General features: G+C 61.9%; 102 protein-coding genes, 2 tRNA genes and 1 other RNA gene (1 of these 105 running past the window's edge). 33 read left to right on the forward strand and 72 right to left on the reverse strand.

The annotated features are described in order from the left end of the window. Nucleotides 1-251 precede the first annotated feature (251 nt). The 25 genes from ACH2A7_RS09385 to ACH2A7_RS09505 form a co-directional block, all read right to left on the reverse strand. Complete coding sequence (locus ACH2A7_RS09385; protein ID WP_394961590.1) at nt 252-794, reverse strand: GtrA family protein; 543 nt, start codon at nt 792-794, stop codon at nt 252-254. After that, on the reverse strand, nt 748-1725 hold the full coding sequence (locus ACH2A7_RS09390; RefSeq protein WP_394961591.1) for a glycosyltransferase family 2 protein: 978 nt from the start codon (nt 1723-1725) through the stop codon (nt 748-750). Before ACH2A7_RS09390 ends, ACH2A7_RS09385 begins: the two co-directional genes overlap by 47 nt. Before the next feature lie 101 nt (nt 1726-1826). Continuing rightward, complete coding sequence (locus ACH2A7_RS09395) at nt 1827-2726, reverse strand: NAD-dependent epimerase/dehydratase family protein (RefSeq protein ID WP_394961593.1); 900 nt, start codon at nt 2724-2726, stop codon at nt 1827-1829. Continuing rightward, nucleotides 2723-3646 (reverse strand): transketolase family protein, encoded by a 924-nt coding sequence (locus tag ACH2A7_RS09400; protein ID WP_394961594.1) that lies wholly within the window; start codon nt 3644-3646, stop codon nt 2723-2725. The genes ACH2A7_RS09395 and ACH2A7_RS09400 overlap by 4 nt, the downstream gene beginning before the upstream one ends. Continuing rightward, entirely contained in the window at nt 3643-4452 is an 810-nt protein-coding gene (locus ACH2A7_RS09405) for a transketolase (protein WP_394961595.1), read from the reverse strand. The genes ACH2A7_RS09400 and ACH2A7_RS09405 overlap by 4 nt, the downstream gene beginning before the upstream one ends. A 1-nt stretch (nt 4453) precedes the next feature. Then, complete coding sequence (locus tag ACH2A7_RS09410; RefSeq protein WP_394961596.1) at nt 4454-5305, reverse strand: phosphotransferase family protein; 852 nt, start codon at nt 5303-5305, stop codon at nt 4454-4456. A 61-nt stretch (nt 5306-5366) separates the two neighbouring features. Next, nucleotides 5367-6320 carry a sulfotransferase family protein gene (locus ACH2A7_RS09415; protein WP_394961598.1) on the reverse strand — a complete coding sequence of 318 codons (954 nt, stop codon included), beginning with the start codon at nt 6318-6320 and terminating at the stop codon, nt 5367-5369. Nucleotides 6321-6345: 25 nt separating this feature from the next. Then, nucleotides 6346-7416 carry a CDP-glucose 4,6-dehydratase gene (gene rfbG / locus ACH2A7_RS09420; RefSeq protein WP_394961600.1) on the reverse strand — a complete coding sequence of 357 codons (1071 nt, stop codon included), beginning with the start codon at nt 7414-7416 and terminating at the stop codon, nt 6346-6348. A gap of 1 nt (nt 7417) precedes the next feature. Next, nucleotides 7418-8200: a glucose-1-phosphate cytidylyltransferase gene (gene rfbF, locus ACH2A7_RS09425; RefSeq protein WP_394961602.1), complete on the reverse strand. Its 783-nt coding sequence runs from the start codon at nt 8198-8200 to the stop codon at nt 7418-7420. Nucleotide 8201: 1 nt separating this feature from the next. Continuing rightward, the gene (locus ACH2A7_RS09430; RefSeq protein ID WP_394961603.1) at nt 8202-10919 is read right to left on the reverse strand and encodes a YfhO family protein; all 2718 of its coding nucleotides are present in this window, start codon (nt 10917-10919) and stop codon (nt 8202-8204) included. A gap of 64 nt (nt 10920-10983) precedes the next feature. Beyond that, nucleotides 10984-11550 carry a hypothetical protein gene (locus ACH2A7_RS09435; protein ID WP_394961605.1) on the reverse strand — a complete coding sequence of 189 codons (567 nt, stop codon included), beginning with the start codon at nt 11548-11550 and terminating at the stop codon, nt 10984-10986. Continuing rightward, nucleotides 11543-13177, reverse strand: coding sequence for a glycosyltransferase (locus ACH2A7_RS09440; protein WP_394961606.1), 1635 nt, complete (start codon nt 13175-13177; stop codon nt 11543-11545). Before ACH2A7_RS09440 ends, ACH2A7_RS09435 begins: the two co-directional genes overlap by 8 nt. Nucleotides 13178-13180: 3 nt before the next feature. Then, a complete protein-coding gene (locus ACH2A7_RS09445) occupies nt 13181-15520 on the reverse strand; it encodes a hypothetical protein (RefSeq protein WP_394961607.1) in 2340 nt (779 codons plus the stop codon). A 1-nt stretch (nt 15521) separates the two neighbouring features. Continuing rightward, nucleotides 15522-16277 carry an ABC transporter ATP-binding protein gene (locus tag ACH2A7_RS09450; RefSeq protein ID WP_394961608.1) on the reverse strand — a complete coding sequence of 252 codons (756 nt, stop codon included), beginning with the start codon at nt 16275-16277 and terminating at the stop codon, nt 15522-15524. 12 nt (nt 16278-16289) lie between these two features. Further along, nucleotides 16290-17075: an ABC transporter permease gene (locus ACH2A7_RS09455; RefSeq protein ID WP_394961610.1), complete on the reverse strand. Its 786-nt coding sequence runs from the start codon at nt 17073-17075 to the stop codon at nt 16290-16292. Nucleotides 17076-17085: 10 nt separating this feature from the next. After that, the gene (locus ACH2A7_RS09460; protein ID WP_394961612.1) at nt 17086-18198 is read right to left on the reverse strand and encodes a DegT/DnrJ/EryC1/StrS family aminotransferase; all 1113 of its coding nucleotides are present in this window, start codon (nt 18196-18198) and stop codon (nt 17086-17088) included. Between the two features lie 10 nt (nt 18199-18208). Beyond that, nucleotides 18209-18850, reverse strand: coding sequence for an acetyltransferase (locus ACH2A7_RS09465; protein WP_394961614.1), 642 nt, complete (start codon nt 18848-18850; stop codon nt 18209-18211). A gap of 3 nt (nt 18851-18853) precedes the next feature. Next, nucleotides 18854-19867 (reverse strand): GDP-mannose 4,6-dehydratase, encoded by a 1014-nt coding sequence (locus tag ACH2A7_RS09470; protein WP_394961616.1) that lies wholly within the window; start codon nt 19865-19867, stop codon nt 18854-18856. A gap of 23 nt (nt 19868-19890) precedes the next feature. Then, complete coding sequence (gene gmd / locus ACH2A7_RS09475) at nt 19891-20925, reverse strand: GDP-mannose 4,6-dehydratase (protein WP_394961618.1); 1035 nt, start codon at nt 20923-20925, stop codon at nt 19891-19893. Nucleotides 20926-20950: 25 nt separating this feature from the next. Further along, complete coding sequence (locus ACH2A7_RS09480) at nt 20951-22021, reverse strand: mannose-1-phosphate guanylyltransferase (protein WP_394961620.1); 1071 nt, start codon at nt 22019-22021, stop codon at nt 20951-20953. 85 nt (nt 22022-22106) lie between these two features. Next, the gene (locus ACH2A7_RS09485) at nt 22107-23228 is read right to left on the reverse strand and encodes a glycosyltransferase family 4 protein (RefSeq protein WP_394961622.1); all 1122 of its coding nucleotides are present in this window, start codon (nt 23226-23228) and stop codon (nt 22107-22109) included. Nucleotides 23229-23319: 91 nt separating this feature from the next. Beyond that, entirely contained in the window at nt 23320-24423 is a 1104-nt protein-coding gene (locus tag ACH2A7_RS09490) for a glycosyltransferase family 1 protein (RefSeq protein ID WP_394961623.1), read from the reverse strand. Nucleotides 24424-24440: 17 nt separating this feature from the next. Continuing rightward, nucleotides 24441-25835, reverse strand: a complete 1395-nt coding sequence (locus ACH2A7_RS09495) for an undecaprenyl-phosphate glucose phosphotransferase (protein WP_394961625.1) — start codon at nt 25833-25835, stop codon at nt 24441-24443. Nucleotides 25836-26082: 247 nt separating this feature from the next. Then, on the reverse strand, nt 26083-27765 hold the full coding sequence (locus ACH2A7_RS09500; RefSeq protein ID WP_394961627.1) for a phospho-sugar mutase: 1683 nt from the start codon (nt 27763-27765) through the stop codon (nt 26083-26085). 218 nt (nt 27766-27983) lie between these two features. Continuing rightward, entirely contained in the window at nt 27984-30569 is a 2586-nt protein-coding gene (locus ACH2A7_RS09505) for an NYN domain-containing protein (RefSeq protein WP_394961629.1), read from the reverse strand. A gap of 160 nt (nt 30570-30729) precedes the next feature. On the opposite strand from ACH2A7_RS09505, the gene ACH2A7_RS09510 reads away from it, so the two are divergent. Beyond that, nucleotides 30730-32148 (forward strand): DUF6056 family protein, encoded by a 1419-nt coding sequence (locus ACH2A7_RS09510; protein WP_394961630.1) that lies wholly within the window; start codon nt 30730-30732, stop codon nt 32146-32148. A gap of 47 nt (nt 32149-32195) precedes the next feature. Here the strand turns inward: ACH2A7_RS09510 and ACH2A7_RS09515 are convergent, their stop codons facing one another. Continuing rightward, nucleotides 32196-33506, reverse strand: coding sequence for a hypothetical protein (locus ACH2A7_RS09515; protein WP_394961632.1), 1311 nt, complete (start codon nt 33504-33506; stop codon nt 32196-32198). A 286-nt stretch (nt 33507-33792) separates the two neighbouring features. On the opposite strand from ACH2A7_RS09515, the gene ACH2A7_RS09520 reads away from it, so the two are divergent. Further along, entirely contained in the window at nt 33793-35142 is a 1350-nt protein-coding gene (locus ACH2A7_RS09520; RefSeq protein ID WP_394961633.1) for a DUF6056 family protein, read from the forward strand. Between the two features lie 71 nt (nt 35143-35213). Here the strand turns inward: ACH2A7_RS09520 and pepT are convergent, their stop codons facing one another. Continuing rightward, nucleotides 35214-36431, reverse strand: coding sequence for a peptidase T (gene pepT / locus ACH2A7_RS09525; protein ID WP_394961634.1), 1218 nt, complete (start codon nt 36429-36431; stop codon nt 35214-35216). 195 nt (nt 36432-36626) lie between these two features. Between pepT and ACH2A7_RS09530 the strand changes: the two genes are divergently transcribed. The 16 genes from ACH2A7_RS09530 to ACH2A7_RS09605 all read left to right on the forward strand — a co-directional run bounded on the left by ACH2A7_RS09530 (nt 36627) and on the right by ACH2A7_RS09605 (nt 53635). Continuing rightward, nucleotides 36627-37673 carry a polysaccharide biosynthesis protein gene (locus ACH2A7_RS09530; protein ID WP_394961635.1) on the forward strand — a complete coding sequence of 349 codons (1047 nt, stop codon included), beginning with the start codon at nt 36627-36629 and terminating at the stop codon, nt 37671-37673. Nucleotides 37674-37700: 27 nt separating this feature from the next. Beyond that, the gene (locus tag ACH2A7_RS09535; protein WP_394961637.1) at nt 37701-38834 is read left to right on the forward strand and encodes an NAD-dependent epimerase/dehydratase family protein; all 1134 of its coding nucleotides are present in this window, start codon (nt 37701-37703) and stop codon (nt 38832-38834) included. 2 nt (nt 38835-38836) lie between these two features. After that, entirely contained in the window at nt 38837-39961 is a 1125-nt protein-coding gene (locus tag ACH2A7_RS09540; RefSeq protein WP_394961638.1) for a glycosyltransferase family 10 domain-containing protein, read from the forward strand. Between the two features lie 6 nt (nt 39962-39967). Continuing rightward, the gene (gene wecB / locus ACH2A7_RS09545) at nt 39968-41107 is read left to right on the forward strand and encodes a non-hydrolyzing UDP-N-acetylglucosamine 2-epimerase (protein ID WP_394961639.1); all 1140 of its coding nucleotides are present in this window, start codon (nt 39968-39970) and stop codon (nt 41105-41107) included. Between the two features lie 30 nt (nt 41108-41137). After that, nucleotides 41138-41962, forward strand: a complete 825-nt coding sequence (locus tag ACH2A7_RS09550; RefSeq protein WP_394961640.1) for an acyltransferase family protein — start codon at nt 41138-41140, stop codon at nt 41960-41962. Next, nucleotides 41872-42348: a hypothetical protein gene (locus tag ACH2A7_RS09555; RefSeq protein ID WP_394961641.1), complete on the forward strand. Its 477-nt coding sequence runs from the start codon at nt 41872-41874 to the stop codon at nt 42346-42348. The genes ACH2A7_RS09550 and ACH2A7_RS09555 overlap by 91 nt, the downstream gene beginning before the upstream one ends. Beyond that, the gene (locus tag ACH2A7_RS09560) at nt 42345-43577 is read left to right on the forward strand and encodes a glycosyltransferase family 4 protein (protein WP_394961642.1); all 1233 of its coding nucleotides are present in this window, start codon (nt 42345-42347) and stop codon (nt 43575-43577) included. The genes ACH2A7_RS09555 and ACH2A7_RS09560 overlap by 4 nt, the downstream gene beginning before the upstream one ends. Further along, nucleotides 43574-44293 (forward strand): glycosyltransferase family 2 protein, encoded by a 720-nt coding sequence (locus ACH2A7_RS09565; protein ID WP_394961643.1) that lies wholly within the window; start codon nt 43574-43576, stop codon nt 44291-44293. The genes ACH2A7_RS09560 and ACH2A7_RS09565 overlap by 4 nt, the downstream gene beginning before the upstream one ends. After that, entirely contained in the window at nt 44290-44691 is a 402-nt protein-coding gene (locus ACH2A7_RS09570) for a DUF2304 domain-containing protein (protein ID WP_394961644.1), read from the forward strand. The genes ACH2A7_RS09565 and ACH2A7_RS09570 overlap by 4 nt, the downstream gene beginning before the upstream one ends. An 83-nt stretch (nt 44692-44774) precedes the next feature. Then, nucleotides 44775-46259 (forward strand): MBOAT family O-acyltransferase, encoded by a 1485-nt coding sequence (locus tag ACH2A7_RS09575; RefSeq protein WP_394961645.1) that lies wholly within the window; start codon nt 44775-44777, stop codon nt 46257-46259. 12 nt (nt 46260-46271) lie between these two features. Then, a complete protein-coding gene (locus ACH2A7_RS09580) occupies nt 46272-47573 on the forward strand; it encodes a hypothetical protein (protein ID WP_394961647.1) in 1302 nt (433 codons plus the stop codon). A gap of 430 nt (nt 47574-48003) precedes the next feature. After that, nucleotides 48004-49656 carry a 2-isopropylmalate synthase gene (locus ACH2A7_RS09585; protein WP_394961648.1) on the forward strand — a complete coding sequence of 551 codons (1653 nt, stop codon included), beginning with the start codon at nt 48004-48006 and terminating at the stop codon, nt 49654-49656. 38 nt (nt 49657-49694) lie between these two features. Further along, the gene (gene leuC / locus ACH2A7_RS09590; RefSeq protein WP_394961650.1) at nt 49695-50957 is read left to right on the forward strand and encodes a 3-isopropylmalate dehydratase large subunit; all 1263 of its coding nucleotides are present in this window, start codon (nt 49695-49697) and stop codon (nt 50955-50957) included. Beyond that, on the forward strand, nt 50958-51458 hold the full coding sequence (gene leuD, locus ACH2A7_RS09595; RefSeq protein WP_394961651.1) for a 3-isopropylmalate dehydratase small subunit: 501 nt from the start codon (nt 50958-50960) through the stop codon (nt 51456-51458). It abuts the gene before it with no gap. Continuing rightward, nucleotides 51455-52525, forward strand: a complete 1071-nt coding sequence (gene leuB / locus ACH2A7_RS09600; RefSeq protein WP_394961652.1) for a 3-isopropylmalate dehydrogenase — start codon at nt 51455-51457, stop codon at nt 52523-52525. Before leuD ends, leuB begins: the two co-directional genes overlap by 4 nt. Before the next feature lie 99 nt (nt 52526-52624). Next, on the forward strand, nt 52625-53635 hold the full coding sequence (locus ACH2A7_RS09605; protein WP_394961654.1) for a hypothetical protein: 1011 nt from the start codon (nt 52625-52627) through the stop codon (nt 53633-53635). 9 nt (nt 53636-53644) lie between these two features. Here the strand turns inward: ACH2A7_RS09605 and msrB are convergent, their stop codons facing one another. Further along, the gene (gene msrB / locus ACH2A7_RS09610) at nt 53645-54607 is read right to left on the reverse strand and encodes a peptide-methionine (R)-S-oxide reductase MsrB (protein ID WP_394961750.1); all 963 of its coding nucleotides are present in this window, start codon (nt 54605-54607) and stop codon (nt 53645-53647) included. Nucleotides 54608-54836: 229 nt separating this feature from the next. Further along, a complete protein-coding gene (locus ACH2A7_RS09615) occupies nt 54837-55403 on the reverse strand; it encodes a 6-carboxytetrahydropterin synthase (protein ID WP_394961655.1) in 567 nt (188 codons plus the stop codon). A gap of 256 nt (nt 55404-55659) precedes the next feature. Between ACH2A7_RS09615 and trxA the strand changes: the two genes are divergently transcribed. Next, nucleotides 55660-55971, forward strand: coding sequence for a thioredoxin (gene trxA / locus ACH2A7_RS09620; protein WP_394961656.1), 312 nt, complete (start codon nt 55660-55662; stop codon nt 55969-55971). Nucleotides 55972-56061: 90 nt separating this feature from the next. On the opposite strand, the gene ACH2A7_RS09625 is transcribed toward trxA, so the two are convergent. From ACH2A7_RS09625 to ACH2A7_RS09730, 22 genes are all read right to left on the reverse strand, one after another. Next, nucleotides 56062-56964: a D-alanyl-D-alanine carboxypeptidase family protein gene (locus tag ACH2A7_RS09625; RefSeq protein ID WP_394961657.1), complete on the reverse strand. Its 903-nt coding sequence runs from the start codon at nt 56962-56964 to the stop codon at nt 56062-56064. 129 nt (nt 56965-57093) lie between these two features. Further along, a complete protein-coding gene (locus ACH2A7_RS09630) occupies nt 57094-58179 on the reverse strand; it encodes a sensor histidine kinase (RefSeq protein ID WP_394961658.1) in 1086 nt (361 codons plus the stop codon). Next, the gene (gene vanR, locus ACH2A7_RS09635; protein WP_394961659.1) at nt 58172-58864 is read right to left on the reverse strand and encodes a VanR-ABDEGLN family response regulator transcription factor; all 693 of its coding nucleotides are present in this window, start codon (nt 58862-58864) and stop codon (nt 58172-58174) included. The genes ACH2A7_RS09630 and vanR overlap by 8 nt, the downstream gene beginning before the upstream one ends. A gap of 16 nt (nt 58865-58880) precedes the next feature. Beyond that, nucleotides 58881-59423, reverse strand: coding sequence for a GNAT family N-acetyltransferase (locus ACH2A7_RS09640; RefSeq protein ID WP_394961661.1), 543 nt, complete (start codon nt 59421-59423; stop codon nt 58881-58883). Between the two features lie 23 nt (nt 59424-59446). Beyond that, entirely contained in the window at nt 59447-60853 is a 1407-nt protein-coding gene (locus ACH2A7_RS09645; protein WP_394961662.1) for a hypothetical protein, read from the reverse strand. 11 nt (nt 60854-60864) lie between these two features. Then, nucleotides 60865-62361 carry an MBOAT family O-acyltransferase gene (locus tag ACH2A7_RS09650; RefSeq protein WP_394961664.1) on the reverse strand — a complete coding sequence of 499 codons (1497 nt, stop codon included), beginning with the start codon at nt 62359-62361 and terminating at the stop codon, nt 60865-60867. A 47-nt stretch (nt 62362-62408) separates the two neighbouring features. After that, nucleotides 62409-63551, reverse strand: coding sequence for an AI-2E family transporter (locus ACH2A7_RS09655; RefSeq protein WP_394961666.1), 1143 nt, complete (start codon nt 63549-63551; stop codon nt 62409-62411). Nucleotides 63552-63655: 104 nt separating this feature from the next. Further along, the gene (locus ACH2A7_RS09660; RefSeq protein WP_394961668.1) at nt 63656-64624 is read right to left on the reverse strand and encodes a glycoside hydrolase family 25 protein; all 969 of its coding nucleotides are present in this window, start codon (nt 64622-64624) and stop codon (nt 63656-63658) included. A 61-nt stretch (nt 64625-64685) separates the two neighbouring features. Further along, entirely contained in the window at nt 64686-65408 is a 723-nt protein-coding gene (gene ymfI, locus ACH2A7_RS09665) for an elongation factor P 5-aminopentanone reductase (RefSeq protein WP_394961669.1), read from the reverse strand. Further along, nucleotides 65405-65869, reverse strand: a complete 465-nt coding sequence (locus ACH2A7_RS09670; RefSeq protein ID WP_394961671.1) for a nucleoside deaminase — start codon at nt 65867-65869, stop codon at nt 65405-65407. Before ACH2A7_RS09670 ends, ymfI begins: the two co-directional genes overlap by 4 nt. 2 nt (nt 65870-65871) lie before the next feature. Beyond that, the gene (locus tag ACH2A7_RS09675) at nt 65872-66804 is read right to left on the reverse strand and encodes a CPBP family intramembrane glutamic endopeptidase (RefSeq protein WP_394961673.1); all 933 of its coding nucleotides are present in this window, start codon (nt 66802-66804) and stop codon (nt 65872-65874) included. After that, the gene (locus tag ACH2A7_RS09680) at nt 66791-67450 is read right to left on the reverse strand and encodes an HdeD family acid-resistance protein (RefSeq protein ID WP_394961675.1); all 660 of its coding nucleotides are present in this window, start codon (nt 67448-67450) and stop codon (nt 66791-66793) included. Before ACH2A7_RS09680 ends, ACH2A7_RS09675 begins: the two co-directional genes overlap by 14 nt. A 175-nt stretch (nt 67451-67625) precedes the next feature. Then, the gene (gene htpG / locus ACH2A7_RS09685; RefSeq protein WP_394961676.1) at nt 67626-69545 is read right to left on the reverse strand and encodes a molecular chaperone HtpG; all 1920 of its coding nucleotides are present in this window, start codon (nt 69543-69545) and stop codon (nt 67626-67628) included. A gap of 403 nt (nt 69546-69948) precedes the next feature. Beyond that, complete coding sequence (locus ACH2A7_RS09690) at nt 69949-70140, reverse strand: helix-turn-helix transcriptional regulator (protein ID WP_394961677.1); 192 nt, start codon at nt 70138-70140, stop codon at nt 69949-69951. Further along, a complete protein-coding gene (locus ACH2A7_RS09695; RefSeq protein ID WP_394961679.1) occupies nt 70130-70465 on the reverse strand; it encodes a hypothetical protein in 336 nt (111 codons plus the stop codon). The genes ACH2A7_RS09690 and ACH2A7_RS09695 overlap by 11 nt, the downstream gene beginning before the upstream one ends. 406 nt (nt 70466-70871) lie before the next feature. Next, nucleotides 70872-71903, reverse strand: coding sequence for an ABC transporter permease (locus ACH2A7_RS09700; protein ID WP_394961680.1), 1032 nt, complete (start codon nt 71901-71903; stop codon nt 70872-70874). After that, complete coding sequence (locus ACH2A7_RS09705) at nt 71900-73138, reverse strand: ABC transporter permease (RefSeq protein ID WP_394961681.1); 1239 nt, start codon at nt 73136-73138, stop codon at nt 71900-71902. The genes ACH2A7_RS09700 and ACH2A7_RS09705 overlap by 4 nt, the downstream gene beginning before the upstream one ends. Continuing rightward, a complete protein-coding gene (locus tag ACH2A7_RS09710; protein WP_394961682.1) occupies nt 73135-74679 on the reverse strand; it encodes an ABC transporter ATP-binding protein in 1545 nt (514 codons plus the stop codon). Before ACH2A7_RS09710 ends, ACH2A7_RS09705 begins: the two co-directional genes overlap by 4 nt. Nucleotides 74680-74845: 166 nt before the next feature. Beyond that, nucleotides 74846-76054, reverse strand: coding sequence for a BMP family protein (locus ACH2A7_RS09715; RefSeq protein WP_394961683.1), 1209 nt, complete (start codon nt 76052-76054; stop codon nt 74846-74848). A gap of 243 nt (nt 76055-76297) precedes the next feature. Further along, a complete protein-coding gene (locus ACH2A7_RS09720) occupies nt 76298-76708 on the reverse strand; it encodes a cytidine deaminase (protein WP_394961684.1) in 411 nt (136 codons plus the stop codon). 20 nt (nt 76709-76728) lie between these two features. Beyond that, a complete protein-coding gene (gene deoD / locus ACH2A7_RS09725) occupies nt 76729-77448 on the reverse strand; it encodes a purine-nucleoside phosphorylase (protein ID WP_394961685.1) in 720 nt (239 codons plus the stop codon). A 48-nt stretch (nt 77449-77496) separates the two neighbouring features. Beyond that, nucleotides 77497-79485, reverse strand: coding sequence for a fructose-1,6-bisphosphatase (locus ACH2A7_RS09730; protein WP_394961687.1), 1989 nt, complete (start codon nt 79483-79485; stop codon nt 77497-77499). A 136-nt stretch (nt 79486-79621) separates the two neighbouring features. Between ACH2A7_RS09730 and ACH2A7_RS09735 the strand changes: the two genes are divergently transcribed. Together ACH2A7_RS09735 and ACH2A7_RS09740 are read left to right on the forward strand one after the other, a co-directional pair. Next, complete coding sequence (locus ACH2A7_RS09735; protein WP_394961689.1) at nt 79622-80515, forward strand: radical SAM protein; 894 nt, start codon at nt 79622-79624, stop codon at nt 80513-80515. Next, nucleotides 80515-82410: a hypothetical protein gene (locus ACH2A7_RS09740; protein WP_394961690.1), complete on the forward strand. Its 1896-nt coding sequence runs from the start codon at nt 80515-80517 to the stop codon at nt 82408-82410. The genes ACH2A7_RS09735 and ACH2A7_RS09740 overlap by 1 nt, the downstream gene beginning before the upstream one ends. A 100-nt stretch (nt 82411-82510) precedes the next feature. Here the strand turns inward: ACH2A7_RS09740 and ACH2A7_RS09745 are convergent, their stop codons facing one another. The 10 genes from ACH2A7_RS09745 to ACH2A7_RS09790 all read right to left on the reverse strand — a co-directional run bounded on the left by ACH2A7_RS09745 (nt 82511) and on the right by ACH2A7_RS09790 (nt 91946). Further along, nucleotides 82511-83170: a GntR family transcriptional regulator gene (locus ACH2A7_RS09745; protein WP_394961691.1), complete on the reverse strand. Its 660-nt coding sequence runs from the start codon at nt 83168-83170 to the stop codon at nt 82511-82513. A 192-nt stretch (nt 83171-83362) separates the two neighbouring features. Then, nucleotides 83363-84979, reverse strand: coding sequence for an ABC transporter substrate-binding protein (locus tag ACH2A7_RS09750; protein WP_394961693.1), 1617 nt, complete (start codon nt 84977-84979; stop codon nt 83363-83365). A 53-nt stretch (nt 84980-85032) separates the two neighbouring features. Then, nucleotides 85033-86016 (reverse strand): ABC transporter ATP-binding protein, encoded by a 984-nt coding sequence (locus ACH2A7_RS09755; protein WP_394961694.1) that lies wholly within the window; start codon nt 86014-86016, stop codon nt 85033-85035. Then, complete coding sequence (locus ACH2A7_RS09760) at nt 86006-86995, reverse strand: ABC transporter ATP-binding protein (RefSeq protein WP_394961695.1); 990 nt, start codon at nt 86993-86995, stop codon at nt 86006-86008. The genes ACH2A7_RS09755 and ACH2A7_RS09760 overlap by 11 nt, the downstream gene beginning before the upstream one ends. 24 nt (nt 86996-87019) lie before the next feature. After that, nucleotides 87020-87859, reverse strand: coding sequence for an ABC transporter permease (locus tag ACH2A7_RS09765; RefSeq protein WP_394961697.1), 840 nt, complete (start codon nt 87857-87859; stop codon nt 87020-87022). 12 nt (nt 87860-87871) lie between these two features. Then, on the reverse strand, nt 87872-88804 hold the full coding sequence (locus tag ACH2A7_RS09770; protein WP_394961698.1) for an ABC transporter permease: 933 nt from the start codon (nt 88802-88804) through the stop codon (nt 87872-87874). Nucleotides 88805-88928: 124 nt separating this feature from the next. Next, the gene (locus ACH2A7_RS09775; protein WP_394961699.1) at nt 88929-89273 is read right to left on the reverse strand and encodes a RidA family protein; all 345 of its coding nucleotides are present in this window, start codon (nt 89271-89273) and stop codon (nt 88929-88931) included. A gap of 19 nt (nt 89274-89292) precedes the next feature. After that, nucleotides 89293-90102, reverse strand: coding sequence for a tetratricopeptide repeat protein (locus tag ACH2A7_RS09780; RefSeq protein ID WP_394961701.1), 810 nt, complete (start codon nt 90100-90102; stop codon nt 89293-89295). A gap of 79 nt (nt 90103-90181) precedes the next feature. Continuing rightward, complete coding sequence (locus tag ACH2A7_RS09785) at nt 90182-90988, reverse strand: tetratricopeptide repeat protein (protein WP_394961702.1); 807 nt, start codon at nt 90986-90988, stop codon at nt 90182-90184. Nucleotides 90989-91136: 148 nt separating this feature from the next. Next, nucleotides 91137-91946 (reverse strand): tetratricopeptide repeat protein, encoded by an 810-nt coding sequence (locus ACH2A7_RS09790; RefSeq protein WP_394961703.1) that lies wholly within the window; start codon nt 91944-91946, stop codon nt 91137-91139. 349 nt (nt 91947-92295) lie between these two features. Between ACH2A7_RS09790 and ACH2A7_RS09795 the strand changes: the two genes are divergently transcribed. From ACH2A7_RS09795 to ACH2A7_RS09805, 3 genes are read left to right on the forward strand one after another with little or no spacing between them, the layout of a single operon-like run. Continuing rightward, entirely contained in the window at nt 92296-93342 is a 1047-nt protein-coding gene (locus ACH2A7_RS09795) for a dipeptidase (protein WP_394961705.1), read from the forward strand. Between the two features lie 6 nt (nt 93343-93348). After that, the gene (locus ACH2A7_RS09800; RefSeq protein ID WP_394961706.1) at nt 93349-95112 is read left to right on the forward strand and encodes an amidohydrolase family protein; all 1764 of its coding nucleotides are present in this window, start codon (nt 93349-93351) and stop codon (nt 95110-95112) included. Nucleotides 95113-95139: 27 nt separating this feature from the next. Further along, on the forward strand, nt 95140-96606 hold the full coding sequence (locus tag ACH2A7_RS09805) for a hypothetical protein (RefSeq protein WP_394961707.1): 1467 nt from the start codon (nt 95140-95142) through the stop codon (nt 96604-96606). A 147-nt stretch (nt 96607-96753) separates the two neighbouring features. Here the strand turns inward: ACH2A7_RS09805 and ACH2A7_RS09810 are convergent, their stop codons facing one another. The 3 genes from ACH2A7_RS09810 to ACH2A7_RS09820 form a co-directional block, all read right to left on the reverse strand. After that, nucleotides 96754-97080, reverse strand: a complete 327-nt coding sequence (locus ACH2A7_RS09810; RefSeq protein ID WP_394961708.1) for a DUF6054 family protein — start codon at nt 97078-97080, stop codon at nt 96754-96756. A gap of 124 nt (nt 97081-97204) precedes the next feature. Continuing rightward, a tRNA-Leu gene (locus tag ACH2A7_RS09815) sits at nt 97205-97291 on the reverse strand. 28 nt (nt 97292-97319) lie between these two features. Beyond that, nucleotides 97320-97394: transfer RNA gene (locus ACH2A7_RS09820), tRNA-Gly, on the reverse strand. 151 nt (nt 97395-97545) lie between these two features. Here ACH2A7_RS09820 and ACH2A7_RS09825 point away from each other — a divergent pair. Genes ACH2A7_RS09825 through ACH2A7_RS09835 form a run of 3 tightly spaced genes read left to right on the forward strand, consistent with a single transcriptional unit; the run spans nt 97546 to nt 99676 of the window. Next, nucleotides 97546-98406, forward strand: a complete 861-nt coding sequence (locus tag ACH2A7_RS09825; protein ID WP_394961709.1) for a DMT family transporter — start codon at nt 97546-97548, stop codon at nt 98404-98406. A gap of 12 nt (nt 98407-98418) precedes the next feature. Further along, nucleotides 98419-98982, forward strand: a complete 564-nt coding sequence (locus ACH2A7_RS09830; RefSeq protein ID WP_394961710.1) for a manganese efflux pump MntP family protein — start codon at nt 98419-98421, stop codon at nt 98980-98982. Nucleotides 98983-99007: 25 nt separating this feature from the next. After that, entirely contained in the window at nt 99008-99676 is a 669-nt protein-coding gene (locus ACH2A7_RS09835; protein ID WP_394961711.1) for a Crp/Fnr family transcriptional regulator, read from the forward strand. 56 nt (nt 99677-99732) lie between these two features. On the opposite strand, the gene yfcE is transcribed toward ACH2A7_RS09835, so the two are convergent. Then, nucleotides 99733-100275 (reverse strand): phosphodiesterase, encoded by a 543-nt coding sequence (gene yfcE, locus ACH2A7_RS09840; protein WP_394961713.1) that lies wholly within the window; start codon nt 100273-100275, stop codon nt 99733-99735. 21 nt (nt 100276-100296) lie between these two features. Beyond that, complete coding sequence (locus ACH2A7_RS09845) at nt 100297-101919, reverse strand: phosphotransferase (RefSeq protein WP_394961714.1); 1623 nt, start codon at nt 101917-101919, stop codon at nt 100297-100299. A 445-nt stretch (nt 101920-102364) separates the two neighbouring features. On the opposite strand from ACH2A7_RS09845, the gene ACH2A7_RS09850 reads away from it, so the two are divergent. After that, the gene (locus ACH2A7_RS09850) at nt 102365-104113 is read left to right on the forward strand and encodes an ammonium transporter (protein WP_394961715.1); all 1749 of its coding nucleotides are present in this window, start codon (nt 102365-102367) and stop codon (nt 104111-104113) included. A 74-nt stretch (nt 104114-104187) separates the two neighbouring features. On the opposite strand, the gene ACH2A7_RS09855 is transcribed toward ACH2A7_RS09850, so the two are convergent. Together ACH2A7_RS09855 and ACH2A7_RS09860 are read right to left on the reverse strand one after the other, a co-directional pair. Then, the gene (locus ACH2A7_RS09855) at nt 104188-105078 is read right to left on the reverse strand and encodes a DMT family transporter (RefSeq protein ID WP_394961717.1); all 891 of its coding nucleotides are present in this window, start codon (nt 105076-105078) and stop codon (nt 104188-104190) included. 20 nt (nt 105079-105098) lie between these two features. Next, nucleotides 105099-106049, reverse strand: coding sequence for a hypothetical protein (locus tag ACH2A7_RS09860; protein WP_394961718.1), 951 nt, complete (start codon nt 106047-106049; stop codon nt 105099-105101). Nucleotides 106050-106167: 118 nt separating this feature from the next. Here ACH2A7_RS09860 and ACH2A7_RS09865 point away from each other — a divergent pair, with 118 nt between their 5' ends. Next, nucleotides 106168-106806, forward strand: a complete 639-nt coding sequence (locus ACH2A7_RS09865; RefSeq protein ID WP_394961719.1) for a lactate utilization protein — start codon at nt 106168-106170, stop codon at nt 106804-106806. A 164-nt stretch (nt 106807-106970) separates the two neighbouring features. Here the strand turns inward: ACH2A7_RS09865 and ssrS are convergent. Together ssrS and ACH2A7_RS09875 are read right to left on the reverse strand one after the other, a co-directional pair. Beyond that, a non-coding RNA gene (gene ssrS / locus ACH2A7_RS09870) (6S RNA) lies at nt 106971-107177 on the reverse strand. Between the two features lie 6 nt (nt 107178-107183). Next, nucleotides 107184-107507, reverse strand: coding sequence for a DUF1292 domain-containing protein (locus tag ACH2A7_RS09875; protein WP_394961720.1), 324 nt, complete (start codon nt 107505-107507; stop codon nt 107184-107186). 192 nt (nt 107508-107699) lie between these two features. On the opposite strand from ACH2A7_RS09875, the gene ACH2A7_RS09880 reads away from it, so the two are divergent. The 3 genes from ACH2A7_RS09880 (at nt 107700) to ACH2A7_RS09890 (ending at nt 110634) form a co-directional block, all read left to right on the forward strand. Continuing rightward, nucleotides 107700-108491, forward strand: a complete 792-nt coding sequence (locus ACH2A7_RS09880) for a peptidylprolyl isomerase (protein ID WP_394961721.1) — start codon at nt 107700-107702, stop codon at nt 108489-108491. Nucleotides 108492-108612: 121 nt separating this feature from the next. Next, the gene (cls, locus tag ACH2A7_RS09885; RefSeq protein ID WP_394961722.1) at nt 108613-110205 is read left to right on the forward strand and encodes a cardiolipin synthase; all 1593 of its coding nucleotides are present in this window, start codon (nt 108613-108615) and stop codon (nt 110203-110205) included. Between the two features lie 21 nt (nt 110206-110226). Beyond that, nucleotides 110227-110634 carry a DUF3842 family protein gene (locus ACH2A7_RS09890; protein ID WP_394961723.1) on the forward strand — a complete coding sequence of 136 codons (408 nt, stop codon included), beginning with the start codon at nt 110227-110229 and terminating at the stop codon, nt 110632-110634. A gap of 45 nt (nt 110635-110679) precedes the next feature. Here ACH2A7_RS09890 and ACH2A7_RS09895 read toward each other — a convergent pair whose 3' ends face one another. Further along, nucleotides 110680-113304 (reverse strand): cation-translocating P-type ATPase, encoded by a 2625-nt coding sequence (locus ACH2A7_RS09895; RefSeq protein WP_394961724.1) that lies wholly within the window; start codon nt 113302-113304, stop codon nt 110680-110682. Nucleotides 113305-113437: 133 nt separating this feature from the next. Here ACH2A7_RS09895 and ACH2A7_RS09900 point away from each other — a divergent pair, with 133 nt between their 5' ends. After that, nucleotides 113438-114238: an MBL fold metallo-hydrolase gene (locus ACH2A7_RS09900; RefSeq protein ID WP_394961726.1), complete on the forward strand. Its 801-nt coding sequence runs from the start codon at nt 113438-113440 to the stop codon at nt 114236-114238. 45 nt (nt 114239-114283) lie between these two features. On the opposite strand, the gene ACH2A7_RS09905 is transcribed toward ACH2A7_RS09900, so the two are convergent. Then, a protein-coding gene (locus ACH2A7_RS09905) for an MFS transporter (protein ID WP_394961727.1) crosses the window boundary here: on the reverse strand, nt 114284-115343 show its 3' portion. It continues 107 nt past the right edge of the window; only the last 1060 of its 1167 coding nucleotides appear in the window; its start codon lies beyond the right edge, outside the window — the gene reads right to left on this strand; the stop codon is at nt 114284-114286.

Consider the following 115343-nt stretch of genomic DNA (forward strand, 5'->3'; position numbering starts at 1 on the left):
GGCTGCGCCATGTGGCCGGTACCCAGTGGGGTAACAAGAAGTATATGAATATGAAGCACCTGGAGGCTGCCGTTGAGGATGCCTCCATTGCCGGCTGACTTCATTCATCCCCGAGACTGCAAACCAATTTGCGAAAAATCCTTGACACTACCCTAGAACTCATTACCGGCATAGGCGCAAGCCTATGCCGGTGTGTTTTTGTACAAAAACAGGCGCGCTTTGATGAAAAAGTGCTTTCTGCTTTTGAACTGCTATATCTTCTTTTTAAACGCCCAAAACTTATTGATAATAAAGTTTAATGGGACACTGATGATAAGATTAATAAGCGGTGCGATATATTTGGATATCCCTGCGATCTCTATCCACAACCAAGACAAAATGTTATTTAATACAATGCCGGTGAACCCGTAGGCGATGTAGGTGCGCAACAACTTCGCAAGAATATCCTGTATGGAAGTATTTTTTGTTTTAAATACAAATTTCGAGTTCCAGTAAAAAGACCACATGACACTCAGAAAAAAGGCCACTATGTTCGCCGCGATAAAATCCCAAGGTACATGTCGCGGTTGGAGTAATTTCAGAACTATCACGTTTAAAAAGTATGATATCGCCGTATTGCTTACTCCAATAATTCCAAATTTGACAAATTCCACCATTGATTCCGCAAGCCGCGTATTGTTTTCTTGATGGATCAATTGCAACATTCCTATACAAAAAGAGTTAAACCATTTTTCCATTTGTCCAGTTCTATTCATCACTTGATTTTTCCGTAGACTTTTTGTTTCCTGAATCATCGAAATTCAATCGTTTTTCCTCAACAACCAGCGGACGATTGATAATTCGTGTGTTCATACTCATTATGTACTCTCCAAGCAGGCCAATAAAAAACAGTTGAATGCCTCCCAGGAAAAACACACCAATCAATATGGGAGCATTGCCAGCAATAAAACGGTTCCAGAATACAAGTTTTAACACAAGATAAACCATGGCAACTGCAAAACTGATTCCCGAAATAAAAAATCCCGAAAAAGTGGCCAGGCGGAGCCCGCCTTTTGTATAACTCGTAAAGCTCAGCATTGCAGCATCAAATAAAGAAAAGAAATTATTTTTTGTCTTCCCCGCTTTTCGCTTTTGTTGTTCATAGGGGATTTCCACATGATCCGGTGCATACTCTGCCACGATACCGCGGAGAAATGGTGTCGGGTCCTTTAGGGTTCGCAAAAGCTCAATAAAGCTTTTGTCATACAGCCCGAAGCCTGTAAAATGTTCTATCTGGTTAATCTCGCTCATTGCTTTTATCATTTTATAGTAAACACTACGAGCAAAATAAATGAGCGCATTCTCTTTGCTGCTTTTTTTAATCATGCATATAACTTTCGCCCCTTCTTCCCACTTTTGGACCATAGACGGTATCAATTCCACGGGATCCTGAAAATCGGCACACAATAGAACCACGCAATCCCCAGATGCCTGACACAGCGCATAATAGGGACTATTAAATTGTCCAAAATTTTTAATATTGAATATGGCTTTGATGTGTGTGTTCTCACTGCACAACTCGCGAATACGCGCGCGAGTATTGTCCTTTGACTTGTTGTCGATTAACAAAATCTCATAATCATATTTCGGCAGTGATTCTTTTAGGACATCACACACAGCAGCACAAATCGGCTGCACATTGTCCTGCTCATTATAGCATGGAATTACAATTGAGATCTTTTTCATTCAATTCACCGTCCGTCTATTTGTTAAAACCTTTCCAAAAGTTGCTTCCATGGTACAACAGTGCAACTTCTATTCTCTTTCACCTTCAGCGCTTTCGGTTATCAACCCAGAATGTTGTTTGTCAACTGCGCTAAGATGGTTTGGATTCCCTGCTTGAATGAAACTCTCGGTTGCCAATCCAGCTCGTTTATGAGTTTAGAAACATCCGGCCATATTGAAACCATTCCTGTTTTAGGATAGGGTACCACGCCAAACTGCAATTCGCTTTTCGTGTGGGTGATATCTGCCATCTCCAGCACATATTTTTTGAGCGGACGCGCATCTCCACTGCCGAAATTGTATACACCATCCGGACAATCCAAAGTGCACAGTCGTGAAAGAGCCTCGATCGCATCGTCAATATACAAAAAATCCCACATCTGCACACCAGCTGTAAGTTTGCACGGCCTGTTCGCAATCATATCACCCAATATGCTCATAATCATCGTACCAGGATAATCATTCGGGCCATACAGGCTGAAGAACCGGGGCTCTTTGTATTGGACCCCCAAATCAGAGCACATTGCCTTCACCTGCGCATAATATTCCAGTTTGGCTTTTCCGTATTCTGTGTTGGGGTGACACTCACTCGTTTCGCGGATCACCTCGGTGTGAGGGCCGTATTCCGCTTGTGATCCGGCCGTTACCACACGACCGCATCCCACTTTTAACACGGATTTCAGCCCGGCCACCGAGTATTTCACATTCGACTGCTGCCTGCCCCGCTCCATTCTGGAAGCCCCTCTTGTTCCATTCCAAGCGAGCGAAACAAAACAGTCGCAAGCTCCCACTTCATCGCCCAAGCGATTATACTCCTCCATTGGTAAACATACCTGTTTCACATTATCTGTTAGTTTACCTGGGGTGCGCACCACATGGATAACTTCCCACCCGCTTATTCGCAGTTTTTGGGAAAGGCACTGGCCAATAAAACTGTTCGCACCCGTAATTACAGCTTTCATCTGACTATCTCCAACATATCCAGAATTGTCTTTTCAAGTTTTTTCGCACTCAGGCCGTAGTAATCGCACAGATAGTCATGGCTGCCGACAATGTGAGGGAACTCATTTGGGATTCCCAGACATTTCAGTACAGCACCTGGGATATCACAGATTGCCTCTGCCACTGCGCCTCCCAGGCCGCCCCTGACCTGATGTTCCTCCACAGTAAAAACGCAATCCGCCTCTGCGGCGATTTTACGAACACTCTCTTCGTCCAAAGGGGAAACACAAGGTACACTGTAGGCTCCGGCGTCGATTCCCTGATTTTTTAACGCTTCACAGGCGCTTTTCACCTCGCTCGCGATTGGCCCGCAGCAAAATACAGCCACCTGCTTTCCAGGCAAAATCGTTTGGAGTTTGGTAATGTCAAAATTTTCTTCTTTCACGTACAAAACGGGCTCGCCTCTGCGGGCAAGGCGGATATAGCATGGTCCATCGTGCTCAATTGCAAATCTGGCAACAGCCAGAGCTTCTTGCGGATCCGCCGGAACCAGAACTGTCATATCCGGCAGTGCACGCATCATCGCGATATCCTCTGTGGCATGGTGTGACATACCCAACTGACCATATGCTACCCCACCGCCGACGGCGATGATTTTAACATTGGCATTGTGATAGCACACATCGTTGCGGATTTGTTCGATGCAGCGGAGCGTTGCAAAATTCCCGATCGAATAGGTGATAACGATCTCGCCAGATAAGGCCATTCCCGCCGCCATAGAAGTCATGGCCTGTTCGGCAATCCCAACATTAAAGAAGCGTTCAGGGTATTTTTCTGCAAATTCTTCTAAAACACTGTATCCCAGATCAGCCGTAATGACTGTGATTTTGTCGTTGCTCTGTGCGAGAGAAGTTATCTCATCAATGACTGCGTTTCTCATTTTTTCTGCTCCTCTAATTCCAAAACCGCGCGATCATAATATTCACCCTGCGGATCACGGTAATGCCAAAGCAATTGATTTTCCATAAAGGAAACGCCTTTTCCCTTTACTGTTTTTGCAATAATGCATCTGGGAGAGTGAGTCATCGGCATTTTCAGCGCCTTTTTGAGCTGATCATGATCATTTCCATTTTCCACTTCGATCACGTCCCAGCCAAAACTTGTCCATTTTTCTTTCAAAGGCTCCATGCGCATCAATTCTTCGCAGTTTCCCATCGCCTGCATACCATTGCGATCAACAATCACGGTAAAGTTATCCAACTGGTACTGATTGGCGACCAAGGCTGTTTCCCAAACCACCCCCTCATTGCACTCGCCATCACCTACCACTGCGTACACATGGTAATATGCATTTCTCCTCTTTGCCGCCATCGCCATTCCACAGGCGACTGCAACTCCATGTCCCAGGCTGCCGGTGGAAAATTCAACGCCCGGGACTCCGATATGAGAAACATGCCCGGAATACAAGCTTCCATCCCGATAATAAAGATCCAGATTCTCTTTGGGAAAAAATCCCATCTCCGCAAGGGCCGCATACACGGCCACCCCTGCATGACCCTTGCTTAACACAAAGCGGTCTCGATCTGCTTTGTTGGGATCCTTCGGATCCACGTTCATTATATCAGCATACAACACCGCAACAATATCTGTGACCGACAGAATAGCGCCAATATGGGATGCATGGGTGGCGTGCACCATGTCAATGGCATGCCTCCTGATTTTCCAAGCCAGCTCTTCACTTTTCATATTAAATTTCTCCAAGCTTATTTAGCATTTCTTCTATCCGCATTTCAATGGACATCGAGTTTTTAAGATAATTTCCGCTGTAAAAAGAAATGGCGCTTTTTAAGATTAAAATCATCAGCAGAATTTCTGTTGTTAATTCCAGTGAATAACCTGCTTTTAAGAAATACTCTCTCTCGCAAAAGCAGCGATGATTGAAAAACGTTAGCCAATACAGATAATCATAGCCTGGAATTCCCCAGAATCCGTCTTCCCAGTCAATTGCAATGCGTTTTCCTGTGTCCGTTTCAAGGATGTTTTTATCGCTCAGATCCCCATGGCAAATGCATCTCTGCAGATCCGGGATTTTCCTTTCGAAACGATGAAGTGCCTTCAGCGAATACTCTTTTAGTTCTTTAGAAAGCAACCCATGTGCATACAAAACATCGCTCTCTTTTTGCGCATTCTCTAACAGGTCCTCTATCGAATAGGCAAGGTTATTGGACGTAATAGAAAGCTTTGACGTCCTTGTCGCAAATATATTGGTCATTTGAAGCACTTCATCCGGGAGGATCTTTTGCTGCGGCGCCATTAAGAGATCCATAAACATATACGATTGATCATTGACATCGATCAGTTCCAAATAAAGATCCTGCCCATAAACGGTTTTGAACAGCCAATACTCTTGCTTTAAGGCAAGGCGATACGCTTCTTCCGGTATATGGGTTTTGGCAAACAACAGTTTTCCTGCGCTGCAACGGACCAGATATGTTATTCCCAAAGTACCACCTGACACAGGCGAGATTTCGCCATACAATCCGCGTTGCTGCAAAATGTGGTTGAGGCCAGTGAGCACCTGCTCACTGGCTTCTTCCACTGTCATGCTTTCCGTGTTCGAATTCTTGTCTAGTGCAGCTTGGTTCCGATAATAAAACAGTTTATTCAGCATAGTACTTCGCCAGATACGGGATCTTGTCATAACCAAAGTGGCGGGCCAGCGCAGCAGTGCCACATGCAATCTGATGCTTTTCAGCGTCACTCAGTTCCTCGACCATCTGTGCGTTATATTCTTCTGTGCTGCGCAAAACCGTTCCCCAAGGGGCGATGTTGGCCTCGATACGCTTGCCATTCCAACTAGGATAGAGCATCGACTCATTGAATTCCACGCCGATAAATTCCGCAACAGAATGCATGAATGCCTCTTTATCGTTCACTTCGTCCTCGTAACGGAAAATGCGTACATTTTCCGGATACATTTTGGCATACATTTCAACGGTCGAATGGTAGATATTCCAGGTGATCAAATACTTGCTCAGCGGCTGCGGGAAAGGCCGCCGCTTCGTATCGCGGTACGCCGAAAACGGATTGCGAATAATGTGCATGATTTTAATGTTGGGAAAATCCTTGATCATCCGCTCCGCATCAATGCCGATCGCCGGAGAATACCCAACATAAGTCATTCCTTCCTTGGGTTTCACATAATAATTCTTCCAGGCGTCGAATGTCGCTCTGAAGAACGCCTCGATTACCTCTTTTCGGCGATAATAGTCCTTTTCGCCAAGATAGGACACGAATGCGCGTTTGCGATCTTCTTCATCCAACTGCAAATCCGCATCTTTAAACTTGGAACCATTCCGCTTACGAAGAAACGTTTTCATCTCTTCGTCCATGATCTGCTCATAAAGCTCCTCGGGTTTCAGCCCCTCAGGAAACTGCGGGTATCGGTACTGTACACGCTCAACAGAAGCTAAGAAATCAGTGAAGTCCCTGTTGCCCAATTGGGACTCGAACGGATAGACCAGAAGATCAGGATGTCCGTCCAAGTGACGATGGGTCACGTTTCCACCATGCTCGAAGCCTGCCGAGATCATTACAAATTTAAAATTGCTCATTTTCACTTCTCCTTTTATTGTAGTGTTACTTTTTAGATGCAGAGAAAAGATACTCCGCTATCTGCCGATCCATTTCTTTTTGAACATTTCCCCCCTCTTTCCACACAAGCGACCAGCTTATGGTTTCGGCCACTGCCTTTTGTATATGCCAATGAGGCTTCCATCCGAAGATGGTTTTTAATTTTGTGCAGTCCAACTTTAGAAAAGTCGCCTCATGGGGTGCATTTTTTTCAGACAGGTTCTTCCATGTAGCTTCTGGCCCCCATACTTTGCAGAATATGTCGACCAACTGCCCGGTTGTAACGCAGTCACAGTCGTCTGGCCCCACATTGTACCAGCCTGCAAACTCTGGAGATTCCGTCTGCCGCTGCGCGATCATCAAATAAGCTATCAGCGGTTCCAGAACGTGTTGATAAGGCCTTGTCGAGTGGGGATTACGCACCTCGATGGGGCGTTTCTCCACTGCTGCACGAACGCAATCCGGAATAATACGGTCACGTGCAAAGTCACCGCCGCCGATCACGTTGCCAGCCCGCGCCGTAGATACGGGGATGCCGTTTTGCTTGAAGAAACTGTTTACATAGCTGTGCGTTACCAGTTCCGAGCAGGACTTGGAGTTGGAATAGGGATCGTATCCGTCCAGTGCCTCATCTTCCCGGTATCCCCAGCACCACTCCCGGTTCAGATAGACCTTATCGGTGGTGATATTCACCACCGACTGCACGGGGCCCCGTGCAAGGCGCACGCATTCCAGGAGGTTGACCGTTCCTATCACGTTTGTCTCATAGGTGAATACCGGATCCTCGTAGCTCGTGCGCACGATCGGCTGTGCGGCCAGATGCAGCACCACTTCCGGGCGTGCCGCATCAAAGGCTTTGCCCAGCTTTTCCCTGTCGCGAATGTCCCCAATGACCGATGTCATTTCCCCTTCCAGCCCCGCCAGAGAAAACAGGTTTGGCTCGGTGGGAGCTGGCAGAGAATAGCCGGTCACCTGAGCACCTGCATTCAGCAGGATCCGGCACAGCCAAGAGCCTTTGAACCCGGTATGTCCCGTCACAAACACCCGCTTGCCACGGTAAAAGTTCATGTCGACCATATCAGTTTTCCCACACCTTCCAGGGCGCTTTTCCGGACGCCCACAAATTTTCCAGGAGATTCTTCTCACGGACTGTATCCATGCACTGCCAGAATCCCGTATGACGGTAGCTCATCAGTTGCCCTTCATCCACCAGTCGCTCCAATGGGCGCGTCTCAAATACTGTGTCGTCGCCTTCCAAATAATCAAAAATATCCGGCTGCAACACCATGAATCCAGCATTGATGGCACTGCCATCGTTGCTCTGCTTTTCGCGGAAGCTCTTCACGGCCCCGTATTCGCTGATATCCAGAACGCCCTTTTGCTGTTTCTGTATCACCGCGGTAAGAGTTGCGATCTTGCCGTGCTGCTTATGGAACTCGACCAGCTTGCTGATATCCACATCGCACACGCCATCTCCGTACGTCATCATAAATGGCTCGTTTCCAATATACGGCTGCACCCGTTTGATCCGTCCGCCGGTCATGGTATTCAAGCCGGTATCCACCACCGTGACCTTCCAGGGCTCCGTGGTGTGGTTGTGAACGATCATCTCATTTTTTCCGCTGGTGAAATCGAAGGTGATATCAGAAGTATGAAGAAAATAGTCGGCAAAATACTCCTTGATAATGTGCTGTTTATAACCCGCACAAATTATGAATTCATTATAGCCATAATGACTATACAGTTTCATAATGTGCCATAGGATCGGATATTCTCCAATCTCTACCATGGGCTTGGGTTTGTACTGGCTCTCTTCTGTAATTCTCGTGCCGAGGCCGCCGGCCAGAATGACTACTTTCATGTTATCCCTCCACTTCCATCTGTGGTGCTGTTTTCGTGGTTGACCTGCGGCGTTTCTCCATGCATACACAAGCTACACAAATGATGATTGTCAAAGCGCTCAGAGCCACGCCTACATAAAACACGGTGGGAATAAAGCGAAATTCCACCGTATGTTCGCCTTCCGGCACGAAGCACCCCTGAATGAGCCCATTCACCTCATACACTTCCGTTTCTTTGCCATCCACGAAAGCCTTCCACCCGGGATAGTGTGTCTGCGAAAAATTAATGAAGCACTCGCTGTCAGTGGCGACTTGTGCACTTGCGGAGTTATTCTTCAATCGAATATCACTGATCTTCACCTGTGCTGCAGAGTAATCCCTATCCAGCCCGGATTCGAAAAGATAGCTGGTGTGCAGGATATCATAATTCTGCGTTTCTATATAAAGCTTTGCTCTTTCCGTTTCTGGAACGGAAATGACATTTTCAGGCGTATAGAACAAATCTTTAGCGAATAGATTTTCATAAATATTATATTTCTCCTGCTGCGAAACGAAGCGATACTGCTGTGGTTCTTCCGTCGATACTTCTTCCAAACAAACATTCGTAATTTTTAGTGGTTCAAGTGTGACTGCCACGATCCGAAAATTCACTGCTCTGACATCTTCACCCACAGGTGGGAACAGTGCGGTACAGGTGAGTTCCCCGTCCTCTGTGATAAAGTAGTGCATATAAGCCGGATGGTACTCTGTTCCAAAACTTAGATCCGCATAGAGTGTCTCGCCAGCTTTCTGCGCCTCCACCGTAAAGGATACCCGGTGATATTTGTCTCCCGCGATATCTACCCCAAAAATCGCAATTTGATATGTGTCCGCCGGAATCAGTTCTGCTTTACTTTGCTTGACAATGGTCCTGTCCACTCCGGTTACCTTCACACCCACATACTGTTCGGCGTTCATTTCTGGCGAAAGCATCACATACTTGACCCCTAACATGGACAATAGGTCGTTTTTCTGTGTCAAGATAATATCTGTATCTGAGAACTTATTGTATAAGCCCGACGCATTCATTGGGGCACTCTGACTACTTGTGCAATATTTGTATAAATTACCCAAATTCAAATTTGTATACGCATTCAATCCCTGGACGGGGTATGTCATGGAGGAATTATTAACGAGTTCAGTACATGAACCATCCGGACTCCAAACTTTATGGGTACCCACCTGCTCAATGAATTCGTCCGAAATCGCCCAGTTTTCTTCCACATTCGAAATATAGGCAAAGCTATAATAGGGCATGACCTGAATGATCATGATCGCCGCTACCCCAGCCGAAACGATATTTCGAGCACTCAGCTGAGTCAGCGATCCCCTTTTTCTTGCAAAGCAACATCCATAGAAAACCGCGAGATAGAGGAGCAGCAACGCCACCGGGACCTTGAATACCGACAGAATATCCAGCCGTTCTTCTGCACAGGGGAACACCTGCAAGGCATAGAGAAGCCCGACGACCAACACCAAGGCAGCGACGACAGCATTTGCCAAATTGATCCGCCGGGCAAATGCAGCATCTTCCCCAAATCTCTCCATTGCGCATCCTATCAGGACCAGCGCGGAAAAGGTAGCGATGAACAATGCGCGCGAAGGCACGCGGAACATATTCAGAGCCGGGATCCTGTACACGATTTGTGCCACAAACGGAATATTGCCCATACACGCGTACACCAGGCTGCCGGCCAGAAGGCCTGTCATCACACGGACTCGAAAGTCCTTTTTCCAGAGCGTGAAAGACGCCAGCAGGAGGGCGACCGCCGCCACACCAAGGACCAGTTCTGCGTCCATTCCGGACGAATAATTGTTTTCTATCAGCCCAGACCACACGTCTGCTCCGAAAAGCTGCGGGATCACGGCCATCAGCAATTTGACCGGGTGCAGGGAAACGCTTTTGAACGTATCAAACTCCATTGCTTCTCCGGATCCGCCTGCCAAATACAACATGAACTGTGCCGTTGGGAGAATGATGAGCATTACCATGCCAAAATATGCCGCGACCCATAGGATACCATGCTTGAGGATCTTCTTGACCTCGAATTTGCGATGGATCGCTCCCGCCAGGAGATAAAAAAACGCCGCAATATCCGTGTAAATCGCATACTGCAGGAACCCGCCCAAAAGCTGCAGCGCCATGGCGCCCGCGCACAAAAAGAGCCACTTGAGTTTGCGCCGTTGTAAATATCCTTCGGCAAAATACAGGATCACCGGCACATACAAAGCTGCTAGAATCAGCATCTCATGTTCTTTTCGATAACCGCCCATGTGCACCGTGAAGAGATACATCGTACTTACCATAGTCGCCACAAACGGAGAGCAGGAAATGCAACGCAAATATCGAAACATAAAGGCGCCACCCATGGCAAGATGGAGCGCAAAGAAAGCATATAACTGGACTCCAACTGGGACAAGGACAAGCAGCCAGTTGAATGGATACAGCCCTGGCGCTCCCGCCACGATGCCCCGAGGGGTTCCCCCCGCCAGATACGGATTCCAAAGGGGGAACTCACCTTCCACTATGGCATTTTTCATCCATGGCAAATCCGGAACGATTGTCGTAAGGCCATCACCATTTACAAACGTGTTCCCGGCCAGCAATTCATTCCAATACAAAACAAAAGGAATACTGAATCCCACTACCGCGACCAGAATCGTCAGCAGGAGGTCTTTTTTCGCCTGTGGGTTTTTCATATCTTTCTCCCTTCATTGTCGGGTTTGCATGGTGTCTTTTTGTTTGGAAATCAGACATGCCGTTTTATTTTGCGTTTTTCTTGGATTTAGGCCGAAACTTCCAAAGAAAATAAAGCAGAACGGCCCATGTGACCGTATTCAGAATGACGGCTGGAACATCAAGCGCTGTCATAAGACCTCCGGACCGCCCCGGTTCCATCCGGGACCGTTCAAACAAGACAGAAGCATTTTCCTCGTTCAGCATTCCCTTGTCGCGGAACCAGTACAAATTCTCCGAATCTACCAAGTCAAACTGAATCCACGCCTCATTGACTTCCTCCAGTTCCGGAATCTGGCTGCAGTCCACACGCACCTCGACTGGTTTTGTCTTTTTCCCCTGAAGGGTAACCGGGAACCGCTCATTCTCAAAGCGCAGCATAGTGCCTTGCTCGTCTAGAATGTGGTACGAAAGAAATATAGAATCATTATACCAACTCTTGTCGGCAAAAGCGAGTTCCACCTCAAAGTCCATTCCATCGGTTGTATAGTCCGCTTTTTTTATTATAATGAACACCTGTTCCCCGGCGAACACCACACAGCAAGCACACAGGAATAACAAGGCTATCGCCGTCGCAGTCATTTTTTTAGCCATGCCCATGCTCCTTTGCATGATCGATAAAACACTGGAACGCCTCAATATACTCCTGTGCCACCACCTCTTCCGTGCGGGATTCCATGTCTCGGTACATGGGCAGTTCCTGCTGATACAATTCCGCCTTGTGAGCCAGACCAAACCCGATTTTTTCCGCTATTGCATCAGGGTCGTTCGGATCAAACAGCATGACGTTTTCAAGCCCGTACTTTTGCACCACACTGCGCACCTGCGGGATATCGCTCATCACCGACGGAGTACCGACAGACATCCCTTCTCCAAAGGTAAAGGGGAAACCGCCCTCGTACAACGTGGGGTTGACCACAAGTTCCGCGCAGTGATACAAGGCCGCAAGCGCCTGGCCGTCCACGCCTTGAAACGCGATCACATCCGCCTGCATCCCATGCTGTTCTATATATTCGTACAGCTCCGGAACCATCTTCAAATCGCAGGTGAGCACAAGCTTCACATGGATATACCGCTCGGTAACGAGTTTGCGGTACGCCCGCAACAAATTCAGAATATTTTTGTAAGGGCGCGCCTGGCTGGCATAGAAAATATATTTAATTTCTCCCAATGAACAGCCTACGCTCAGATCCTGCCAATACTCCTTCCAGTATTTCATGTACGGCCAAAGCGTATCCAATTTTCCACGGGCAAACTCATCTGTAAAACTGATTTGGGCATTCAGCCTTTTTTCAATGGATGGATCGATCTGAATCCTGGAGAGCAATGTATTGGTGGGATGTTCGATCACACGCACCTGCTCTTTTCCGTAATGGTCATGCAATAAAGTGTCACGCAGATACTCACAGTATGTGACGAAGTACTCTCCTGCCTGAATCGTCGCCCTGCACGTTTGGGTCGACGATACAAAGCCCGGCTGGCCCGCACACAGATAGGGAAATTCTTCCGTCACCAGATCCGGGGCAGTAATCACCCGCACTTGATGCAATTTGCTGGATCCAGGCCAGAACAATGCCGGGACGAACCACACGTCCACATCCTGACGATTTGCCTTCTTTACCAGGGCTCCTACTGTTGCATCAACCAGTCTTTGATAAGCATACCTGTCCATCCCGATCCCTTTTCCAGAGATCCGCTGGGTGATGTACTGGATCTTATGATAAACTTTTTTTAGTGTGATCTTTTGTTTTTTCACCAACAACTTTGCCAGCTTCGCACTCCCGTATAGCAATGCAGCCAAAAGGGCAAAGGGCAACAGGAGACATGCCGCTAAAACGGCCAGAACACACATCAGGGCAAACAAGAACCCGTTGGAGAGACTGACCATATAGCCAACGCCTTTTTCCGCCAGGTCTACACCTGTCCGCAGGATACGATATTGTTTTACGCGCTTTTCCTTCTTGTGCAGGACTCCGAAAAAGTCCAATATCCCCCAAAAAACCGGAGTTCGTTCCAGCACCGCGAACTTCACCGCGTCATCCCGGATGTTAAAATCCCGGAACAGTTCGGTGATCGTATTCAAGGACCAGCGTGGGGTTACGATCAAGATCTCTTGGCCTTTTTCGGAAAACCCCTTTACAAGCCCTCCCAAATATCGGCCCAGCCCTTCCTGCCCCATTTTAGTCCTCGGGCCATATGCCAAAAAGATTCCTATCTTCATGTTTCAATATCCTCTGATCATCGAGCGAATTCTTGCATAGATTTGCGGATACTGCCCTTCTGCCATAAACTTTTTCAGCTCCTGGAATGTCGGCAGTTGTTTTGCCAACTTCCCAGCATTTTGTTCCATATACAAAAGCTGGTCCGCAATATCTTCCGCGTCTTGCGGGGCAAACATCGTCATTGAGGCGTTCAAGCGCGCATTCATATACTCCATCGGCGGGTACTGGGCAGTGACTGTGGGTACCCCCAACTGCAACGCATCGACGCAGGCACCGTTTCCATTGTCTGCAAAGCCAGGATGGAAAACAAACTTTGCTTTTTTCAGATACTGAAAATAAACTTCTTTGTCCTGCTCGCCCTTGATCACGATGTTCTTCCGCAAATTCTCACTCGTTTGTATGATTTTTCCGATTTCTCTTTCATACATCGACAAATCATGGTCAACGCGGCCGTTCCATCCGTCATCTGCGCTGTTTTCCTTATGCTGCGCCGCAAACCTTTCTGTGTTGACACCGGTCACGAAACACTTCAGTTTTCCTCCCCGCGCATAGTATAACTCCAGCGCCTCCAATGCTCTGCGGTGATTTTTATGCAGTGAAGTATTTGTGGGCCAAACAAAATAGTCCTCTTCGATTTCCAGGTCAATAAGCTTGTCCGGTTGTATCATTTCGTATACCGGGGGTATTTCAACCACATTTTGTGGGTTGATCCCGCAATATGTGGTCGCTTCCTCACGCATATACGGTGTAGTGACGATGACATTATTGGCCTTTCGGTTGTTGATCTGCCGAAGGGCTTCATACGAGAGGTCAAACATGCCCGGAATATACCTTTGGATCACGTCGTGCACAACGATCGCATACTTGGTGGGGCAAAAAAAGGGCAACGGCAAGCGGTCCGAAGCAAAAATGCAGTAATCAAAGTTCTGAAGGGACTGTATGCCATCCTCCATCACATAGCTCTCTCCCGGCAGGATTCGGCTATCGTATCCCTTGATCGCAGCAAGTGCCTCAAACCAAATTTTATTCTTTTTGCTCCAGCGAAAGCGCTGCGTTTGAATACCAGCATTTCGCACCCGCCTGAAATAATCATGTTTGGCGTAGACCGGGGTATCCACATAATAAAGTACGATTTTCACCGCATCGCCCTGATCTGCCGCCCCTTTTTGTATCGCGAGCGTCAGGCGGATCGCAAAATCCAAAACACCGCCGGTGTAAGCCATGGGCAGAACAATTGCAATTTTGGCTTCAAAGGCCTTTGTCGCCATTTGGACGGAGGCCCTCCGTTCGATCAACTCTTGAAAATGCATAAATGCGTTGCGCCAATGCATCTCGCAGAATTGCCGGCCAAACGTATCCAGAAGGCAGCCTTGCTTGTCCACGATACGCTTGGCAAGCCTCATGTCCCCATTCGAGAGCCTGCGAAGCATCGCCCGTGCCTGTGGGATCGTCTTGCATCGTCCGGGCAGATTGCTCCCGCCGATGCGATCCAGCATTCCCCCTGCCATAAATACCAGCGGCATCCCGTTGGCTACTGCCTCCAAAGGGTGATAGTGCAGATGACGAGGCTCCCTCGAATGATAATACATCGCGGCCAGATGCCGCATATTGTATTCGTACTGCTCCTTGGGCAAAAACCCCATCACCGCGGGGTCATCAGGAACCGGGATCATCTGGGCGCCACCTATAACATGGGGGAGCATCCCGAAATCCCGTTTGAAATCCTGGTACACCTTGCGGTAGTAGGAGTTCGTATTGATCTTCGGGCCAATAAACAGGATGCGCTTGTCCCCGCCGGTCCAGATTTTATCCACGCGATCGTGCTTTAGGCCGATCGGCAGGTACACATACTGTTTTTTAAAATAATCACACTCCACTTCGGGAAGGTTTTCATATGTGGCGCCAAACCAGAACCGATCACCCAAGCGGATGATGTCCTCAAGCAGCGAAACGCTTTGCCCACCGAAAAGCCTGGTATAATCAGTGGTCGCATCCAAGCCGAAAGCCTGCAAGACCATCAACCCTTTAAACGTCCTCACCAGCATTTTGATCTGCGGAACAAACGCGCCGAAGATCGCCATATCGAAATATCGGTTCATGATCTCGATGGCTCTTGCCGGCAACCGCTCCGCATACATATCACATTCATTGAGATATGCCAGATCCTCCTGGGGGATCGACAAAGAAGAATCATACTCCCAAGTGACAGAAGCGCTGAGATCACCAAATGAATATTGATAGATCTTCGGGGTAAAAACCTCATACCCCATTTCGATCAGCATGGGAACCTCGAATTCCCTCAATGTGGTGTGATTCAGCAGCCACAGAATCCGTTTCTTCATGTCAATTTCCCCTGTCTGTATGTTGCGAATATGCGTATAACGCGTCATCGGGCTTGCCGTCGAACACTACGCGCCCATTATTCATAACAATGCATCGATTGCACACTTCACGCATCATGTCAAGGTCATGCGTTACAAAGACCATGATCTTGGCCTCGTCCATCAGTTCCATAATGCGTTTCTTCGCCCTCTTTTGAAAGGAGGCGTCACCAGCACCAACGATCTCATCCAACAGCAGTATCTCACCGGAAAGGCAGGTGGACACTGCGAAGGCCAGACGGACAGCCATACCGGTGGAATACGCCTTGATCGGATAATCAATGAATTCTCCGATATCGGTGAAGCGAATGATCTCGTCCTGTTTTTCTGCGATCTCTTCCGGCGTAGCCCCCAATAACAGCCCGCGGTAAAGGATATTTTCCCGTCCGGTGGATTCCAGATCGAATCCAAGGCTGATATCAAACAGCGCTCGTATCTTGCCGACCACCTTGATGTTGCCTTTTTCAATGGGATAGACGCCCGCGATCGTTTTAAGAAGCGTGCTTTTGCCGGCACCATTGTGGCCGATCACCCCGATCCGGTCGCCGTCCGTCGCCAGAAGGTTGAAATCGTTCAGCGCGTGCACATCTTTCAAAAGCGCCGTCGTTTTTTCTCTCTTCAACCACGAAAAGAAATCCTGCTTGATGGACCGCGCATTGTAAACATTGGACGGATAGGACATATCCACATGTTCCATAAGGATCTCGCACTCTGCCATACTCTCAGTTCCTCAAATGTAGAAGATAATGTCTCTGGCCTGCTTTTTGTTGATCTTGTAGGCCGCCAAAACGAACACGCCCACAAACACAAAGCAGAACAGGTAATCCTGCAATGTGGGAAGGATCCCATCCAGGAAAGGGGCCCGCACCAGCTGCAGCATATGGGTGATCGGGTTCAGCTGAAACCACGTTGCCAAAAGCGGGACTGTTTCAAACATCTCCTTCTGAAAAAACACGGGGGAGACGTACCAGAGCGTTTGCAAGATCAGCGGTGCCAGCTGGGGATAGTCGCGGTATTTGGTGCCAATAAACGCGGAGATCGTTGTGCCGGCCCACGCGAATATAAAATAAATCAGCAGCGTGAGGGGGAGCGAGAAGACCGCCACCAGAAGATTCAACGGAGCGATGACCAAAATCCACAGCACCAGCGCGATGAGGGCGATCAAAAACGAAATGGTGTACACGATCGCACTTTTCAGCGTGTAGATCGTGACCGGATGATTGAACTGTCGGATATAGGCATCGTTGGCCACGATCGAATAACTTCCTGCGATCAGGGAATTGGAAAACACATCCCAGCATAGAATACCAGAAAGCACATAGGGAGCGTAGGATGCGATATCCGTTTTGAACGCCGTGGCAAACACCACCGACATAATCGCCGTCAGACACAGGGGATTCACAAACGTCCAGAGGATCCCCAGTTTGGACCTGCGGAACTTGTTTTTCAGCTCAATGCGTGCCAGATGGGTCCAGAAATAGCGGGACTCATACAGTCTCTCGATGTACCGTTTCAAGATATTCTCCTTACGCTTCCTGTTCCAGGATTTCTTTCAGGCTCTCCACGATGTAGCGCACCTGTTCCTCGGTCAGCTTGCCGTGGGAGGGCAGGTTGATGCCCCGGGAGGAAACGCTCTCCGCCACCGGAGCGTGGACAGAGTCGTCCTTGTAAGGGGGCATGATGTGCATGGGGTAGAACAGCGGGCGCATCTCAATGTTGTGCGCCTCCATCTGTGCCATCACCTCGTCGCGGCTCAGTTTCACCGATTCGGACAGGATAACGGAGTTCATCCAATACACATGATTCGCCTGTGCAGGGACAGCCTGGGTGGACACCAGGTCGCCCAGCATGGGGAGGTATTTTTCATACAGCGCGGCCACCCTCTTGCGCTGTGCCAGGTGCCACTGCACGTTCTCCAGCTGGGCCAGGCCCACCGCCGCCTGCAGGTTGGTCATGCGGTAGTTGTAGGCCACCGTGGTATGCCAGTAGCGCTTGTGGGGATCCACGCCCTGCGAGCGCAGAAGCTTCATGCGCTCATACAGTTTTTCGTCGTTGGTGGTCAGCATTCCGCCTTCGCCGCTGGTGATGATCTTGTTGCCGAAGAAGCTGAAGGAACCAATGTCCCCCATGGAGCCGACGACCTTCCCGTTCCAGGCGGCGCCGTGGGCTTCGGCCGCGTCCTCGACCACAGCGAGGTTGTGTTTGCGCGCGATGGACATGATCTTGTCCATATTGCAGGGCAAACCATACAGGTGCACCGGGATGATCACCTTGGTCTTGGAGGTGATCTTTTCCTCCAGCTTGTCCGCATCCAGATTCCAGGTATCCGGTTCGCTGTCCACGAACACAGGCGTGGCGCCGCAGTAAGTCACCGCGTTCGCCGTGGCGATATAGGTCAGGGTGGGCATGATCACCTCATCCCCCGGCCCCACGCCCAGTGCCAGCAATGCCAGGTGAAGGGTCACGGTGCCGTTGCAGCAGGCAAGCGCATATTTGGTGCCGCAGAACTCCGCGAATTTCTTTTCAAATTCCGAGATAAAGCGGCCATTCGCGGAGATCCAGCCTGTGTCGATGCACTCATCCACATACTTTTTCTCATTGCCGTTCAAAATCGGGGTCGCAATCGTAATCCGCTCCATTTTTATTCCCTCACTTTTTATTTTCCTTGTTTGATCGTTTGACCACGGCGGGCGTGCCCACCGCCAGACAGTCGGACGGAAGATCGGAGATCACCGTGGCGCCCGCGCCCACCATCGTGTTTTCCCCGATGGTTATGTAGTCAATGACCCGTGTGCCGGTGCCCAAAAACACATTCTGCCCAATGTGTGTGCTGCCCGAGACCGCGCATCCCGGCGCGATGTGGCAAAAATCCCCGACCCGGCAGTCATGGTCCACCGAACAGTTCGTATTGATGATGCAGCCTTTGCCGATCTTTGCGCCCGCATTGACCACAGCGCCCGGCATGACCACCGTGCCCGCTCCGATTTGGGCGTACCCGGAGATCACGGCGTGCCGGCTCACCAGAGAGATGATCTCGTAGCCGATCGCCTCCATCTTTTCCTGCACCTTTCGGCGCACCGCATTGCTCCCGATCGCCACGAATCCGTAGCGTGCGCCCTGCCGATACAATCGCTCAAGGTCTTTGTCGGTGCCGATCACGGGGATATCGAAAATGCGTTTTTCCTGATCGCTGTCGATCAGTCCCATCACCTTGTAGTCCGTGCTGCCCAGGAGAATGTCCAGCACCACCTTGCAGTGAGCGCCGGCGCCTGCCACAACCACTTCGTTCATCGTTTATCTCTCCAGTAGTCTTTCCAAATCCTTGTTCACGATCTCCGCCACCATCTCTTCAAACGTATATGTGGGCTTAAAACCAATGGTTTTTGTTATCTTGGCGGGATCGCCCACGATCCGGTCGTCCTTGACGTTCCTGCACAGCTTTGGATTGACCCGGATCATCAGCCGGCCTGTGGCGGCGTCCCTCGCGGTCTCATCCATTCCCTCGCCTTCCCATGCCAGCGTGATCCCCGCTGCCTGGAAGGCGGTTTGTGCAAATTCCTTCACCGTATGTCCAACACCGGTGGCCACCACATAATCATCCGGCTTCGGCTGCTGCAGCAGCATCCACATCGCCCGCACATAATCCGCCGCGTGGCCCCAGTCGCGCACCGCGTACAGATCGCCCAGTTCCAGCGCGTCCTGACGGCCCAGCTTTAATTCCGCCGCAGCCTTGGCGATCTTTCGCGTGACGAATTCAGGAGACCGGCGCGGAGACTCATGGTTGAACAGGATCCCGGAACAGGCATACAGCCCGTAATGCGCCCGATAATTGCTTACCGTCCAGTGCGCGAACACCTTTGCGGTGCCGTAAGGGTTGCGCGGGCAGAAACTGCTGTCTTCGTTCAGCGGGTTGTTGGGATTGTCGCCGAACATCTCGCTGGAAGATGCCTGGAAGAGACGGATGTTCGGGTCCAGCACCCGGACCGCTTCCAGCAGGCGTGTGACGCCGATCGCGTTGACCTCGGCCGTGAGCGAGGGCTGGATCCATGAGATCGGGATTTCCGACAGGCCGGCCAGGTTATAAATTTCCTCCGGCTTGGCCTGGCCGATCGCATTGATCAGACTTGTCAGATCCATCAGATCCGCATACAGCTGATGATACCTGGGGTTTGCGAGCAGGTCGTTGTCCTGCTGGTACCTTGTTTTCTTTCGCATGACGCCATAGACCTGATACTCCTGTTCCAACAGGTGCCGCACCAGATAATACCCATCCTGCCCGTCGCTTCCAAAAATCACCGCAGTTTTCATTGTGGCAACTCCTATCGCCCGTGTTACGCCCGGCCCGCTTCCTTTTTCGCCAGCTGCAGGTCATGCTCCGCCATGATCGCGCAGAGCTCTTCGTAGCTGGTGGCCTGCGGATCCCATCCAAGTTCCCGCTTGGCTTTCGAGGGATCGCCCCACAGATTATCCACGTCGGTGGGCCGGAACCAGGCGGGATTGACTTCCACCAGAACCTTGCCGGTAGCTTTGTCGATGCCTTTTTCCTCCATACCGCTGCCCTGCCACTCCAGTTCGATGCCGTCGTGGGCAAACGCCAAGGTAGTGAATTCCCGCACGGTGTGCTGCACGCCGGTGGCGATCACAAAGTCTTCCGGCACATCGTGCTGCAGCATCAGCCACATGCACTGGACGTAGTCCTTTGCGTAGCCCCAGTCGCGCTTGCTGTCCAGGTTGCCCAGCTGCAGCTTATCCTGCAGGCCGCAGGCGATGCGCCCGGCCGCCAGCGTGATCTTTCGGGTGACGAAGTTCTCGCCGCGCCGCTCCGACTCGTGGTTGAACAGGATGCCGTTGACCGCGAACATCCCATACGCTTCCCGGTACTCCTTGACGATCCAGAAACCATACTGCTTTGCCACGGCATACGGGCTGTACGGATGGAACGGAGTGGTCTCCTTTTGCGGGACCTCTTCTACCTTGCCGAACAGCTCCGAAGTGGATGCCTGGTAGAACCGGCAGGTCTTTTCCATGCCGAGGATGCGGATGGCCTCCAGGATGCGCAGAACGCCCAGCGCGTCCACGTCGCCGGAATACTCGGGCACGTCGAAGCTGACCTGCACATGGCTCTGCGCCGCCAGATTGTACACCTCATCGGGGCGGACAATGTTCAGGATGCGGATGATGCTGCTGGAATCGCTCAGGTCCCCGTCGTGCAGCGTGATTTTGCCCAGCAGATGCTCGATGCGCTGGGTATTGGGCAGAGAGGCGCGGCGGGTGATGCCATGCACCTCATAGCCCTTTTCCAGCAGCAGTTCCGCCAGGTACGAACCGTCCTGGCCGGTGATTCCCGTGATCAAAGCTCGTTTCATTTTCATGCTCTCCTTGTCCTTACTTTTATAGATATTCAGTGCGATCGGAAAGTTTCAAAGTTTCCAGTACTTTTTTTATTTTTCCCGCGCTGTCCGCCTTGCATACCAGCAGGGCGTCGTCTGTATTTACCACGATCAGATCCTCGACGCCGACCACGGCAACCAGCTTGTTTTCACTCTGTACAACGCAGTTCCTCGCATCCACCAGCACCGCGTTGCCGGCCACCACATTGCCCTGCTGATCGCTGTCCTGGATCCTTCCCACGGCCAGCCAGGAGCCGACGTCGTCCCATCCGATCGAGCATCCGATGGTGTAGATGTTTTCGGCCTTTTCCATAACGCCGTAATCGATGGACTGCGACGGGAACGCGAGGAATTCCCGGTTCAGGACCTCATGCTGCTCAGGCGTTCCCATGGCCGAGCGGATCTTTTGCAGGCCGGGAACGATCTCCGGCAGGTATTTGCAGATGTTGGCAAGGATCGTGGACGCCTTCCAGATAAACATCCCGCTGTTCCAGAGATACTGGCCGGAAGCCACATATTGCCGCGCGGTCTCCAGGTCGGGCTTCTCCACAAATCTCTCCACGCGGCAGCAGGCGTCATCGGTGCTTTGCGGGCAGAATTTTATATATCCGTATCCTGTTTCCGGGCAGTCGGGTTTGATGCCCAGCGTTACAAGGTTTTCCCCCTGCTCGGCGACATCGCAGGCCCGTGCCATGACCTTGCGGAAATCGTCCACGCACTGCACCATCTGGTCGGAGGGCAGCACCATCATCACCGCGTCGCCGTATTTTTCCGCCACGCAGCAGGCACCCCAGCCAATGCAGGGCGCTGTGTTTCTGCCGGCGGGCTCGCACAGGATATTGGCAGGCGGCAGCTCCGGAAGCTGTTCACGCACCAAAGCCTCATAGCTTTCGTTAGTCACGACAAAGATATCTTCCATTGCCACCAGCGGCAGAATGCGGTCGACCGTCAGCTGGATCATTGTGCGGTCGTCATCGGTCAGGGACAAAAACTGTTTGGGCATGCTCTGCCTGCTTCTCGGCCAAAAACGTTCTCCCTTGCCTCCGGCCATGATGAGAGCTACTTTTTTCATAATATCCATGTATCCTTTCCGCGCACAGGGCTGCCCGCGCAGCGGGCGGCCTGTGGATCGTTTTTCACTCCGGCGGGCAGCGGGCTCATTGCCCGACTTCCCTTTGCAGGATCTTTTCCAGCAGTTCCGCCGAGCACTGCCAGGAAAACCGTCTGGCGTTTTCAAAGCCCTTTTGTCTCAGTTTCGCAGCGAGCTGAGGATCTTCCAACAAACGCACAAGCCCTTCGCAGATGGATTCTTCGTTGCGGGGGTCCGCATACACGGCGGCATCGCCCGCAACTTCCGGCAGGGAGGAGCAGTTGCTTGTCAGAACAGGCGTTCCGCACATTTGAGCCTCGATGACGGGAATTCCAAAGCCTTCGTATAGGGTCGGGAACAAAAACACTTCCGCGGCGGAGTAGAGCGCGGGCATATCCTCATCCTCCACAAAGCCTATGAAATGGATCTGGTCCCGATGCCGAATTTCCCGCAGGACCTCATCCTCCGAGAATTTCCAGCCCTGCCCGCCAGCCACCACAAGGTGATGATCGGCACCGACCCGCTCTGCCGCCAGGTCAAAGGCGCGGATCATGCGCATCAGGTTTTTGCGTGGATTTGCGTTGCCCACGAACAGCAGGTACCGGTCAGGCAGCCGGTATTTCTCCCGCAGGCAGCGCAGCTGCTCCGGATCCTCCACCGGCGCCAGGGATTCCGGCCCGGCGCAGGGCACCACATGGATCTTTTCCGGCGGGATGCCCAGCAGCTTTGTCATCTCACTTTTTGTGAACTCGGAGATCGACAGAAAAAAATCCGCCCTGCGGCACAGATAGCGGTACTGCAGCCGCCACCACACAGTGCGGGAGCGCTGGTAGACCTCCGGCATGCGGAACACCGCGAGATCGGTGATCAGCGGCACCAGCGTGCAGCTGCGGGGCAGCAGAAAGGGGGCTTTGGAGTCGGTGGTCAGCAGGATGCTGTCCTTTCCGTATCTGCGTCCCAGCGCAAAGGTCTGAAACAGGATGCGGCGGACGTTTTGACGATACGTCCAAGGGATCCGTACCAGTTCCGTGCCGGGCGAAGCCGGGAACTCCGGGCTGTCGCCCGAAAGGATCACCCGGCAGTGGCGGGCTGTCAGCATGGTATAGCGGGAAAACAGTTCCCGGATCATGACCCCGATCCCCGAACTGTTTTTTTTGAATTGCAGCGCGTTGACAGTGACTGATTTCACTGCTTCATCTCCTTCAAAAGCCGATTCGGCCGGGATTTCAGTCATAAGATTATAGCATATTACCGCCTGCGAGTAAATCGACAAAAGGCAACTATTGCGGACAATTGCAGGCTTTTTGATAGAACCGCTCGAGTTTTTGCGCCTGCACCGCGGCATCGAACCGGTCAGCCTGCGGCAGCGCCCCCTGCCTGCGCCGCAGCCCGGACAGTGTCTTTGCCCACTGCCCGGCATCCCCCAGGGGGAGCCGCAGGGAGTTGGGTGACAGGAGCACCTCGGCCGTTACGCGGTCGGAGAGTACGCAGGGAAGCCCGTTCGCCTGGGCCTCCACAGCCACGACGGGCACCCCCTCGTAAAAGCTGGGCAGGCAGAACACATCCATGGCAGAATACAGCATCGCCGCGTCGGGGCGGGCGCCGGTAAAGCAGACCCGGTCCCCAAGGCCCATCTCCTCCGCCTGCGCCCTGACCTGCTCCATCCGCTCACCATCGCCCACCAGAAGCAGCCAGGCATCCTGGCGCAGCGCTGCCGTTTGCTGAAACACCCGCAACAGAAAGCCATGGTTCTTGGGGTAGACAAAGCGGCCCACATGGCCCACCACAAAGGCGGCCTCCGGGATGGCCAGCTCCCCGCGCAAGCGGCTGCGGGCGGCCGGATCGTACGCAAACCGCCCCACATCGATGGCATTGGGCATTACATACACCTTTCCGTCCTCGAAGCTGCGCCTGCCGTACATCCAGCGGCCGGCTTTTTCGCCGCAGGCAAAATACTCGGTGGCAAACAGCTTGTTGAAGGGGCGCAGAAGGTATTTCAGCAGGGTCTTTTTCCCCTCGCCCCAATGGGCGGTGGAGTGGTTGTGGCAGATCCGCACCGGCACCCCGGCGCGCCAGGCGGCGAAGAGGGCAAACACCGACATAGTGGACAGATGGGCGTGCACGACGGCGTAGCCGGCGGCCTTGAACGCACGGTACAGCGCCCGGTGATAGGCCAGCGGACGGCTGTAAGCGGGGATGGGATAGAGCCCCGCCCCCAGCCGCTCCAGCTCTTCCCGCTGGGGCAGGGCGCTGCCCTCGAAAAAATAAAAGTCGAACTGCACCTTCTCCCGGTCGATGTGGCGGTAATAGTTCATCACCACCGCCTCGATGCCCCCGCTCTCCATGCGGTTCAACACCTGCGCCACGCGCATCGGTCCTTCCATAAACGACTCCTTTGCCGTCATCTGGCGATCTGCTCGTTATTTTTCATCCCGCCGAAGGCCGTCATGAACAGGATGCGGATGTCCAGCCACAGGGTCCAGTTCTCGATGTACCAGATGTCGTATTCCACCCGCTTTTCAATGCTGGTGTCGCCCCGCAGGCCGTGGACCTGCGCCCAGCCGGTCATGCCCGGCCGCACCTGCTGGCGCACCAGATACAGCGGGACCTCCTCCTTGAAATGCCGCACATAAAAGGGGATCTCCGGCCGCGGCCCCACCAGGCTCATCTCTCCCTTGAGGACGTTGAACAGCTGAGGCAGCTCGTCGATGCTGTACTTGCGGATGAAGCTGCCGAACCGGGTCTTGCGGGGGTCGGCGTCGGTGCTCCAGGCGGTGTTCTCGGCGGCGTTCACCCGCATACTGCGGAACTTGTACATCCAAAACTTCTTTTTGTCTTTGCCCACCCGCTCCTGCCGGAAGATGATCGGCCCCGGGCTGGACAGCCGCACCCCGATGGCCGCCGCCAGCATCACCGGGCTGGTGAGCACGATCAGGCACAGCGAACCCGCGATGTCCACCCCGCGTTTGACGATCTGCCACAGCACGTTGTCCAGCGGGGTGGTGCGGATGTTGATGAGTTTGGTGCGGCCCATCACGTCCACGGTGGGATGGGTGGGGATGTAATCGTTGTAGAACGGGATGATGCAGACCTTGATGCCCTCCTTGTCGGCACAGGCCAGCACCTGCCCCATGAAGCGGATCTCATGGGGCTCCAGCGCCACGATCAACTCGTCCGTGTCGTGGGCTTCCAGGATCGACTCCAGCTCCTCGTACTCCCCCAGCCGCAGGCCCATGCCCGGCTTCTCGGTCTTGCTCACATAGCCGTCCACCACGAATCCCAGATAGGGCCGCGCCTTCACATCCTCCATATACTGCCGGGCAAAGTGGCCGTTGCCCACCACGATCACATGCTTCTGGTTGTAGCCCAGCTTGCGGAAATGGCGCAGCAGCGCCCGCAGGCAGATCCGCTTGAGGGAGACCGAAACGGTGGACAGGATGAAGAAGAAGAAGATCGCCAGGCGGGAGAAATCGGCCAGCCGGGTGACATATAAAAACGCGGTGATCGCCGTGGCACCCACCGCGTTGATCAGAAAGATTACCGACAGTTCCCGGATCTGGGACTGGAACCGGTAGGAACCGTACAGCCGAAAGGCGTAGAAGGCGCCCACCAGCGCCACCGTGTAGAAAAATGCGCCGCGAAAAAAGGCCGCGTTCCACGCCAGCTGCAGCGCCGGGGCAGCCCCGTACATCACATCGAACCGGATGTAGGTGGCCAGCAGGTAGGAGCAGAAGATGAGGATCGCGTCCAAGATCATATTGACCGCGTTCAAAAGTTTCTGGTTTCTTCGGATCACGGGAATATCTCCTTATTCAAATCGGCGCAGGGCGCGCCGCGTAAGCGGAATTTTTCTTATTATACCATTTTCCCCTGTGTACGACAATGTGCGGTACCGATTTACGGATGTAAAATCCTGCACTTTTTCCCAATTCTCGCGTCTTTTCCAGCGCGCTTTGACAGGGTTCGTCCGTCGAGCCGGATAGTCGTGTTTTCCAAACGAGGAAAAGGCCCGTCCCGGCGTGCTGCCGGGGCGGACCCTGTTCTCATTTCAAATTGCCTTCCATTCCTGCCCGCAGCCGCTCCAGGACCGCCTGCGCCTGAGCGCGGTCCTTTCCGCGGGCGAACAGATACAGCTTCATCTTGGGCTCGGTGCCGCTGGGACGCACCATGGCTTTCGCGCCGCCCTCGCAGTGGAATTCCAGCACATCCGCCTTCGGCAGGCCATGCAGGCCGCCCGCGTAGTCCACGACCTTCTCCACGGCCAGGCCGCCGATGGCCACCGGCGGCTGTTCGCGGAGCGTGCGCATGATCTGCTGCATCCGGGAAAAGCCCGCCTGCCCCTCAAAGGTGAAGCTGTGCAGGCTGTTCTGATAGCAGCCGAATTCCCGGTAGAGTTCCTCCATGGCCTGCGCCAGGTTTTTGCCCTGCGCCTTGTAGAACTGCGCCATCTGGCAGATGAGCATGGAGGCGTTCACGCCGTCCTTGTCCCGCACATGAGGGCCGGAGAGATACCCATAACTCTCCTCAAAGCCGAAGATGTACCGCTCCCGCTGCCCCTGCCCTTCCAGCAGGCCGATCTGCTCGCCGATGAATTTGAAGCCGGTGAGGGTGCGGCGCAGTTCCACCCCGTACTTTTGGGCCACCGCGTCCGCCATGTCGGTGGAGACGATGGTGCTCACCGCCACCGGCGCGGCGGGCATGGTGCCCGCCTGCCGCCGCACGCGGCAGATGAAATCGAGGAGCAGCACCCCCACCTCGTTGCCCGAGAGGAGCACATACTCGCCCTCGTTCTTCACGGCGATGCCCACCCGGTCGCAGTCCGGGTCGGTGGCCAGCAGCAGGTCCGGCTGCACGGTCTCGCACAGTTCGATGCCCTTCTGCAGCGCCTCGCGGATCTCCGGGTTGGGGTAGGGGCAGGTGGGGAAGTTGCCGTCCGGCTTCTCCTGCTCAGGCACGACGGTCACATCGGTGACGCCGATCCGGTCCAGGATGCGGCGCACGCACTCCAGGCCCGTGCCGTTCAGCGGGGTGTAGACCACCCGCAGGGCGGGCAGCGGCTGGGACAGCGGCATCCGCTGCTCATAGACCGCGTCCACGAACCCGTCCAGCACCGCTTCGGGCGTGTCGCACAGCAGGCCGCGGGCCCGGGCCTCTTCCTCCTGCAGGATGGCCACGCCCTCAAAGCAGTCCACCCCGTCGATGGCCTGCTGGATGGCCTTGGCCGCCTCCACCGTGATCTGGCAGCCGTCCGCGCCGTACACCTTGTACCCGTTGTATTTGGCGGGGTTGTGGCTGGCGGTGATGCAGATGCCGGCATCGCACCCCTGGGCCCGCACCGCCCAGGACAGCGCCGGAGTCGGCTCCAGGCGGGGATAGAGGAAGGCGGTGATGCCGTTTGCCGCCAGCACGCAGCCGGCCTGCACCGCGAACAGCCGGCTGTTGATGCGGCTGTCGTGGGCGATGGCCACCCGCTTTTTCGCGCCGGGAAGCCCGAGAACATATGCCGCGAGGCCCTGGGTCGCCTTGCGGACGGTGAAGATGTTCATCCGGTTGCTCCCCGCACCCAGCACGCCCCGCAAACCGCCGGTGCCGAACTCCAGCTCCCGGTAGAAGCGGTCATTGATCGCGGCCTGATCGCCGCGGATGCTCTCCAGCTCCTGCCGAAGTTCGGGCGTGAGATCCGGCCGGGAAAGCCAGCGGCTGTATTCCTGCTGTTCCATTTTCATTGCTCCTTCCGGCGGGGCGCGCCGCTCCGCCGTTGTTTTTGCTGTTTTCTGCCCCAGTGGATACGGGGCTGGCAAAGCCGGCAACAGGGCCATACCCGATTGCCGGGAGATTTCGACTTATTATAGCATAAGCCGCCGCCCCGGACAACACCTCTCCGGGGCTTTTCCGGCCTCGGGCGGGCGTCGGCGGAACGGCGGCTTTCGTTTGAGATGGGCGCTCACCCCCGCCGGGCGTTGTGCTCGGCGATGATGCGCTCGATCTCCCGCTCGGTCTGGGCCATCTCCTGCCGGAACATCCGGGCGGAGACCCGCAGGGTGCCGTGGCCCAGGATGATGAGCTGTTCGGCGCCGTCGCTGGTGACGGCCCGCACCCGCCGGTCCTGTTCCAGCCGGCTCAATTCGTAGGTCACCTTTTCGATGTAGGCGTCGGCGGTCTCCGCCTCCTTGGTGTAGACCACCCAGACGCCGCCCTGCCGCTCCACGCCGCCGGTGCCTCCGCTCACCCGGTATGCGTCGAACACCACGATCAGGGTGCACTGGTGGTAGCCCTGGTAGTTGCACAGCACCTGGATCAGCGCTTCACGGGCGGCGGAGAGGTCCTGCGCCGCCAGTTTTTTCAGGTCCGGCCAGTCGAAGATGACGTTGTAGCCGTCCACCAGAAGATATTCCGGCGTTTTCCGCCAGGGCCCCGCCGGCGCGGCGGGCGCCTCCTCCTTCGGGCTGCGGAAGAGCAGTTCCCGCCGCTGCACCGGGCCATAGGTGCGCTCGAAGATGGCCGCCAGCTGGGCGTCCTCCTCCAGGCCGGTGGCCGGGCGGGCGCGCTGCGCCTGCTGCGGCGCGGCGGGCGCAGCCTCCTCGCCGGCCAGCCGCACCCGGTTTTCCAGATGCATCCGCTGCGCCGCCTCGCGCCAGGGCACCACCACCCCCGCGCCGTGGCTGCAGAACACCGAGTCGGCGGGGTTTTCGATGTCCCGCTCGGGGTCGTAGCCCGACGCGGCGATCACCGCGTCGGCGTTGTGGCAGGGCTCGTACCCCTTCACCGTCACCGACAGCCGGCCGTTGCCCTTGGTGTAGGCCGCCACCTGGGCGGCGTAGCCGGTCATCTCCGACACCGGCGCCTCGCCGGTGAGCCGCGCCGTCTCCCCCGCCGTTTCGGGCGCATCGAACCGGCCGCCCATCCGCTGCACGTCCGCCATGGCCCGGCCCAGGTTCTCGGCGGGCACCTCCAGCCGGAAGGCATACCAAGGCTCCAGCAGGATGTTCTGCGCCTGCATCAGACCCTGGCGTAGCGCCCGGAAGGTGGCCTGGCGGAAGTCGCCGCCCTCGGTGTGCTTGAGATGGGCTTTGCCCGCCACCAGGGTGATCTTCATGTCGGTGATGGGGCTGCCGGTGAGCACGCCGGGATGCCGCCGCTCGGCCAGGTGGCTCAGGATCAGCCGCTGCCAGTTGCCGTTCAGTTCGTCCTCGCTCACCCGGCTTGCCAGCGCAAGGCCGCTGCCCCGCGGCCCCGGCTCCAGCAGCAGGTGCACCTCGGCGTAGTGGCGCAGCGGCTCGAAGTGGCCCATGCCCACCACCGGGGCGGCGATGGTCTCCTTGTACACGATGCTGCCCGGCCCGAAGGCCACCTCCAGGCCGAAGCGGCTCTTCATCCGGCTGGCCAGCACCTGCTGCTGCACCTCGCCCATCAGCCGCACCTGCGCCCGGCCGGCCGCCTCGCTCCACTCCACCTGCAGCAGCGGGTCTTCCTGCTCCAGCAGCCGCAGCTTTGCCAAAAGGTCGGCGGAGTCAGTGCCCTCGGGCGCCAGCACCTCACAGGCCAGCACCGGTTCCAGCGCCGGCGCCTCGGCGTCCGGCTCGGCCCCCAGCCCCTCGCCGGGCCAGGTGTGCTCCAGGCCGGTGACGGCGCAGACCGTGCCCGCCTCCGCCTCGGTGAGCGGCGCGTACTTCGCCCCGGAATACAGGCGCAGGGCGTCCGCCTTCTGCTGCCAGGGCTGCCCCGCAGCGGTGCGGCCCTCCAGCGGGGTCTTGGCCTTCAGGCAGCCGCCGGTGACCTTGAGGTGGGTCAGCCGTGTCCCCTGCTCGTCGCGGGAGATCTTGAACACCCGCGCGCCGAAATCCGGCGGGTACAGCGGCACCGGGGCCCAGCGGGCCAGGCCCTCCAGCAGCGCGTCCACCCCCTCCAGCTTCAGCGCCGAGCCGAAATAGCAGGGGTAGGCCCGCCGGGCGGCGATAAGCCCCGCCGTGGTGGCTCCGGACACCGCGCCGCCGGAGAGATACTCCTCCAGGGCCGCCTCGTCCAGGGCCGCCAGCTCCTCCATGAGGTCCGCCTCCGGCAGGGTGAAATCCACAAAGCCGGAGTCCAGCCGGGCGTTCAGATCGGCCAGCGCCGCCTCCTTTTCCGCCCCCGGCAGGTCCATCTTGTTCACGAACACGAAGGTGGGCACCTTCCGCCGGCGCAGCAGCTGCCACAGGGTCGCGGTGTGGCTCTGCACCCCCTCGGTGCCGCTGATGACCAGGATGGCGCAGTCCAGCACCGAGAGGGTGCGCTCCGCCTCGGCGGCAAAATCCACATGGCCGGGGGTGTCCAGCAGGGTGAGCACCGCGTCCGGCAGGGCCAGCACCGCCTGCTTGGCAAAGATGGTGATGCCCCGGCGGCGCTCCAGCTCGTCGGTGTCCAGAAAGGCGTCGCCGTGATCCACCCGGCCGGGCTTTTTCAGCCGGCCGCTCCGGTAGAGCAGCGCTTCGCTCAGTGTGGTCTTGCCCGCGTCCACATGGGCCAGGATGCCGACGGTGATGCGTCTCATATCGTTTCTTTCCCCCTGCCTGGTTCTCTTCTTATTGTATTGTATCGCACTTTTGGAAAAAGTCCATTGCCACGAACGCGCCCCATGGTCTATAATAACAGGGCAAAGCCCCCGTGCCGGGCGGCGCGAGGGCTTTGCCAACGATGTGAGGTGACCGCTGTTGCGAATTGAATTTGCGAAAAGGCGCTCCGCCGCCTGGTGGGGCTGCGCCGCCGTTTTGGGCGCCGCGTTCCTGGTGATGCTGCTGTTCAACGTGCTGACGCCCCTGATCTCGGATGACTACTCCTATTTCCTCCGTTTTCCCACCCATGAGCCGGTGCGATCCTTCGGGGACATCGTTCAGTCCCAGATCCAGCACTATCTGCAGTGGGGCGGGCGCACCCTGGTGATCAGCCTGAACCAGATCTTTCTCTTTCTGGGAAAAGGGCTTTTCAACCCGGTCAACGCCCTTGTCTTCTGTGTGTCCGTCTGGGCCTGCGCCAAGCTGGCGGCGGGCAGCCGGCCGGTCCACCCTCTGCTGCTCGCGGCGGTGCTGGGCGCACTGTTTCATTTCAACCCCTGCTTCGGGGCGGTGAACCTGTGGCTGTGCGGGTCCTGCGGCTACCTGTGGCCTCTGGTGTTCTGCCTGCTTTTCCTTCTCCCCTACCGCCTGGCGCTGGACGGGCTGGCGTGGACGGGTGTGAAGCCGGCGGCGGGGATGTTCTTTTTGGGCCTGGCCGCCGGCTGGGGCAACGAGAACACCAGCGGCATGGCGGTGCTGGCGGCGGTGGCGTTCCTGGCGCTTGTGCGGCTGTTCACCGGGAAGTTCCCCCTGTGGGCGCTGACCGGTGCGGCGGGCAGCCTGGCCGGTTTTCTGCTGCTGATGTGCGCGCCGGGCCAATGGGTGCGCTTTGAGTTTGCCGGGTCGGACGGCCGGGGGTTCCTCACGGTCTACTCCACCCGCATCATGAACGCCACCCACGCCCTACTGCTCTACGGCGCCTGGCTGCTGGTGGCCTTCGGCGCCCTCTACGGCTTGCTGGCCCTCACCCGGCCGGGAGCGAAAGCCCTTGTGCTGCCCGCGGTGTTCTGCGTCCTGGCCCTCGCCGCGAACTACGCCCTGGTGCTCTCGCCGGTATACTACATCCGCTCCTTCTACCCCGTGCTGGCGATGCTGGTGTGCGCCAACGCCAGCTGCATCGCCGCCCTGGCACAGGCGCGGGCACAGACGGCCCGCCTGCTGCGCGGCGCCTTGGCCGGGGCCCTGGGCGTGGTGCTGGCCTACGACCTGCTGGTGGGCGGCTATGACATCCTGAGTTACTACACCATGCGCCGCGTGCGGGATGAGGCCATCGTCGCGGCGGCGCAGGCAGGCGAAGAGGACATAGCGACCTATGCGGTGTTCCCCTACACCCGGTTCTGCGGCGCCTGGGGCCAGCCGGACATCCGCCGGGACCCCGGCAACTGGGTGAACGTGAACATGGCGCTCCACCTGGGGGTGGGCAGCATCCGGGCGGTGGAACAGCACTACTACCCCTTCCCCGGATACGACGATTTTTCCAACACGGTGGACCAGGAGATGAGCCTGGCGCTGGAATGAGTTCCCATGCAAAAACTCCCCGCGGAAATGATCCGTGGGGAGTTTTGTTATTCAGGAGACCGGCCGAACCCCGCCACCCGCTGCCGGGGCAGCAGGTACAGCACACAGGGCAGCAGCCACAGGCAGACATTGATGCAGGGCCAGATGAAATGCCCCTCCATCACCGCGTGAGCCAGCATCACCACGAGACAGGCGCTCTCGGTCACGGTGCCTTTCTTCATCAGCCGCCACAACAGCGCCGTCACCGCGCCCCAGAACAGCAGGCTCTCCACCGGGCCGCCCCAGATCCACAGATTCACATAGAAATTGTCCACCAGAAAGCCGGCGTCGGTGAGCCGCTGGCCGGCGATGGCGACGGAACTGCCGGCCAGCGCTTCATGGGCCAGACTCAGCCGGCCGGTGAGCAGCGAATCCAAAGCCGTCCAGAGCGGAACGGACGGATCGTACAGCCGGCCGCCCAGCAGGCTTGCGCCGAAAGCGGCCGCCGGCGCGGCGCTCACCAGCACCCGCGCCCCCGCCGGCTTTGCCAGTTTGGGGAAAAAGCGCGCCAGCGCCGCCAGCAGGATGAGCAGCGCGATGCACACCGTGGAAGCGCGGCTGTACGGCCCGCGGTCGCAGAAAAGGAGGGCGGCGGCCAGCACAATGAAATCGTACCACCGCAGACGTTCCGCCTGCCGCCAGCAGACATACATCACGCACAGGGCCAGCAGGATGACGCCGGTGAGGTTGAACCAGCCGTAGCCGAAGCTGTCCCGCAGGCGGTCATCCACCTGGGTCCGGAGGGTGGGGATCCATCCCAGCGCGGCGGCGCCCGTCACCGCGAAAAAGCTGGCGGCGCTCACCGCGAGGCCCATCCGGAGGGTGCGGCGGGGCTGAATGTCCTTCGCGCCCAAAAAGAACATCATGCCCGCCACCACCCAGAACTGCCCGCTGTTCAAAAACACCCAGCGGAACACAAAGAAGAAGCAGTATCCCGCTGCCAGCTGCAGGCCGGAGTAGCGGGTGAGCAGCACCAGTTTGAGGATCAGCAGCCCGAAATAGACCACCTCCAGCCAGGTGGCCAGGAAGGCGTACCAGGCGGCGTGAATTTGCCGCATGTTGCTGTTCATGAAGAATGTGTCAAACTGCAAAAGAGCCATCGAAACGGCAAACGCCCAGTCGCCGGCCCCCGCCCGCGCGGCGCCGCACCAGTCGCCGAAGAGGAGATGTTCGTCGGCAAGGGCCGCCCGGACCTTTTGGGTAAAGCTCCCCTTTTTCAGAAGCGCCAGACCCCCCAGCCACACGAGGCCCAGGCTCCAGCCGATCAGCACCAGATCGAGATAGCCGTAAATGCCGGTGGTAAAAAGCGATGAAAGCACCTGTTTCCCTCATTTCCATGCGCCCCGCCAGGCGTTTTGCACAGGTCCGTCGGGGGCGTAAACTTCCGGTTTTTTAATTATAATAAATTCGAAACGGCTTGTCCACCGTGCCGCGTATTTCCCCCGCGTTGCCAGCGGGCGTGCGCCTGTGGTATAATACCCGTATCATAAAAGGCAGCACAGACCGCTCTGCCGCCGCGCGGGGGTTCGGTCTTCACAGGGGAGGGGACGCGCTCTGAAACAGAAATGGAAAGCCGCCGCACCGTCCGTCAAACTGGCGGCGGCGATGGCGGCGGTGGTGTTCCTTGCCATGCTGGCGCTCAACGGCCTGACGCCCTATGTGGCGGACGACTACACCTTTTCCTTCAGCTATGCCACCGGCGAGCGGCTGCGCAGCCTGTGGGACGTTTTGCAGAGCCAGTGGCATCACTATTTTCACTGGAGCGGACGCTTTATCATCAAAAGCCTCGCCCAGGGCTTCACGTTGCTGCCCAAGGGCGTGTTCAACCTGCTGAATGCGGCGGTCTATACCGGGCTGGGCCTTGTGCTGCACCGGTTGGCGCTGGGCGAGCGCCGCCGCTTTGACCCGGCGGTGCTGGCCCTCATCTACCTGAGCCTGTGGATGGTGGCGCCGGTGTTCGGGCAGACGAACCTGTGGATGTGCGGCTCGCTGAACTATCTCTGGGCCACCTTCTTCTGCGCGGCGGCGCTGCTGCCCTGGGCGCTGCACCTGCGCCGCGCCCTTTCGCCCCGGCGGTGGCTGGCGCCTGCCAGCCTTCTGGCGGGCCTGGTCGCCGGCTGGGCCAGCGAGAACACCAGCGCCGGGCTGCTGGTGGCGCTGGCGCTCTCGCTGGGCTTTGTCCTCTGGCGGGACAGAAGAGCCCCGCTCTGGGCCTGGATGGGCCTTTTGGGCGCGCTGGCCGGCTATGCGCTGCTGATCCTGGCGCCGGGCAACTACCAGCGGCAGGACGCCGCCGCCGACCCCCGCGGCCCGCTGACGGTGCTGGCGGTGCGCTTTCTCACCGCGCTGGACCAGCTGGTGAGCGGCGGCGGGCTGGTGTTGCTGGTGCTCTTCGCCGTGCTGCTGTGCCTGCTGGCGCTGCAAAGGCCGGGGGCGGCCGGGCTGGCCTGGCCCCTCATCCTCTTTGCCGCCGCCCTGGGGGCAAATTTCGCCATGATCCTCTCGCCCGTGTATTACCCCCGCTCCACCCACGGTGTGTTCGCCTTCCTCACCGCCGCCTGCGCCGCCTGCGCGGTGCGGCTGGAGGGCAGAGAGGCGCGCCGGGCCCTGACGGCGGGGGCCGCCGGCCTGGTCATGGCGGCGTCGGTGCAGTTCGTCTGGGCCGGGTACGACATCGCCAGCTTCTTTGTGATGAAACAGACCCGGGAGGCGGCCCTGCAGGCAAGCGCCGCGGCGGGCGAAACGGAGGTAGTGACCTACGCCATCGAGCCCTACACCCGCTGGTGCGCCGGCTGGGGCCTGCCCGATCTGCGCCGGAGCCCGGAGGACTGGGTCTGCGCCGACACGGCTAGGTACTACGGGCTGGAGAGCCTCTCGGCCGACGAGGCGCGCACCTACCCCTTCCCCGGCAGGACCAACACCGCCTTCGAGACCGGCGAGATCCCGGACATCTGACAACCAAAGCGAGGCCCCGCGGACGGCTTGTCCGCGGGGCCTTTCTTTGCGGCTGCGCGGCTGTGGGCCGCTCACTTCGCGTAAATTTTCAGGATGTTCACCAGGATCTCCACGCTCTTGTCCATCTTTTCGGCGGTGATGTACTCGCAGGGGCCGTGGAAGTTGAAGCCGCCGGTGCCCAGGTTCGGGCAGGGCAGCCCCATGAAGGAGAGCCGCGCCCCGTCGGTGCCGCCCCGGATGGGCACGATCTTCGGCTCCAGGCCCGCCTCGCGCACCGCCTGCTGCGCGTTTTCGATCAGGTGGAAGTGGGGCAGGATCTGCTGCTCCATGTTGGAATAGCTGTCGGTGAGTTTCAGTTCCACCGTGCCGGGGCCGTATTTTTCGTTGATGGCCGCGGCCGCGGCGGTGATCGCCGCCTTGCGGGCGGCGAATTTTTCGGCGTCGTGGTCCCGCAGGATATACCCCATGTGCGCCTCGCTCACGATGCCGTGCATCCCGTCCAGATGATAAAAGCCCTCGGTGCCCTCGGTGGTCTCGGGGCGCTCGTCCGCGGGCAGCATGGCGTGCAGCTCCATGGCGATGTTCAGCGCGTTCTTCATCAGCCCCTTGGCGCTGCCGGGATGCACCGAAAAGCCGTGGATGGTGATCTCCGCCGAGGCGGCGTTGAAGTTCTGATACTCCAGTTCGCCCACGTCGCCGCCGTCCACCGTATAGGCGAAATCGGCGCCCAAGCCCTTCACGTCGAAGAGGTCGGCCCCCTCGCCCACCTCCTCGTCGGGGGTGAAAGCCACACAGACCTTGCCGTGGGGGATGTGCTCCGTTTGCAGCCGCTCCACGGCGGTGAGGATCTCGGCGATGCCGGCCTTGTCATCCGCCCCCAGCAGGGTGGTGCCGTCGGCGGTGATGAGGGTCTGGCCCTTCCAGTTGGCCAGTTCCGGGAACTGGGCCACCCGCATATAGGCGCCGGTGCCGGCCAGGAGCACGTCCCCGCCGTCGTAGTTCTCGATCACCTGGGGCTTCACATGTTCGCCCGGGGCCGCGGGCGCGGTGTCCATATGGGCGATCAGGCCGATGGCGGGCTTCGACTCGCAGCCGGGCGTGGCGGGCAGCGTGCCGTAGACATAGCAGCATTCGTCCACCCGCACGTCTGCCAGGCCCAGCTCCTTCATCTGCTTTTCCAGCAGGCGGGCCAGGTCAAACTGGCGGGCGGTACTGGGGTGGGTACAGCTGTTGTCGTCGGACGTGGTGTAGATCTTCGCATAGTCAAGAAAACGCTCAAAGGCGCGCATGGGCTTTGCCTCCTTATTCTCAGATTGATTGTATTGTAGCACAGGGCGGGCAAAATAGAAAGGGGCGTAGCGGAGTGTCGAAATGCCGCCGTCCCCTTGGAAATTTGTTACTTTTATGATATGATTGTTGCCGTATATGGCAAGGATCGCGCCGCGGGCGCGAAGGACGATACACCTTTCGGGAGGTTTTCAGGAATGAACAGCAGCTATTTCAGCGGCAAGACCCTTTTGATCACCGGCGGCACCGGCAGCTTCGGCAACACGGTGCTCAAGCATTTTCTGGCCAGCGACATCGGCGAGATCCGCATCTTCAGCCGGGACGAGAAAAAGCAGGACGACATGCGCCACGAGGTGCAGCAGAAGCACCCGGAACTGGCGGGCAAGCTGCGCTTTTACATCGGCGACGTGCGGGAGCCCTCCAGCGTGAAGAGCGCGGTGCAGGGGGTGGACTACATCTTCCACGCGGCGGCCCTTAAGCAGGTGCCCAGCTGTGAGTTCTTCCCCATGGAGGCGGTGCGCACCAACATCATCGGCACCGACAACGTGCTCAGCGCCGCCATCGACGCGGGGGTGAAGAAGGTGGTCTGCCTTTCCACCGACAAGGCCGCCTACCCCATCAACGCCATGGGCATCTCCAAGGCGCTGATGGAGAAGGTGATCGGCGCGAAGGCCCGCACCGTGAAAGCGGAGGACACCACCATCTGCTGCACCCGCTACGGCAACGTGATGTGCAGCCGGGGCAGCGTGATCCCCCTGTTCATCGAGCAGATCAAGGCGGGCAAGCCCATCACCATCACCGACCCGGACATGACCCGCTTTTTGATGAACCTGGACGAGGCGGTGGACCTGGTGCAGTTCGCCTTTGAGCACGCCAACCCCGGCGACCTGTTCGTGCAGAAGAGCGACGCCTGCACCATCGGCGATCTGGCCAAGGCGGTGCAGCAGCTGTTCGGCGACACCGGCACCCAGGTCATCGGCACCCGCCACGGCGAAAAGCTGTACGAGACGCTGATGACCAAGGAGGAGCGGGTGCGCAGCGAGGACATGGGCGGCTACTTCCGGGTGGCGGCGGACGGGCGCGACCTGAACTACGACAAGTTTGTGGTGAACGGCCAGGTGCACACCCAGGCGGACGAGAGCTACACCAGCCACAACACCCGCCGGCTGAACGTGGAGGAGACGGTGGCCAAGATCATGACCACCGAGTATGTGCGCAACGAACTGGCAAACTGGGGCAAATAAGTTTATTGGAAAAAGGACGGCGAGACCATGCGCAAAGACACCCCCATCCTCATCACCGGCGCGGGCGGCTTCATCGGAAAAAACCTGATGGCCGCGCTGAAAACGGAAGGATACACCGACCTGATGCCCTTTGAGCGGGACGACACCCCCGAGACCCTGGCGGCATACGCCGCCAGGGCGGGTTTTGTGTTCCATCTGGCGGGCATCAACCGCCCCAAGGACCCCGGCGAATTTTACGCCGGCAACGCCGGCCTCACCGACACGCTGCTGGAACTGCTGGCCAAGGCGGAAACCCCCGCCCCGGTGCTGGTGACCAGCAGCACCCAGGCGACCCTGGACAACGATTACGGCAAGAGCAAGGCGCTGGCGGAGGCGGCGGTGTTCGGCTACGGCGAGGCCGCCGGCGCGCCGGTGTATGTGTTCCGGCTGCCGGGGGTGTTCGGCAAGTGGTGCCGCCCCAACTACAACAGCGTGGTGGCCACCTTCTGCCACAACGCCGCCCACGGCCTGCCTCTGGAAGTGCGGGACGCGGCCTACTCCCTGCCCCTTGTATACATCGACGACGTGGTGCGCGCCTTCCTGGCCGCGATGGACGGCGAGGCGGTGTTGGACGGGCAGACGCCCGCCCACTGCCTTGTGACCCCGGAGCATGTCACCACCCTGGGCCATCTGGCCGAGGTGATCGGCGGCTTTGCCGAAGGCCGCAAGACCCTGGCGGCGCCGTACCTCGCGGCGGGCAGCCTGGAGAAGAAGCTGTACTCCACCTGGCTGTCCTACCTGCCCACCGACGCCTTCAGCTACCCGCTCACCATGCACTGCGACGCGCGTGGCAGCTTCACCGAGTTTTTGCGCACCCCGGAGCGGGGCCAGGTGAGCGTGAACATCTCAAAGCCCGGCATCGTGAAGGGCAACCACTGGCACAACTCAAAGAACGAGAAGTTCCTGGTGGTGAGCGGCCGGGGGGTCATCCGATTCCGCAAGCCGGACGAGGAGACGGTGTATGAATACCACGTCTCCGGCGACAAGCTGGAGGTGGTGGACATCCCCACCGGCTACACCCACAACATTGAAAATCTGGGCGAGGGGGACATGGTGACCCTGATGTGGGCCAACGAGGCCTTTGACCCCGAAAACCCCGACACCATCCCCCTGGAGGTGTGACCATGGCGCGGCAGCTTTCCCCCGGAGAGAAACCGCTGGTAAAGATCGGCTTCACCGCCTTTCACGGCGGCTTCGACCCTCAGCACAACCCCATCACCGACCTGCTGCGCCGTCGTTTTGAGGTGCAGGTGTGCGACGAACCGGACTTCATGTTCTGCGCTGATTTCTGGTACGGCGCCCACCGGTTCGACCTGAACAAGATGGACTGCGTGCGCATCGGCTACACCGGCGAGAACGACAACGCCGACTTTTCCTCCTACGACTACTACATCGGGTTCGAGCACATCGGCTACCCCGACCGGTACTTCCGCTGCCCGAACCTTTTGTTTGACTGCGATCTGTCCGACTGGCAGCCGCTGGAGGACGTTGCCGCCTTCGCCGCGGCCAAGACCCGCTTTTGCAACTTCTGCTTCAGCCACCCCTCGGAGAGCGGCGCCCGGGAGGCCATGGTGCGCCTGTTGAGCGACTACAAGACGGTGGACTGCTTCGGCCCCTTTTTGAACAACACCCCCGAGGGGCCCCGGCGCATCTCCCGGGCGGAGAAGGCGGAGGTGGTGGCGGCCAGCCGCTTCACCATCTGCTGCGAGAGCACCAGCCGGCCGGGCTTTGTCACCGAAAAAATCTGGGAGGCCTTTAAAAACCACAGCGTGCCCATCTACTACGGCGACGAGACCGTCACCGCGATCTTCAACCCCAAAGCTTTTGTGAACATGCACGACTTTGCCAGCTTTGAGGAGGCGGCGGCCTTTGTCAAGCGGCTGGACGCCGACGAGGAGGCCTATCGGGCGATGCTGGCCCAGCCGCCCTTTGCCGAGGGGTTTGACTACGCCGCTTTTCTGGATTCCTTCGAGGCGTTCCTGGCCCACATCGTGCGCCAGGAGCCGAAGGCGGCCCTGCGCCGGCCCACCTGCTTCATGCCCGCCTACCAGAGCGATTACTTTGCCCTGCTCAAGCCCTACGCGCAGCGGCTGGACCGCGCCGAAAAGCGCGCTACCCGCTGGCGCCAGCGCCGCTACTGGGGCCTGATGTTTCTGCACCGGTTGCTGCCCGGGCTGGTCTCCCAGCCGGACGCCGGCATGCTGGACTTTTACTACAAGCGCCACGAGCGCGCGGTGAAAAAGGAGTAAACGCCGATGAACAAGCTGAAACTGATGACCATCGTGGGCACCCGGCCGGAGATCATCCGGCTGGCGGCGGTGATCAAAAAGTGCGACAAATACTTCGATCAACTGCTGGTGCACACCGGCCAGAACTACGACTACACCCTCAACGGCATCTTTTTCGAGGACCTGGGGCTGCGCGCGCCGGACTTCTACCTGGACGCGGTGGGCACCGACCTCGGCGAGACCATCGGCAACATCATCGCCAAGAGCTACAAATTGATGGTGGAGCAAAAGCCCGACGCCCTGCTGATTTTGGGCGACACCAACAGCTGCCTGTCCGCCATTTCGGCAAAGCGCCTGCACATCCCCATCTTCCACATGGAAGCGGGCAACCGCTGCTTTGACGAGTGCTTGCCGGAAGAGACCAACCGCCGCATCGTGGACCACATCGCCGATGTGAACCTGTGCTATTCCGAGCACGCGCGGCGCTACCTGAACGCCGAGGGCACCGCCAAGGAGCGCACCTATGTCACCGGCAGCCCCATGGCGGAGGTGCTGCGGGCCAACTTCGCGGCCATCGAGGCCTCCGACGTGCTGGAGCGGCTGGGCCTCGAGCCACGCAAATACATGCTGCTCAGCGCCCACCGGGAGGAGAACATCGACACCGAGAAGAACTTCCTCGACCTGTTCAACTCCATCAACGCCCTGGCCCAAAAGTACGACATGCCCATCCTCTACTCCTGCCATCCCCGCAGCCGCAAGCGGCTGGAGGCCATGGGCTTTAAGCTGGACGAGCGGGTGCGGCTGCACGAGCCGCTGGGCTTCCACGACTACAACCACCTGCAGATGAACGCCTACTGCGTCATCTCCGACTCCGGCACCCTGCCGGAGGAATCCAGCTTCTTCACCAGCGTGGGGCACCCCTTCCCCGCCGTGTGCATCCGCACCTCCACCGAGCGCCCCGAGGCGCTGGACAAGGGCTGCTTCATCCTGGCGGGCATCGCCGCTGGCGGCGTGGAGCAGGCGGTCCAGACGGCTGTTGCCATGAACGACAACGGCGATCTGGGCATTCCCGTGCCCTGCTACACCGAGGATGTGTCCACCAAGGTGGTCAAGATCATCCAGAGTTATGTGGGCGTGGTGAACAAGATGGTCTGGCGCAAAGGCTGAGCGCCTCAGCGGAAAGGAGAGTTTGCCCCGATGAATCCGCCGGACAGGCCCGCCCTCTGCGCCGCCCCCGCCGCCGCGGGGCGGATGTACGGCCTTGATCTTCTTCGCATTCTCGCCATTGCCCTGGTGGTGGGCGTTCATCTCTCTGCCCAGATCACCGAGAGCGCGGCGGCCGGCACCCCGGCGGCCGCTTTCGGCTGCGTGCTGGGCGTCTTCTGCTCGGCCTGCATCAACCTTTTTGTGCTGCTGTCCAGCTATTTCCTCTGCCAAAGCCGCTTTTCTTTTCTCCACTGGTTCCGCCTGTGGGCGCAGGTGCTGGTCTACGGTTTTGTGATCGTCACCTTCATCACCCTGCGGCTCTTTTCCCCCTTCAGCGGCGACCCCGCGGCCATCCCCTACGACGCCTTCTGGGAGAGTTTTGCCGCCCTCTTCCCGCTGAGCAGCAGCCAGTACTGGTTCTTCAACGTCTACACGGTGTTCTTTTTCCTGTCGCCCTTTCTGGCCAAGCTGGCCCGGGCGCTCACCCAAAAGCAGCACTTTTTGCTGGTGCTGGTGTTTTTGTGGTTCGGCTCCTTCGGCACCGAGTTCGCCCAGTGGTTCGACAAGGACGCCTTCCGCTTCGGGATGGGGTACCGGGTGCTCTGGTTCATCGCCCTGTTCTTCTGCGGCGCCTACCTGCGGTTCTACGGTTCCGCCGAGCCCTCCCGCCGCAAGTTCCTGGCCGGCGCGGGCGGGTATGTCCTTGCCATGAGCTGCCTTTCCCTGTGGGCGCTGTGGCTGCGGGGCACACCTTCCGGCCCTTCGGCTACCCCGCCGCCGACACCCACCTGCACTACAACCAGCCCTTCACCGTGATCGGCTCGCTGTGCCTGTTCTACGCCTTTGTGCATCTGTCCGTCCGCCGCGCGCCGCTGCAACGGGCGCTTCGCTGGGGGGCGCGGCACTGCTTTGCCGTCTATCTGATCCATTCCAACTTCTATTTCGCCATGTACTACGTCGCGGCCTTTTCGCCGCTGAAAAACGCCTCGGACATGCCCTTTGCCCGGCTGGCGGCGGCGCTGGCCGGGTACTGGCTGCTGCTGGTTTTGGGCTGCATGCTGGTGGACAGCTGCCGCACCGCCCTCTTCCGCCTGCTGCGGCTCGACCGGCTGATCGACCGGTGCGGCGAATGGGTCTTCCGGGCGCTTAGCGCCGGCGCCGACCGGCTTTTCACCCTCACGCAAAGGATCGAAAGCAAATGAGTTCTGACCGCATCCTCATCGTCACCCAGCACTTCTGGCCGGAGGCCTTTCGGGTCAACGACCTGGCCGCCGGCTTCATCGAGCGCGGCTATGGGGTGGACGTGCTCTGCGGGCTGCCCAACTACCCCAAGGGGGAGTGGTTTCCCGGCTACCGCTACACCGGCCCCCGGCGGGAGACCCACGACGAAGTGAACATCATCCGGGCGGGGGAAATTCGCCGCAAGGGCAACACCGGCCTGCGCATCTTTCTCAACTACGTCAGCTGGCCGGTGTGCGCCGTGTTCAATCTCTGGCGGCTGAAGGGCCCCTACGCGGCGGTGCTGTGCTACAACACCAGCCCGGTGCTGATGAACCTGCCCGCCATCCTCTACGCCAAGGCCCACCGGGTGCCCCTGACCAGCTATGTGCTGGACATCTGGCCGGAAAACCTTTACAGCGTGCTGCCGGTGAAAAACGCCTTTCTGCGGGCCGTGGCCCGCGGGGTGAGCGACTGGCACTACCGCCGGTGCGACCGGCTGATCGCCATGAGCGAGAGCCTGCGCCGCCGGCTTTGCCGCCGCACCGGCAAACCGGAAACGGCGGTGGCGGTGATCCCCCAGCACTGCGAGGATTTTTATGCCCGGCCCATCCGGGACGAGAGATTGGCCGCCCGCTTTGCCGGCCGGTTCAACCTGGTGTTCACCGGCAACTTCAGCCCCGCCCAGAGCCTTGAGACCGTCATCAAAGCGGCGGTGAAGGCCCGGGCGGCGGGGGCGGAGGGCCTGCGCCTTGTGCTGGTGGGCGACGGCATGAGCGCCGATTCCCTGAAGGCGCTGGCAGAAGAACTGAACGCCGGCGACACGGTGGAGTTCTGGCCCAGCGTGCCCCCGGAGCGGGTGCCCGCCTACACCGCCCTGGCCGACGCGCTGGTGGCCAGCCTCTCGGACACCGAGGACCTGGGCATGACGGTGCCCGCCAAGATCGCCAGCTACATGGCGGCGGCAAAGCCCATCCTGGCCAGCATGAACGGCGAGGGCGCCGCCGCGGTGGCCGCGGCGGGCTGCGGCCTGGTGAGCCCCGCCGCCGACGCGGACGCGCTGGCGGCCAACATGGAGGCCCTGTGCGCCGCGCCGGACGAGGAGCGGGCGGAGATGGGCCGCAAAGCCTTTGCCTATTACCAAGACCACTACCGCCGCCGGGCCGTTCTGGACCGGCTGGAGGAATTTATCCTGCGAGGTAACTGCGTGTGAAGATACTGGTGATCATCCCCTGCTACAACGAAGCGGAAAACATCGCCCGGGTGGTGCGCCGGCTGCGGGAGGAATGCCCCGAGGCGGACTATGTGGTGGTGAACGACTGCTCCACCGACCAGAGCGTCCAGGTGTTGAAAGCCGAGAGCTGCAACTACCTGGACCTGCCCATCAACCTGGGCATCGGCGGCGGGGTGCAGTGCGGCTACCGCTACGCGGTGGAACACGGCTACGACGTGACGGTGCAGATGGACGGCGATGGCCAGCACGACCCCGCCTATCTGCAGGAGGTGATCGCGCCGGTGCTGGCCGGCCGCCTGGATATGTGCATCGGCAGCCGGTTCATCACCAAAGAGGGCTTTCAGACCAGCTTTATGCGGCGGATGGGCATCCGCTTTCTGAGCAGCCTGATCCATGTGCTCACCGGCCGCAAGGTGCTGGACGTCACCAGCGGCTACCGGGCCTGCGGCAAGGCCCTCACCGCCCGCTTTGCTGTGCGCTACGCCCAGGACTACCCCGAGCCGGAGGCCATCCTGCGGGCGGTGTGCGAGGGCTACGAGGTGGGCGAGGTGCCGGTGGTGATGGCCGAGCGCCAGGGGGGCAAGTCCAGCATCAACGCCCTCAAGAGCGTCTACTACATGGTGAAGGTGAGCCTGTCGCTGGTGATCTACCGGCTGTGTTTCACCGGCACAAAAAAGAGGAGGGCCAAGGCATGAACGATCTTCTCTATCCCCTGCTGGCGGTGGGAGACCTTGTCTTTCTGCTGCTGATCTTCCTCTTTGTCAAGCACGGCAAGTTGAGCGTGCGGTTCAGCCTGGCCTGGTTTGCGCTGGGGGGCGTGCTGCTGGTGTTCGCCGCCTTCCCGGTGGTGGCCAAGATGCTGCGGGCGCTGCTTCGCTTCGAAGTGGTGGCCAACATGGTGTTCACCCTGCTGTTCTGCTTTGTGCTGCTGGTGCTGCTGATCCTCTCGGCCACCGCCAGCAGCCAGACCGAGGAGATCAAGCGGCTGGCCCAGCAGAACGCCCTGCTGGAGCACCGGGTACGCCGGCTGGAAGAGGCGGTGAAAACCGGCGGTGCCGCCCCCGATGGGGACAAGCCGGCGGACGGCCGGTGACGGGTCGGATACATCTTCGGCATATACTGGCCGAAAACGGGCCTTTTCCCGGCAGAATCAAACGCGGTGAGGTGTGACGCGCGATGGATTTCAATACCCCCATCTTTCTGGGCTTTTTTGCGGTGGTGGCTCTGCTGACCTACTGCGTGCCCCGGCAGCTGAAAGCCTATCTGCTGCTGGTGGCCAGCTATATTTTTTATCTGTACAAGCCGGAAAACGCCCGGCTGGTGATGCTGCTGGTGAGCGCCACCGCCGTGACCTGGTGCGCCGGGGTGGCCCTGGGCAGCCGCAAACTGCAGAACCCCTGGGCCCGCCGGGCCTTTTTATGGCTGGCGCTGGCGGTGTGCCTGGGCATCCTGTTCTTCTTCAAGTATTTCAACTTCTTCGGCCAGCTGGCGGCGGACATCGGCGGCATCTTCGGCGGCAGCGGCAGCTTTGCGAAACTTGATCTGGTGGCGCCGCTGGGCCTGTCCTACTTCACCTTCCAGAGTCTCGGCTATGTGATCGACGTCTACCAGCACAAGGCCAAGCCCCAGCTGAACTTCTTCAAGTACGCGCTGTTCGTCAGCTTTTTCGCCTGCATCTTCACCGGCCCCATCGAGCGGGCGGGCCACCTGATGCCCCAGCTGGACCATCCCCATCCCTTCAGCTACTCCCGCATGGCGGGGGGCGCCTTCCGCATGCTGTGGGGCTACTTCAAAAAGATGGTGCTGGCGGACGGCATCGGCCAGTTCGTGCGGGCGGTCTACGGCGGGGCGGACACCGCCGCCGGGCCCTACCTTGTGGCGGCGAGCCTGTTGTTCAGCTACCAGATCTATCTGGATTTTTCCGGCTGCTGCGACATCGCCATCGGCGGCGCGCGCATTTTGGGCATCGACCTTTTGGAAAACTTCAACCGTCCCTTTGCCGCCACCAGCTACACCGAACTGTGGAACCGCTGGCACATGAGCCTTACAAACTGGTTCCGGGACTACATCTTCACCCCCCTGGCCTTCTACAACCGGGGCCTGCCCGGCGTGTGGGGCAAGCTGCAGGGGTGGTTCAACGTTTTTCTCATCTTCCCCATCAGCGGCCTGTGGCACGGCGCCAGCTGGGGCTATGTGATCTGGGGCGTGCTCAACGGCCTGTTCCTGGTGTTCGGCAAGGCCACCGCCAAGGCGCGCCGCAAGCTGGCCAAGAAAAACCCGCTCTACCGCTTCAAGCCCGTCAAGAACTTCATCCAGCGGGCCATCGTCTACCTGCTGTTCACCGTCTGCATCGTCTTCTTCGCCGCCGACCTCTACGGCGCCGCGGCGGGCACGGTGTTTGCCGGGATGTTCAAAGGCTGGGGCATCGGCTGGCAGGCATTCTGGAACGGCGTTCTCGACCGGGGGCTCACCCCCCGGCTCGTCGCGGTGCTCATCGCCGGCAGCGCGCTGGTGGAGCTGGTGGAGTGGCGCGGCCCGGTGGCCGAGTGGATCCGCCGCCGGTGGTTCTTCATCCGCTGGCCGCTGTACTACCTGCTGGCGCTGGCCATCCTGTTCTTCGCGGCCTTCGGCCAGTCCGCTTTCATCTACCAGCAGTATTAAGGGGGCGAGGATATGAAAAAGATCATCTCGTTCCTGCGCTTTCTTGTGGTGCGGCTGCTCTGCTTTTTGGAGATCGGCCTCAAGTTCTGCCTGTTTTTGCCCATCCTGCTCTTCATGGTGTGGTTCAACTACAAGGTGGACATCAGCGGCCTGTTCCAGGGGGAACTGGCCCCCCGGCAGGTGGCGAACCTGCTGCTGGAGGGGAAGAACGTCTCCGACTACGACAAGATGGACGAGCGGCAGGTGCTGCAGCTGTATGCGCAGAACCTGGACAAGGCGCCGGACACGGTAGCCCTGGGTTCCAGCCGGGTGCTGCAGCTGACCGAGGGCCTTGTGGGCGGCAGCTACTTCAACGCCGGCATCAGCGGCGCCGGGGCCATGGACATCATGAACATCTGGTACCTCTTTGAGCGGGAGGACAAGCTGCCGGAGAACCTCATCCTCTGTGTGGACCCCTGGCTGTTCAACCCGGACCCCGACCTGAACAAGAACGCCGACACCGAACTGTTCGCCGAGTTTCTGGAAAAGGGCCTGGGCATCGCCGCCGACTATGAGGAGCCGGACACGGTGGCCCTGTGGAAGGCGCTGGTGGACCCGGCCTACTTCCAGGGCAACGTGACCTACTACCTCAAGCAGAAGGAGAGCGGCGTGGTGCAGACCGAGGACGGCGGCAGCATCCCCTTCCACGCCCTTGCGAACGGGAGCCTTGGCACGCTGGAATACGCCGCCAAGCGGGCGGACGGCAGCGTGCAGTACCCGCTGAGCTTCTGCACCTGGAACTACGATCAGGTGATGGCCGAGGTGCTGGCCCAGGCGGGCACCCTCAACGCCATGCACGGCTTCGAGCAGATGGACGCCTACTGGACCGACCTGTTCGTGCGCTTTGTGGAGCATGTGCAGCAAAAGGGGGTCAACGTGGTCTTTCTGCTCACCCCCTACCACCCCTTCATCGCTCTGCACGTCTACAACAACCCCCAGGGGTTCACCGGCTTTTTTGAGGTGGAGCCCTGGGTGCGGGAGTTCGCCGCCGGGCACGGCATCCCGGTGTACGGCAGCTACCACGCCGGCCGGGTGGGCATTCAGGAGAGCATGTTCTTCGACGGCGTGCACTGCAAGCCCGAGGCCCTGCGGCTGATGTTCCCGGGCATCGACGAGGCGCTGGCCGGCGGCCAGACCGCCTACGAGACGATGTATCTCGCCACCTACGGCGGCACCGAGAACAGCGCGAACGCCCTCATCGGTTACGACGCGAACTGCGTGGTGGTGGACGCGGACTGGCTGGCCCAGGCCGAGGCGGCCACGCCGGGCCCATAAAACACCTTTTTCCGCCGGGGCGCAGCGCCCCGGCGGATTTTTCTCGCCGCTGCCGCTTGACAACGGCGCTTTCGTAGGGTAAAATGGTAGCATTATAAACGATGCGCAGATGGGGAGAAAGCCCGGGCGATGCGTTTTTCAGAGAGCCGCCGGATGGTGCGAGGCGGCAGCGCGGCGCGGGTATACTGGCCCCGGAGCACCCGGACTCAACGGCGTTTTTTCGCCCTGTAGGCCCGGGCGGCCACCCACCGTTAGCGGGGCGCGGTTCGCAGCAATGCCGACCGTAAAGAGGCCGCCTTCGGGCGGCAATGAGAGTGGTACCGCGGGTGCTTTTCAAAAACCTATGAAAGCCCTCGTCTCTCAAAGCAATGCTTTGAGGGGCGAGGCTTTTTTCGTCCCTCCGGCGAAACGAAAAGGAGGAACTGTTGCAATGATGGACGTGACCAAGTACGGCATAGGGTACTACAATCCCCCGGTGTGTGAATACCGCTGGGTGCACAAGGACCACATCGAAAAGGCCCCCGCCTGGTGCAGCGTGGACCTGCGGGACGGCAACCAGAGCCTGATCGTGCCCATGAGCCTGGAGGAGAAGCTGGAGTTCTTTGACCTGCTGGTGAAGATCGGCTTCAAGGAGATCGAGGTGGGCTTCCCCGCCGCCAGCGAGACGGAGTATGAATTCCTGCGCACCCTCATCGAGCAAAACCGCATCCCCGCCGACGTGACGGTGCAGGTGCTCACCCAGTGCCGGGATCACATCATCCGCAAGACCTTTGACGCGGTGAAGGGCGCGCCCAGCGCGGTGATCCACTTCTACAACTCCACCAGCGTGGCCCAGCGGGAGCAGGTGTTCAAGAAGTCCAAGGAGGAGATCAAGAAGATCGCCACCGACGGCGCGGCGCTGGTGAAAAAGCTGGCCGAGGAGTACGAGGGCAACTTCCGCTTTGAGTACAGCCCCGAGAGCTTCACCGGCACCGAACCGGAGTACGCGCTGGAAGTGTGCAACGCGGTGCTGGACATCATGCAGCCCACCCCCGAAAAGCCCATGATCATCAACCTGCCGGTGACGGTGGCCATGAGCATGAGCCACATCTACGCCAACCAGATCGAGTACATGAGCGACAATCTGAAGTACCGCGACAGCGTGGTGCTGAGCCTGCACCCCCACAACGACCGGGGCTGCGGCGTGGCCGACACCGAGCTGGCCCTGCTGGCGGGGGCGGACCGGGTGGAGGGCACCCTGTTCGGCAACGGCGAGCGCACCGGCAACGTGGACCTGATCACCCTGGCGATGAACCTGTACACCCACGGGGTAGACCCCCATCTGGACTTCTCCGACATGCCCGCCATCGTGGAACTGTACGAGCGGGTGACGCGGATGCATGTCTACGAGCGCACCCCCTACGCCGGCGCGCTGGTGTTCGCCGCCTTCTCCGGCAGCCACCAGGACGCCATCGCCAAGGGCCTGACCTGGCGCAAGGAAAAACACCTGCACAAGTGGACGGTGCCCTACATCCCGGTGGACCCCACCGACATCGGCCGCCGCTACGAGGCGGACGTCATCCGCATCAACAGCCAGAGCGGCAAGGGCGGCATTGGCTTTTTGCTGGCCCAGGACCACGGCTACGACCTGCCCCCCAAGATGCGGGAGCACTTCGGCTACACGGTCAAGGGGGTGTCCGACCACGCCCACAAGGAGCTCTCCAGCGCCGAGGTGCTGGACATCTTCCGGAAGACCTATCTGAACAAGGTGAGCCCCCTGAACATCACCGAGGCCCACTTCATCCAGAAGAGCGGCATCTTCGCCGTCATCACCCTGGAGGAGGGCGGCAAGGCGCGGGAGGCCTCCGCCCAGGGCAACGGCCGCCTGGACGCGGTGTGCAACGCCCTGAAGGCCGCCACCGGCCTGGACTTCACCATCAGTGTTTACTCGGAGCACAGCCTGGAGCACGGCTCCACCAGCGAGGCCGCCAGCTATGTGGGCCTTGCCTGGGGCGACGGCACCGTCACCTGGGGCGCCGGCACCGACACCGACATCATCCAGGCGGGCATCAAGGCGCTGGTGAGCGCCGTCAACAACAAATAAGGGCTGCGGCCCGAAGGAATATGAGGAGGGAAAGACCCATGGGAATGACCATGACCCAGAAGATCCTCGCCGCCCACGCGGGGCTGGACGAGGTAAAGCCCGGCCAGCTGATCAACGCCAGGCTGGACGAGGTGCTGGGCAACGACATCACCACCCCGGTGGCCATCAACGAGTTCGAGAAGGCGGGCTTTGACAGTGTGTACGACAACACCCGCATCAACATCGTGCTGGACCACTTCGTGCCCAACAAGGACATCAAGAGCGCCCAGCAGTCCAAGCAGTGCCGCCAGTTCGCCTCGAAGTACGACATCGTGAACTTCTTCGACGTGGGCAAAATGGGCATCGAGCACGCGCTGCTGCCCGAGCAGGGCATCGTGACCGCCGGCGACTGCATCATCGGGGCGGACAGCCACACCTGCACCTACGGCGCGGTGGGGGCCTTCTCCACCGGGGTGGGCAGCACCGACATGGCCGCGGGCATGGCCACCGGCATGGCCTGGTTCAAGGTGCCCGCCGCCATCCGCTTCAACCTCACCGGCAAGCTGGGCCCCCGGGTGAGCGGCAAGGACGTCATCCTGCACATCATCGGCATGATCGGGGTGGACGGCGCGCTCTACAAGAGCATGGAGTTCGCCGGCCCGGGCGTGGCCAGCCTCTCGATGGACGACCGGCTTTGCATCTGCAACATGGCCATCGAGGCGGGGGCCAAAAACGGCATCTTCCCGGTGGACGAGGTCACCACCGCCTACCTCACCGGCCGCAGCCAGCGCCCCTGGAAGGTGTACCAGGCGGACGCGGACGCGGAGTACGAAAAGACCATCGACATCGACCTTGCGTCCATCGAGCCCACCGTCTCCTGGCCCCACCTGCCGGAGAACACCCGCACCGCCAAGGAGAGCGAGGGGGTGGCCATCGACCAGGTGGTCATCGGCAGCTGCACCAACGGTCGCCTTGAAGACATGCAGGCCGCCTATGAGATCCTCAAAGGCAAGACCATCGCGCCCGGCGTGCGGGGCATCATCATCCCCGGCACCATGGCGGTGTACAAAGCCTGTTTGCAGAACGGCTGGCTGGAGGCCTTCATTGACGCGGGGTGCATCGTGTCCACCCCCACCTGCGGGCCCTGCCTGGGCGGCTACATGGGCATTTTGGCGGAGGGCGAAAAGTGCATCTCCACCACCAACCGCAACTTCGTGGGCCGCATGGGCCATGTGAAGAGCGAAGTGTATCTGGCAAGCCCCGCCACCGCCGCCGCCAGCGCGCTGACCGGGCACATTACCGATCCTCGGGAGGTGGAGTAAATGAACGCACAGGGAACCGTTTTCAAATACCCCGACAATGTGGACACCGACGTGATCATCCCCGCCCGCTACCTGAACAGCCAGGACGCGGCGGAGCTGGCCCGGCACTGCATGGAGGACATCGACCCGGAGTTTGTGAACAAGGTCAAACCCGGCGACATCATGGTGGGCGGCTGGAACTTCGGCTGCGGCTCCAGCCGGGAGCACGCGCCCCTGGTCATCAAGACCAGCGGCATCGCCTGCGTCATCGCCAAGAGTTTTGCCCGCATCTTCTACCGCAACGCCATCAACATCGGCCTGCCCATTCTGGAGTGCGAGGCCGCGGCGGACGCCATCGCCGCGGGGGACGAGGTGGCGGTGGACTTTGACACCGGCGTCATCACCGACGTCACCACCGGAAAGGCCTTCCAGGCCCAGCCCTTCCCCCCCTTCATCCAGGACATCATCCGCGCCGGCGGGCTGATGAAGAGCATCCGGCAGAAAGGCGGCGAAGCAAAATGAACAAGACCATTGCGGTGATCCGGGGCGACGGCATCGGCCCCGAGATCGTGAACGAAGCCATCAAGGTGCTGGACGCGGTGGCCGAAAAATACGGCCACACCTTCACCTACGACGATGTGGACATGGGCGGCGTCGCCATTGACAAGTGGGGCGACCCCCTGCCCCAGGCCATGCTGGACAAGTGCCTTGCCGCCGACAGCGTGCTGCTGGGGGCGGTGGGCGGCCCCAAGTGGGAGGGGCTGCCCGGGCCCCGGCGCCCGGAAAAGGGCCTGCTGCGCCTGCGGGCGGGCATGGGCCTTTACTCGAACCTCCGCCCGGCGAAACTCTGGCCCCAGCTGGCGGCGGCCAGCCCTCTGAAGCCTTCCATCGTGGAAAAGGGCATCGACTTCCTGGTGGTGCGGGAACTCATCAGCGGCGTCTACTTCGGCGAGCACAAGACGGTGGAGCAGGACGGCGAGAAGGTTGCCACCGACGTGATGCTCTATTCCGAGCACGAGATCGAGCGCATCGGCCGCATCGCCTTTGAAACCGCCAGAAAGCGCCGCAAAAAAGTCACCTGCGTGGACAAGGCGAACGTGCTGGACACCAGCCGCCTGTGGCGGGCGGTGCTGCACCGCATCCAGGAGGATTACCCCGATGTGGAGTACGGCGAGATGTTCGTGGACAACGCCGCCATGCAGCTGGTGCGCGACCCCGGCCAGTTCGACGTGATCGTGACCGAAAATATGTTCGGCGACATCCTCTCGGACGAGGCCAGCATGCTCACCGGCACCATCGGCATGATCCCCTCCTCCAGTTTGGGGGACGGCACCCGGGGCATGTACGAACCCATCCACGGCTCCGCGCCGGACATTGCCGGCCAGAACAAGGCAAACCCCATCGGCACCATCCTCTCCGCCGCCATGATGCTGAAGTACAGCTTCGGCCTGGACGCCGAGGCCGCCGCCATCGAGGCGGCGGTGAACAAGGCCCTGGACGACGGGCTGCGCACCGCCGACATGATGGCCGAGGGCTGCACCCTGGCCAGCTGTTCGGAGATGGGCAGCGCCATCACCGCCCGGCTGTAAATCTTTTGCAAAATACCCGGCGCCCCGGCTCGTTTTTCTGGACGAGCCGGGGCGCCGGTGCTATACTGTGTGTAGAATCGACCGGGAGGTATACATTTCATGAAAAAGCTGTCGGCTTTTGCCGCCGGCGCCCTGGCCGCCCTGCTGCTGGCCGGGTGCAGCGAGCGCACCATCACCGGCACCCTCACCGTCCCGGGGGACGCGGCCGCCCGCACCTTCACGATGGAGGGGGACGATGGCCGCACCTATGCGGTCACTCTGACGGAAGACGCCCCGGTGGCGGCCTGGCCGGAGGACACCCGGGCCGATGACCTGTACACCGGGCGCTGGCCCGCCCTGCGCCTCTCGGTCACCGGGCGGCTGCGCCTTTTCGGCGGCAAGCCTCTGGCTCTGACCGCCGCCAGCGCGCAGATCGACGCAGCGCGGCAGCCGGAGGACCTGCCCCTTGCCGACGGCACGCCGCTGGCGGTGTGGCAGGGCAGCTTTGACCGGGAGTACTCGCTCCCGGACGGCACGGTGCTGCTGGAAGAACGGCTGGGCGGCAAAGCCGCCGACGCTGTGGAGGGCGTGCCCGGCCTGACCAAAGAGGCCGGAGAAAACATCCTCGCCTTTTACGAACGGCAGGGCATCCTCTACGACCTGCCCGCCCAGCTGGAAGCGGCCTGGGCCGCATACAGCGAGAAGGGCGAAGGTTTTGACCCTTACACCCTGGGGCAGGAGGTGAACCTGAGCGCCGAAAACGACAGCACCCTCTGGCTGACCACCACGGTGACGCTGCCCCTGGGCGGAGGGGTGGTCACCGAGGAGCAATTCAGCGCCGCCTTTGACAAGGCATCCGGCGAGGCGCTGGCGCCCGGAGACCTGTTCACCCGCACCGGCGGCGAATTGGCCGCCGCCCTGCTGGACGCCGCCGCCATCACCGGCGAGCCGCGGCGAAGCGAGATGCTGGCCGCCTTTGACGAGCGCCGGGTGGTGTTCCGCCCCGACGCGCTGGAGGTATTCTTTCCGGCGGGGTCGCTGGCCGGCGAGCAAACCGCCTGCATCCTGGGGCTTGATTACACCGACGGGGTGAAGGCCCTGCTGCGGCCCCGCGCCCTGCCCTCCGCCTAAGACGGACCGTCAGCCGAACAGGTCCATCAGATAGCCGTAGCCCTCGGCCTCCATCTCCTCGTAGGGGATGAAGCGCAACGCGGCGCTGTTGATGCAGTAGCGCACCCCGTTGGGGGATTCGGGGTCATTGGTGAACACATGCCCCAGGTGGGAATCCCCCGCCCGGCTGCGCACCTCGGTGCGCTGCATGCCGTAGCTGCCGTCCGGCAGTTCCACCACCGCCGGGGCCTCGATGGGCCTGGAAAAGGCGGGCCAGCCGCAGCCGCTCTCGAATTTGTCGGCGGAGGAAAACAGCGGCTCACCGGTGACCACATCCACATAGATGCCTTTCTCGAACTGGTTCCAGAACTCGTTGCGGAAGGGGGCCTCGGTACCCTGCTCCTGGGTGACGCGGTACTGTTCGGCGGTCAGTTTGTCCCGAATGGCCTGGCGCGCCGGCTTCTGGTAGTCGCCCGGGTCGATGCGCAGCCGGGAGAACGACTCGATCTCCTTTTGGGGGATGTGGCAGTAGCCGCCGGGGTTCTTTTCCAGATAGTCCTGGTGGTACTCCTCGGCGGGGTAGAAGTTCACCAGCGGGCCCACCTCCACCGCAAAGGCCTCGCTGCGGCCCCGCTCGATCTCCACGATGCGCTCCACCGTCTCCTTTGCCCTGTCGTTGGTGTAGTAAATGCCGGTCTGGTACTGGGTGCCCCGGTCGTTGCCCTGGCGGTTCTCCACCGTGGGGTCAATGACGTAAAAATACGCCAGCAGCAGCGCGTCCAGGCTGACCTGCTCCGGGTCGTACTCCACCCGCACCGTCTCCCGAAAGCCGGTTTGGCCGGTGCACACGGCGGGGTAGTTGGCGTCCGCCGCGCCGGTGCCGTTGGCGTAGCCGCTCCGGGCGTCCAGCACGCCGGGGATGGACTGCATCAGGTGCTCGATGCCCCAAAAGCAGCCCCCCGCCAGATAGATCACATTTTCGCTGGTTTCCATAAAAGCCTCTTCCTTCGCGGGCAGGCCCTCCGCCTGTGCCGGCTGCGGCCCCTGCGACGGGGCGGCGCAGCCACCCAGCAGCGCCAGGGCCAGCAGCAGCGATATGATTTTTTTGTTCATTGCCCGGGTCTCCTTTTATCCTTGGCAGTGGGGAGAGAAACCATGCGCGCCAGGCCCCTTTGACCCGGGACCTGGCGCGGGATGGCACACTGTGCGCGGCCGGCGGGGGTTACGCTTTCTTATAGCCGCACTTGGGGCAGACGCCCTGCTCGTTCAGCGCAATGCCGCACAGCGGGCAGCGGTCGATCTCGTTTTTGGTGTCAAACTCCGCCGAGGCCGCGTTCACGCCGCTGGTGAAGGTGATCTTGGCGATGTTCAGCTTGTCCTTCAGCAGCTCGTAAACGATCTTGATCATGCCCTCCACCGTCATGGTCTCCTTGGTGACCACCAGGCGGCAGTCCGGGTAGGCGGTGGCCAGCTCGGTCTGGAACGCGGGGCCCTTCATCTGGTTCTGGGGCGCGCCGTCCCGAATGCCCTGCTCCTCGTAGACCTTCAAAACGGCGGGCAGCAGCGGGTCGTCCTGGCGCAGGATCAGGGCGTGGTCGAAGTTTTTCAGCACCGACCAGGCGGTTTTCTGGATCTCGTTGCAGGGGAACACCATGTTCACGCCGGGGTTCACCGTGTCCTCCACCTCAATGGTCAGCACACCGGTGTGGCCGTGGAGATACTGGGCTTCCCCCTTGAACCCATAAAAGCGGTGGGCATACTGCAGATCGAGGGTGGTAATGCTTCTCATACGATAACCTCCTGTTGTTTGATGTAGTTTCGGGCGTTGTGCCTGGGATCTCTTCCAAAATCCCGGAGCCGCGCTCCAGAATTTTAGAATTATTCTAATTCCAATATAGTCAAACAAGATCGGTTTGTCAACCCCGCTTTGGGAGAAAGGAGGTCGAAATGGTGACAACGTCACAGTAAAGGCGCACAGTTTGGGGTACTCTATGTATGTAAGATAAACAAAGAGGCGGCCGGCCCGCCGAAAGGAGATAAGAACAATGAGCGTTGTGCATGTGGATTCCAAAAATTTTGAGGCCGAAGTGCTGCACAGCACCCAGCCGGTGCTGCTGGACTTCTGGGCTACCTGGTGCGGTCCCTGCCGGATGCTGGCCCCGGTGCTGGACGAGATCGCCGCCGAGAAGGCCGGCCAGGTGAAGGTGTGCAAGGTGGACATCGACCAGAACCCTGACCTGGCCACCCAGTACGGCGTGATGAGCATCCCCACCCTGATGGTCTTCAAGAACGGCCAGGTGGTGAACAAGAGCGTGGGCCTGGTGCCCAAGGCCGCGGTGGAAAAGCTGCTGGGCTGAAAACAGCACGATGCCGGGAAGGAAGACTCGCTTGTCTTCCCTCCCGGCTTTTTGCGTCTTGCGGTTTTTGTACGGCGTGCCTTTCGCGCCTCACCCTTCGCCCAGGTATTCCTCCAGGCACAGGCCCTGTTCGGTGATGGCGCGGGCGGCCTCCCGCCCCACATAGCGGTAGTGCCAGGGCTCGTTGGAGATGCCGGTGATGTCCACCTTGTCCGCCGGGTAGCGCTTGATGAAGCCGTACTCCCAGGCGTGCTCCAGCAGCCAGTCGTAGAGTTCCTGCCCGGTGCCCATGCTGCCGTCGGGGTTGATGTCCACCGCCAGGCCCAGTTCGTGCTCGCTGGTGCCCGGCTGGGCCACCCACTGTGCCGCCGCCTGCCGGGCCAGGTCGTCGGGATAGCCCTCCTGCCGGTAGGCGGCGATCTTGTCTTCCAGGATCTGTTGCTGCTCCTGGTTCGTGCGATAGCCCGAGGCCACCACCGGATAAAGGCCCTGGGCCCGGGCCGCGTCAAACAGCTGCTGCAGCGCGGGCAGGATACGCTGGTCCACCCGCTCGCCCCCCGCCACCTCCACCGTCTCCACCTGCCAGTCTGCCGGCAGGGGGTGGTCGGTATTCACCAGCGTCAGTTCCCAGCCGCCGGCGGCGGGAGACGGGCTTGCCGTGCCGCCCGTCGCGCTGCCGCTTCCCGCCACAAGGCCATCGGACACCGTGTATCCCCTTCCCAGCAGGGCCCGCACTCCCCCGGCGGCCCAGGCGGAGAGACGCCACACCCCCACCAGCAGCAGGGCGAAGGCCGCCAGCGCCAGCAGCCGCCTGCCCAAACGCCGGGCGCGGCGGCGGGCGATCCGCCGCGGGGGATTCACCGGCCGCCGGCGGGCGGCGGGCTGAGGCCCCCGCGTGTTCACCGCCCCCGGCGCGCCCCGCCGGGCGGCCGCGGTGCGCAGCCGCCGTCCGCCGCCCCTTTCTTTTTCGTTTATCTTTCGCCGGCATTTCATGCGCCGTCCCCTCCCCTGCAACTAAGCGCCGCCCCTTCGCGGCACATTCATTGTACCGGGAAAGGGCGGCGCGTGTGTTTGGATTTTGGGACGGAAATCCTGCGATTTTCTGCAAAAGACCTTACGATTTTATGACGCGGGCAGCCGCACGGTGAAGATCACCCGGTCGTCAAAGCTCTCGGCGGTGATGGAGCCGCCGTGCCGGGCGACGATCTCTTTCGCGATGGCCAGGCCCAGCCCCGCGCCGCCGCTGCGGGTGGCGCGGGCGGAATCCGCCCGGTAAAAGCGTTCGAACAGGCGGGCGAGGCTCTCCGGCGGGATGGTGCGGCCCCGGTTCTCCAGCCGGATGGTCACTCGGCCGTTTTCCGACTCCAGCGTCAGCAGAAGGGGGCTGTCCGGCTCGCTGTAACTGATGGCGTTGCGGATGAGGTTGTCAAACACCCGCTCCATCTTGTTGGCGTCGCACGCCAGCATGACCCCCTTCGGCAGCCGGGCCTGCCAGGTGAGGCGCTTGTCCGCCATGAGGGGCTTGAACTCCCACATCATCTGCTCCAGCATCCGGCTCACATCCACCCGCTCCTTCTCCAGTTCGATGGTGGAGAGGTTGAAGCGGGTGATCTCGAAGAACTCGTTTATCAAGTCCTCCAGCCGCAGGGCCTTGTCCAGCGCCACCCCGGTGTAGCGCGCCCGCATTTCGGGGGAGAGGTGCGGTTCGTCCCGCAGCAGGGTCAGGTAGCCCACCACGCTGGTGAGAGGCGTTTTCAGGTCATGGGCCAGGTAGACGATCAGGTCATTTTTGCGCTGCTCGGCCTCCCGGGCCACATAGGCGGCGCGCAGGGCCTGCTCCCGCAGCAGATTCAGTTCGTCCTCCGCCGGCTGCAGGTCGGCGGACAGGCGGATGGGCTCTTCGCCGGGCGTTGCCAGCTGCCTTGTGGCCTGCAGCAGTTCGTCGGCGCAGCGCAGGGCCCGGCGCACGAACCACCAGGCCACCCCCAGCCACACCGTCAGCAGGCCGCAGACCCCCACCAGCAGGAAGTTGTCCTTGATCCAGCGCAGCAGCTCATAATTCGGCTCCCAGCCCTGCCAGACGCGGCTGGTGCCCGTCCGCCAGGCCAGCAGCGCCAGTGCGCCAAAGACGGCGGCGGTGAAAAACAGCGCCGCGAACATCCGGCTCTGCAGCTGGCGGCCGACGCGGCTTTTTCTCTTTTCATTCAACGGTGTAGCCCACCCCCCACACGGTCTTTACATAGCGGGGTTTGCGGGGCGGCTCGCCCAGCTTTTCCCGCAGGCGGGCGATGTGGGCCATGACGGTGTTGTTGCTGTCCAGGTATTTTTCGCCCCACACCGCCTCGAACAACTCCTCGGCGGACACCACCTTGCCCTGCCGCCGGCAGAGATACCACAGGATATCAAATTCGGTGGGGGTGAGCAAGACCTCTTTGCCGTTGAGGGTGCAGCGGTGCTCCTCCCGGCTGATGCACAGGCCCCGGATGGCCAGCTGTTCTTTCGCCGCGCCGGCGCTGGCCCCGTCGTAGCGCAGGTAGCGCCGCAGCAGGGTCTTGACCCGGGCCACCAGTTCCAGCGGGTTGAAGGGCTTGGTCATGTAGTCGTCCGCCCCCAGGGACAGGCCGGTGATCTTGTCCATGTCCTCCACCCGGGCGGTGAGCATCAGGATGGGAAAGAGGTGGGTCTCGCGGATGCGCCGGCAGAGGGAAAAGCCATCCATATCCGGCAGCATCACGTCCAGGATGGCCAGCGCCGGCGGCTGCCGCTCCAGCTCCTCCAGCGCCGCCGCGGCGGTGGCGCAGCAGCGCACCCGGTAGCCCTCGTTTTCCAGATACACCTTCACAAGATCGGCGATCTCCTGCTCGTCGTCCACCACCAGGATGGTCTCACTCATCCCTCTCTCCCCTTCCTCACAGCGGTTTGCACATCCAATACACGTCCTCATAGCTGCCGTCGGGGAACTTCATGTTCCGGGGCAGGGTGCCGCAAATCGCAAAGCCCAGCTTTTTGTAAAGCGCCACCGCCCCCGCGTTGTGGACGGCCACCTCCAGTTCCAGCTGCTCGATGCCGGCCCTGCGGGCCTCGGCAAAGAGGCGCTCCAGCAGAACCGTGCCGATGCCCTGCCCGGTGAATTTCTGGTAGAGGGCCACCCCCACCTGGGCCCGGTGGCGGGCCCGCGCCATGGAAAAGCCCATCAGCGAGGCGTTGCCCGCGTGCTCGCCGTCCACGAAGGCCAGCAGCATCAGGTTCGTCTCGGAGTCGTTCTGGCCCCGGATGAAGGCCCGCTCGTCCTCCTCGGTCATGGTGACCTCCTCCGGGCCCCGGGCAAGCCAGCGGCTCTCGCCGCAGGTGGTTTTCAGATAGTCCAGCAGCAGCCGGGCGTCCTCCTCCTGCGCACAGCGCAGGAGGAGTTCATGGCCGTTCAGCCGGTGGGTGGAAGGTTCCACGCGCATGATGTCCTCTCCTTTTGCACGGCTCAGCGCACGATCGTGTTTTCCGTGATGCAGACCGCGTCCGCCACCGTTTGGTTGCGGGTGTCAAACACCACGATGTTGATGCCGTTGTCACCTTTTTTATAGTTCTTTCTGTTCCAATAGATGCCGCTGTCATCCACGACCAGTTCATTTTTTCCGAACCGCTGTGCCCAGTAGTATCCATAAGGGGTTTTTGTCACGGTCTCCATGGTCTGACCTTGGAGGATCCATGCCTGTCCGCCCTGTTCCGGCGGGTCTCCGATCCCGTGGTTTTGGATAAACGTCTTTGTCAGATCCCAGGCGCCGAAGGTGGCGCCCGGCTCCAGAATGACGATGTACTCCTCGCCCAGGAAATCCAGCGTCGCAAGGTAGGTGGCCGCGTCCGTTACCAGCGACAGCGCCTTGTTACGCATGCTGTGGTCGTAATAGTCATACGCGGCGTCCCACGAGGCGTATTTTTCCCGCTCGGCGCTGTGGTCTTCCCAGGTGTAGTGTTCCAGCAGGTATTCTCCCAGGGTCTCTGTGAACTTCTTGTTGCCCAGGTAGCTGAAATGGTTGGGGTCCGCGGCGTCGGTGGACCAGTCCAGCCCCATCTCATTGTAATCGTCGTTGAAATTCACAAAGGGCACGCCCGCCGCTTGGGCGATCTGCTTCGCCGTATTGTAGACCTGCATCTCCCCCTGCGTGTAACCGGCATAGGGGCTGACCACCACCAGAAGCGGCAGGCCTTCCTCCTTGCAAAACGCGATGATCTTCTCGTAATACTCCTGCTGCTTGGGATAGATCGGGGCGGTGCTTCCGTCGTTCACCACCTGGGGCGCCTCGTAGGGGATCACGCCAAAGTTGTTGCCGAAGCCCTTCCAGGAGGAATAGAAGGCCGGGTCATCCTGGTACGGGCGGAAGTCGGCGGCTTCCAGCGCGCTGTAGCGGTTGTGGTACTGGATGTATTCCAGGCCGAATTCGACCCAGCGGTCCTCCGGCGCGCTGACTTTTAGTGCGTCCAGCTTGTTTTCCGACGGCTTCAGGCCGTACACGTTTTTGATGATGCGGCTGTCGTCCATATATTCGTATGGCTGAGTCAGGCAGTAGGCTTCCAGGATCACCAGCCTGGGCGACTGGGTCTTGACGGCTTCCTTGAGGAAGTAGTAGCTGTTCCACAGGGGCGTAATGGAGCCGCACAGATCGTAGGCGGCGATGCCGGCGTCCTTCCAGAGGATCACGGGGTTTATGTTCTGGTAGGCGTGCGAACTGCCCAGGATCAGAAGGTCCACGGAATCCTCTTCCTGTTCATAGAACGTGGTGACGGAATAGATCCCGTCGCCATATTTGAAGGAAAACACCCTGCGGAACCCCAGCAGGCTGACGGCGAGCATCCCCGCCAGGCCCAGAAAATACAGAAATCGTTTCATCCCGGTCCTCTTCAAAACTGAAAGTAGATAAATGCCTGTGCGTCAAACGCCGGGCCGTATGCCCCGAAGATGAAGATGGACAGCACCAGCAGCGTTACACAGATATACTGAAAGGGTATGTTTTGGTTCAGCAGCGCATCCGCGATGCTCTGCTTTTTGAAGTACCGCAAGCCATCCGCGATGAACAGGACCAGCAACGCCATAAAGAGGACGCCGACCTCCCTGCGGTTCAGCCCCAGGGTGTAGATGACTTCCTGCGAAAGCGCCCAGGGGTCAAAGTCCAGAACGATGCGCCGGATGTAATCCACGGCAACGGCGAGCCCCGGCGCCCGGAAAAAGATCCAGGCCAGGTCCACCAGCACGAATGTTTTTACCACCCGCGCCGCCTTGTAGCTGAAGCAATCGGTTTTGACCGAGAGCCTGGCGTTGATTTTGGAAACGACAGGGGCCAGTGCGTTTTCCGCGATCTGCAGCACGCCGTGGATGCCGCCCCAGACGATGAAGTTCAGCGAGGCGCCGTGCCACAGCCCGCTCACCAGGAACGTTATCATCAGATTGCGGTAATGGCGCAGCTTTGAGCAGCGGCTGCCGCCCAGCGGGATGTAGAGATAGTCCCGGAACCAGGTGCTTAAGGAAATATGCCACCGCGACCAGAATTCCTTGATGCTGCCCGCCAGATAGGGCGCCGCAAAGTTTTCCATCAGCGAAAAGCCCAGCACCTCCGCCGCGCCGATGGCGATGGTGGAATAGCTGGAAAAATCGCAGTAGATCTGGATCGCGAAAGCAAGCGCCGCCAGGATCAGCGCGGTCCCGCCATATGTATAGTACCGGTCGAACACGGTGTCCACGATGACCACGATCCTGTCGGCAATGACCATCTTCAAAAAAAGGCCCCACAACATCAGCAAAAGGCCGTGGTACATCCCTTTCGGATCGATCTTGCGCCGCTCGATGGTCCGGATCTGGCTGAGCAGGTGGGAGGTGCGCTCGATGGGCCCCGCCACCAGCTGCGGGAAGAACGAGACGAACAGGGCGTACTTGAGAAAGTTTCGTTCCACCTGCACCTCGCCGCGGTACACATCGATGGAATAGCTCAGCGCCTGAAAGGTGTAGAAGGAGATGCCCACCGGGAGGATCACGTCCACGGTGGGCAGCACCATCGAAACACCCGCAAGGGAAAGAAGCTCTCCCATCTCATCCAGCAGGAAGTTGCTGTACTTGAAATAGACCAAAATCGCCAGATTGGCCGCGATCACAATCGCCAGCGTTACCTTGCGCAGCGCCGGCTTTGCCCTCGACAGCGTCCGGCCGCCGATCAGCAGGCTGCCCAGATAGGTAATTGCTGTGGAAGCAAGCATCAAAAGCGCATAGCGGGGGTTCCACGCCATGTAGAAATAGTACGAGCAGGCCAGCAGCCAGATGTACCGGATCCGTTTGGGATGGATCAGGTAAAAGCCCAGCACAGCCACCGGGAAAAACCACAGGAAGTGGATCGAGTTAAAAAGCATTTAAATTCCTCTCACAGCAATCTTATTCCGCAAAAAGGCATGCTTTTTCAGGGCTGGTACTTCTCCCGGTCCACGCCCTTCTGCCGCAGCTTGCGGCGGGTGGCGGTGCGCAGCAGGCTGTAAGCCACCGAGCAGGCGGGGATCATCACCAGCATGCCCACCACGCCCATGGCGCTGCCGCCCACGGTGACGGCCATCAGCACCCAGATGCCGGGCAGGCCCACCGAGTTGCCCACCACCCGGGGGTAGATCAGGTTGCCCTCGATCTGCTGGATGCACAAAAACAGCACCACGAACCACACCGCCTGCATGGGGTTCTGCACCAGGATGAGGAAGGCGCCCACCACACAGCCGATGAAGGCGCCGAACACCGGGATCAGCGCGGTGACCGCCACCAGCACGCTGACCAGGGTGACATAGGGCATGCGGCACAGCAGCATCCCCACCGCGAACAGTCCCCCCAGGATACACGCCTCAAGGCACTGGCCGGAGAGGAATTTGGAGAAGGTGCGGTTCGTCAGCCGGGCGACCTCCACCGCCTTGTCCGCCTTTTCAGCGGGGGTCCAGGCATACAGCAGCATCTTTGCCTGGCGGGTGAGGGTCTCTTTGCACACCAGCAGATACATGGCGAAGATGAGCCCGATGAAGAAGTTCACAAAGCCCCGCACCACGCCGGTGGCGGCGGTGGCGGCGTTGCCCACCAGCGCAAAGCCCCCGTTTTTGAACCAATCCACCGCGGCGGCGATGGCGCTTTCCCAATCGGTGATGAACTCGCTGGAGATCCACTCCTCCAGCACCGGATAGCGCTCCATGATCTCCGCCAGCCATTTCTGGCTCTCGGCCCAGAAGGCGGGCAGCCGCGCGCCGATGCTGGCGATGGTGCGGCCCAGCTGCGGGATGATGAGCAGCAGCACCAGCGCCAGCACCCCCACCACTGCCAGCAGGGTGAGGGTGAGCGCCGCCGCGCGGCGAAAGCGTGTCATTCGTTTGGGCAGCTTTTTCTCGATGGCCCGCATGGGCACATTCAGGATGAAGGCAAGGCTGCCCCCCAGCGCGAAGGGGGACACGAGGCCCCACACTCCGCCCAGGATGCCGCTCACACGGTCCAGGTTCTGCAGCGCCCAATAGAGCACGATGCAGAAACCCGCCATGAGCAGCAGGGTCCGTATTGTCTTTTTGTCAAGCTGCATGGTCGCATGCCCTCACTTTGTTTTTTCTCGGCCCCGGCGGCGCCGGGGCCTTGTTTTTATTGTATCCTGCTTTGCGGCAATTCGCAAGCCGTGTTTTGCCGCCCTCAGCTTTCCAGTTCGCCCAGCAGCCAGTCGAGGCTCTGGCGGGTGAGGTCCAGCTGCTCCTGGGCTCGCTCCAGCTGGGCGCGCACCTCCGCGCAGTCCTCCCCCTGCTCCTGGGCAAGGGCGGCGATCCCCGCCTGCAGCGGCACCCAATACTGCCCGCCCTGGTAGACGATCTGCGCCCAGACGGAGCCGTTCCACTCGCCGTCGGTGACTGCCGTTGCCGGGTAGCGGCCCGCGGCCAGGGTGCCCGACAGCGCCGCCGGCTCCGGCGCGTAGTAGTAGATGGTGTTGCTCTGGTAGACCACCAGCTCGGTGTCGGTGAGCGTCCGGGTGGCCGGCCCCTGGGAGTAGCCGTTCTTGCCCGCCGCCCGGATCAGGGGCAGGAAGTCCTTATAGCTGTAATTCAGGTCCACGTTGCCGGAGATGCCGTTCACCCGCCCGGTGCTGGAATACTGCCACATGTCGTAGTCGCCCTGATAGCCCACATAGCCCCGGTAGTCGGCGATCCACAGCGGATAGGCCGCCAGCTCGGCCATGTTCAGATAGTTCTGGGCAAAATTGGTATAGGTGTAAAAGCCGGGATACCAGCCTTTTTGATCCAGGATGTCCATGGCGAAGCGCACCAACCGGGTGAGTTCGGTCCGCCCCAGGCTTTGCAGGCTGGAGGCCTCCACGTCCACGAACACCGGATATTCCAGCTTCAGGCCCTCCAGCGCCCCCAGCAGGGTGTCCAGTTCGTTGATGACCGCCGACTCGGTGCGGGCATAGGTGTAGTAATACACCCCCACACGCAGCCCCGCCTCGTGGGCGCCGGCCACATTCTTTTCAAAATAGGGGTCCATATAGACCCCGCTGCTGCTGGAAGACACCGCCCGCACAATGGCGAACTGCTTGCCCGCCGCCACCTGCTGCCAGTCGATGTCGCCCTGGTACCGGGACACATCGATCCCCGTCTCGAAAATCTCCATAAAAAGCCCCCCTCATTGCCATGGTATGCAGTGAGGGGGGCTGTGGTTCGTGCTGCGGCCGTCAGATCACCAGGCCGCCGTTGACGCCCAGCACCTGCCCGGTGATGTAACTTGCCCCGTCGCCGGCCAGGAACACCAGCGCCTGCGCCACCTGGCGGGGGGTGCCAAGGGTCCCCAGGGGCGTTTCCTGAGCCAGGGCGGCCTTGTCCGCGGCGGAAAAGGAAGCCATCATATCGGTGTCGATGACGCCGGGGGCCACACAGTTGACGGTGACGCCGCTGGGGCCCTCTTCCTTGGCCAGGGCTTTGGTCAGGCCGATGAGGCCGGCCTTGGCGGCGGAATAGGCCACCTCGCAGCTGCCCCCCACCTGCCCCCACATGGAGCTGACGGTGAGGATGCGCCCCCACTTGTGGCGGATCATATAAGGCAGCGCCCGCCGGCAGCAGTAAAAGGCGCCGGTGAGGTGCACCGCCAGCATCCGCTGCCACTCCTCGTCGGTCACGTCGGTGAACAGTTTCTGGGCGGCGATGCCGGCGTTGCACACCAGCACGTCCACCCCGCCGAAGGCTTTTTCGGCGGCGTCGAACATGGCCTCCACCTGGGCGCGGTCGGCCACGTCCGCCCCCACCGCCAGCGCCCGGCCGGGCCAGCGGGCGGCCAGCGCTTCGGCCTGCTCGGCGCTGTGCAGATAGTTGATGACCACCTGATACCCCGCCTCGGCAAAGCTTTCGACGGCGGCGGCCCCGATGCCCCGGGCCCCGCCGGTGATGAGCACTGTTTTCATCGCGCTTCCTCCCGTTTTTTGCGCAGGGCTGCGAAAAAGCCCTTCAAAAGGCCGGCGCACTCCTCCGCCAGCAGTCCGCCCTCCACCTGCGGATGGTGGTTGAAGGGCAGGGCGAACAGGTCGGTGACCGAACCGCAGCAACCCGCCTTGGGGTCCGCCGCGCCGTACACCACCCGCCGGATGCGGCTGTTGATGATGGCGCCGCTGCACATGGGGCAGGGTTCCAGCGTCACAAACAGTTCGCACTGCCACAGCCGCCAGCCCCCCAGCGCCCGGCAGGCGGCGTCGATGGCCAGCAGTTCCGCGTGGTGGGTGGCGTTTTTCCCGGTCTCCCGGGTGTTGCAGGCCACGGCCACCGGCTCGCCGTCCTTTGCCACCACCGCCCCCACCGGCACCTCGCCCAGGGCGGCGGCCTTTTTCGCCTGTTCAATGGCAAGGCGCATCAGTTGTTCGTCGGTCATCTTCATCCCCCAATGGTCTTGTAAACGCTCAGCGCCGCCAGCACCGCCAGCGCCGCCAGATAGCCGGGGCTGCGCAACAGGCACAGCCAGTCTCTCCCCTGCCCCCGCAGCCGGCCCCTTTTGCGGGCGGGCAGCGCCCGCCAGGGGGCGAAAGCCAGCGCCGCCAGCGGCGGCAGGAACATCAATATGTAGCTGACCAGCGGGGGCGCGCCGTACTGCTGGCAGTACTGCCCCGCAAAGGCCAGCGTGTTGTTGTACAGGTGAAACACCATACCCGGCACAAGGCTGCCGGAGGCAGCCGCGGCCAGGCCCAAGGCCAGCCCGCCGAACAGCCCGGCCACCACGGCGGACAGGCGGCCGTGGAGCAGCCCGAAGAGCAGCGCCGGCCCCGCCACGGCCACCACCGGGCCGAAGGGGCGCAGCCAGCCCTGCAGAAGCCCCCGGAAGAGCAGTTCCTCCCCCACGGCGGGCACAAGGCACACCGCCAGCCAGGCAGCCGCCAGCGCAAGGCCGCCGGCAGGCAGTTCCATCCGGGAAGCAGTATTCTGCCCGCCGGTGAGCGCGCCCGCCAGCAGGTTGCCCGCCATCATCAGCAGCCAGAAAAGGAGGAACAGCCCGGCCTTTGCCTCCGCGCCCAGGCGGCGAAAGCCGTTCGAAGCGGGCGGGGTGCCCGCGAGAGGCAGCAGCGCGAAGGGCGCGGCCAGGGAGAGGGCGCTCACCGCCGCCTGCAGCAGGATAGCCTCGGCCAGTCCGGTGCCGGCGGGGTTCGCAAGGCTCGCCCCCGGCACCCGCATCGCCAGCAGGGCGCCGGCCAGCGCGGTGAATACCGCCCGGGCCGCCAGATACCCCAGGGCCGCGCAGCCGCAGGCCGCCCCGGCCCGCCGCAAAGCGGCGGCGCGGGCCGCCCCCGCCGGCAGCGGCTCAGCGGTCCTCATCGGAGACGTCTTTGTAATCCACATCCACAGCCTCATCCCCGCCGGGGGCGGCGCGGCCGTCCAGCGCTTCGGTCAGTTTGTCCAGCTGGCAGGCGGCATCCCGGGCGGTGCGCTCCAGGCCCCGCAGCAGCACGGCGGCGTACACCGCGCTGATAAGGCTGAGCGCCCCCTCCACCAGCAGGATGACGCCGATGGCCATCACCAGCAGCTGCACCGTCTCAAAGGGATTGACCACCATCAGCACGCCCAGCGCCACCGACAGGCCCGCCAGGATCAGAAAACCCCACCAGCGGCCGTAGCCCATGGCCCGCAGTTCAAAGGCGGATTGCAGCCGCACCACCGCGTCCACGATGACGTAGATGCCCACCAGGATGGGCAGCACCGACACCACCGTGTCCGGCTGGAGCAGCAAAAACACTCCCAGGGCGCTGGCGGCGATGCCGAACACCAGGCCGAAGTAGTCGAAGAAGAAGCGCTCCTCGGCCCGCACATAGCCCCAGATGCTCAAGAGGCCCTTCAGCAGGATCACCGCGCCGAAGAGGTAGCACACCAGCCGCAGCGAGGCCTCCGGCCAGAGCAGCAGCGCCAGGCCCAGCAGCATAAAGGCCAGGGCCGAGAGGAGGAATCCCTTTTTCATGTGTGTCATGTCAGACCATCCTTTCCCGCGCGGGCCCTTCCACACCGGGCCGCGCTCCATGGCGTTTCATGGGTTTAGTATACCATATTTTGCCCCGTCGTGCCCCTGCTTTTGCCACATTTGCGGCAAAAGCAAAAAAGCGGGGCAGCCCCCAGGGGACCGCCCCGCGCAGCGCGGAACATTTTTACTGCATCAGCTCGCACACCGCCTGGGCATAGGCCACGGGGTCCTCGATGGGCAGGCCCTCGATGAGCAGGGCCTGGTCGTAGAGGATGCGGGCGTACTTGCCCAGCTTCTCGCTCTCGCCCTTTTCCTGCAGGCCTTGCAGGGTGGCGAAGATGGGATGGTCGGCGTTGATCTCCAGCACCTTCTGGCTCTTGGGGGCGTTTTCCGCCGCGCCGGGCATGGCGGAGAGCACCTTTTCCATCTCCAGCGACAGGGGCCCCTCGCTGGACAGGCACACCGGGTGGCTCTTGAGCCGGGTGGACAGGCGCACCGCCTCTACCTTGCCCTCCAGCGCCGCCTTCATGGCGTCGAACAGGGGCTTGTTGGCCTCGGTCTTCTCCTCGGCGGCCTTCTTCTCCTCCTCGGTCTCGAGACCCAGGTCGCCGGAGGAGACGTTCTTGAACTCCTTCTCGGCGTCCTTCTCGCCGTAGCGGCGCAGCATCTGCAGGCAGAATTCGTCCACGTCCTCGGTGAGCAGCAGCACGTCAAAGCCCTTCTCCAGCACCAGTTCGGCGGCGGGCAGCTTGGCCAGCCGGTCCGCCGAGTCGCCGGCGGCATAGTAGATGTACTTCTGGCCCTCGCCCATCTTCTCCACATACTCCGCCAGGGTGACCATCTTCTTCTCCCGGGCGCTGTAGAAGAGCAGCAGGTCCTTCAGCAGGTCGGCGTGCATGCCGTAGTCGGCGTAGCAGCCGTATTTCAGCTGGCGGCCAAAATTCTTGAAGAACTCCTCGTACTTCTCCCGGTCGTTGTTCTTCATGGCGGTGAGCTCGTTCTTGATCTTCTTTTCCAGGCTGGTGCGGATAAGCTTGAGCCGCCCGTCCTGCTGGAGCATCTCACGGCTGATGTTCAGAGAGAGGTCCTGGCTGTCCACCACGCCCTTGACGAAGCTGAAGTGGTCGGGCAACAGGTCCGCGCACTTGTCCATGATGAGCACACCGCTGGCGTACAGCTGCAGGCCCTTCTCATACTCGCGGGTGTAGTAGTCGTAGGGCGCGCGGCCCGGGATGAACAACAGGGCATTGTAGGTGGCGGTGCCCTCGGTGCGGCTCACGATCACCCGGGCGGGGTCGGTGTAGTCGTAGAATTTATCCTTGTAGAACTGGTTGTACTCCTCGTCCGTCACCTCGCCTTTGGCCCGCTTCCACAGCGGCACCATGCTGTTCAGCGTCTCCAGCTCGGTGTAGGTCTCGTACTCGGGGGTGTAATCCTCCCCGGCGTCGGCGGGCTTTTCCTTCTGGCGGGTCTTCTCCCGGTACATCTGGATGGGGTAGCGCACATAGTCGCTGTACTTCTTCACGATGCCCACCAGGGTGTACTCGTCCAAAAAGCGGTCATAGTTCTCCTCGGGGGTGTTCTCCTTGATGACCAGGATGACCTGGGTGCCCACCTCCGGCTTGTCGGCCTCGGTGATGGTGTAGCCCTCGGCGCCCTTGCTCTCCCACTTCCAGGCGGTGTCGCTGCCGAAGGCACGGCTGATCACCGTGACCCGACTGGCCACCATGAAGGCGGAATAGAAGCCCACGCCGAACTGGCCGATGATGTCGATGTCATCGGCCTTATTTTCCTTTTTGAAGTCAAAGCTGCCGCTGCGGGCGATGGTGCCCAGGTTCTTTTCCAACTCCTCCTTGGTCATGCCGATGCCGTTGTCGGTGAGGGTGATGGTGCGGCTGGCCTTATCCAGCGCCAGCTGGATCTTGTAGTCCTCCTTGCGGCTGGACACGGTGTGATCGGTGAGGCTTTTGAAATAGAGCTTATCGATGGCGTCGCTGGCGTTGCTGATGAGCTCCCGCAGGAAAATCTCCTTGTTGGAGTAGATGCTGTTGATCATCAGATCCAGCAGCTTTTTGCTCTCGGCCTTGAATTGTTTTACTGCCATGTGTGTTCGCTCCCTTTATATCAAATCTTGCGTGATACGTTTTAGCACTCTCTATTTAAGAGTGCTAATTAACTATAGCGCGTTTTGCACAAAATTGCAAGAGGTTTCACACAAAATTTAAATTCCGTTCAAATCCCGTGGCTGCGGGGAAACGGCACGGCGGAACAGCAGCGGACCCGCCAGAGGGAAAAGGTCGCAGCGCGGCGGCAGGCAGCGCGTTTTGGCGGATGGCGGCGGGGTGAAGCGGAGGTCACAGGCCAGGCGGGCGGTGGAGCCCCCTCCTTCGCCCGGGACGCGCGAAGGGGGGGGGCCGGCGGCACACACGTCCGGGCGCTGAAACGGGCCCGGACGGGACCAGCCCCCGGAAAACGACCCATGACGGCAAAAAAGCCGGGCTGAAACATCAGCCCGGCGTGAACAGTTCGTCCACGGTGGTGCCCAGCTCCTGCGCCAGCTTGAAGGCCAGCGCCAGGGTGGGGTCGTATTTGTTGTTCTCGATGGCGTTGATGGTCTGGCGGGATACGCCGCACTTTTTGGCCAGCTGCTCCTGCAAAAGGCCCTTTTCCCGGCGCATCTGGCGGATCTTATTTTCCACGTTCGAAATCACCGTACCGTTTCTTTAACACCAGCAGCACCACGAAGTAGGTCATCGCGGTGACGCTGAGGTCGATAAATGGGTTGGACTGCAGCTTCTGCGCCCGCACCACCGCCTCCACCACGTCGAAGATCTGGGTCAGCACCGTGACCAGCAGGGTGAAAGCCCCCGCCTTCCAGACGATGAGCTGGCGGCGCTCGTCTCCCTGGCGCACCAGCGACACCACCATCCCGATGTCCAGGGCGATGCTGCCCAGCAGAAAAAGCCCGAACAAAATCAGAAGAAAGTTTTCCACCGTGAACATGCCTTGCGTTACAGGGTCCATTGCGCTGCCTCCTTTTTAAAATGTCAAATCTTTTTGACATCATCAGCATAACACGGGGCGCAGCGTATATCAAGAGTTTTTGACATTTTTTATTGGGCGCAGGCGCCTTCATCGCGCAGGGCAGTGCCGCAGGACAAGGGGACCGGCAAGCGGGCATGATCCTGAGCAGGCAAGGCGCCGGTCCGCAGGGCGGCAAGACGGCAAGCGACGGCCCCGCGCGACAGAAGACGGGGCACGGCGGCGGGCAGCTGCCGCATGCGAAACCTCCCGCCCTTTCTTCATGACGAAAAGGTGTCCCCGTCGGCTGAAACAGGCGGGCGGTCACCGCGGGTCATTACAAAAAGGGGGCCGGCCGGGCCTTGCGGCCCGGCCGGCCCCCTGGGGAAGCGCTATTGACAAGCCGCCCTCAGCGGGTGCTCTTGTCGTAGGGGACGCCCTCCGCCTTGGGGGCGCGGCTCTTCTTGCTGGTGAAGGCCAGCACCACCAGGGTGATGAGGTAGGGCAGCATCCGGTAGAAGTGGGGGCTGATGCCCACATCCGCCAGCAGGAACACGCCGTCGCCGTTGATGTCGATGCTGGCGTAGGAGGCGGCGATGCACTTGAACAGGCCGAACAGCAGCGCCGAGCAGGCGATGTTCAGCGGCTTCCAGTTGCCGAAGATCATCACGGCCAGGGCCAAAAAGCCGAAGCCGGCCACGTCGCCGGTGGAGGCGCAGTTGGCGGTGGTGAGGGCGTAGACGAAGCCGCCCATGCCGGCCAGCGCACCGGAGATGGTGGTGCCGGCGTAGCGCATCACATAGACATTGATGCCCAGGGAGTCCGCCGCCTGGGGGTTCTCGCCGCAGCTGCGCAGCCGCAGGCCGAAGCGGGTCTTGTAAAGCAGGACGGACAGCAGGATGAACAGCAAAATGCAGATGTAGGTGGCAAAGTAGGTCTTGTCGATGAAGGTGCTGCCGAAGAAGCCCATCTCATCGCTGCGGCCATAGCCGAAGAAGCTCTTTTTGATCATGAACCAGCTGGCGGAGTCGCCCTCGGCCATCTGCAGGGTGTTCTGGTTGGCGATGATGCGGATGAAGAAGAGCACCAGCGCGGGGGCCAGCAGGTTCAGCGCGGTGCCGCCGATGGTCTGGTCCGCCTTGAGGTTCACCGAGGCGAAGGAGAGCAGCAGCGAGAACACAGCGCCCATGATGGCCGCCACCAGCATGGCCAGCACCATGAAGCCCTGCAAAGCCACCCAGTCGCCGGCGGCCTTGGCCTCGGCAAAGGTGCCCGCCTTCTGGGTGAGGTTGACGAACAGCACGCCGATGAAGGCGCCGAAGATCATGATGCCTTCCAGCGCCAGGTTGATGATGCCGCTGCGCTCGGCGAAAACGCCGGCCAGCGCCACGATCATCAGCGGCACGGCATAAATCAGGGTCTGTTGGATCAGAAAGGTCATTTCGCCTCGCCTCCTTTCGCGTCTCCGGCGTCCGCCGGCGCGGGGGCCGGCTCGGCGGCAGCGGCCGCCTTGTGCTTCTTGCCGCGGCCGCTGAGCCACAGCTTGATGACCAGCGAGAAGGCGCTGAGGTAGACGATCACCGCGATGATGACGTCGGTGATGTACTCGTTGTAGGCGGTGAGGTTGGTCAGCTGCAGGCCCACGATGTCCAGCATAGACATGAAGCAGCCGGTGAAGATGACGCCGATGGGGTTGCTGGCCGCCAGCAGGGCCACGGGGATGCCGTTGAAGCCGGTGGCGGGCAGGCTCTGGTAGGTGGACCAGAAGAACTCGGTGTTGCCGGAGAGGTAATAGAGGGAGGCGGCCGCGCCGGACAGCGCGCCGGCGATGGCCATGCTCAGCACGATGTTGCGCTTGTCGTTGATGCCGGCGTAGCGGGCCGCGTGGCGGTTGGCGCCGCAGGCTTTGAGCTCATAGCCCAGGATGGTCTTGTTCATCAGCACATACACCAGGATGGCGATGACGATGGCCACCAGGATGCCGCCGTTCACCTGGGAATTGGGGAACAGCTTGTCCAGCCCCAGCTTTGCGGTCTGCACGCCGTTGTAGCTGGTCTTGTAGATGTAGCCGCTCTTGGTGTTCTCCACCAGGTTGCGGAAGTCGCTGCCGTCGAACATCCAGGTCACAAGGTTGGCGGCGATCCAGTTGGTCATGATGCAGGCCAGCACCTCGTTGATGTTGAGGAATGCCTTGACCAGGCCGGGCAGGCAGCCCCAGGCCGCGCCCGCCAGCATACCGCCCAAAAAGGCGATGAGCCAGACCAGCGGGGCGGGCACCACCTCGGTGGGGATGCCCAGCGCCAGCATCAGGGTGGCGGCGGTGCCCATCAGGTACTGACCGGGCGCGCCGATGTTGAACAGGCCGGTCTTGAAGGCCACCGCCACCGACAGGCCGGTGAGGATCAGCGGGGTGGCGCGGAAGAGCATATTGCCCACGCTGGTGGAGTTGAAGCCGAAGGTCAGCTGGCCGGCGGCGTTGCGGCCGGTGCTGAACAGGCCGCCGAACACCAGGCGGATACCCTCCCAGGCGCCGGTGGCGCCCAGGTTCTTGTTGCCCAGGCCCACCACCAGGATGATGACGCCGCCCACGGCCATGCCGATCAGGATGGAGATCAGAGAGGCAAGCACCGACTTGGTGCCGTCTTTCTGCCAAAGCTTTGAAAGCCCTCCGTTCATGCGCTCTCCCCCTCCTTCTTCATTCGTTTCGCGCCGGCCATGTAGAGGCCCAGCTCCTGCACGGTGGTGGCCTTGGGATCCAATTCGCCCACGATCTCACCCTCGTACATCACCAGGATGCGGTCGGACAGGCTCATCACCTCGTCCAGCTCCAGGCTGACCAGCAGCACCGCCTTGCCGGCGTCCCGCTGGGCCACCAGCTGACCGTGGATGTACTCGATGGCGCCCACGTCCAGGCCGCGGGTGGGCTGCACCGCCACCACCAGGGGCTTCTGGCGGTCCAGCTCGCGGGCGATGATGGCCTTCTGCTGGTTGCCGCCGGACATGCTGCGGGCGATGGTCACCGGGCCCTGGCCGCTGCGCACGTCGTACTGCCGGATGAGCTTTTCGGCGTAGGCGCGCACCGCGCCGTTGTCGATGAAGCCGAAATGCTCAAAGCGGGGCTCCCGGTAGGTCTGGAGCACCATGTTCTGCTCCAGCGTGAAATCCAGCACCAGGCCGTGCTTGTGGCGGTCCTCGGGGATGTGGCTCATATTCTGGCCGCGGCTGCGGATGGAGGCGTGGGTGATGTCGCGGCCGCACAGGGTGATGCGGCCGCCGCTGGCCTTGTCCAGCCCGGTGAGGCCGTGGATGAACTCGGTCTGGCCGTTGCCGTCGATGCCGGCGATGCAGACGATCTCGCCCGCGCGCACCTCAAAACTCACGTTGTTCACCGCGTTGTGCTTGTGGCCGCTCTTGCCAGGCATGGTGAAGCCTTCCACCTGAAGCACCACATCGCCGGGCTTGGCGGGCTCCTTGACCACTTCCAGCTGCACGGGGCGGCCCACCATCATGTTGGAGAGGGACTGCTTGTCCGTCTCGGCGGTGTTCACGGTGCCGATGTACTTGCCCTTGCGCAGCACGGTGACCCGGTCGGCCACCGCCATGATCTCGTTGAGCTTGTGGGAGATGAACAGGATGCTCTTGCCCTCCTTGACGAACTCCCGCATGGTGTTCATCAGCTCGTCGATCTCCTGGGGGGTGAGCACGGCGGTGGGCTCGTCGAAGATCAGGATCTCATTGTCGCGGTAGAGCATCTTGAGGATCTCCACCCGCTGCTGCATCCCCACGGTGATGTCCTCCACCTTTGCGTCCAGGTCCACCTTCAGGCCGTACTTTTCGCTGAGGGCCTGCACCTTCTCCCGGGCCGCCTTCTTCTGCAAAAAGCCCAGGCGGGTGGTCTCGGCGCCCAGGATGATGTTGTCCAGCACGGTGAACACGTCGATCAGCTTGAAGTGCTGGTGCACCATGCCGATGCCCAGGGCCGTGGCGTCGTTGGGATTGTTGATCTTCACCACTTCGCCGTTTTTGCGGATCTCGCCCTTCTCCGGCTGGTACAGGCCGAACAGCACGCTCATCAGCGTGGATTTGCCCGCGCCGTTCTCCCCCAGCAGGGCGTGGATCTCGCCCCGCCGCAACTGGAGGGTGATGTCGTCGTTGGCGATGATCCCGGGGAACTCTTTGGTAATGTGCAACATCTCGATGATGTTCTCAGTTTGCATGATTCTGGTCCCGCCTCCTCCGCGTAAAATGTGCGTTTGTAACAGTTTTATTATACCGTACCGCCCGGCAAAACACAAGAAATATTCCCGTGCGGGCGCAAAAGACGCAAAAAAGCGGGGCGGGGGCAAACGCCCCCGCCCCGCGCGCGTTCACAGGGAAGGCAGATCAGATCATGTTCAGATTCAGATTGCTCCACTGGGTGCTCTCCAGCTTGGAGAAGTCGTTGTCCACCACCAGGGTGCCGTCCAGCATCTGCTGATACAGGGCCTCGTACTCCTCCACGGTGAAGGTCTCGAAGCGCCAGGAGTCGGCCGCGGTGGGCAGCTCAACGGCGTTGTCCTTCACGCCCAGGCTGGTGGCATTGCCGCCGATCTCGCTGAAGGTGCCGTCGTAGACCTTGGCCACGGCCCACTGCACCGCGTCGCTCAGGCCCTTCATGGCGCTGGTGACAACGGTGTCAGACTCGCCGGACTGGTCCACGTCCACGCCGATCACATAGCCGTCGTTGGCGGAGGCAGCGGCGGAGATGGACTGGAACATGGAACCGCCGCAGGCGAAGACGATCTCAGTGCCGTTGGCGTACCAGCCGCTGATCATGGTCTGCAGCTCGGTGGACGCCTGGAAGGTGGCGCCGTACTCCCAGGAGTAGTTCATGTCGACGGTGATGCCCAACTCAGAGGCAGCGGCGTTGGCGCCCTGCACATAACCGTAGCCGAAACGGCAGCAGGCGTCGTTGGTGCCGCCGCCGCCGCCGGAGAAGCCCAGCTTGGTGAAGCCGTCCTTCACAGCGGCAAAGCCGGCCAGGTAGCCGGCCTGCTCCTCCTGGAAGGCGATGCCGGCAACGTTGGTCAGGGTGTTGCCCGCGTCATCGGTCAGGGGGTAGCCGTCGATGAAGACGAAGGGGGTGTCAGGGAACTCCATGGCGGCGCGCTTCAGAGCGGCCTCCTGCAGGTAGCCGGCGCACACCACGACCTCGGCGCCGCTGTCCACGGCGGCCTTCATGGCGTCGTAGCGGTCATCGTCGGTGGCCTGATCGCCGTTGGCGGGCTGGTAGTACTTGTAGCTCAGGCCGTTGGCGGCGGCGTACAGCTTCACGCCGTCGTAGGTGCCCTGGTTGAAGGACTTGTCCTTCAGCTGGCCCACGTCGGTGACGAAGGCCACCTGGTACTTGCCGTCGGCGCTGGTCATGTTGTCCTCGATGTCGTCGGCGGAGACAGTCTCGGTCTGGGCGGGCTCGCTGGCGGGCTCGCTGGCAGGGGTGGAGGCGGAGGCGGGCTCGCTGGCGGGGGTGCTGGTGGAGGCAGGGGTGCCGCCGCAAGCAGCCAGAGACAGAGCCATCGCCGCAGCCATGACAAGAGCGAGTAACTTCTTCATGCTTGACTCTCCTTTTTCTTTTCGGCCGGCGGTGTGCCCAGCCGCGAAGCGGCCCGGCAAACCGGCCTTTGAATGTGTGCCGGGCGCACAAAAACCCGGCCGCGCAGTTCAAGTATACCGCCCTTTGGCCCCGTTTTCAATCGTTTGAGGGCAAAAGGGTCAGTTACAAAAAGTTACACAAACGTCCCAAAGGGGCGCTTGTTTGCGGCGGCAGGCCTCTTTTGCCGCCAAACGCCGCGGCGTTCACTCCAGGTTCGCCGGGCCGAAACCGATGGGCAGCAGCTGGCCCAGGGTCATGGTGATGTAATCCTCTTCGCTCCTGGCCAGGATGACCTCCAGCCCGTCGCCGCCGAACTCGTAGAGGAACTGTCGGCACACCCCGCAGGGAGAGGTGACCAGGGTGTTCACCTTGCCCTGGGCCGCGCCCACGATGGCGATGCGGGAAAACTCCCGCACCCCCTCGCTCACCGCCTTCACCAGCGCCGTGCGCTCGGCGCAGCAGGTGGGGGTGTAGGTGGCGCTCTCGATGTTGCAGCCGGTGAACACCCGGCCGTCCTTCGCCTCCAGCGCCGCGCCCACCGTGAAGCGGGAGTAGGGCGCGTAGGCCTTTTCCCGGGCGGCAAAGGCGGTGCGGATGAGTTCCTGTGTGGTCAAAGCCGCTCTCCCCTTTCCCTTTATTCCGCCGCGCCCAGGGCGATCTTCATCATGTTGGTGAAGGTGGTCTGGCGCTGCTCAGGCGTGGTGATCTCGGGGCTGACGAAGCTGTCGGAGATGGTGAGGATGCAGGCGGCCTTTTTGCCCAGCACCGCCGCGTTGTGGAAGAGGGCGAAGCTCTCCATCTCCACCGCCACGCAGCCCTTTTCGTCCCGCAGCACCTCCCAGTAGGCAGGGTTTTTGCGGTCGTCGTGGCGGTAGAACACGTCGCTGGAGTGGATGACCCCCTCCACCAGGGGGACGCCCAGGGCGGCGGCCGAGGCCCGCAGCCGGTCGTTCAGTTCGGCGCTGGGCCGGGTGGTGTCGCCCTCAAAACCGGACATGGTCTTTGCGTAGCTGCTTTCGGAATAGGCGGCGGTGGCCAGCACCACGTCGTAGAGTTTCGCCCCTTCGGTGTAGGAGCCGGCGGAGCCGATGCGGATGATGTTCTCCACGCCGTACTGGGCGTACAGCTCATGGGAGTAGATGCCGATGCTGGGCATGCCCATGCCGCTGCCCATCACGCTCACCGGCTTGCCCTGCCAGGTGCCGGTGTAGCCCAGCATCCCCCGCACGTCGTTGAACAGCACGGGGTTTTCCAGGAAGGTCTCGGCGATGAACTTCGCCCGCAGCGGGTCGCCGGGCATCAGCACGGTCTTGGCGATCTGGCCTTTTTCGGCCTTGTTGTGGGGGGTAGACATAACAGTTCTCTCCTTCTTTATATGAAATGGTCCAGTGTAAAAGGGCCGTCAGCCCTCGGGGCGCTCCTTGACAAGGCCGGTCTGGTAGGCGGCCACCAGCCGCTTTAAATCCTCCACGTCGGCGGCCAGCTTGCGGCCGTTGTCGGTGTCGCCCACCAGCACCCGCTTTTCGGTGGTCTCGAACACGTCCACGCTGGAGACGATGTCCAGGTTATCTTTGATGGCCTTCTCCACCGTCTCGAAGGGCTGGTGGGCCCGCAGGGACAGGCCGTGGCTGTTGTAAACGAGGGTGTAGCCGGCGATGCCGGTCTTTTCGTGGTAGGCGCGGCAGAAGCCGCCGTCGATGCGGATCATCCGCCCGCCGCCCTTCACCGGGGCCTCCCCCTCCACCGCCCGCACCGGCACATGGCCGTTGACGATGTGGCTGCGGGTCTGGTCCAGCCCAAACTCCGCCAGGATGGCCCGGTCCATGCGGGTGTCGTTCACAAAGCGGTAGTAGGGATTGCTGGGCTCGTCGTGGGTGGCCTTGTCCGCCACAAAAAGGCGCTCAAAGGTGGTCATCTTGGCCCGGCCGTAGAGGGGCGAAAGCCTGCCGCACCACAGATACCACAGAAAATCGCACCCGCTCTGCCAGGCCTCGCTGCCCTCGGGGGAGAAATAGGCCCGCCGGGCCCGCTCGTCGCAGTAGTCCATCAGCGCCTTGCCGGCATAGCCGTGCTGCTCGAAGGTCTCCACCTGGAAGCCGCCGGACTCGGTGAGGGGCACCGCCCCGTGGAACATCAGGTTGCCGTTCTCGATGTGGTACACCCCGCCCTTGGCGTAGAGAAAGCGCACATGGCGCTGCAGCCGCTCGCTGTCGGTGAAGCTGCGCCGCAGCGAGGCCAGCACCTCCTCCTCGCCGGGGGTGAGGCGGGCGGGGTCGGCGGGGTCCACGGTGGGCAGGTCGTCGTCCTGCAACGGGTAGTGTTTGCCCTCCACCTCCACGGTGCCCGCCGAAAAGTCGATGCGGCGCAGGAAGTCCCGCCCTTCCAGCTCGAAGTCGGGGTTGCGGTCGATGACGGCGCACTCCAGCTTGAACATGATGACGGCGATGGCCTTGTGCATCCGGGCCACCCGGGCCAGTTCGCTGCGGTGGTAGGGGCCGCGGCTCTCGTCCACATGGGGATAGAAGTGGTGGATGTCACAATCCCGGTAGGTGTTTTCGGCAAAGAGGGCCAGCGGGCGGGTGTTGATGCCGTAGCCGTCTTCCACCGCCTCCAGGTTGTTGTAGGCCAGGGTGGTGCGCAGCACCGTGGCGATGCACACCGGGCTGCCCGCCGCCGCGCCCATCCACACCACGTCGTGATTGCCCCACTGGATGTCCACCGAGTGATGGGCCATCAGCTGCTCCATGATCAGGTCCGGCCGGGGGCCCCGGTCGAAGATGTCCCCCAGGATGTGCAGCTTGAACACCGCCAGCGTCTTGATGAGCTCGCACAGCGCCTCGATGAAGTCGTCCGCCCGGCCCACCGCCAGGATGCTGTTCAAGATCTCGTTGTAATAAAATTCCTTGTCGTGGTCCTCGAAGTGGGCGTGGAGCAGTTCGTCCAGAATGTAGGCGTAGTTTTTGGGCAGCCGCTTGCGCACAAAGCTGCGGGTGTGCTTGCTGGACACCACCCGGCAGACGTCGATGAGCCGGAACAGCGTTTTGCGGTACCAGGCGGGCAGGTCGGTCTGTCGGGCCTTCAGCTCGTCCAGCTTGCGATTCGGATAGTAGATGAGGGTGGCGAACTCCGCCCGCTCGGCCTCGCTCACCCCCTCGCCCAGCACCCGGTCCACCTTTTCCTTGATGACCCCGGAGGCGTTGTTCATAATATGGGTGAAGGCCTCGGCCTCTCCGTGGAGGTCGCTCATGAAGTGCTCGGTGCCCTTGGGCAGCTTGAGGATGGCCTGCAGGTTGATGATCTCGCTGCAGGCGCTGGCGATGGAGGGGTACTCCCGGGCCAGCAGGGTGAGGTATTTCAGATCTTTGCGCAGCTTATCCGCACCGGATCGCATGGCATTCGTCCTTTCGTTTGTCTTTTTGCGGGAAAAGATCGCACGATCAGCTTTCAGGGCCATTATACCACACCGGGCAGGAAATATGGTACAATGTTCCTTGGAAAATTTCAATCTCCCCGAAAGGTCGTGTCCCATGTTTGCTTCCACCCACTGCCAACTCTGCCCCCGCCGCTGCGGCGCGGACCGCACAAAGCACGCCGGGCGCTGCGGCGCCGGCGGGCAGCTGCGCGTCGCCCGGGCGGCCCTCCACTTCTGGGAGGAGCCCTGCATCAGCGGCGAAAAGGGCAGCGGCACGGTGTTCTTCACCGGCTGCTCCCTGGGCTGCTGCTACTGCCAGAATTATGCCATCAGCCAGCAGGGGCTGGGCAAGGCCATCGACGAACACCGCCTTTCGGACATCTTTCTGGAACTGCAGGCAAAGGGCGCGGCCAACCTGAACCTGGTCACCGCCACCCAGTGGCTGCCCTGGGTGACCGCCGCGCTGGACGCCGCCCGCGCCCGGGGCCTCCGCTTGCCGGTGGTGTGGAACACCGGCGGCTACGAGACTGAGGAGACGGTGGCCGCCCTGGCGGGCTATGTGGACGTGTGGTTATGTGACGTAAAGTATATTTCTACAAAATTATCCAAAATGTATTCAGACGCGGCGGATTACTTCACCGTCTGCGAGAAGGCGGTCAAGGCGATGCTGGCCCAGGCGGGGCGGCCGGTGCTGGACGGGGAGGGCTACCTGCAAAGGGGGGTCATCCTGCGCCATCTGGCGCTGCCGGGCTGCCTTTCGGACAGCCTGGCGGTGCTGGACTGGATGGCCACCCTGCCCAGGGGCAGCTTTATCCCCAGCCTGATGAGCCAGTACACACCTTTTTATAAAGCGAAGGAGACAAAGCCGCTGGACCGGCGCATCTCCACCTGGGAGTACCGGAAGGTGATCGACCGGGCGGTGGAACTGGGCCTGACGGAAGGCTACATGCAGGAGAAGAGCAGCGCGAAGGAGGAGTACACGCCCCCCTTCGATCTGGAGGGCGTATGATGGGCAATGTGTTGAGCCTTTTGTATATGGGGGTGTTTCTGGCGGCGGGAGCGGGCCTTGCCCGCCGCCTTGTGCCCCATTCGGATGTGCAGGAGCGGGTGGTGCTGGCCAGCGCCTTTGCCACCGCGCTGCTGGCGGCGCTGCCGGCCCTGGCGGCGCTGTTGTTCCGCTTCACCCTGCCCGCCGCCCTCACCGCCCTGGCCGGGGCGGCGGCGGTGGCGGTGTGGGGCTGGCTGCCCGGGGCGGGCACGGCCATGGGCAGGGATGTGTGGAAAGGCTTCTGGCTTTGCACCCTGGCAGCGGCGGCTCTCACCGGCTGGCTGCTGTTCACCCACACCCTTTATTTAAAGGACGGGGCCTACTGGTGCGGCCAGAGCACCTACGGCGACCTGCCCATGCACCTGGCGCTGATCGAGGCGCTGGCCCAGCAGGGGGATTTCCCGCCGGGGTTTTCGCTGCTGGCGGGACAGACGGTGGCGGGCTACCACTTTTTGTGCGAGAGCGTATCCAGCGTGTTTCTGCTGCTGGGAGCGGGGCTGAAAATGGCCTGCCTGCTGCCGGAATTCGCGGCGCTGCCGGCGGTGTTCGGCGGGGCCTGGCTGCTGGCGCGGCGGCTTTTGAAGAGCGGCGGGGCCGCGAGCCTTGCCTTCTGGCTGTTCTTCATGGGCAGCGGCTTCGGCTTCGTCTACTTTTTAGGCGGCGAAAAGGGCAACTTCACCCGCATCTTCACCGCCTTTTACGAGACTCCCACCAACTATGTGGAGGAGAACATCCGCTGGGTAAACCCCATCGTGGATATGCTGGTGCCCCAGCGGGCCACCCTGTTCGGCTGGGCGCTGCTCTTCCCCGCCCTGGCGCTGCTGGCGGCTTTTGCCCTGGAGGGCCGGCGGGAACTCTGGCCCGCCATCGCCCTGCTGGCCGCCCCCCTGCCCCTGACCCAGACCCACGCGGCGCTGGCGCTGGCGCTGGTGTGCGCGGTGCTGTTTTTCCGTCAGCTGCTCACCGGCCGCGGCCGGGCGGCGCTGGCCCCCTGGCTGGCGCTGGCGGCGGTGTGCGGGTTGGTGTGGCTGCCCCAGCTTTTGGGGGAGATCCTGCCCGGCGTGCAGGGGGGCGAGCGCTTTTTGCGCCTGTCCTTCAACTGGGCCAACGAGGGGGACAACTACTTCTGGTTCTACATCAAGAACATCGGGGTGGTGTACCTGCTGCTCATCCCCGCCTTCCTCGCGGCGGACAAGGCCCTGCGCTGGTTCTACGGGGGCGGGCTGGCCATCCTGCTTTTGAGCGAGTTCGTGGTGTTCCAGCCCAACGACTACGACAACAACAAGCTGCTGTTCGTCTGGCACCTGCTGGGCTGCGTCCTGGTGGCGGGGCTGCTGTGGAAATTTTCCGCCGGCGCCCTGCGGGCGATGGGCGAAGGGGGCGGCGGCCACACCCGGCGCCGCCCGCTGCGGCTGGCGGCAGCGGGGCTGCTGGTGGTGCTGGCCACCTTCGGCAGCGTGCTGACGATGGGGCGGGAGCTGGTGAGCGAATACCAGCAGTTTTCCGCCGACGCCATCGCCGCGGGCCAGTGGGCCCGGCAGGAGACCGACCCCCACGCCCTGTTTTTGACCGGCACCCAGCACATCAACGCGGTGGCGTCTCTTGCCGGGCGCACCGTCCTCTGCGGCAGCCCCAGCTATCTCTATTACCACGGCCTCAAATACGGCGAGCAGCAGGCGGCGGCGAAGGCGATGTACGAGACGCCCAGCGCCGGCCTGCTGGCGGAGTGGGGCGTGGACTATGTGGTGTTCAGCGGCTTTGAGCGCAGCGAATTTGCCGCCGATGAAGGCTGGTACCAGCGCAACTGCGCCCAGGTGTTCCGCCAGGGGGAGTATGTGATCTACCAGGTGGGCTGACCCCTGCCAAACGAAAAAGCGGCGCCTTCCGGGCTTTGCAGCCTTCGGAAGGCGCCGCTTTCGGCGTTTGTCGGCAGCCCCCGGGCGGAGGACCGCGTTTTTACTCCGCGATGCCGCGGGCGCTCTCGCTGCGGCGGCCCATGCTGTCCAGCGCGCCCCACTTGTGGTAGCGGATGATCTCCTCGGCCTTGTCCTTGTCGCCGGCCTCCAGGGCGTCCAGCAGTTCAAAATGCTGCTGCATCGAAATGCGATACCACTCGTCGGGGATGGCGTTGGCGTAATGGCCGGTGGGCCACTTGTTCCAGAGTTCGTCGATGTAGTCCACCAGCACGTCGTTGCCGGTGGTGCGGTAAAGGGTGATGTGGAACTTGTGGTTCAGCGCGGAGCACTGCTTCAGATTGCCCGCCTCGAAGGCGGCCACCATATCCCGCGCCAGGCCCCGCAGCCGCTTGAGCTGGGCGGGGGTGAGGTTGTCCGCCGCGAGGCGCACCGCGCCGCTTTCCAGGATCGCCTTCACCGCGAACAGCTGCGACAGGAACGACTTGCTCACCCGGGAGACCACCGCCCCCCGGTTGGGCAGCAGTTCCACCAGCTTCTCGCTCTCCAGCCGGCGCAGCGCCTCCCGCACCGGGATCTCGCTGCAGCCGTTTTCCCGGGCCACCCGGCTGATGACGATCCGGTCGCCGGGGAGATACTCTCCCTTTTTGATGCCGCTGAGGATCGCCCTGTAAACGATATCGACTTTTGAGGAATATTTCATACAGACATCTCGCCTCGCACACGCATATGGTGTGGGTTTCCACACATTTCCAGTATTTTTTATTCTATCACTCTTTGCCGCCGTCCGCAACCGGCGGACACGGTTCCAGGGCAGAAAAAGAGGCCCTCAGCGCAGCCGGTCGCCCGACGGCTGAAGGCCTCCTGTGCGCGGTGGGCGGTCACACAGTGCCGATCACTCGGCCACGCGCAGTTCGTCGAAGAAGAGCACGTTGTTCACGTTGGTCTTCACGCCCTCCACCTTGCTGGTGGTGGCCCAGATGTTGAAGCGGTCGTTGGTCCAGACAGCGGCGGGGTCGTCGATGTACAGGATCTGCTGGGCCTGCTTGTAGAGATCCAGACGGGCGGTCTCGTCCATCTCCACGGCGGCGGCGTTCAGCAGACGGTCCACCTCGGCGTTGGAGTACCAGCCGTAGTTGTTGTTGTTATTGCCGTCGGGGCTGGTCTCCCAGATGCGGCGCAGGCCCTCGTCGCAGTCGGCGGTGCCGGCGCCGTAGCCCATGAAGAACATGCCCCAGGGGAAATCCTCACCGGGAGTGGAGCGGTTGCCCATGGAGGCGTTGAAGGTGGCGTTGTCCACGGTCTCGATGGTGGCGGTGATGCCCACCTCGGCCAGGTCGGAGACGATCATCTCACAGGTCTCCAGGCTCTTGTTGTAGCCGGTGTGGACCATGATGGAGAACTCAAAGCCGTCGGGATAGCCGGCCTCGGCCATCAGCTGCTTGGCCTTCTCCTGATCCTGCTGGATCACGCCGAAGTCGTAGTAGCCCCAGACGTTGGGGTTGACGGGGGCGGTGCAGGCCTCCTCGCCGATGTCGGAGTAGAGGGCGTCGATGATGGCCTGGCGGTCGATGGCGTAGCTCACGGCCTGGCGCAGGCGGGTGTCCTTCAGATACTCGTTGGCGCAGTTGAACTGCAGGCCGTGGGCGCCGATGCTCTCGGTGGTGATGATGTTCAGGTCGGGGTTCTGCTTCAGGGCGGGTACCTCGCTGGTGGCCACGGTGGTCATATCCACCTCGCCGGTCTCCAGGGCCACCTGACGGGCGTTGGCGTCGGAGACGATCAGGATGTCGATGGTCTTGGTGGGCACGGCGCCGCCGAAGTAGTCGTCAAAGCGCTCCAGCACCATCTCCTGATCCCGGTCCCAGGAGGCCAGCTTGTAGGGGCCGGTGCCGTCCACGGACTCGGCGGTCAGGCCCAGCTCGGTGCCGTACTTCTCAATGTAGTCGGCGTTGAGGATCAGGTTGGAGCGGTGGGTCAGGTTGGCCAGGAAGGGCGCGATGGGGCTGGGGGTGATCAGCTGGACGGTGTAGTCGTCCACCACCTTGCACTCGGAGATGTAGCCGGCGGCCAGGCTGGTGTAGCGCACGGGGTTCTCCTCGTCCAGCAGGCGGTCGTAGCTGGCCTTCACGTCGGCGGAGGTCAGTTCTTTGCCGCTGTGGAACTTCACGCCCTGCTTCAGGTGGAAGGTCCAGGTGCAGCCGTCCTCAGACACTTCCCAGCTCTCGGCCAGATCGCCCACCAGTTCGTTGTTGGCGTCCCGGCGGACCAGCTGGGAATACACGGCGCGCAGGTACACGTCGTTGGTGTTGTTCATCTGGCCGTCCATGTAGTTCTGGTCACTGCTGGAGGCGATGGTGAGGGTGTCCTTGTAGGTCACGGCGTCGGCGGCGGACCCGGAAGCGCTCGTGCCGCCGGAAGCGGCGGAGTCGCCCGAGGAACCGCAGCCGGCGAGCAGGGAAACGCTCATGATCGCCGTCAGGGCAAGGGCAAGCAGCTTTGTCTTTCTCATGTTTTTCTCTCCTTTTTGCATTTTATATCCATACCCCTGTGAGGCAACAGATATCAGTTGGTTTTGCCCGCGCACAGGTGGCAGGCCACCTGGTGCCCCGGCTCCACCTCGGCGAGGGCCGGCTTCTCCCGGCCGCAGCGCTCGGTGGCAAACTTGCAGCGGGTGTGGAAGCAGCAGCCGCTGGGCGGGTTCAGCGGGCTGGGCACGTCGCCCTCCAGCTCGCCGCTCATGGTCACCCGCTCGGGGTCGGGCACGGGGATGGCGTCCAGCAGGGCCTTGGTGTAGGGATGGCGGGGGTCCTCAAAGAGTTGTTTTTTGTCGGCGATCTCCACCACGTTGCCCAGGTACATCACGGCGATGCGGTCGCACAGGTGATGCACCACGCTCAGGTTGTGGGAAATGAAGATGTAGGTCAGGCCGTGTTTCTCCTTGAGTTCCTGCATCAGGTTCAAAATCTGCGCCTGGATGGACACGTCCAGCGCGCTCACCGGCTCGTCGCAGATGATGAGGCCGGGGTTGAGGGCCAGGGCCCGGGCGATGCCGATGCGCTGGCGCTGGCCGCCGGAGAACTCGTGGGGGTAGCGGGTGATCTGCTCGTGGTTGAGGCCCACCTCCCGCATCAGCTCCTCCACCCGGGCGTTGCGCTCCTCACGGGTGCCGATCTTGTGCACGTCCAGCGGCTCGCGGATGCAGCGGCCCACGGTGAAGCGGGAATCCAGGGAGGAATAGGGGTCCTGGAAGATGATCTGCAGCTTTTTGGCCCGCTCGCGGCTCAGGGCCCCCTTGCTGTTCACCAGCGACTCGCCCTCGTAGAGGATGTCGCCGGCGGTGGCTTTCAGCAGGCCCACGATGGCGTGGCCGGTGGTGGACTTGCCGCAGCCCGATTCGCCCACGATGCCGAAGGCCTCCTTGCGGCGCACCTGGAAGCTGACGCCGTCCACCGCCTTGACCCAGGCCTTGCGGGGGATCAGCGATTTGGTCTTGACCGGGTAGTAGACCTTCAGGTCCTTTACTTCCAGCAGCACGTCATTGTTCATCGCTCTCACCTCCCACATAGTTCCAGCAGCGCACCTTGCGCCCGTCGGGCAGCGCGGTCAGCGGCGGGGGTTCTTTGCGGCACCTGTCGCAGGCCTTGTCGCACCGGGGCGAGAAGCGGCAGCCCTGGGGGTAGTCCTTGGGGCTGGGGATGTTGCCCTTGATGCTGTAAAGGGAATCCTTCTCCTCGCCCAGCACCGGCAGCGACTTCAAAAGCCCCTGGGTGTAGGGGTGCAGCGGGTCCTTGAAGATGCTCTTCACGTCGGCGTACTCCACCGCCTGCCCCGCGTACATGACCATCACGTTCTGGGCGATCTGGGCCACCACCCCGAGATCGTGGGTGATGAGGATGATGGAGGTGTCCCGCCCTTCCTTCAGATCGCTCAGCAGGTGCATAATCTGGGCCTGGATGGTCACGTCCAGGGCGGTGGTGGGCTCGTCGGCGATGAGGATGCCCGGGTTGCAGGCCAGGGCCATGGCGATCATCACCCGCTGGCGCATGCCGCCGGACAGCTGGTGGGGGTAGTCGTTGACCACCTTTTCCGGCGCGGGGATACGCACCTTCTTGAGCATCTCCACCGCCTTTTCATAGGCATCTTTGCGCTTCATGCCCTGGTGCATGCACAGGATGTCGGTGATCTGCTTGCCGATGGTGAACACCGGGTTCAGGCTGGTGAGCGGCTCCTGGAAGATCATGGTGATCTCGTTGCCCCGGATGGCGCGCATCTGCTTTTCGGTCTTTTTCAAAAGGTCCTCGCCCTTATAGAGGATCTCCCCGTCCAGGATCTTGCCCGGCGGGCTGGGCACGATGCGCAAAATAGACAGGCTGGTGACGCTTTTGCCGCAGCCGGATTCGCCCACGATGGCCAGCGTCTCGCCCTTGTGGAGGTCGAAGTCCAAGCCGTCCACCGCGGGGACGGTGCCCTCCTCCGTGTAAAAATAGGTCTTCAGGTTCCTCACCTGCAATACCGTTTCTTGCATAGCCATTCTCTCTTTCGTCCGCATTCAGGATACATTCTTCAGTTTGGGGTCCAGCGCGTCCCGCAGGCCGTCGCCCACCAGGCTGAAACTCATCACCACCAGGGTGATGACCAGGCCGGGGAAGATGGCCTCCCAGGGGTTTGTGCGGATGACCTCTTTGGCCTTGTTGAGCATGGCGCCCCACTCCGGGCTGGGGGGCTGCACGCCCATGCCCAGAAAGGACAGGGAGGAGGAGGTCAGGATGGCGCTGCCCAGATTCAGCGTGACGTTGACGATGATCTGGGACACCGAGTTGGGGATGATGTGGGTGAGGATGATCTGGGCGTTGGACTCGCCCATCACCTTGGCCGCGCCGATGTACTGGGAATCCTTGTTGGAGATGACCACGCCGCGCACCATGCGGGCGATGGAGGGCACCGCGAACACCGCGATGGCGATGACGGTGTTCTGGGTGCCGTTGCCCAGGATGGCCACGATGACGATGGCCAGAAGCAGGCCCGGGAAGGCCAGCAGCACGTCGATCACGCGGGAGATGATGGCGTCCGCCACGCCGCCGAAGTAGCCGGCGCACACGCCCAGGATGATGCCCACAAAGCAGCCGGAGAACACCCCCGCGAAGCTGATGGAAAGGGACACCCGGGCGCCGTAGACGATGCGGGTGAAGGTGTCGCGGCCCAGGTAGTCGGTGCCGAACCAGTGGGCGGCGCTGGGGCCTTTGCTGATGAGGGAGGTGTCCTGCGCCAGGGGATCATAGCTGCACAGGAAGGGCCCGACGAGGGCCATCAGGAAAAAGATCAGCAGCACCACCAGGCCGATGATGGAAACCTTGCGCTTCAAAAAGCGCCGAACGATGGGTGATTTCATTGCGCTGCCTCCTCAATCGTATTTGACCCGGGGGTCCACCAGGCCGTAGATGATGTCCACCAGTGTGTTCACGATCACGAAGGAGGCGGCCAGCACCAGCACCGTGCTCTGGATGGCGGGGTAGTCGCGGCCGTTCACGCTGTCCACCAGAAAGCTGCCGACGCCCTGGATGGTGAAGATGGTCTCCACCAGCGCCGCGCCGGCCAGCAGGCTGCCGAAGCGCAGGCCGATGGCGGTGAGCACGGGGATCAGGGCGTTCTTAAAGGCGTACTGGGTGATGATCTTGAACTTGGAGGTGCCGTAGGCACGGGCGGTGCGGATGTAGTCCTGGTTGATGACATCCAGCATGGAGGAGCGGGTGGTGCGGGCGATCATGCCCACCGCCCCGAGGCCCAGCGTTGCGATGGGCAGTATGGCGTGCCGCCAGCTTCGCAGCCCCAGGCTTGGCAGCACCCCCAGATGCAGGCAGAAATAGAGCATCAGCAGCATCGCCAAAAAGAAGGATGGCACCGACACCGCCACCATGGAGATGACCATGACGATGTTGTCCCCCGCCTTGTTGTGGAAGGTGGCCGCGATGATGCCGCATATGACGCCGATGATGGAACCCACCACCGTGCCGCCCACCGCCAGGGTGACGGTGTAGGGGTAGCGGTTGGTCAGCTCCTCCAGAATGGTCTTGTGGGTGCGCAGGGAGGTCCCCATGTCCCCCTGGACAAAGCCCGTGATCCACCGGAAATACTGCACGATCAGCGGATCGTTCAGGCCGTACTTATCCCGCATGGCGTCCAGGTATTCCTCGCTGGTGCCGCCGCTCTCGGACACACCGTACAGCAGGGTGATGGGGTCGCCGGGGATGATCCGGACCATCAAAAATACGATGATGGATACCAACAGCAGCGTGGGGATGAGCTGCAGCAGTCGTTTTGCGATGTATCTGAGCATGGTTTCTCTCCCGCAATCTTTTTATGGTTTCCCGGGGGGCGCGCCCGCCGGGCCGGTTTTCAAGGGAAGGGGAAAAAACGCCCCGAAAGCAGCCCTCCGGGGCGCTTTTCCCGCGTTTGTGGCGTTATTTCAGCGCCGCCACGACGTTCATTTCCAGGAAGTATCCCTCGGGGATCTTCGCTTCCACGCAGACCCGGGCGGGGGCGTGGCCGGGGTTCAGCCAGGCGTCCCACACGGCGTTCATCTCCTCTTTCAGCGAGAGGTCGGAGATGTAGATGGTGACGAACAGCATGTGGTCCTTGTCGCTGCCGTGCTGTTCCAGCAGCTGCTCATAGCGCTCGCACAGAGCCTTGGTCTGGCCGGCGATGGTGTCGTGCTTCTGGCCGTCCACATGGCCGCTGAAGTAGATCACCCCGTTGTGTTTGACGGCGCGGGCAAAGGTGGGCGCCGGGTCGATGTATTCGATCATGGTCTCGCTCCTCACAGGCTTATTCCTTGACGATGCCCAGCTTCTTGGCCGCCGCCAGGCCCTTGGTGTAGCCGAAGGCGCCGGGATAGGCCACCTTCATCAGCTCCCGCAGGGCGTCGGCGGCCTTCTCGGGCTCGCCGTGCAGCGTCCAGTAGCAGTACAGGCCGTAGTACATGCCGTTCTTTTCCAGGTTCACCCGGTTCTCCCGGGGCAGCACCTTGTCCTTCATGTCCGGCTCGATGAACTCCTCGGGCTTCACCAGGCCCTTGTACAGCCGCACCACGCGGCAGTAGCCGTAGTCCATCTTGGGAGGCTCCACGGTGGCGTCGATCAGATCGAGGCACTTCTCTGCCTCGTCGAACTTGCCCAGCTCCACATAGGAGGTGTAGATCCAGTGGATCAGGGGGTAGTGCTCGGCGGGGTTGGACAGCTTCATGCACTGGCGGAAGTCGTCGATGGACTCCTCGATGTGGCCCGCCAGGTTCAGGGTGGTGGCGCGGTAGTACCAGTAGGTCCAGCAGTCGGAATCCAGGTGGATGGTCACGGTGAAGTCCGCCACCGCCTGCCAGAAGTGGCCGGTGGTGTTCAGCTTGCGGCCCCGGCCGAAGTAGTTGGGGGCGTAGAAGGGATCAAAGGCGATGCCCTGGCTGTACACCTCGATGGCCTCCTCGTAGCGGCCGGCGTTGCCCAGGGCGGTGCCGTACTCGTACAGCGCCCGGGCGTCGGTGTCGTCCTTGTCCACCTTGGCCTTGGCCTCCTCGATGGCGGGCTGCATCATCAGAATATGACGCATCTCCTCGTTCTTGGCTTCGTTGTAGACGAATTTCATTTCAACAGCCTCCTGTCGTATTTTCAGCCGCGCCGCCCCGGCGTGCGGGGCGCATCGGGCCGATTGCGTGTTTCGTGCCTTATTTCAAAAGGCCCAGCCGTTTGGCGATGGGAATGGACTTGGTGTAGCCGAAGGCGCCGGGATAGGCGATGGGCAGCAGCTTTTTGATGGCCTCGGCGGCCTTGTCCGGCTGGCCGTGCACCATCCAGTAGCAGTACAGCCCGTAGTACATGGTGTTCTGCTCCAGTTCCACCCGCTTTTCCCGGGGCAGCACCTTGTCCTTCATGTCCGGCTCGATGAATTCCTCCGGCTTGACCATCCCTTTGTACAGGCGCACCGTGCGGCAGTAGCCGTAATCCATCTGCGGGGGTTCGATGGTGGCGTCCACCCCTTCCAGGCTCTTTTCCGCCTTGTCGTACTGGCCCATCTCCACATAGGTGGAGTAGATCCAGTGGATCAGGGGGTAGTGCTCCGACGGGTCGGACACCTTCATGCACTGGCGGAAGTCGTCGATGGACTCCTCCAGATGCCCCGCCAGGTTCAGGGTGGTGGCCCGGTAATACCAGTACAGCCAGTTGGAGGAATCCAGATGGATGGCCATGGTGTAGTCCGCCAAAGCGCCCCAGAAGTGGCCGGTGGTGCTGAGCTTGCCGCCCCGCCCGAAGTAGTTGGGGGCGTAGAAGGGGTCGTACACGATGCCCTGGCTGTGGGCCTCGATGGCCTCGTCGTAGCGCTTTTCCAGCGACAGCGCCTTGCCGTAGACGTACCAGGCGTAGGCGTCGGTGTCGTCCTTTTCCAGCGCGGACTTCGCCTCGGCCACGGTGGGCTGCATCATCAGCATCTCGCGGTTGTGATCATTTTTCTTTTGATTGAAGACGAATTTCATTCCTCGCACCTCCTGCGGTCCTTGTCGTACAGCCCGCGCGGGGGCGCGGGGTCTTTAAAAAAAAAGCGTCCAGAGCGCATCGTGTTCATGCGGATCCAAACGCCTTTGTTCAGTCCTTGCTGTGTCGTATGCTGTTTTCAGCGCCCGCTCAGGGCAGGATCCCCAGCCTCTTTGCAATGGGGATCGCCTTGGTGTGGGCGAACGTGCCGGGATAGGCCACCTTCATCAGCTCCCGGATGGCGTCGGCGGCCTTTTCCGGCTCGCCGTGGACCATCCAGTAGCAGTACAGGCTGTAATACAGGCCGTTGAGCTCCAGCCGCACCCGGTCCTTCTGGGGCAGCACGTTTTTCTCCAGCAGCGGAATGTCGATGAACTCCTCCGGGCTCACCAGCCCCTTGTACAGCAGCACCGAGCGGCGGTAGCCGTAGTCCATCTGCGGGGCCTCCACCGAGGCGTCCACCAGATCGAGGCTCTTCTCGGCCTCGGCGTAGCGGCCCAACTCCACGTTGGAGGTGTACAGCCAGTCCGCCAGGGGGTAGTGCTCTTCCGGCGCGGTGAGGGAGATGCAGCGGGTGAAATCGTCCAGCGATTCCTCCACATGGCCGTTCATGTTCAGGGTGGTGGCCCGGTAGTACCAGTAGATCCAGTTGGAGGAGTCCAGGTGGATGGCCACCGTGAAATCCGCCACCGCCTGCCAGAAATGGCCCGACGCACTGTGCCGCCGGCCGCGGCCGAAGTAGTTGGGCGCGTAGAAGGGGGCAAACGCAATGCCCCGGCTGTGGGCCTCGATGGCGCCCTCATAGTCCTTTTCCAGTGACAGCGCCGTGCCCAGGGCATAGAGCGCCGCCGCGTCGGTGTCGTCCTTTTCCAGGGCGGCCCTGGCCTCGGCCACGGTGGGGCGCATCATCAGGATCGTGCGCGCCTGCTCGTTCTTCTGCGGGTTGAACACAAACTTCATCCGTCGTTCCCTCCTTGTCGCCCCGGGGCCCCGGCCCCGGAAAATCATATATTTCATATTGATGTGTATATTCTTTCCGGCGCGGGGAGGAGGCGGGTGCGCCCCGGCGCGTTTTTTCGTCATCGCCCGGCCCGCGCGGTGATAAAATATGCGAAATCCCCTCTGTTTTCGCCGCTAAATTGCTTTTATTGTAATCATAAAAATGCAGTTTGTCAATGTTCATATGCACAAAGTTTATCAGTTTAAAGTCGTAAAATATCATATATTATTCTATATTGATTTTCACTCAAAGTTATGAAATAATGGTACAAAAGTGTGGCCGGAGAGGCCATTGCAAGGAGGGTAAACCATGAGCAACGCATCCGCCGACGCGGCCCGTATTTTAAAGGAGAGCTGCGCCATCGACTCACTGTTTCACGGCCTGTTCACCGACCCGCCCTTTGAGTGCGCGCCGGGCCACAGCATCGTGGACATCCTTCTGGAGGGCGGCGTGAGCGCCATCAGCACCACCATCGTGGACGACAACTACCCCAGCAACTTCACCGACTGCTGCAAGGCCATCCACCAGTATTACCTGTTGGAGGAGACCTGTCCGGACAAGGTGATCATCGCCACCAGCGCGGCGGACATCCTGCGGGCCAAGGCCGAGGGCAAGCTGGCGGTGATCATGAGCACCCAGGGGGCCTTCTGCTTTGAGCAGGACCTGCGCTACATCTCGCTTCTCAACCGCCTGGGGCTGAAGATCGTGCAGCTGACCTACAACCAGCAGAGTTTCATCGGTTCCGGCGCCTTTGTGAGCGACGACACCGGCCTGAGCCGCTTCGGCGAGCAGTGCATCTACGAGATGAACCGGGTGGGCATGCTGATCGACCTGTCCCACGCGGGGCGCAAGACCTCGCTGGACGCCATCGCCGTCTCCGCCGACCCGGTGATCTTCTCCCACTCCTCCTGCTACGACGTGGCAAAGCACACCCGCAACGCCAACGACGAGCAGATCAAAGCCCTGGCGGCCAAGGGCGGTGTGATCGGCCTGTGCCCCCACAGCGTGATGTGCAACGAGGACCAGAGCAGCTGGCCCACGGTGGACCGGTTCATCGACCACATCGAGCATGTGGCCGACCTGGTGGGCATCGACTATGTGGGCATCGGCACCGACCGCTGGAAGCGCCCCACCCTGGACTATCTGATGGGCCGGGTGGAGTTCGAGCGCACCTGCCCCCACTGGTTCGGCAAGTTCAGCGGCTACCAGAAGCATGTGCAGGGCTTCAACTACTTCGACGAGTGGGACAACCTGGTGGATCACATGCTGGCCCGGGGCTTTGGCGAAGAGGACATCAAAAAGGTGCTGGGCGGCAACCTGCTGCGGGTGTTCCGCAAGGTGTGGGACAAGGAGTGACGGGCCATGTATGACATCCTTATTAAAGGGGGCACGGTGATCGACGGCACCGGCGCCGCCGCCATGGAGGCCGACGTGGCCATCCAGGACGGGAAGATCGCCGCCATCGGCGCCATCGACCCCGCCCAGGCCCATGAGGTGATCGACGCGGCGGGCAAAACGGTGACCCCCGGCTTCATCGAGATGCACTCCCACGCCGACCAGACCCTGCTGGCCTACCCCACCATGGACAGCATGCTGCACCAGGGCATCACCACCTTTGTGGGGTGCATGTGCGGCCAGTCCATCGCGCCGGTGGGCAGATACTGGCTGGCCAACCAGGCCATGCGGGACATCTTTGACGAGCTGACCCCCAAGCTCTACGCCGACATGTACGCCGATGACTACTACGCTCTCAGCGAGGAGGTCATCCCCCTCATCCGCCGCCGCTGCGGCTTTGACGTGACCTGGCGCACCTTTCACGAGTGGCTGGACGCGGTGGACGCCCACGGCACCTCCGGCAACATCGTGCCGGTGCTGGGCTACAGCACCATCCGGATGAACGCCGCCGGCCCGGACGGCGACCGCCCCCTCACCGAGGCGGAGAAGGCGCAGCTGAAGGCGGACATCCACGAGGCGCTGGACGCCGGCGCCTTCGGCATGTCGGTGGGGCTGGACTATGAGCCGGGCATCTTTTCCGACACCGCCGAACTGCTGGAGATGAGCAAAGAGCTGAAAAAGGACGGGGGCATCCTGTTCGCTCACTGGCGCAAGACCGGCCAGCGCCGGGGCACCCCCAAGCGGCAGAAGAAGATCGACGGCATCAAGGAGATCCTGGAGATCGGCCTGGCCAACGACATCCAGGTGCAGATCTCCCACCTGTCCAAGGGCTACGACCTCTATCCCGCCAACGACGATTATCTGCAGGTCGCGGCCTCCAGGCGCACGCTGCAGGTGATCGACGAGTATGTGGCCAGGGGCGTGCGGGCCGGCTTTGACGTGATCCCCAACTCCACCGGCGGCACCATGATCGCCCCCGACCTGATCACCCTGTTCCGCCCCTGGTACAAGTTCACCGGCGGGGTGAGCCTGTTTTTGCGCAACCTGAACGGGCAGGACTACCGCCAGATGATCCGGGAGGCCATCTTCTCCGGCTCCTACTACATCCTGAACCCCAAGGTGCAGCCGGAGTGGGAGGACGAGATCAGAATCATCCGCTGCGCCCAGCGCCGCTACGAGGGCAAGACCGCCCGCCAGGTGGGGCAGATGATGGGCTGCGACACCCTCACCGCCCTGTTCGAACTGCTGCTGATCGACCGGCGCACCCAGATCTTCCGGGCGGTGCACGACGCCAACGCCGAGAGCGTCAAGACCTTTGTGGGCCACCCCCAGGCCACCCTGGGCAACGACACCTTCGTCTTCGGCGCCACCTCCACCGTGGCCTACGACCCCGAGAGCCCCGGCAACAAGCCCAACCCCAACACCTACTGCGGGTTCATCAAGTTTTTGACCGAGCTGGGGGGCGACGACCGGGTGGAGATGATCCGCAAACTCACCGGCCGGCCCGCCGAACTGCTGCATCTGAAAAAGCGGGGCACCCTGGCCCCCGGCAAGCAGGCGGATGTGCTGGTCATCGACTGGGAGGCCCTGAAGACCAACGAGAACGTCATCGACCCCACCGTCTACCCCGACGGCATCCAGCATGTGCTGGTGAACGGCGTGCCGGTCATCCGGGACGGCCGGCACACCGGCGCGCTGCCCGGCGGCGCCATCCGCCGGCAGGACTGCTGACATCCAACAGACAAGGAGGAAAACCGCATGTACACAACGGAAAAATTCGACCCGGCCACCTTCACCCCCGCCCGCTTCGAGTCCGACGGCGAGATCGAGCTGCGGGGCCAGCGGGTGCCCTACCACACCGTCAGCGAGGACAACGTGTTTTACGACAAGTCCGGCAAGGCGCTGGCCTCCATCTTCTCCTACTCCTACTTCCGTTCCGACGTGAAGGACACCGCCAACCGTCCGGTGGTGTTCGGCTTCAACGGCGGGCCTGGCTCCTCCTCCATGCATGTCCACGCGGGCTTTTTAGGCGCCACCCGGCTGGTGTACGAGGAGACCGACCGGGCCACCTCCCTGCCCCCCTACAAGAGCATGGACAACCCCGACTGCCTGCTGGACATCGCCGACGTGGTGCTGGTGGACCCGGTGGGCACCGGCTACGGCGTGCTGCTGGACGAGGGCAGCGCCAACAAGTTCTTCGGCATCGAGGAGGATGCCGAGGCCCTTTTGATGTTTGTGGAGAAGTGGCTGCACCGCTACGGCCGCTGGTCCAGCCCCAAGTACATCATCGGCGAGAGCTACGGCTGCACCCGCGCCGCCACCGCCGCCGGCATCGCCGCCACCCGCAGCCACGAGCGCTCCTATGCGGTGGCCTTTGACGGCATCGTGATGATCGGCAACACCGTGACCACCGGCAAGTACTTCGAGCGGGAGGTGCCGGTGGAGCACGCGGTGGTGGCCTTCCCCAGCTACGCGGCGATCCACTGGTACCACAACAGGCCCACCGACGAGTCTCTGGAGGCGTTCGTGGCCCGGGCCAAGGAGTTTGCCGACACCACCTACCTGAGCGCCCTCTACAAGGGCCGGCGGCTGCAGGGCGAGGAGCGGGAGGAGGTCATCCGCCAGATCTGCGGCTTCACCGGCGTGTCCCGTCAGTATCTTGCGGACCGGGACCTGCGCATCGAGGACGAGACCTTCCGGCTGGAGGTCATCAAGGACAAGGGCGCCTCGGTGGCCCGGTTCGACGGCCGCATCACCCGCCCCCGCTACACCCCGGAAGAGGTGGAAAAGACCGCGGGCCTGTGGGACGACGCCTCCAGCGACCGCTACGGCGCCTTCTTCTTCGGGGTGCTCACCGGCACCATCTTTCCCAAACTGAACATCCACCTGGACCGGGTCTATGTGCCTTCTGCCTGCATGTACGACATGTTCACCAAGGAGGACAAGTGGAACCGGGAGGCCCCCATGGGCACCACCGGCGAGCAGCTGCGCAGCGCCATGTACCGGATGCACGGCCTGCGGGTGTTCTTCGCCAACGGCTACTACGACACCGCCACCCACATCGGCATCATCGACTACATGCTGGACCACGCCGGCCTGCCCATGGACCGGGTGTGCCTGAAGGGCTACCCCTCCGGCCACATGATCTACATCGGCGAGGACAACGTGAAGGCCCTGTGCGACGATGTGCGCGACTTCCTGGAGGGCGGCATGCCCCACAACTGAGCGTTCCCCGGTCAGCTTTTGGAGGGTGGGCGCTCCCGCGTGGGGCGCCCGCCCTCCCCTTTGAGGCCGAAAAAGGCCCGTTCCGGTCAGGAACGGGCCTTTTGCATCTTTATACACTTTTCATTCATACAGGGCGGGGCGCACGGCTCACATCAGTTCCCGGAGTTTGTCCAGGAAGGCCTCCTCGCCCCAGGTGTTGATCTTGAAAAGCAGCGCCTGGCTGCCCCCGGCGGTGATAGCCGAGAGGTGCACCGGCCCGCCGCCGCTCTGGAACAGGGTCACGCTCATGCTCAGGCGGTTGCCGCCGGCATAGCTGTAGCGCTCGAACACCCGCACGCTGCACCGGGCGCCGCCCTCGGAAAAATCGCTGGACGCCTCCAGCGAGGCCGAGACGCTGCCCTCCAGGATGCCCTGCTCGATGCGCGCCAGCAGCCCGTCGAAATTTTCCTGCAGCGCACGCTCCAGTTTTGCCATGCCGCCTCTCCCCTTTTTCGTTTTTTTGCCGCCCCGCGCGGGGGACAATTTGATTCTGCCAGATTTTTTCGCCCGCGTCAAGCAAAGAAAAAGAAAACGGCCCCGGTCAAAAGACCGGGGCCGCTGGTGCGGATGAAGGGACTTGAACCCATATGGAGTTGCCCCCACTAGAACCTGAATCTAGCGCGTCTGCCAATTCCGCCACATCCGCATATTCTGTGCGCCAGCCGAACCGCTGTTGGAGCAGGTGATGGGAGTCGAACCCACGTCCTCAGCTTGGAAGGCTGATGTACTAGCCGTTGTACGACACCTGCACATCGGCTGCGAAATGTATTATAGCATAGCCCCCCGCCGATTGCAAGCATTTTTTTGCGGCGCGCCGGCGGGGGGCGGGCGCCCTTTACTTTCGGCCGATCCGTGCTATAATTATACCGTTTTACAAACGTTTCAGAGGGGGCCGTTTGGTTGAACAAGCGATACAAAGGCGCGGTGTACATCGTGCTGTCGGCCTTTTTCTTTGCGCTGATGGCGCTGCTGGTGCGGCTGGCGGGGGATCTGCCCGCCGTGGAGAAAAGCTTTTTCCGCAATGTGGTGGCGCTGTTCTTCGCGGCGGCGGTGCTGGCGAAAAAGCGTCCCGCCATCCGCATGGAAAAGGCTGACTGGCTGTATATGTTCCTGCGGGCCTCCTTCGGCACGCTGGGTGTGCTGGGCAACTTCTACGCGGTGGACCACCTGCTGCTGGCCGACGCCTCGCTGCTCAACAAGATGGCGCCCTTCTTTGCCATCCTGATGAGCGCGCTGCTGCTGAAAGAGAAGCTGAGCCGCTTCCAGATGGGGGTGGTGGCGGCGGCGTTCTGCGGGGTGCTGCTGGTGGTGAAGCCCACCGGGCAGAATCTCTCCCTCGGGCCGGCGCTCATCGGCCTTTTGGGCGGCTTCGGCGCCGGCTTTGCCTACACCATGGTGCACCTGATGGGCAGCCGCGGCGTGCCCGGGCCCCTGATCGTTTTTTGCTTTTCCCTGTTCTCCTGCCTGGTGACCGGGCCGGTGATGCTGTTGGACTTTGTGCCCATGACCCCCTCCCAGCTGGGGATCCTGCTGCTGGTGGGGCTTTCGGCGGCCCTTGCCCAGTTCTCGGTCACCGCCGCCTACTCCTGCGCCCCGGCGCGGGAGATCTCGGTGTTCGACTACTCCCAGGTGCTCTTCTCGGCGCTGCTGGGCTTTTTGTTCTTCGGGCAGCTGCCCGACGCGCTGAGCTGCCTGGGTTACCTGCTGATCGTCGCCACCGCGGCGGCGAACTTTGTGTACAATCTGCGCCGGACGGCGTGACGAGGTGTTTTTATGAGTTTGGCGGAACTTTTGATCCTGGCGGTGGGCCTCTCCATGGATGCCTTTGCCGTGTCCATCTGCAAGGGGCTCAGCCAGCAGCGGCTGAAAGCGGGCCACATGGTCGTCACCGGCCTGTATTTCGGCGGCTTCCAGGCGCTGATGCCGCTGCTGGGCTTTCTTTTGGGCGCCCAGTTCGCCCGGTTCATCAGCGGCTTTGATCACTGGGTGGTGTTCGCCCTGCTGGCCTTCATCGGCGCGGGGATGATCCGGGAATCCCGGGAGGCGGCCTGCCCGGCGGACAAGGGCTTTTCCCCCAAAGAGATGCTGCCGCTGGCGGTGGCCACCAGCATCGACGCGCTGGCCGCCGGGGTGAGCCTGGCGCTGCTGAAGGTGAACATCTTCTGGGCGGTGGGCTTCATCGGGCTGACCACCTTCTGCCTCTCCGCCCTGGGCGTATGGGTGGGCCACCGGTTCGGCACCCGCTACAAGGGCGGCGCGGAACTGGCGGGCGGCATCGTGTTGATCCTGATCGGCATCAAGGTGCTGGCAGAGCATATGGGCCTGCTGGCGCTGTGATCTTATAAAAAAGGAGGCAAGGGCCATGGAGATGCGGGAGTGTCTGCCCTTCTGGAAGGAACTGACCGTCCAGCAGCAGGCGAAGCTGGAGAGCGCCGCCACGCTGGAGCATGTGAAAAAGGGCGAGGTGATCCACAACGGCACCGCCGACTGTGTGGGCCTGCTGGTGATCGTGAGCGGCCAGCTGCGGGGCTTTTCCCTCTCGGAGGACGGGCGGCAGGTGACCATCTACCGGCTGTTCAGCCGGGACGTCTGCCTGATGAGCGCCTACTGCATGCTCAACAGCCTGCAGTTTGACATCTCGGTGGAGGCCGAGCAGGACAGCGTGTTCTGGCGCATCCCCGCGCCGGTGTACAAGGAGCTGATGCGCCAGTCGGCGCCGGTGGCGAACTTCACCACCGAACTCATCGCCAGCCGCTTTTCTGACGTGATGTGGCTGCTGGACCAAATCCTCTACAAGCATCTGGACAGCCGCCTGGCCGCCTTTCTGGTGGAGGAGTGCCGCCTGACCGGCTCGGACACCCTGTCCCTCACCCACGACGCCATCGCCGGGCATCTGGGCAGCGCCCGGGAGGTCATCACCCGGATGCTGCGCTACTTCTCCTCGGAGGGGCTGGTGAAGCTGGGCCGGGGCAGCCTGCAGGTGCTGAACACCGAGCGGCTGATCCACATTGCCGGCGACAGCCTGCGGTGACACACAAAAAGCGCGGCGCGGAAGGGGCTTCCTTCCGCGCCGCGCTTTTTTCATTTTTACCAGCCCACGCTGGCCACCGGCTCGCCCTCCAGGGTCTTGGCGGTGAAGGTGCCGTTCTCGTAGACCATGTAGCTGTGGCTGCCGTCCTTGGGCAGCGACACGCTGCCGGGGTTGAGGATCAGGGTGTCGCCCTGCCGCTCGGCGTGTTTCACATGGATGTGGCCGAAGGCAAAGGCGCTGCCGGCGGGCAGCGGGGGCAGGTGGTCCGGGTCGAAGAGGTGGCCGTGGGTGGCAAAGAGGGTGTGGCCGTTCTCCAGCAGGATGGTGGTGTAGTCCGCCAGGATGGGGAACTCCAGCACCATCTGGTCCACCTCGGCGTCGCAGTTGCCCCGCACGGCGATGATCTTCTCCTTCAGGCCGTTGAGCAGGGGGATGACCTGTTTGGGGGCGTAGCCCTGGGGCAGGTCGTTGCGGGGCCCGTGGTAGAGCAGGTCGCCCAGCAGCAGGATCTTGTCCGGCTGCTCGGCGTCGATGCGCTCCAGCAATTTTTCGCAGTAATGGGCCGACCCGTGCAGGTCGGAGGCGATGAGCAGTTTCATGGTGTTTCTCCTTTGCGGCGTTCAGCTGTACTTTTTCACGATGGCCTTCATCTCGTCAAAGTGCTCCTCCATCTCCGCCACCAGCTTGAACTGGGTGCGGCAGCGCACAAGATTGTGGGTGGGATACTGGGTCTTGAAATAGACGTCGCCCTGGAGGTAGTCGGTCAAAAAGCGGATCCCGCACTCCAGCGTGATGACCCGGGCGCCCCAGGGCAGATACTCCTTTTCCGCCTCGGTGAGCACGTCGCCGGCGGTCTCCAGATAGCCCTTGGTGTAGGCCTCGAACAGATCCAGTTCAAAGTGCACCTTGCTCACATCCGGCTCGTCCTCCGCCGCGCGGGTGGCGCCAAAGCGGATGGAGTCGCCGAAATCGTTCAGCGCCAGGCCCGGCATGATGGTGTCCAGGTCGATGATGCACATCCCCTTGCCGGTGGTCGTGTCGAACAGGATGTTGTTGAGTTTTGTGTCGTTGTGGGTCACCCGCAGGGGCAGCTTGCCCGCCCGCAGGCCGTCCATCAGCACGCTGCAGTCGGCGGCGCGGGCCAGCACGAAGTCGATCTCCTTTTTGCAGCTGCGCACCCGGTTCTTCACGTCCCGCTGCACCGCCCGCCGGAAGGCCCGCAGGCGGCTCTCGGTGTCGTGGAATTTGGGGATGGTCTCGTGGAGCGTCTCGATGGGGTAGCCGTCCAGCTGCTTTAAAAAGGTGCCGAAGCTGCGGGCCGACTGATAGAACTGCTCCGGGGTCTCCACGCTCTGATAGCACACCGAATCGGCGATGTAGTTGTAGCAGCGCCAGGGCTGGCCGCGGGTGTCCTGGTAGTAATTTTCGCCGCTTTTGGTCTTGATGTAGCTCAGGGTCTCCCGGTCGGGGTCGCCCCCCGCCGCCCGGATGACGGTGCGCAGATACTCGGTGACGCCGAAGATGTTCTGCATCACCTCTTTGGGGTTTTTGAACACATGGGTGTTCACCCGCTGTAGCACATAGCTCAGCTCGTCTCCCCTTTCCCCCGGCATATACACCGCGTAGGTCTCGTTGATGTGGCCCGCGCCGAAGGGCTTGACGTAGCTGCACTGGTTGCCGAAGCCGAAGGCGTAAAGGGCGTCCTGCAACTCGCGGCTGTCCACCCCGTCGATGACCCGCCGCTGGGCGAAGATCACCTCGCCCGCCTCCACCTTGCGCCCAGGGGCGATCTGGCAGTTGGCCTTCACCACGCTGCCCAGGCTGATGTGGGCGCCGTCGCCCACGACGGTGTCGTGGTCGATGATGGCGCCGCAGTTCACCAGGCACCCCTTGCCCAGCACCGTGTGGGTGTTCACCACCGCCCGCTGCATCACAAAGCTGCCCGCCCCGATCACCGCCGAGGGGCTGACCACCGCCGAGGGGTGGATGATGGTGGGTACCACAAAACCCGCCTGCAGCAGGTTTTCCACCCACTGCACCCGTAGCTTGTTGTTGCCGAAGGCCGCCACCGCGCAGGGAAACTCCTCCCGCAGGGCGGTGTAATCCACCAGCTTGCCGATCACCTCCGGGCCCTTGGCGGCGTCGTCCAGCATGGCGATGCGGTCAAACTGGCGGGTGCTCTGCACGTTTTCATAGATCATGCGGCCAAAGCCGCCCGCGCCTAAGATCAACAGATTCGGCATTGCGTCGTCTCCTTTATCCGGCCCCGCCAGAATGCGGGGCTTCTTCTTATTTATTATAGAAGAAAGCGGCTGGGGTTGCAACCGCGCCGCGCCCCTTTCGCAAATTTTGCGGGCGTGGCTGCAAGCGCCACCCCGGCAGCCCGGCGCGCGGCGGAGGTCAGGCCGGCCGCGCCCGAATCTTTTCAACATTTCTTCGCCTGTTTTGTGCGCAGCGCGCGCTTGTCCGCCCGTCGCTTTATCACTTTTGTGCGCTAAAGAGAAATTTTCCCGTGCCGCGGCGGGATTTTCCGGCATCTTTCCGGGTTGCATTTTCCCCAGAGGCGGTATAATCGAAAACAAATCAAGGGAGATTTTTCCGGAGACCGCGGCTTCGGAAAGATCTCCCTTGTTTTTGTTCCGCTCCCCTTTGCCGGGGCGGAACGCACAGAGAAAGGGGAGGAAACGTATGACACAAGAGATCATGAGCGCTGTGGATACAGAACTTTTTGCGGTCTGGTTTTTGATCGGCGCCGCGCTGGTGTTCTGGATGCAGGCGGGGTTTGCCATGGTGGAAGCCGGCTTTACCCGCGCCAAGAACACCGGCAACATCCTGATGAAGAACCTGATGGACTTCTGTATCGGCACCATCGTGTTCATTTTGATCGGTTTTGGATTCCTGATGGGCGAGGACCTGCTGGGCTTCATCGGCAAGCCGGGCTTTGACATCTTCACCGCCTACGAGAATTTTGACTGGTCCAACTTTGTATTCAACCTGGTATTCTGCGCCACCACCGCCACCATCGTGTCGGGGGCCATGGCCGAGCGCACCCGCTTTTTGTCCTACTGCGTGTACTCGGCGGTGATCTCCGCGCTGGTGTATCCCATCGAGGCCCACTGGATCTGGGGCGGCGGCTGGCTGGCCTCCAACACCATCTTCCATGACTTCGCCGGCTCCTGCGCCATTCACATGGTGGGCGGCTTCACCGCCCTGATCGGCGCGAAGCTGCTGGGGCCACGCATCGGCAAATTTGTGCGGGACGACAGCGGCAAGGTGGTCAAGATCAACGCCTTCCCGGGGCACAACCTGGCGCTGGGCTGCCTGGGCTGCTTCATTCTGTGGCTGGGCTGGTACGGCTTCAACGGCGCCGCCTGCACCAGTGTTGCGCAGCTGGGCTCGGTGTTCCTCACCACCACGGTGGCCCCCTCGGTGGCCACCGTGGTGTGCATGGTGTTCACCTGGGTGCGCTACGGCAAGCCGGATATCTCCATGTGCCTGAACGCCTCGCTGGCGGGGCTGGTGGCCATCACCGCCCCCTGCGACGTGACCGACGCCCTGGGCGCCATCGTCATCGGCGCGGTGGCCGGCGTGCTGGTGGTGTTCGGCGTGTGGTTTTTGGACAGCGTGCTCCATGTGGATGGCCCGGTGGGCGCGGTGGCCGTGCACTTCTTCAACGGCCTGTGGGGCACCCTGGCGGTGGGTCTGTTCGCCACCACCTCCGCCCCCGGCAACGACAGCCTGACCGGCCTGTTCTACGGCGGCGGCTTCAGCCTGCTGGGCGCGCAGCTGCTGGGCGTCGTCACCGTGCTGGCCTGGACCGGCGTGACCATGACCATCTTCTTCCTGCTCATCAAGGCCATCTTCGGGCTGCGGGTCAGCGAGGAGGAGGAGATCACCGGCCTGGACGCCACCGAGCACGGCCTGCCCTCCGCCTATGCGGGCTTTGCCCTGATGGACATCTCCAACACCATGACCATGGACGTGAACGAGAACACCGACCTGGGCACCGGCGACTACGCGGCCGCCAGCACCGCCCAGAAGGAGGCCGCTGTGAAGGTGGTGCAGGCCCCCGCCGCATCCACCGGCATCCACAAGGTAGTCATCATCTCCCGTCTGTCCCGCTACGACCACCTAAAGAAAGCCCTGAACGACATCGGCGTCACCGGCATGACCGTGACGCAGGTGATGGGTTGCGGCATCCAGAAGGGCGCGGGCGAAAAGTACCGCGGCGTGGAGATCGACGCCACCCTGCTGCCCAAGGTGAAAGTAGAGGTGGTGGTGAGCACCATCCCGGTGGAGACGGTGATCGAGGCCGCCAAGAAGGCGCTGTACACCGGCCACATCGGCGACGGCAAGATCTTCGTGTACGGCGTGGACAAGGTGGTGAAGGTCCGCACCGGCGAGGAGGACCTGGCCGCCCTGCAGGACGTGGAGTAAGCTTTTCCCCAAAAAGCAAGCAAGCAAACAAAACCCCCGGGCCGCAAGGTCCGGGGGTTTTGTTTGCGTTTCGCTCACGCTTTTTTGCGTGCCGGCAGCTGGGCCAGCACTATGGCGCAGAACACCAGGCAGCAGCCCGCCAGCTCCCGCGCCGTGAGGGCCTGGCGCAGCACCAGCCAGCCCGCCAGCACGCTGAACACACTCTCCAGGCTGAGGGTCAGGCTGGCGAGGGTGGGTTCCACATGCTTCTGGGCCACCACCTGCAGGGTGTAGGCCACGCCGCAGCTGAACACGCCGGCGTAGACGATCGGCCACCCCGCGGCCAGCACGCCCGCCAGGGTGGGCGCCTCGAACAGCAGCGAGGGCACGGCGCAGAACACGCCCGCCACAAAAAACTGGACGCAGGAGAGTTTGACCCCGTCCACCAGGGGGGAGAAATGGTCGATGACGAGGATGTGGATGCTGAACAGCGCGCTGCACCCGAAGAGCAGCCACTCGCCGGGGCCCAGCGCGCTGCCGCCGCTCCAGCACAGCAGGTACAGTCCCGCCAGGGCCACCGCCACCGCCAGCCACACCTTCGCGCCCGGCCTGCGGTGAAAAAACACCCCCAGCACCGGCACGATGACGATGTACAACGCGGTGATGAACCCGGCCTTGCCCACGCCGGCGTACTGCAGCGCCCACTGCTGCAGGCTGCTGGCAAGGCCCAGGATCACGCCGCACAACACGCCGCCCACCCAGAGATTTTTTTGGTCGGACGGCGCGTCGCCCTCCCGCCGGTTGCCGGACAGACGGCCCAGCAGGGGGATCAGGGGCAGCAGCACCGCGCCGCCCAGCAGGCTGCGCACACTGTTGAAGGTGAACGGCCCCACATATTCGTTGCCCACGCTCTGCGCCACGAACGCCGCGCCCCAGATCAGGGCGGTGAGCACCAGCATGGGCAGATACTTCAGTTCCTGTTTCAAACCACGGGCCCCTCCCCTTGTCAGTGGTCCGCGCCGAATCCCAGGGCGGACAGATCCACCGCCGGCGGCCGGGGAGTCTGCGGCTGCACCGGCGGCGCCGCCGGCGCGGCGGGAGCGGCCGGCGCGTCAAAAACATCCAGCAGGGTGTCGAACCCCTCCTCCTCGGCCGGGGCGCTCTCCCCGTCCGGGCCGGCGGGCACATCAAAGCCCTCCGGCGCAGCGGCAACTTCGCCGGCGGGGGAAGCCGCGCTCTCCCCATCAGGGCCGGCGGGCGCATCGAAGCCCTCCGGCGCGGCGTCCGCTTCGCCGGCCGGGAAACGCGCGCCCCCCGCTTGGTCGGCGCCGGGAACAGTTTCAAAGGCGGCGCCGAAGCTGTCCGCCACCGGGGCCGCCGGGGCCGCCGCCATCCACTCTGCGGGCAGGGAGGGAAGCAGGTCGGCGGCCAGTTCCTCCATGCACACACAGTCCTCCGGCAGGTCGGTGAGGGTGGCGCCGTAGTGGGCCATCAGCACCCGGCCCGCCGGGCCCACCAGCAGGGTCAGCGGCAGCTGCCAGGCCTCGCCCGGCTGGGGGTGAAAGCCCTGCTTTTTTGCCGCGTTCAGGATCTTCATCGCCTTGAGGGAGAAGCACTTCATCCGGCTCTTTTCACTGCGCACATTGAAAAAGCGGTAGAGCACCCCCTCGGCGTCGCACATCAGGCCGTAGGGCATGGTCCCCTCCGGGATGGCCTTGGAGATCGTCTGGGGCCTGGTGCGCACCACGCACACCAGCCGGGCGCTGCGCAGCGCGGCGGCGGATTTGATGTACTCCATGATGTAGTGCCGCGTGAGCGGGTGGCCGAAGTTGCGCAGAAACACCAGAAAGACCGGCCTGTCCCCTTCCAGCAGCTGATAAAAGCTCTGCTGGGGCTGATAGGGGGTGTCAAAGCGGAACTCCGGGATCACATCGCCGGCGCGCAGTTGTTTTGCCATGGGGCCGATCTCCTTTTTTCGCAGGATGCGTCTTCTTTCTATTCTACACGTTCCGCCCTTTCTGTCAATGTGGTATAATGGATGCACAAGCAATCTTTGCCGCAAGGAGGAATGAAGGATGCACGACGCCGTAAAAGACAACACGGAAAAGCGGGCCAAACGGGTGATCGCCGCCCTGAAGGCCAACAACATGGAGGGCTGGTATCTGCCCGACGCCGCAGGCGTGCGGGAGTTTGTGGAAAAGCTGATCCCGGAGGGGGCGGTGGTGTCCAGCGGGGGCAGCATGACCCTGGCCGAGACCGGCGTGATCGACCTGCTGGGCAGCGGGCGCTATCAGTATCTGGACCGCAGCAAGGCGACCACCGGTGAGGAGATCGGCCGGCTTTACCGCCAGGTGTTCAGCGCCGACTGGTATCTGGCCAGCGCCAACGCCATCACCGAGGCGGGTGAAATCTACAACGTGGACGGCAACTCCAACCGGGTGGCCGCCATCACCTTCGGGCCGGCCAACGTGCTGCTGGTGGTGGGCTGCAACAAGATCGTGAAGGACCTGGCCGCCGCGAAGGACCGGGTGGAGGCCATCGCCGCCCCCGCCAACACGGTGCGCCTTTCCTGCGCCACCCCCTGCGCCGCCACCGGCAAGTGCGAGCACTGCCACAGCCCCGCGCGCATCTGCTGCACCACCACCATCCACAGCTTCCAGCGCATTCCCGGCCGCATCAAGGTGCTGCTGGTGGGCGAGCCGCTGGGCTTCTGAGCCGGGGCGGGGGGACAGGCCGGTGGCGCGCCGCACTGTCAGCCCCCGGCTTTCCTTCCGGCGAACGCCGCCGGCGGGCGGACGGCCCCGCCGCCTTTTCCCGGCGCGGCACAAAAAAAGCGCGGGCGCATCCCCTTCCGGGGATGCGCCCGCGTTTTTTCTATAAAGGCCCCGCCTTGCCGTCTGCGACCAATCAAAACCTACCCGATGGCAGGTGGGTGCCCTGTGCCCGGTCTCGCGCTCCCTTCGTCCGCCTTGGTCCGCGCGTGCGCGGGGCGGGAGGTCTGCAATCCGCCGGGCAACGGCGGGCTCCCTATATTTGATTAGTAGGATTATATCAAGCCGCAACAAATCGCACAAGGCAGGAAAGCCGCCCTTTACTGCTCGATGTCAAAAAACTCCTGCAGGCGCTTTTCGAACATCTTGCTCACCTTGAACAGTTCCTCGTCGTCCTCAACGATGTCCAGATACTCGCCGTCGGCGTCCTCGCCCACCTTCATCAGGATCAGCTCGGCCTCGGTCTCCTCCAGCTGCTTTTCGTCCTCCACATAGGGCACCAGCGCCATATAGTGAGTATCGTCCAGATCCGCCGCGTCGATCACGTCAAAGACGTGCTCTTTGCCGTCCTCATCCTCCAGGGTGATAAGGTCGGGGGTGTAATCGTCTTCCTGCGGGGTGGGGGGCACTTTGGTTTCAGCCATGGCGTTATCCTCTTTTCATCGCGGCGGCGCGCCGCCGTTCATTCCTTTCTCAGTGTAACCTGTTTTTCCCCCGCCGTCAATACCGAAATTGCCGGGGACCGGGTGTGAAACTTTTTGCCCCTCCCCTGCTATTTTGCCCTGAGGTATGCTATAATATTGATACATTCTGTTTTCCAGTAAAAGGAGTCACTGATGCGACGTTTTGCTTTTCTGGCCGCCTGCCTGCTGGCCGCCGGCGTGCTGGCCGGCTGCGGCGGCACGCCCGAACCGGGCGACGCCGTCCGGCGGGAGGCCTTTGAATCCGCCGAGGTGCAGTTTGCCGCCCCCGCCGAGGGCGACACCATCGCCATCTTCGACACCAGCGCCGGCGAGGTGCGGGCGGTGCTCTACCCCGACCTGGCCCCCATGGCGGTGGACAACTTCGTGGGCCTGGCAAACCAGGGCTATTACAACGGGCTTTCCTTTCACCGGGTGATCTACGGCTTTGTGGTCCAGAGCGGCGATGCCACCGGCACCGGCCTGGGCGGCTCAAGCATCTGGAGCGGCAACCCCTTCCCCGCCGCCTACACCGACAAGCTGCACCACTACGCCGGCGCGCTGTGCGCCCCGGTGAGCCCGGACGCTTCTCCCTCCACCCTGAGCCAGTTCTACTTTGTGCAGGCGCTGCCCTCCAGCGTGGACAAGGCCGCCCAGCAGACCCTGGCGGACGCGGGGGTGCGCCAGGAGGTGATCGACGCCTACGCCGCGGTGGGCGGGCTGCCCTATCTGGACAACACCGACACGGTGTTCGGCCAGATCTACGAGGGGATGGACGTGGTGGACGCCATCGCCGGCGCCGAGGTGGACGAGGCCGGCAAGCCGCTGGAAGAGGTGACGCTGAACAGCGTGACCATCTCCACCTACGGCGCGCCCGATCCCGCGGCCTCCGAACCCGCCTCCGAACCCGCAGCCTCCGCGCCGGCCTCCGGCTCCGCGGCGGGATGACCCGCCCCGGGCCCCGCCGGGCAGATGTTGTCTTTTTCGGCCCGCGCCGTGGTGCGCGGGCCTGTTTTGTGTTATAATACCCGGGGACGCCTCGTTTTATGGAGGAAGGGGGGAGTTCGCCGTGTCCAACACCGCGCAGCAGATGAAAAATGCCCGGCAGAAGGTGAAAAAGGCCAAGCGCCGGCTGGGCAAAGGCCTGTACACCCGCACCTTCTTCTTTGTGGTGCTGCTGCTTTTGCAGATCGTGCTCACCTTCTCGGTGCCGGTGGTGCTGGGCCGCTTTTCCGCCCCCTTCTACATCGGGGCGGTGGTGCTCAGCGTGCTGGTGGTGATCGCCCTGCTGGAGCACGACGGCATCAACCCCGCCTACAAGATCATGTGGATCCTCATCATCCTGCTGATGCCGCCCCTGGGGGTGGTGTTCTACCTGTTCTGGGGCCACCACAACACCACCAACCGCCACGCCCGGCGGATGAACTCCATCTGCGCCCGGCTCAGCCGCACCCTGCCCCAGGACCCCTCCGTCCTGCATCGGCTGGAGGTGCAGGACGCCGGCCTCGCCCGCAGCGCCCGGTACCTCATCCGAAACGCCGGCGCGCCCCTCTACGCCGACACCCGCAGCGAATACTACGCCTGGGGCGAGGAGTTCTTTCCCCGCTTTCTGGAGGAGCTTAAAAAAGCCGAGCACTTTATCTTTATGGAATATTTCATCCTCAAGCCCGGCTATATGTGGGACACCACCCTGGAGGTGCTGAAGGAGAAGGCCGCCGCCGGCTTGGACGTGCGCCTTTTGTACGACAGCCTGGGCTGCATGCTCACCCTGCCGGAGGACTACGACGAACAGCTGCGGGAGTGGGGCATCCAGTGCGAGCGCTTCTCCCCCTTCCGCCTTTCCGCCCACATCTCGGACTACACCATGTTCAACCACCGGGACCACCGCAAGATCACCGTGATCGACGGCAACGTGGGCTTTGTGGGCGGGCTGAACTTTGCCGACGAGTATATCAACCGCAAAAAGCGCTTTGGCGTGTGGAAGGACACCGGCCTGATGCTGCGGGGCAGCGGCGTGTACAACCTCACCGCCCTGTTCCTGGAGAGCTGGGATTTCACCACCGGCGATTCCAGCTGCCTGGAAAAATTCGCCCCCACCCTGCGCTATTCGGCGGACGGCATGGTGCAGCCCTACGGCGATTCGCCCCTGGACGAGGAGGCGGTGGCGGAAAACGTCTACTTCAACATCCTGCAGCAGGCCACCGACTACGTCTACATCGCCACCCCCTACCTGGTGGTGGACAACGAGATGATCACCACCCTGAGCCTCATCGCCAAGAGCGGCGTGGACGTGCGGATCATCACCCCCGGCATCCCGGACAAGAAGTACGTCTACTGGGTGACCCAGAGTTACTATTCGGTGCTGATGAAGGCGGGGGTGCGCATCTTTGAGTACAGCCCCGGCTTCATCCACGCCAAGATGTACGTCTCGGACGACAAGACCGCCGTGGTGGGCAGCGCCAACATGGACTACCGCAGCCTCTATTTGCACTTTGAGAACTGCTGCGTGTTCTACGGCGGACGGATGGTGCAGGACGTGTACACCGACCTGACCCGCTGTATGCAGGTGAGCCACGAGGTGACCTGGGAGGACGTGAAGAACGTACCGCTGCCAAAGCGGGCCTTCCGGATACTGCTGCGGCTGTTCGCGCCGCTTTTGTAAAAAGAGAAAAGGAGAACTTGGATGGCAAAGATCGTTGTGATCGACGGACAGGGGGGCGGCTTCGGCCGCGCGCTCATTGAAAAACTTCGCGCCGGGGGCTACGCCGGCGAGATCCTGGCGGTGGGCACCAACGCCGCCGCCACCGCCGCCATGCTCAAGGCGGGAGCCAGCGCCGGGGCCACCGGCGAGAACGCGGTGGTCTGGAACGCCGGCCGGGCCCAGGTCATCGCCGGGCCCATCGGGCTGGTGATGGCGAACAGTATGCTGGGGGAGTGCAGCCCGGCCATGGCGGCGGCCGTGGCCGAAAGCCCCGCCCACAAGGTGCTCATCCCCGCCAGCCGGTGCGGCGCCTCCGTGGCGGGGCTGCCGGAACTGCCGCTGGCGGACTACATCGCCGACGCCGCCCGGCGCATTCTGGAACTGGTGTGAAAACGCAGCCCGCACCCTTTCGAAAAGGGTGCGGGCTTTTTTTGTTCAGCGGCTGCCCGCCCGCAGCAGCGCCTTGCCCAGTTCCACCGCTGGCAGCACCGCCAGCGCCAGGCCCAGGGCCAGACCGCACTGGGCGGGGGTGAGCAGCGCGAAGCCGAAGGCCGCGGCGGCGGGGGGCCAGGCCAGCACCCCCAGGCTCAGGGCCAGGCTGCCCGCCATGGCCCCCCACAGCCAGGGGTTGTGGCCGGGCAGGGCGAACACGCTGCCCCGCTGGCTGCGCATGTTGAAGCTGTGGAAGATCTCGGCCATGCTCATGGTCAGAAAGGCCATGCTCACCCCTGTGCCGCTCTGCGCCACCTGCCACAGCCCCGTCTCCAGCCGCACGCCGGCGAAGTAGGCCGCCAGCGTCAGGCCGGTGACCAGCAGGCCCTGCCAGACCACGTCCAGCCCCAGCCCCCCGGCGAAGATGCTCTCGCCGGGGCGGCGGGGCGGGCGGTCCATCACGCCGGGTTCCGCCTTCTCCATGCCCAGCGCCAGGGCGGGGAAACAGTCGGTGATGAGGTTGATCCAGAGCAGGTGCACCGGCTTGAGCAGGGTGACGCCCAGCAGGGTGGCAAAGAAGATGCTCAGCACCTCGCTGGCGTTGCTGGCCAGCAAAAACTGCACCGCCTTGCGGATGTTGTCGTAGATGCGCCGGCCCTCGGCCACGGCGGCCACGATGGTGGCAAAGTTGTCGTCGGTGAGCACCATGTCCGCCACGTTTTTGGTCACGTCGGTGCCGGTGAGGCCCATGCCCACCCCGATGTCCGCCGCCTTGAGGGCGGGGGCGTCGTTCACCCCGTCGCCGGTCATGGCGGTGACGCAGCCCGCCGCCTTCCAGGCGCGGACGATGCGCACCTTGTGCTGGGGCTGCACCCGGGCGTAGACGCTGAAGGCGGGGGCGCGGCGGGTCAGTTCCCCGTCGCTCATCCGGTCCAGTTCCGCGCCGGTCACTGCCTGGCTGTCGCTTTGCAGGATGCCCAGCTGCCGGCCGATGGCGGCGGCGGTGTCCCGGTGGTCGCCGGTGATCATCACCGGGCGGATGCCCGCCGCCCGGCAGCGGGCGATGGCCGCCGCCGCCTCGGGGCGCACCGGGTCCATCATGCCCACCAGGCCGATGAAGGTCAGCTGCCGTTCCGCCGTCTCGGGCCGCAGGTCGGCGGGCAGGGCGGGCCATTCCCGCCTTGCCGCCGCCAGCACCCGCAGCGCCGCCCGGGCCATGGCCCGGTTCTCGGCCAGGATGGCCGCCCGGTCAGCGGCGGTGAGGGGCACCGCCGCGCCGTTTTTCAGCCAGTGGGTGCACTTTTCCAGCAGCACGTCCGGCGCGCCCTTCACATACTGGGTCACCCCCGGCTTGCCTTTGTGGGTGTGGAAGGTGCTCATCCGCTTGCGGGCCGAGTCAAAGGGCAGTTCCGCCACCCGCGGCTCGGCGGCGAGGGCCGCCCGGGAGAGGCCCAGCTGCGCCGCGTACTCCACCAGGGCGCACTCGGTGGGCTCCCCCTCCGCCCTGCCCCCCTCGCCCTGCACCGCGTCGCTGCACTGGGCCAGCGCCCGGGCCAGCTCCGCCTCGGGGCCCCAGTGCCGCTGCACCTGCATCTTGTTCTGGGTGAGGGTGCCGGTCTTGTCGGAGCAGATGACCTGGGCGCAGCCCAGGGTCTCCACGGCGGTGAGCCGGCGGATGACCGCCCCCTGCCGGCTCATGCGGGTGACCCCCATGCTCAGCACGATGGTCACCACCGCCGCCAGCCCTTCGGGCACCGCCGCCACCGCCAGGCTCACCGCCACCATGAAGCTGGAGAGCACGGTGGCAAGATCGGTGCTGCCCGCCTGCCACAGCCCGAAGCCGAAGATGAACACGCAGATGGCCAGCACCAGCACGCTCAGCGCCCGGCTGAGAGCCGCCAGCTTCTGCTGCAGCGGGGTCTTGCCCTGGGCGGTGGCCGCCAGCACCCCGGCGATGTGCCCCATCTCGGTGTCCATGCCGGTGGCGGTGATGAGCAGCCGGCCCCGGCCATAACTCACCGTGCTGCCCATGTAGGCCATGCAGTGCCGGTCGCCCAAAGGCACGGGGCGGCCGCCGGGCAGGGCGGCCGCGGATTTTTCCACCGGCACGCTCTCGCCGGTGAGGGCCGCCTCCTCGATTTTCAGCGCCGCCGCCTCCACGACGCGCCCGTCGGCGGGCACGGCACAGCCCGCCTCCAGCAGCACCACGTCCCCGGGCACCAGGTCCCGGCTGGCCACCGTCACCGGGCGGCCGCCCCGCACCGCCCGGCTGTGGGCGGCGGTCATCCTTTGCAGCGCCTCGATGGCCTTTTCCGCCTTGCTCTCCTGATAGACCCCCAGCAGCGCGTTGATGAGCACCACCGCCAGGATGATGAACACATCGGCAAAACTCTCCCCCGCGCAGGCGGCGGTGAGGGCGGAGAGGGCCGCCGCGGCCAACAGCACCAGGATCATTGGGTCCGCCATCTGCTGCAAAAAGCGCTGGAACACACTCTCCTTTTTTGCCTTGCGCAGTTCGTTCGGCCCCGTTCTGGCCAGCCGGGCCGCCGCCTGCCGGGCGGACAGGCCGTCGGGGCCGCTGCCCAGGGCGGCAAAGGCCTCCCGCGCCGTCTGCTGATAATACTCCATGGCTCCTGCCTTCCTCCTTTGCGATGCCTTGTCCCTTCATGTATATGGCGGCGGGCGGAATTTTAGCCCCTTGCGGCGGGGGACGCGGCCGCGGTATACTGAAGAAAAAGGCAAAAAAAGGAAGTGCTGCCCTGTGAAACTGACCATCCTCGGAACCGGGAACGCCTCGGTGACCGCCTGCTACAACACCTGTTTTTTGCTCACCGAGGGCGCCGACCGCCTGCTGGTGGACGGGGGCGGCGGCAACGGCATCTTCCGCCAGCTGAAGGCCGCCGGCGAGCGCTGGCAGGATATCCGCAGCATCTTTGTGACCCACAAACACCTGGACCACATCACCGGTGTGCTGTGGCTGATGCGGATGATGCTGCAGGGCATGGCCCGGGGCCAGTACCAGGGGGAGGCCACCATCTACTCCCACCGGGAGGTGACGGGGCTGCTGCGCCAGCTGGCGGGGCTGCTGCTGAGCGAAAAGGAGACCCGCTTTCTGGATGACCGGCTCCATCTGGTGACGGTGGAAAACGGCCAGAGCCTGCCGCTGCTGGGCCAGACGGCCACCTTCTTTGATATCCGTTCCACCAAGGCGGCCCAGTACGGCTTTTCCATCACCCTGCCCGGCGGCGGGAAGCTGACCTGCTGCGGGGACGAGCCCTACAACGAGGCGGAGCGCCCCTGGGCCGAGGGCAGCCGGTGGCTGCTGCACGAGGCCTTCTGCCTGGCCGGCGAGGCGGAGGTGTTCAAGCCCTACCAGAAGCACCACTCCACCGTGGCGGACGCCTGCCGGCTGGCCCGGGAGCTGAAGGCGGAAAACCTCATCCTCTACCACACCGAGGATAAAAACATCGCCCGGCGCAAGGCCCTCTACACCGCCGAGGGCGCGCCGCTCTTTTCCGGCAACCTGTTCGTGCCGGAGGATCTGGAGACCTTTGAACTGTAAAAGCAGGCCCGGCGGAGGACGCGCGTCCCCTGCCGGGCCTGCTTTTTATTCAGCCTTTGCGGACACCGTACGGAAGGTCTTTTCGATCATGCCCGTCATCAGCGCGATGAGCAGCGCCAGAAACAGCGGCATCCCGCTCAGGCCTGCCCGGTTCGCGATCAGGCCGAACAGGGGCGGCACAAGGGTGGAGCCCACATAGGCGCTGGCCATCTGCACGCCGATCAAGCCCTGGGAGCGCTCCGCCCCGAAATTTTGCGGGGTGGCGTGGATGATGGCCGGGTACACCGGCGCGCAGCCCAGGCCGAAGAGCCCCAGCCCCGCCAGGGCCATCGTCTCCCCTCCCCCCGGCAGCGCCAGCACGGCCAGGCCCGCCGCGGCCATCACAGCGCCCAGCCGGATCATCCCCCGGTCGCCCAGGCGGTCGGCGATGAACCCGGAGATAAACCGGCCGGCGGTGATGCCCACATAGAGCATCGCCGCGAAGGCTGCCGCCCGCTGGGCGGAAAAGCCCCGCGCCCCCGCCAGATAGCTGCTGGCCCAGAGCATCGAGGTGCCCTCCGCCCCGCAGTAGGCGAAAAAGCCCGCGAACAGGGTCGGCGCGCCCTTGATCTTCAGCGCGCCCCGCACCCCCAGCACCGAACCGGCGCGGGCGCTCTCCTCCGTTGCCCGGCAGGCGTTCCACACCGGCAGGGTGAGCACCAGCACCGCCCCGATGCCCAGCTGGAGCAGGGCCACCGCGCGATACCCCAGCTGCCAGCCGGAACGGCGCAGCGCCCAACTCATGATGCAGGGGCTGAGCACGGTGCCCACGCCCCAAAAGCAGTGCAGCCAACTCATGTGTCGGGAGCGGTAGTGCAGGGCCACGAAATTGTTGATGGCCGAGTCGATGCAGCCGGCGGCCAGGCCGTAGGGCACCGCCCACAGGCAGAGCATCCAGAACCGGGTGGAGACGGAAAACCCCAGCAGGGCGGCGGCGCTCAAAAACACGCTGCCCACCGTGACGCCCCGGGTGGTGAACCGGGCGGTGAGCCGTTCGGACAGAAGGCTGGAGCAGATCGTTCCGCCGGTGATGATCATGGAGACCATGCCGGCGGCGGAGAGGGGC

Origin of the sequence: Candidatus Allofournierella merdavium, from assembly GCF_944382735.1 — a bacterium.
GTDB lineage: Bacteria > Bacillota > Clostridia > Oscillospirales > Ruminococcaceae > Allofournierella_A > Allofournierella_A merdavium.

What these genes read in the sequence shown, in the direction of transcription:
- ACH2A7_RS09385 (WP_394961590.1), bottom strand. Translation starts at nt 794, where the DNA reads ATGATTCAGGAAACAAAAAGTCTACGGAAAAATCAAGTGATGAATAGA.
- ACH2A7_RS09390 (WP_394961591.1), bottom strand. Translation starts at nt 1,725, where the DNA reads ATGAAAAAGATCTCAATTGTAATTCCATGCTATAATGAGCAGGACAAT.
- ACH2A7_RS09395 (WP_394961593.1), bottom strand. Translation starts at nt 2,726, where the DNA reads ATGAAAGCTGTAATTACGGGTGCGAACAGTTTTATTGGCCAGTGCCTT.
- ACH2A7_RS09400 (WP_394961594.1), bottom strand. Translation starts at nt 3,646, where the DNA reads ATGAGAAACGCAGTCATTGATGAGATAACTTCTCTCGCACAGAGCAAC.
- ACH2A7_RS09405 (WP_394961595.1), bottom strand. Translation starts at nt 4,452, where the DNA reads ATGAAAAGTGAAGAGCTGGCTTGGAAAATCAGGAGGCATGCCATTGAC.
- ACH2A7_RS09415 (WP_394961598.1), bottom strand. Translation starts at nt 6,320, where the DNA reads ATGAGCAATTTTAAATTTGTAATGATCTCGGCAGGCTTCGAGCATGGT.
- rfbG (WP_394961600.1), bottom strand. Translation starts at nt 7,416, where the DNA reads ATGGTCGACATGAACTTTTACCGTGGCAAGCGGGTGTTTGTGACGGGA.
- rfbF (WP_394961602.1), bottom strand. Translation starts at nt 8,200, where the DNA reads ATGAAAGTAGTCATTCTGGCCGGCGGCCTCGGCACGAGAATTACAGAA.
- ACH2A7_RS09430 (WP_394961603.1), bottom strand. Translation starts at nt 10,919, where the DNA reads ATGAAAAACCCACAGGCGAAAAAAGACCTCCTGCTGACGATTCTGGTC.
- ACH2A7_RS09435 (WP_394961605.1), bottom strand. Translation starts at nt 11,550, where the DNA reads ATGGCTAAAAAAATGACTGCGACGGCGATAGCCTTGTTATTCCTGTGT.
- ACH2A7_RS09440 (WP_394961606.1), bottom strand. Translation starts at nt 13,177, where the DNA reads ATGAAGATAGGAATCTTTTTGGCATATGGCCCGAGGACTAAAATGGGG.
- ACH2A7_RS09445 (WP_394961607.1), bottom strand. Translation starts at nt 15,520, where the DNA reads ATGAAGAAACGGATTCTGTGGCTGCTGAATCACACCACATTGAGGGAA.
- ACH2A7_RS09450 (WP_394961608.1), bottom strand. Translation starts at nt 16,277, where the DNA reads ATGGCAGAGTGCGAGATCCTTATGGAACATGTGGATATGTCCTATCCG.
- ACH2A7_RS09460 (WP_394961612.1), bottom strand. Translation starts at nt 18,198, where the DNA reads ATGGAGCGGATTACGATTGCGACCCCGATTTTGAACGGCAATGAGAAA.
- ACH2A7_RS09465 (WP_394961614.1), bottom strand. Translation starts at nt 18,850, where the DNA reads ATGAACGAAGTGGTTGTGGCAGGCGCCGGCGCTCACTGCAAGGTGGTG.
- ACH2A7_RS09470 (WP_394961616.1), bottom strand. Translation starts at nt 19,867, where the DNA reads ATGAAAACTGCGGTGATTTTTGGAAGCGACGGGCAGGATGGGTATTAT.
- gmd (WP_394961618.1), bottom strand. Translation starts at nt 20,925, where the DNA reads ATGAAACGAGCTTTGATCACGGGAATCACCGGCCAGGACGGTTCGTAC.
- ACH2A7_RS09480 (WP_394961620.1), bottom strand. Translation starts at nt 22,021, where the DNA reads ATGAAAAAAGTAGCTCTCATCATGGCCGGAGGCAAGGGAGAACGTTTT.
- ACH2A7_RS09490 (WP_394961623.1), bottom strand. Translation starts at nt 24,423, where the DNA reads ATGGAAGGACCGATGCGCGTGGCGCAGGTGTTGAACCGCATGGAGAGC.
- ACH2A7_RS09500 (WP_394961627.1), bottom strand. Translation starts at nt 27,765, where the DNA reads ATGAAAATGGAACAGCAGGAATACAGCCGCTGGCTTTCCCGGCCGGAT.
- ACH2A7_RS09505 (WP_394961629.1), bottom strand. Translation starts at nt 30,569, where the DNA reads ATGAGACGCATCACCGTCGGCATCCTGGCCCATGTGGACGCGGGCAAG.
- ACH2A7_RS09520 (WP_394961633.1), top strand. Translation starts at nt 33,793, where the DNA reads ATGGCGGCGGTGGTGTTCCTTGCCATGCTGGCGCTCAACGGCCTGACG.
- pepT (WP_394961634.1), bottom strand. Translation starts at nt 36,431, where the DNA reads ATGCGCGCCTTTGAGCGTTTTCTTGACTATGCGAAGATCTACACCACG.
- ACH2A7_RS09530 (WP_394961635.1), top strand. Translation starts at nt 36,627, where the DNA reads ATGAACAGCAGCTATTTCAGCGGCAAGACCCTTTTGATCACCGGCGGC.
- ACH2A7_RS09535 (WP_394961637.1), top strand. Translation starts at nt 37,701, where the DNA reads ATGCGCAAAGACACCCCCATCCTCATCACCGGCGCGGGCGGCTTCATC.
- ACH2A7_RS09540 (WP_394961638.1), top strand. Translation starts at nt 38,837, where the DNA reads ATGGCGCGGCAGCTTTCCCCCGGAGAGAAACCGCTGGTAAAGATCGGC.
- wecB (WP_394961639.1), top strand. Translation starts at nt 39,968, where the DNA reads ATGAACAAGCTGAAACTGATGACCATCGTGGGCACCCGGCCGGAGATC.
- ACH2A7_RS09550 (WP_394961640.1), top strand. Translation starts at nt 41,138, where the DNA reads ATGAATCCGCCGGACAGGCCCGCCCTCTGCGCCGCCCCCGCCGCCGCG.
- ACH2A7_RS09560 (WP_394961642.1), top strand. Translation starts at nt 42,345, where the DNA reads ATGAGTTCTGACCGCATCCTCATCGTCACCCAGCACTTCTGGCCGGAG.
- ACH2A7_RS09570 (WP_394961644.1), top strand. Translation starts at nt 44,290, where the DNA reads ATGAACGATCTTCTCTATCCCCTGCTGGCGGTGGGAGACCTTGTCTTT.
- ACH2A7_RS09575 (WP_394961645.1), top strand. Translation starts at nt 44,775, where the DNA reads ATGGATTTCAATACCCCCATCTTTCTGGGCTTTTTTGCGGTGGTGGCT.
- ACH2A7_RS09580 (WP_394961647.1), top strand. Translation starts at nt 46,272, where the DNA reads ATGAAAAAGATCATCTCGTTCCTGCGCTTTCTTGTGGTGCGGCTGCTC.
- ACH2A7_RS09585 (WP_394961648.1), top strand. Translation starts at nt 48,004, where the DNA reads ATGATGGACGTGACCAAGTACGGCATAGGGTACTACAATCCCCCGGTG.
- leuC (WP_394961650.1), top strand. Translation starts at nt 49,695, where the DNA reads ATGGGAATGACCATGACCCAGAAGATCCTCGCCGCCCACGCGGGGCTG.
- leuD (WP_394961651.1), top strand. Translation starts at nt 50,958, where the DNA reads ATGAACGCACAGGGAACCGTTTTCAAATACCCCGACAATGTGGACACC.
- leuB (WP_394961652.1), top strand. Translation starts at nt 51,455, where the DNA reads ATGAACAAGACCATTGCGGTGATCCGGGGCGACGGCATCGGCCCCGAG.
- ACH2A7_RS09605 (WP_394961654.1), top strand. Translation starts at nt 52,625, where the DNA reads ATGAAAAAGCTGTCGGCTTTTGCCGCCGGCGCCCTGGCCGCCCTGCTG.
- msrB (WP_394961750.1), bottom strand. Translation starts at nt 54,607, where the DNA reads ATGGAAACCAGCGAAAATGTGATCTATCTGGCGGGGGGCTGCTTTTGG.
- ACH2A7_RS09615 (WP_394961655.1), bottom strand. Translation starts at nt 55,403, where the DNA reads ATGAGAAGCATTACCACCCTCGATCTGCAGTATGCCCACCGCTTTTAT.
- trxA (WP_394961656.1), top strand. Translation starts at nt 55,660, where the DNA reads ATGAGCGTTGTGCATGTGGATTCCAAAAATTTTGAGGCCGAAGTGCTG.
- ACH2A7_RS09625 (WP_394961657.1), bottom strand. Translation starts at nt 56,964, where the DNA reads ATGAAATGCCGGCGAAAGATAAACGAAAAAGAAAGGGGCGGCGGACGG.
- vanR (WP_394961659.1), bottom strand. Translation starts at nt 58,864, where the DNA reads ATGAGTGAGACCATCCTGGTGGTGGACGACGAGCAGGAGATCGCCGAT.
- ACH2A7_RS09640 (WP_394961661.1), bottom strand. Translation starts at nt 59,423, where the DNA reads ATGCGCGTGGAACCTTCCACCCACCGGCTGAACGGCCATGAACTCCTC.
- ACH2A7_RS09645 (WP_394961662.1), bottom strand. Translation starts at nt 60,853, where the DNA reads ATGAAACGATTTCTGTATTTTCTGGGCCTGGCGGGGATGCTCGCCGTC.
- ACH2A7_RS09650 (WP_394961664.1), bottom strand. Translation starts at nt 62,361, where the DNA reads ATGCTTTTTAACTCGATCCACTTCCTGTGGTTTTTCCCGGTGGCTGTG.
- ACH2A7_RS09655 (WP_394961666.1), bottom strand. Translation starts at nt 63,551, where the DNA reads ATGCAGCTTGACAAAAAGACAATACGGACCCTGCTGCTCATGGCGGGT.
- ACH2A7_RS09660 (WP_394961668.1), bottom strand. Translation starts at nt 64,624, where the DNA reads ATGGAGATTTTCGAGACGGGGATCGATGTGTCCCGGTACCAGGGCGAC.
- ymfI (WP_394961669.1), bottom strand. Translation starts at nt 65,408, where the DNA reads ATGAAAACAGTGCTCATCACCGGCGGGGCCCGGGGCATCGGGGCCGCC.
- ACH2A7_RS09670 (WP_394961671.1), bottom strand. Translation starts at nt 65,869, where the DNA reads ATGACCGACGAACAACTGATGCGCCTTGCCATTGAACAGGCGAAAAAG.
- ACH2A7_RS09675 (WP_394961673.1), bottom strand. Translation starts at nt 66,804, where the DNA reads ATGAGGACCGCTGAGCCGCTGCCGGCGGGGGCGGCCCGCGCCGCCGCT.
- ACH2A7_RS09680 (WP_394961675.1), bottom strand. Translation starts at nt 67,450, where the DNA reads ATGACACACATGAAAAAGGGATTCCTCCTCTCGGCCCTGGCCTTTATG.
- htpG (WP_394961676.1), bottom strand. Translation starts at nt 69,545, where the DNA reads ATGGCAGTAAAACAATTCAAGGCCGAGAGCAAAAAGCTGCTGGATCTG.
- ACH2A7_RS09695 (WP_394961679.1), bottom strand. Translation starts at nt 70,465, where the DNA reads ATGGACCCTGTAACGCAAGGCATGTTCACGGTGGAAAACTTTCTTCTG.
- ACH2A7_RS09700 (WP_394961680.1), bottom strand. Translation starts at nt 71,903, where the DNA reads ATGACCTTTCTGATCCAACAGACCCTGATTTATGCCGTGCCGCTGATG.
- ACH2A7_RS09705 (WP_394961681.1), bottom strand. Translation starts at nt 73,138, where the DNA reads ATGAACGGAGGGCTTTCAAAGCTTTGGCAGAAAGACGGCACCAAGTCG.
- ACH2A7_RS09710 (WP_394961682.1), bottom strand. Translation starts at nt 74,679, where the DNA reads ATGCAAACTGAGAACATCATCGAGATGTTGCACATTACCAAAGAGTTC.
- ACH2A7_RS09715 (WP_394961683.1), bottom strand. Translation starts at nt 76,054, where the DNA reads ATGAAGAAGTTACTCGCTCTTGTCATGGCTGCGGCGATGGCTCTGTCT.
- deoD (WP_394961685.1), bottom strand. Translation starts at nt 77,448, where the DNA reads ATGTCTACCCCCCACAACAAGGCCGAAAAAGGCCAGATCGCCAAGACC.
- ACH2A7_RS09730 (WP_394961687.1), bottom strand. Translation starts at nt 79,485, where the DNA reads ATGCGATCCGGTGCGGATAAGCTGCGCAAAGATCTGAAATACCTCACC.
- ACH2A7_RS09735 (WP_394961689.1), top strand. Translation starts at nt 79,622, where the DNA reads ATGTTTGCTTCCACCCACTGCCAACTCTGCCCCCGCCGCTGCGGCGCG.
- ACH2A7_RS09740 (WP_394961690.1), top strand. Translation starts at nt 80,515, where the DNA reads ATGGGCAATGTGTTGAGCCTTTTGTATATGGGGGTGTTTCTGGCGGCG.
- ACH2A7_RS09745 (WP_394961691.1), bottom strand. Translation starts at nt 83,170, where the DNA reads ATGAAATATTCCTCAAAAGTCGATATCGTTTACAGGGCGATCCTCAGC.
- ACH2A7_RS09750 (WP_394961693.1), bottom strand. Translation starts at nt 84,979, where the DNA reads ATGAGAAAGACAAAGCTGCTTGCCCTTGCCCTGACGGCGATCATGAGC.
- ACH2A7_RS09755 (WP_394961694.1), bottom strand. Translation starts at nt 86,016, where the DNA reads ATGAACAATGACGTGCTGCTGGAAGTAAAGGACCTGAAGGTCTACTAC.
- ACH2A7_RS09760 (WP_394961695.1), bottom strand. Translation starts at nt 86,995, where the DNA reads ATGCAAGAAACGGTATTGCAGGTGAGGAACCTGAAGACCTATTTTTAC.
- ACH2A7_RS09765 (WP_394961697.1), bottom strand. Translation starts at nt 87,859, where the DNA reads ATGAAATCACCCATCGTTCGGCGCTTTTTGAAGCGCAAGGTTTCCATC.
- ACH2A7_RS09770 (WP_394961698.1), bottom strand. Translation starts at nt 88,804, where the DNA reads ATGCTCAGATACATCGCAAAACGACTGCTGCAGCTCATCCCCACGCTG.
- ACH2A7_RS09775 (WP_394961699.1), bottom strand. Translation starts at nt 89,273, where the DNA reads ATGATCGAATACATCGACCCGGCGCCCACCTTTGCCCGCGCCGTCAAA.
- ACH2A7_RS09780 (WP_394961701.1), bottom strand. Translation starts at nt 90,102, where the DNA reads ATGAAATTCGTCTACAACGAAGCCAAGAACGAGGAGATGCGTCATATT.
- ACH2A7_RS09785 (WP_394961702.1), bottom strand. Translation starts at nt 90,988, where the DNA reads ATGAAATTCGTCTTCAATCAAAAGAAAAATGATCACAACCGCGAGATG.
- ACH2A7_RS09790 (WP_394961703.1), bottom strand. Translation starts at nt 91,946, where the DNA reads ATGAAGTTTGTGTTCAACCCGCAGAAGAACGAGCAGGCGCGCACGATC.
- ACH2A7_RS09795 (WP_394961705.1), top strand. Translation starts at nt 92,296, where the DNA reads ATGAGCAACGCATCCGCCGACGCGGCCCGTATTTTAAAGGAGAGCTGC.
- ACH2A7_RS09800 (WP_394961706.1), top strand. Translation starts at nt 93,349, where the DNA reads ATGTATGACATCCTTATTAAAGGGGGCACGGTGATCGACGGCACCGGC.
- ACH2A7_RS09805 (WP_394961707.1), top strand. Translation starts at nt 95,140, where the DNA reads ATGTACACAACGGAAAAATTCGACCCGGCCACCTTCACCCCCGCCCGC.
- ACH2A7_RS09810 (WP_394961708.1), bottom strand. Translation starts at nt 97,080, where the DNA reads ATGGCAAAACTGGAGCGTGCGCTGCAGGAAAATTTCGACGGGCTGCTG.
- ACH2A7_RS09830 (WP_394961710.1), top strand. Translation starts at nt 98,419, where the DNA reads ATGAGTTTGGCGGAACTTTTGATCCTGGCGGTGGGCCTCTCCATGGAT.
- ACH2A7_RS09835 (WP_394961711.1), top strand. Translation starts at nt 99,008, where the DNA reads ATGGAGATGCGGGAGTGTCTGCCCTTCTGGAAGGAACTGACCGTCCAG.
- yfcE (WP_394961713.1), bottom strand. Translation starts at nt 100,275, where the DNA reads ATGAAACTGCTCATCGCCTCCGACCTGCACGGGTCGGCCCATTACTGC.
- ACH2A7_RS09845 (WP_394961714.1), bottom strand. Translation starts at nt 101,919, where the DNA reads ATGCCGAATCTGTTGATCTTAGGCGCGGGCGGCTTTGGCCGCATGATC.
- ACH2A7_RS09850 (WP_394961715.1), top strand. Translation starts at nt 102,365, where the DNA reads ATGACACAAGAGATCATGAGCGCTGTGGATACAGAACTTTTTGCGGTC.
- ACH2A7_RS09860 (WP_394961718.1), bottom strand. Translation starts at nt 106,049, where the DNA reads ATGGCAAAACAACTGCGCGCCGGCGATGTGATCCCGGAGTTCCGCTTT.
- ACH2A7_RS09865 (WP_394961719.1), top strand. Translation starts at nt 106,168, where the DNA reads ATGCACGACGCCGTAAAAGACAACACGGAAAAGCGGGCCAAACGGGTG.
- ACH2A7_RS09875 (WP_394961720.1), bottom strand. Translation starts at nt 107,507, where the DNA reads ATGGCTGAAACCAAAGTGCCCCCCACCCCGCAGGAAGACGATTACACC.
- ACH2A7_RS09880 (WP_394961721.1), top strand. Translation starts at nt 107,700, where the DNA reads ATGCGACGTTTTGCTTTTCTGGCCGCCTGCCTGCTGGCCGCCGGCGTG.
- ACH2A7_RS09890 (WP_394961723.1), top strand. Translation starts at nt 110,227, where the DNA reads ATGGCAAAGATCGTTGTGATCGACGGACAGGGGGGCGGCTTCGGCCGC.
- ACH2A7_RS09895 (WP_394961724.1), bottom strand. Translation starts at nt 113,304, where the DNA reads ATGGAGTATTATCAGCAGACGGCGCGGGAGGCCTTTGCCGCCCTGGGC.